The organism is Fibrisoma montanum, assembly GCF_003583365.1.
GTDB lineage: Bacteria > Bacteroidota > Bacteroidia > Cytophagales > Spirosomataceae > Fibrisoma > Fibrisoma montanum.
In genome coordinates this window covers 346,030-461,372 of the sequence record NZ_QXED01000001.1, presented here as the reverse complement: position 1 = coordinate 461,372, position 115,343 = coordinate 346,030, and the positions used below count along the sequence as shown (strand labels likewise).

Here is a 115,343-nt window from a genome sequence, read left to right as displayed (position 1 = left end):
GCAGGTTTTTGAGCAAAGTGTGCTGCCTATCATTGCCGATGAAAGCTGTATCGTCGAGAGCGACGTTGACCGGTGCGCGGGGTACTTCCACGGCGTCAACATCAAGCTTACTAAATGTGGTGGCCTGACGCCCGCCCGCCGGATGATCGCCCGCGCCCGTGAACTGGGGCTGCGCGTGATGGTCGGCTGCATGACCGAATCGAGCGTGGGAATTTCGGCCATTGCGCAACTGCTGCCCCTGCTCGACTATGCCGACCTGGATGGCGCACTGCTGATTGCCAACGATCCGGCAACGGGCGTTACGTTCAATAGCGGTCGGGTTGTCTATGCGTCGGAAAATGGTACGGGTGTAAAACTGATTCATGTCTGAGTGGCCCGTATATTTGGCCAATGACTACTGCGTTCACCGTTGACCACCTACCGGGCCGAACCATCCGGCATGAGGGACAGCACTACCTTTTTTTTAGCGGAACCGCGTACCTGGGGCTGCCGCAAAACGCGGCTTTCCAGCAGGTATTGATCGATAGCATCGGTAGCTACGGAACTTCGTTCGGCAGCTCACGGAATGGAAATCTGCAGTTGGCGGTCTACCAGCAGGCCGAAGCACAACTCGCGGCTTTTGTTGGCGCAGAAACGGCCCTGACGCTTTCCTCGGGCATGATGGCGGGGCAGGCCGTAGTCAATTACTTACGAGCACAACGGTACGAATTCGTGTACGGACCCAGCACGCATCCCGCCCTTTGGCACGAGCCTGACCTGATACTGCCGGCAATTCCATTTGCCGAGTGGGTCGAGCAAATCCCGAACGTAGTGGCAACCGTCGGGCGGGTAGCCATCGTGCTTAATTCGCTGGATGCAGTTCGGTCGCAGGCGTATTCGTTCGAGTGGGTAAGCCGGTTGCCCGCTGACGTACCGATCACGCTGGTTGTGGACGATTCGCATGGTTTGGGCATAATCGGCGAGGGGGGCAGCGGTATCTGGCGACAGATTCCCCGGTTGCCGTCGGTTCAGCTACTCGTAACGGCATCGCTGGCGAAGGCAATGGGTTTGCCGGGCGGGGTGATTCTGGGAGATGCCGAGACACTCGGGGCTATCCGGCGGACGCCATTCTTTGGTGGGTGTTCGCCCATGCCGCCTGCTTACCTGCAAGCCTACCTGCAAGCCGATGAGCTCTACCGGCAAGCGCGGGAAAAACTGCGGCAGAATGTGGTACTGGCTGAGGAGCTACTGATGCCTACCGGTTGGTTTACACACGCCCCCGGCTATCCGGTTTTTTACACCGAGCATGATGAACTCTATCCTTATTTGTTGGAGAAAGGTATTTTTCTGTATTCATTCGCGTATCCTACCGCAGCCGACCGGGCCAATACCCGCGTGGTCATTAGTGCTTTCCACGAACCTGAAGACATTGAACGTTTAGCTCAACATATCAATGAATTTATTTCGTCAACGCAGGGGTAGCAGAGAAAAAACGCAGAGGTCACTGCGTAACTTCTGCGTTCTCTGCCTGCTCTTTGCGTTCTCTGCGTTTGGTGCCCACGCGCAGAAGACCGACAAGTTTCTCGACGATCTGCTCCGCAAAAGCCCTGAGCTGTTTGGGCCGGTTCTCCGGAATCCGGCCAAATACGACGTGCAGATTCTGTACACGCAGATCAACCGTGACCAGCAGAATCGCCCGACCTTCCGCAGTTTCCGCTACCGTGTTGATAAAGACCGGTACTTCTACCCGGCCAGTACGGTCAAGTTGCCTGCCGTACTGCTGGCGCTGGAAAAACTGAATGAACTAAAGATTGATAAAAATGCTGTGATGCTGACCCAGGCGGCTGGTCATGGGCAGACGATGGTTCAGCGCGACACAACCGCGCCAAACGGCCTGCCGTCGGTGGCGCATTACGCCAAAAAAATCCTGCTGGTCAGCGATAACGACGCGTTTAACCGGCTGTATGAGTTCGTTGGGCAGTGCGACATGAACGAACGGCTTTATCGCAAAGGCTACCGGGATGTGCGGATTGTGCATCGGTTGTCGGTACCGTTTACGGCCGAGCAAAACCGCCATACTAACCCGGTACGTTTCGTTGATGGCGAGCGGACGCTGCTGGAGCAACCCGCCAAAACCTGTTCGCAGACTTTTCGGCCCGCTACGGCCATCAAACGCGGCACAGGGTATATGAGCCGGGATTCGCTGGTTCGGCAGCCGTTTGACTTTACCGACAAAAACTTTTTTGCCCTGGAAGAGCAGCAGGAAATGCTGAAGGCGGTTCTCTTCCCCGACGACGTGCCGGCCAAACGGCGCTTCAACCTCACCACCGACGACTACCAGTTTCTGTACCGGTACCTGTCGCAGTTGCCGCGTGAAACCACCTATCCGCGCTACGATTCGACGTATTACGACAGCTATTGCAAGTTTCTGCTGGCGGGCGATCAGAAAACGCCCCTGATGAACGGCGTCCGGATTTTCAACAAGGTGGGCGATGCGTACGGGTACATGATTGATAACGCCTATATTGTTGACTTCGACCGGAACGTAGAGTTTCTGCTGTCGGCGGTGATCTACGTGAATGAGGATGGTATTTTCAACGACGACAAGTACGAATACGATTCCATCGGTATGCCGTTTATGGGTAATCTGGGCCGGATCATCTACGACTATGAGGTAAAACGCAAGCGCCCTTTCCGGCCGGATCTGAACCGATTCCGGTCCAACTACGACCGATAAGTCAATCCGCAGAGCCACTGGCGCGATAAACTATGAAAAAATTACCTTTAACTGTTTTATTTACAAATGCACTATAAGACATCCTTTCTCATGAGAAATTTTCTCCTTCTGCTGCTTTTTGCCGTAGCGTTTACCGCCTGTAAAAAAGATAGCGATCCTGAACCGCAGCAGGTTGCCGGCAACTACGAGGTCACGCGCCTGGCTTTTGATACCGACGGTACCGCTGATGATTTTGACCTGACGCTGCCAATTACACAGGGGAGTAATTCAATTTCAGGGTCCTTGGTTGCTACGAACGTTTCGGGAAAGCCTAATGCAGTCACGATGAGACTTACGTTACGTGTCACCGGGCAGCAGCCTGACGAAACTGATCTTGGCGAAATAGAGCTGCGACAGACGGGTAATACGTTCGAGCTCTATCAGGACAACGTCAAGCTGGGAACGGCCGATGGGCGGAACATAAACATCGATGTCGCCGAGCAGGGAACGCGGCTCATCATTGTAGCCAGAAAGGTTTAGGCAACTGCCAAAACCCTACAACTAATTAACCAGAACTCATGGTAACATAAAGGACCGACCGTTGTACAACGGTCGGTCCTTTATGTTAGACGACTACTTCAAACTCGTCAAAAACGCCAGGCTCTGCGGTATTTGCTCCATCGAGCGCGACGACTCATCTTCGATGAACATGTGCTTCACGCCCGATTTCTTCGCTTGCTTCATGATGGCGGCAATACCGATGTCACCCTGTCCCAGCGCTACGTTCGACTCCACGTCGGCATGACCGGTGTTGCTCGGTGGCGTGCCTAGTTTTCGGTCTTTCAGGTGCAGAAGCGGGAATCGTTTCGGGTATTTCTGCAACAAAGCCACGGGGTCTTTGCCCGGCTGCGCCACCCAGAATACGTCCATCTCAAAGTTGACCAGCTTGGGGTCAAAATTCTCAACCAGATACTCAAAAAAGGTGGCGTTCTGGTACGTCTGGAACTCGTAGCCGTGGATGTGGTAACAAAGCGACAAGCCATTGTCGGTCAGCAGCCGTCCCGCCGTATTAAATACGTCCGCGGCCCGGTCGGCATCCTGAATCGTGAACGTATCGCCGGGATGAGGAATCCAGAAGCAAACGACGTATCTGGCCCCGAGCGCTTTGGCTTCGGCAACCACTTTCGGTACGTTGTTGTCCAGATCTTCAAAACTGGCCCCTACAGCAATGGCTTTCAATCCGTTTTGATCCAGCAGCTTCCGAAATTCACCCGGGCTGAGTCCGTACGTACCGGCTACTTCGACCTCGCGGAAACCCATCTGCTTTACTTTGGCCATCGTGCCGGGCACGTCTTTCGCAAACTGATCGCGGAAACTGTATAGTTCAAGGCCCACCGGCGCGGCTTTTTGCGCCAGAGCCACCGAGGCCGACAGCAGCCCGGTAAACAGGAGGAACATCGTCTTTCTCATGGCAGGATTTGGTACAGTAGTAAGTTTCAAGTTACAGGGTCAACGTTCCAGGTTTAAGATTTCCGGGCTGGCAGAAAACCGTATACCTGGAACTTGACACATAAAACTATTTTCCAGTCTGGGTGGTGAATGTACTTTCAAAAATCTTGTCGGCATTGCCCGTTTCAAACCCTTCGCGCCGGTGTTCGCGCCGAATCTGATCGGCGGGCAGGTGCCGGAAGGGGGGCAGCACGCGCCGTTCGGCAAATTCGACGTACGAACCGGCAATCCGGAACGTGTCGCCCCCCGCAAACTGGGCGTCGATCATCTGCGCAACGGTTGACGACTGCCGCAGATCACCATCCGGGCTGACCTTGATGGTGCCGCCCGCTGAGTTGAGCCGGAAGCCACGGCGCTCCAGAAACGCCACAAACTCGTCGATGGTGTTGTAGCCGGGTTTCAGGTTATGGACGCTAATGGTGAAATGGTTCAGGTAATACCGGTTGTAGATTACCCAGGCTGCGTATTCGCTTTCGGCCAGCAGTGTCTGGTAATCGTTCAGTGTGGGGGTTGTCCACAAAGGCTGGTGCAGAAACTGGTCAACGGCGTCGGCATCATCCAGATCGAGCGCATCGACCGGATCGCTGGTAACGGTGTCGGTATAGCGAAGAATAATCGATCGGGCCGTATCCGACAACTCATCTACCCGCAGTTCGCTGGCGAAGATGCGGGGGAAATGCGGCTCAGGGGGCGCATACCAGTAGGCCGTCAGCTTCTTTTCGGCGAAGTTGTATTCATCGCGCTTCTGATAGCCATAGTGCAGAAATATCTTCTCAAACGAGGCAATGCCAAGGTTCGGAACCCCCATCGTCCGAAACGCAATGTGGTCGTTTTCAATCTCCTCCGGCGACTGAATAATGCCCTCGTCCAGCATGGCGTCAAAAATGCCTTGCACGTCGGGAACGCGCTCCCGGTACCGGCGCATCAGGCCATTCAGAACGGCGGCTAACGTCTTGGTTTGAGTTGTTGATGCGGTCATATTCTGTAACGAGTTAGATGATTGTAGTTTATGGTGTGTGGTTCGTGGTTTGAGGTTTGTAGTTTGTGGTTTGGCGCTGAGTAGCTGTTAACGACGAACTACAAACTACGAACCACGAACCACAAACCACACACCACACACCCTTCAAACTAAAAACTGTTCCGCCACCGGCTGCGGGCCAGCAGTACGTCTTTGCCGGTAGTGGCGTGTTCAATCCCGTGCAACCACGATTCCGACGACTCCAATCGCGAACGGATCAGCAGGCGATCATGCCAGCGGCTTTCGGTGCGGAAAAATACATCTAATTCCGACAATTGTTTCATCTGCAAGGTGGCGTCATCCACCGTTTCCAGCAGCCACTGCACATACGCTACGTTGTTGGTGTGCTGGTTCTGATCAATATCATACCAGCCAACATCGACCGATCTGGCCGGTTGCCCGTCGGGCGGCAGAAAATCCGGCTTCGGCGGTAGCTGCAACCGCGAATTAACGTCGGTCGGCAGGGTGATCTGGCGAATGAACTCCGGCAACGGCACCATGGTTCGGCGCTCCATCGAAAACGTCAGCCACGTACTGCATGCGTCGGCCAGCCGGGTTCCATCCTCAGCCAGCACAGTGAAGTCGCGATAAATAAAATACTTGTCGACGGCCGTGGGGTAGGTCGTAATCCGGATGGACTGCCCATACAGCGGGTAGCGGTGCAGGTTGATCCGGAGCCGCATCAGCACCCACCCGAACCCCTGCCGGGCCAGATCAGCAATACCGATACTATAATCGAGGGCGTTGCGATTGGCCGATTCCTGCATCATATTCATCAACGCCGGTACGCTCAGGCGGCCGTTTGCATCAATTTCACCGCTGCGAATGCGGTACGTATCGGTTTGTCTATACGTCATAACGTACATGTAAACTACAGTCTGAAAGTTATTAACATATCATTCTATAATGAATAACTACTTAGCGATACTAACTTAAGTAATTGAAAATATTCATGAGTAGGGAGTCTGGCTTCCTGTCTTTTTACCCCGTAATCAGCCTGCCTTGTCAGGCTGGCTATACATTAACCATCATAATTAGCCTATGAAGCAGTGTTTTACTGCCCCTACTGTAACCAGTTCTCCTGCGGTTTCCTCCGCCAGTTATTCTGTCCGCTTAATGCTTGAACGCTTTCTGAAAAGCGATTGTACGCCTATTTTTTCGAACCTACTTAATTAATCGTATGAAACTCTCTACCTCCCAGCTTTGGGCCAAGGCCAGGGTGCAATCTCTGTTGCTACTTGGTTTGTGCCTGTTTCTTCTGCAACCAACGTATGCCGGCAACGATCCGGCGGTCATCTTCCGGGTACGTGGTACCGTTCGTGATGCCAGCGGAACTGGTCTGCCCGGTGTCAACGTCGTTGAAAAAGGCTCCACCCGTGGTTCTACAACTGATGCCAACGGCGCGTATCAGATTGAAGTGCAAAGCGGAAACGCTACGTTAGTGTTCAGTTCGATTGGCTACGCCAGTCAGGAAGTGGCCGTCGGGAACCGGGAAGTCATTGACATCTCGATGAAATCTGACGAACGTAGCCTCGACGAAGTGGTCGTGATCGGTTATGGTACGACAAGGAAGTCCGACTTAACCGGTTCGGTAGCGTCGGTAAAAGCCGACCAGATTCTAGAGCGTCCAGCCCCTTCGCTCAACCAGGCGCTTGCGGGACGTATGCCGGGTGTTCAGGTAAATACGAACTCAGGCCGTCCGGGTGGTCGGACCACCGTTCGGATCCGGGGCTTCAGCTCGATCAACTCGTCCAATAACCCGTTGTACGTAGTTGATGGGGTGCAGTTGCCGGTAGGTAATCAGAACCAGTTCACGAATGCGATTGACTTTATCAACCCGAATGATATTGTGTCTGTTGAAGTGCTTAAGGATGCTTCTTCGACCGCTATCTACGGGGCGCGGGGCGCCAACGGGGTTATCCTGATTACAACCAAAAAAGGTAAAGCCGGTGAAGGCCGCATATCATACAATGTCGATTTCAGCGTACCGGGTGGGGTGCCGAATCGGGCAAAGGTGCTGAACGCCAGAGAGTACCTGGCGGTTGAAGACCTGGCTTATGCCAATATCGCCAAGTACGACCCGGCGGGCTGGGCTGCAGGCCGGTACGCAAACCTGAACCCCCGAATCCGGCGTGAAGCCCTGCGGGCGCAGCGTCCCGACGTGTTTGATGCCAACCTAAATCCGCTGTACGATACGGACTGGTTTAAAGAATCGACACAACACAAACTCTCGCAAAACCACCAGCTGAACTTCAGCGGGGGCAGCGAACGGACGCAGTATTCGTTGTCGCTCGGATTCCGTGACGATCAGGGTCTGATCAAAACAACCTACCTGAAGCGGTATTCAGGCCGGTTCACCATTGATGATCAGGTGAACCGCTGGCTTAAAATCGGCGGAACGCTCAGCTACAACAACCAGTCGGAGCGGCTCTCGGACGTGAACGATGCCGTTTCGCGCCAGATTGTGGAAGACTTCCCGTTCCTGCCAGTTCGTTACCCCGATGGTACGTTTGCCAACAACCGCGACTACCCACAGGCCGAAGGTACGTTTAGCTCTGTCCACCGGCTGTATGGCCGCCAGTGGCTTCTGAACACCCAGACGACTACTGGGAGCCTGAACTCGACGATTACGTTAGCGAAAGGGCTGGCTCTTAAAACCATCCTGGGTACCAACGTCATCACGCAGGAAAACAATACCTCGCAGACCCGGACGCTGGCTATTGCCAACCAGGGTGAAGCGTCTGCTAACAACCGCAAAGAGTCTTTCTGGTCGTTTGAGAATTTCCTGACCTACAACAAGCAGTTTGGTAGTCGCCACTCCGTCGACGGGCTGCTGGGGCTTTCGTGGCAGGAAACAAGCATCTTCAGCATTGGGGCCAACGTACGGACGTTTGCGACGGACTACTTTGGATTTAACAACCTTGGAGCAGCCGCCGTGTTAGGAGGCATTGGCTCGGGGGCGCAGCGTGAAGCGTTTAACTCGTATTTTGGCCGGGTTAACTACGGGCTGGACGAGAAATATTTAGTCACGTTCACGGCCCGCGCCGACGGTTCGTCGAAGTTTGGGGAAAATAATAAGTTTGCCTTTTTCCCCTCGGCCGCGTTAGCCTGGCGGGCCTCGGAAGAACCCTTCCTGAAAAACAGTTCGGTAATCTCGAACCTGAAATTCCGGGCTAGTTACGGCTTCTCCGGCAACTCCGAAATTCCGCCGTATACCTCGCTTCCTCTGCTCAGTTCCAACTACGCTACGATTTTCAACGATGGGCGGGTAGCCGGTACGGGGCTTTCGCGCCTGGCCAACCCCGACCTCCGGTGGGAAAAAACGGCTCAGGCTGATTTTGGGGTAGAATTGGGTTTATTTAAAGGACGGGTGTCGCTGGAATTAGATTTGTACAACCGCGTAACTACGGACATGCTTCTGGATGCACCCGTACCGCTGTCGAGTGGCTATGCCACTATCCGCCGGAACGTGGGATCTATGCGAAACAGAGGGCTTGAAATTGGGCTGAACACGGTTAACATCGCCACCACCGACTTCACCTGGAACACCAATTTCAACGTTTCGCTTAACCGTAACAAAGTGTTGACCCTGGCTACCCCCTCCGATATTTTCAACGTGGGTGGCCCCAACTTTACTAATCCTACCAATATCATTCGGGTTGGTGAGCCGGTAGGATCGTTCTGGGGTCTAACCCGTCTGGGTGTTTGGAGCGAGGCTGAACGCGAAGAAGCCGCTAAATTCCGCTCGTATCGGAATAATCTGACGGTTTTGCCGGGCGACATCAAGTATCTGGACGTTAACGGTGACTACGCCATTACAGACGCCGACCGGAGCATTATTGGTAACGGTAGTCCGCTGGCGTGGGGAGCCATGACCAACTCGGTCCGCTACAAGAATTTTGATCTGACGCTTGAGCTACAGTTCTCGTACGGCAATGACATTATGGACATGACGCTCCACCCGAGCGAAGACCGGCAGGCGCTGGCCAACAGCTATCGTACCGTACTGGATGCGTGGACGCCGACCAATCAGAATACGCAGATTGCTGAGATTCGGGAAACGCGGGCGGGTTACGTAACCAATGTGGATACCCGCTGGATCAAAGACGGTTCGTTTTTGCGCGGTCGTAACTTGCTGCTGGGCTATACCCTGCCAGCTCAGCTAACGAAACGGATTAAGATGGACCGCTTCCGGGTGTTTGCGTCCGCGCAGAACTTCTTCCTCCTGGTTAACAAGGAGGTAATTGGTGATCCCGAAGCCACTCCCACTAACCAAGGTGACGGTAACAGTGTATTTTCTCAGGGAATGCTCTGGCACGGATATCCCCGCCCAACTATTTACATGGTAGGCTTCCAGATTGGACTCTAAAACCGTTTATAGTTTTTGGTTTCTGATTTATAGTTTTAGTCAATAACGGGAAACTATAAATCAGAAACCAAAAACCAGAACCTAAAAAGCATAAACCGACATATGATACGTAAAATACATAAAACCGCCACGCTAATGCTCCTAAGTGGAGCCTTGCTGCTTGGCCCGACCAGCTGTAAAGATTTTCTGGACGAGCAGGCCCCATCGGCGCTGACTCCCGACAGTTTCTATACTATTCCCGATCACGCTGAAGCCGCCGTTGCTGCCGTATACGCCGACCTGCGGCTTCTGTACGGGGGAGCAGGCATTTTCTCGTCTACCTGGCAGATGTTTGAGGCCCCAACCGGTACCTCAGGCACAGAAACGGCTCAGAACTCCAATCTCAACAACCTCTACGCGTTGGTGTACGATGGGAATACGGAACACATTATCAACGCCTGGAGCAGCCTGTACCGCGTCATCGCCAATGCTAACCTGGTTCTTGAAAAAGTACCGGCTATTACGCCGATGGATGAAGCTCAGAAAAGCCGGGTTCTGGCCGAAGCCCGATTCCTGCGGGCCTGGGCTTATTTTCACGCTGTGCGTCTTTGGGGAGACATACCCTTGATTACGACCCCTCAAACCGCCAGCACGGAGCAGTTCCTCCCTGCTCGGGCGCCACAGGAGCAGGTCTACAACCAGATTGTCGCCGATCTGACGGAGGCTGAAAAAGCTCCGCTTGCCTGGATAAACGTAAACGGGCGCGTGGGTATGGCCGCTGTGAAGACGCAACTGGCGAAGGTATACCTGACTATGGCTGGCTTCCCGCTGAGCAAAGGCGCTACGCACTACAAACTGGCGGCCGACAAGTCGTTGGAAGTAATTACGTACGCTAACGCCAATCCCACGGTGGTTGGTCTGTTCCCGACCTACATGGACATACATGACGAGCGACTGGAGAACCGGCTGGAACATCTGTTTTCCATCCAGTACAACAACTCGGTCGGGGTGGCTGGCAATCCGATGGGTAATATGTTCCCGAACTTCAAACCCGTGACCTTCAATGGCCCCGGCGGAACGGGCAGCACTGTGCCCTGGCTGGGTTTCTATCAATCGTTTGAACCAGGTGACCTACGGGCTAAGGATCAGGATGGCTGGTTCTATACAACGTATTTCACGAATGGTAACGGAGCGCGGTTCGACCTGGGAGCACCTTACATTTTCAAGCACTTCAATTTCATTGCCAATGGCCGTGAGGGAGTGGCCGGCACCCGCAATGACAATTTGAACGTACCGCAGATTCGCTACGCCGAAACCCTGCTGATTTACGCCGAAGCTCAGAATGAAGTAGGGGGACCGAATCAGGCCGCCTACGATGCCTATAAGCGCATCCGTGACCGGGCCAAGCTGACTACGCCTGCCCTGGGGACATTCAATCAGGCCAGCTTCCGCGAGGCTGTCTGGCGCGAACGCTGGTGGGAACTTTGCTACGAACAGATTACGTGGTACGATATGGTGCGGCTACGGAAGGTGTTCGACGAGAAAACTAAAGGTTTCAATAACTTCGTGGGGCACCAGAACCTGAGTGCTAAAACCGCCTTCCAGGAGCGGCACTTGCTGTTCCCGATCCCCCGTCCCGAGATGCTGAATAACCCGAATCTGAAGACGCAGAACCCGGGTTATCCGAACTAAGTAGTTATACCGAAGTCCATAAAAAGTCCTGGTGTTCGCGCCAGGACTTTTTATTTTGTTGTATTGTCTATTAATCAGTTAGATAAACAGTGGTAATGGTTGAGCGTTGGTGTTTTTTATCATATTTGATATATGTGTAATTACTTAAAATGAAAACTTAGTAATATCTACTTTATTATTAAAATAATTTAAGAATATTGTATGTAGCGTAAGTAGTGTAGTACATATACTTGACTTTTGGCTTCGTCCGATGAGTTTTGGCGGCTATTTCTACCCTAACCTCTTTAGAAAACGTATGAAGCAATCCCTTACTTCCAGGTACTGATTACGCCAGCCAACTGTTGCATGAGGTTTCGGTCAGAAAACCTCTGTCATGCTCCTAGTAGAGCGTTTATGCGCCTTTTTTCTAACGTTAACCATTTCCTTACTCCTCTATGAAAAGGTTTTTATCCTGCTCACGGATAGCGGCCGTAGGTAAATTACGCTGGCTAACTATCCTTTGTCTCTTGTTAACAGTAACGTATCCGAGTTACGGCGATGGTAACTCACCCAAAGCCTTCCGCGTTCGTGGCGTTGTTCGGGATGCATCCGGCACTGGACTGCCGGGTGTCAACGTAGTCGAGAAAGGCTCCAGCCGGGGCTCCACTACCGACGCAGACGGTGCGTACCAGATTGAAGTGCAGGATGGCAACGCCACGCTGGTATTCAGCTCAATTGGGTACACCCGGCAGGAAGTGGCCGTGGGTAATCGCGAAGTGCTCGACGTAACCATGCAGTCCGACAACCGCAGTCTGGACGAAGTAGTCGTGATCGGATATGGTACGGTCCGGAAAAGCGATCTGACCGGTTCGGTCGCCCAGATCAAAGGCGATCGGCTGCTCGACCGCCAGGCTGTAAACGTAGCGCAATCGCTGCAGGGCCGGCTGCCGGGCGTTGATGTGTCGGTGAACTCGTCGGCACCGGGTTATCAGCCCCGGGTCCGGATTCGCGGGGTTGGCTCCATCAACTCCAACCTCGATCCGCTCTACGTCGTGGACGGCATCATCGGCGTATCCAACGCCAACCTGATTAACCCGAACGACATTGAATCGGTGGAGGTGCTGAAGGATGCATCGGCAACGGCTATCTACGGGGCCCGGGGTGCCAACGGGGTTATCATCATCACGACTAAGCGCGGCAAGTCAGGGCAGACGCAGGTTTCGTTCGATACCTGGGGATCGTACATCACGCCGGCCAAATATCTCGGTACACTGAGCGCCGACGAGTTCATGTCGGTGTACAACACAGCTTTCGACAATGCACAGAAATATGATCCGCAGGGTTTTGCAGATGGCAAATACGTGCGGAACGACCCGAAAAATTTCCCCAATCTGTTTGATGCAAACGGCCGGCCCCTGTACAATACCGACTGGGAGCGTGAAATCTACAGACCGGCTTTTGCGCAGAACCACGAACTGGGCGTGCGGGGCGGCAGTGAAAAAACGACGTACAGCCTGTCGCTGGGCTACACTGATCAGGGTGGTTTGATGCGTAACTCCTGGTTCAAGCGCTACTCGGCCAAGTTCACGCTCGACAACGACGTCCGGAAGTGGCTGAAACTGGGTGGGAGTATTTTCCTGAACAAGACTCAGCAACGGGAGGCAGACGATGCGTCGGGTGGCCTGAATGTACCGCGGATGGTGATGGAAGCGCTGCCGATTCTGCCGGTTAAATACCCCGATGGCAACTGGGGACGTAACAAAGACTGGCCGGGTATGGAAGGGGGCGAAAACCCGGTGCGGATCACCGAGCAGCGGCAGCGGTTCAACCCCAAAACGCAGGTATTGGGCCAGATTTATTCCCTGCTGACTTTTACGCCCGATCTGTCGCTGCGGACCAACTTTAGCTATGAGCTGAAATACGAAAAGAATAACTATTACTCCGGCCGTGATCTGAATGCCCTGTCGGCCGACCAGAAAGGCGTTGCCGACATCTGGAGCAACCAGGAGTACTACTGGCAGTTCGAAAACTACCTGAACTACAACAAGACCATCAACCAGGTGCACACCATCACGGGGCTGGCGGGGCTGTCGTGGCAGAAGCGCTACTGGGAGCAGTATTTCGCGGCTGCCGAGAACTTCATCGATGATTTCTGGGGCTGGCATAATCTGGGAGTCGGAACGACGCTGCGAACACCGTCGTCGACCGACCAGGAGTGGACGCTGAACTCGTATTTCGCCCGGTTGAACTACAGCTACAAAGACAAGTACCTGGTTACGTTTACGGGACGTTACGACGGCTCATCGAAGTTCGGGGTGAACAACAAATACGCGTTTTTTCCATCGGCGGCCGTTGCCTGGAACGTAGCCCAGGAGGATTTTCTGAAGTCAAGCCCTTGGATTACCGATTTGAAACTGCGGGCTAGCTACGGAAAAACCGGTAACCAGGAGATTGGTCAGTACGCATCGCAGCAATTCCTCGGTACGGGTACCGTGCTGCTCGGCGGTAATCGGCAAACCGGGATCTGGCGGAGTTCATTTGGCAACCCGGATCTGCGCTGGGAGTATACCAACCAGCTCGACATCGGTGCCGACATCGGCCTGTTCAACAACCGCGTCAACCTGACGCTGGATTATTACCAGAAGATCACCAAAGATCTGCTGCTGAATGCGCCCATTCCCTGGTCAACGGGGCTGAGTGGGGTTACGCAGAACATTGGTTCAGTAGAGAACAAGGGTTTTGAAGCGTCTGTTAACACCCGCAACATTGCCACGGAGCGGTTCAACTGGTCGACCAACATTGCCTTCTCGACCAACCGGAGCAAGATCCTGAGGCTGGGAGTCAACAACGACGACATCTTCCCCGGCCCGTGGTTCCTGGGGCAGACGAACATCCTGCGCGTGGGTGAGCCGATCGGATCGTTCTGGGGCTACAAGCGACTGGGTACGTTCAGCACGGCCGAAGCGGATCTGGCGGCCCGCTACAATCGCCTGCCGGGCGACATCAAATGGGCCGATCTGAACAACGACGGAAAAATCGACGCAGCCGACGAGACCATCATTGGCCGGCAGTATCCCAAATGGAACATGAACATCAGCAACACCTTCCAGTTGGGCAAGTTCGATCTGTCGTTTGACATCCGGTTCGTAATGGGTGTCAACACGCTGAACGCAACCAAGCACTCGGTTGAGGATCGGCAGGCCATTGCCAGCAGTTCCCGGTCGGTGCTCAACGCCTGGACGCCCGAGAATCAGAACACCATGATTGCCCAGATCCGGCACTACAACGCCGGCTACGATACGCACATGGACGACTGGTGGGTAGAAGACGGTTCGTTTATCCGCGGTCAGAATTTCGTGCTGGGCTATTCTCTGCCAACCAGCTTCGGCAAGGTGAACTTCCAGCGGCTGCGCGTGTACGCCAGTGCGCAGAACTTCTTCCTGGTCAGCAAGTACTCCGGCTACGATCCGGAAGCGCTGACCGGCTTCGGCAACCAGTTGACGCAGAACATGGAGTTCTTCCAGTATCCGCGCCCCCGTACGTTCAACCTGGGCCTGAACATGACGTTCTAAACGTAGTCTGGCGTCGGATGGTTTGCCGTCGGGCGTCAAACGTCAACCCTGTATCATTATGAAAAAACACCTGATTTATACACTAACTGCCGTGGGACTGGTGCTGTCGTCCTGCAACGATTTTCTGGAAGAAGCACCTACCGGCTCATTAACCACCTCGTCGAACGTATCGAGCCCGGAAATTGCCCGGGCGTTCGTTGACGGCGCGTATTCGAACATTACGACCTGGAACAACGGCGGTGGCGGCTGGGGTGGTAACAACGCGTCGCTGCTCGAATTCCTGACCGGTAAGGCCGACGGGAACTCACAGACCGAAGCTTTCAAGTTCTATGATCTTGAATACGATGCCCGGGCGTTCTACATTGATAACTGGTGGTCGGGTATGTACTCGGGGATTGCCCGGTCCAATCTGGCCATCCAGAAGATCGGGGAGTTTACTACCCTGCCCGCTGCGACCAAGACAAATATGATTGCGGAGGCCAAATTTCTCCGGGCGCTGTACTACTTTCAACTGGTGCGTATGTTCGGCGATATACCAAAAATTACCTCGCTGATCACGAACCTGGCGGATGTGCAAACAGCCCGTTCGCCGGCCAGGGAGATTTACGACGAGATCATCATCCCGGATCTGCTCGAAGCCGAGAAGTCAACGCTGCCCTGGCGTGACGTGGCCGGTCGGGCCTCGATGGGCGCGATCAAGGCGCTGCTGGCCGATGTATACCTGACCTACGCCGGGTACCCGATCCGGGCTGGTAATCAATACTACGCGGAGTCGGCAAAACGCTCGAAAGAACTGCTCGACAATGGTACGTATACGCTCTTCAAGGAGTATACGGACATGATCAACCCGGCCAATCGGAACCAGGGCGAGTTCATCTTCCAGGTGCAGCATGAGAAGGACATCCGTAATAATGGCATGACGCCCGTTACGCTGCCGACCCTGCGGGGTATCGCTGCCTACTCCGACGAATACGGTGGCCTGACGCCCCGCAAGGAGTTTGTGGAAAGCTTTGAGAAAGGCGACAAGCGGGCGCAGGAGAAGCAGTTTTTCTACACGTTTTACAAAGGGCACCCGTCTGATTATCCGCTGGGCGATCCGCGTCGGGACCGGCTGGACCTGGGGGGGTATTACATCTACAAGTATTTTGACAAGCAGGCTATCGACAACGACGCCAAGGCAAATATTAACTTCACAATCTACCGGCTGCCCGATGTCATGCTGATGTATGCCGAGGCCTCGAACCGGGCCGAAGGAAAGCCAAACGCTCAGGCACTGAAAGCCCTGAACGACATTCGGGCGCGGGCGTTGCTGCCACCGGTCACGACGACCAACGTCGACGAGTTTGAGAAGGCGGTCTGGGCAGAGCGATATTTTGAGCTGTGCTACGAAGACAAAATGTGGTTCGACATGATCCGGACGCGGAAGGTACGTAACGACCTCACCAGAAACTGGGATGATTTTGTAGGTCATACGACGGTCTTCAACAAGACGTTCACGGCGAAGAACCTGCTGCTGCCGATTCCGCAGCGCGAGATCGACAACAACCGGGCGCTGAAGCAGAACGAAGGGTTCTGAGAATGTCTGGCAACAAAAAGCCCCGCCCGGATTCCGGGCGGGGCTTTTTGTTGAGTAAGGCTGGCTTATTTCATGCCGTAGCGCTTGCGGAACTTGTCCACGCGGCCGGCGGTATCGAGCAGCACGTTCTTACCGGTGTAGAACGGATGTGACTGCGAGCTAACTTCAATCTTAACGAGCGGATAGGTCTGGCCTTCGAACTCGATTGTATCCTTGGTCTGAACCGTCGAACGCGTCACAAACTTGTAGTCGCTCGACAGGTCGTGGAATACCACCTCGCGGTACTCCGGGTGAATGCCCTTTTTCATGGTATTGCTTTCAGTTTCTTGTCATCTTTTCGGTTTCCGTCCGAAAAGGATTGCAAAGGTAGCGGGTTTCGGGCGGTTACGCAAGTGATTTGCCAGGTTCTTTTTGTGGCTGATTATCAAACGTATAAATCGTAGCCGTTGGCTAGAAATAGGTTCAGTTTAACTTGCTGCTACGGGTATTATTTCATATATTTAGTTACGATTGTACTTCCTCACTGGGGCCGTCAAAAGCTATGCCCATTCAGAAAAAAATTCGCTCTATTATTTTTCGGTGTTCGTCGATGACGATGGCAGGGTAAGTCGCTAAGCTGTAGTGCTTAACAATTCCTTAACCTGTTGAGTAGAGTTTGACTTTTCAAAGTTTGGCCAAAATGGCCGAACTAAGCCGATTGTTTTTCCGTCTAAATCATCAGAACTTTAAGAGCGCATCCAAGTCCCGCATTCAATATTACGACAATATAACCAGCTAACCCCCACACGATTATGTATGTAGCCAAACGTGATGGCCGTCGGGAGTCGGTCAAGTTCGACAAAATTACCGCTCGAATCGAGAAGTTGTGTTACGGTCTTGATTCTACCTACGTCCAGCCCGTTGAAGTGGCCATGAAAGTGGTCAACGGGTTGTACGATGGCGTCAAAACGACCGAGCTCGACAATCTCGCTGCCGAGACAGCGGCTTCGATGACAACCAAGCACCCGGATTACGCAATCCTGGCGGCCCGGATTGCCATCTCGAACTTGCACAAAGAGACGAACAAGTCGTTCTCCAGTACCATCAAACGCTTGTACACCTACGAGGACCCGAAAACCGGCGAAAACGCATCACTCATTTCGAAAGAAGTGTATGAGGTGGTTCGCAAACACGCGGCTCTGCTCGATTCCACCATCATCTACGACCGCGATTACGGGTATGATTATTTCGGCTACAAAACGCTGGAGAAGTCCTATCTGCTGAAGATCGACGGTAAAATCGCCGAACGGCCGCAGCACATGCTGATGCGCGTGGCCGTGGGAATCCACATGGAGGATGTGGAAGCGGCCATCGAAACCTACAATCTGCTGTCGGAAAAGTGGTTCACGCACGCTACGCCGACGCTTTTCAACGCCGGTACGCCGAAGCCGCAGATGTCGTCGTGCTTCCTGCTGACGATGAAAGACGACTCCATCGAAGGGATTTACGATACGCTCAAGCAGACCGCTAAAATCTCGCAGTCGGCAGGGGGGATTGGTTTAAGCATTCACAACGTCCGGGCTACCGGTACGTACATCAAAGGCACCAACGGCACGTCGAACGGTATCGTACCGATGCTGCGGGTCTTTAACGATACGGCCCGCTACGTTGATCAGGGCGGTGGCAAGCGCAAAGGTTCGTTTGCGGTGTATCTGGAGCCGTGGCACGCTGACATATTTGAGTTCCTGGACCTGAAGAAGAACTCCGGTAAGGAAGAACTCCGCGCCCGCGACCTGTTCTACGCCCTCTGGACGCCCGATCTGTTCATGAAGCGCGTGGAAGCCAACGACGTGTGGTCGCTGTTCTGCCCGCACGAGTGCCCGGGTCTGGCTGATTGCTACGGCGATGAGTTTGAAGAGCTCTATGAGCGCTACGAACGCGAAGGACGAGCCCGTCAGACCGTCAAAGCACAGGACCTGTGGTACAAAATTCTGGAATCGCAGACCGAAACCGGTACGCCGTACATGCTGTATAAGGACGCGGCCAACCGGAAGTCGAACCAGAAAAACCTCGGCACCATCAAGTCGTCGAACCTGTGCACGGAGATCATCGAGTACACCTCGCCCGACGAAGTGGCCGTATGTAACCTGGCGTCGATTGCCCTGCCGAAGTTCATCAAGCGCGATCCGGATGGGATGCTGCGGTTCGACCACCAGAAGCTGTTCGAGATCACGAAGGTGGCAACCAAAAACCTGAATAAGATTATTGATCTGAACTACTACCCGGTTGAGGAAGCCCGCCGGTCAAACATGCGTCACCGGCCAATCGGTCTTGGTGTGCAGGGGTTGGCCGATGCGTTCATCATGCTCCGGATGCCATTTGAATCGGACGAAGCGCGTCGCCTGAACGAGGACATTTTCGAAACAATCTATTTCGGAGCCATGACCGCGTCGATGGAAGAAGCCAAGAAGTTCGGTCCGTACGAAACCTGGAAAGGGTCACCCATTTCGCAGGGAATCTTCCAGTTCGATATGTGGGGGGTAACGCCGAAATCGGGCCGCTGGAACTGGGAAAGCCTGCGCCAGGAGGTGGTTGAGCACGGAGTTCGGAACTCGCTGCTGCTGGCTCCCATGCCGACCGCATCGACAAGCCAGATTCTGGGTAACAACGAGTGCTTCGAGCCGTATACGAGCAACATCTACACCCGGCGCGTGCTGTCGGGCGAGTTCGTGGTCGTGAACAAGCACCTGCTGAAAGACCTCGTGAAGCTGGGTCTGTGGAACGATGTTATGAAGAACAACCTGATTCGGGCCAACGGGTCCGTGCAGGAGATTCCGGGAATTCCGCAGCACATCCGCGACTTATACAAAACCGTGTGGGAGATCAAGCAGAAGCACATCATTGACATGGCTGCCGACCGTGGCGCCTATATCTGCCAGTCGCAGTCGCTGAATATTCACATTCAGGACTCAAACTTCGGTAAGCTGACGTCGATGCACTTCTACGCGTGGAAAGCGGGCCTGAAAACCGGTATGTACTACCTCCGGACCAAGGCCGCTGCTGATGCCGTGAAGTTCACGGTAGAACCGCAGGCCGAGCCGCAACTGGAACCAGCGCTGGCCGAGACGGCTCCGGTGGAGAAGCCGCTCGACTACGTACAGTATGCGAAGGAGCACGCCGTGCTGCAGCCCAAGCCCGAGCCGCTGCCAATGGTTTCGGATTCTGAGCAAAACTATTCCGCCATGACCTGCTCGCTGGACGATCCGGAGGGTTGCGAGATGTGTGGATCGTAGCGTTGCGCTATATATGGTTTAAACACAAATAGCCCTGTAACCAGGGCTATTTGTGTTTAAACCAGGTTGAGTTATCATATTACCGCAGCGTATCCCGCTTCGGCTTACCCAGCGGTACAGATACACCAAACGCCCGCGGATCGCTCGGAGGGGCGGTTCTGCGTTTGCCCTGCTGTTGCTGAATGGTAGCGGCTTCGTTGGGGTTTGGGGGCGACTGCAACAGGGTTCCGGGAGCCGACAACGGCGCATCAACACCAGGAATGGGTGTATGTGTCTGGGCAGAACGCACGGGGCGATTTGCTTTGACCGTATCAATTTGGCCGAAACCCGCCGACAGGGTCGAGCCGCTTATGAAAAGAATGAGCACAAGGGAGCGCATGACAGTTTTCAAGTTTGTTGAGTAATAGAACAACCTGTTGAGGTGGCCAACAGTTTTTAAGCTGGATATAGGTAACGTAGTATTTACTAATAATGCAAAATAATACTTGTTTATTGCTATTAAATACTCTACCTTAATCGAGGACTAAACGTTCTCGGCCATGAAAATCGTCTTGTTAGTAGTTGCCGTCCTGCTCGGCACGGTTACGGGTAGTTTAGCTCAGTCGGATCAGGAAGCCATCAAAAAAGTGCTTCGTGAAGAGACCGAAGGATTTTTCAAGCGCGACAAAGCAAGATGGGCGGGTGCCTGGGCACACAAACCCTACGTTCATTTTGCGGCTAATTTGTACGGAGGTGATTTTATGCTGATTAAAGGCTGGAATAACCTCGAAAAGCAGTTTGCTAATCAGTTTAAAAGCTCTAAACTGACAGACAAGGTGACCGTGCAGAACGCGAACTACACCATCCATCAGAATGGCAGTATGGCGTTCGTGACCTACGACCAGACCTTAGTGGACAGCCACGGGAAAACTACTTCGAAGGAATCGCGGGTGCTGGAAAAAATTGATGGAAACTGGAAGATTATCAACGTCGTTGCCCTGACGAACCTGAAAGATTTTGGGCTGGCGCAAAAGACAAAGTAAACGCCCGCTCTGGTTTTAAAGACACTCATAAAACGGTTTGTGCCCTGCTGATCGGATCAGCAGGGCACAAACCGTTTTATTGATTCCGGTAGCGGTTCTGCGAGTTACCGAACCGCTTGTCGAGCTGGCGTTTGAGTTTGGCCGTTACGTTGTTGAGCAGATGATCCCAGTTTTCGCCGTCTTCATCCGCAACGACATCGCTGCCCGGTACGCCGTATTTTATGCGTAGTGATTTATCGTTCTGTTGGTGAGCTTCCACCCGCATGTATACTTCGGCCGTGATGACATCGCCACTGTAATAGTGGCGGAGTTTGGCCAGCGCCTGAAGCACCCGATCCCGAAAATCATTGTCTACCGTAAAGTTGACGGCCTGAATATCCAGCCGCACGTCGTCCAGACCTTGTTTTTGGTTATCATTCATTGTACCACGTAGCTATGTTAATACTGAAACTAATGCCAATCCCACTTCTGAGAAGCAGGTCGGCTACTTCTAATAAGACAATGCCCGTGGTTTTTGTTTGCTAAACTGATAGAACAGGGCCGGGATGGCTAGCCGGCGTGGGGCTTCACCATCGCTTCCAGCCTGTGGAGGGGCTGCACACCCGATTGCCGCCAGATAATCTTGCCTTCTTTAAACAGAATCAGGGTCGGGACGCTCTGGATCTGGTATTGCTGAGCGGCTGCCCGGCTGCGGTCAATGTCAATCTTCAGGATACGTAGTTTGTCGCCCATGCGATCGGCCAGCTGCTTGAGGGTTGGGGCCTGCATCTTACAGGGGCCGCACCAGTCGGCGTAAAAATCAACCAGTACAGGCTTGTCGCCCCGGATGATTTCCTGAAACGATTCGGTACGTGCTGCATTGTTCATGGCAAAGGGGCTGACGGGTTGATGATGGGCTCGTCAGCAAGTAGATAACAACAGGGCGGGCCCGGCGGTTCTTGCCGCTACGGGTCAATACTGTATATTGCCGTAACCTAACCCTACGTACCGTCAATGAACCCCATCTGGTTGCTGCTGGGCAGCATCGCGGCCATCATTCTGCTGAGTTCACGCGTTAAACTCCACACGTTTCTGGTGCTGATTGTGCTGTCGGCCGGCGTTGGCTTACTGGCCGGCATGAAGCCTGAGCAGGTCATGGGCTACATCCGGGCCGGTTTTGGCGAGACGCTGGGCAAGATTGGCCTCCTGATTGTGTTCGGCACTATTCTCGGCAGCTTACTCGACCGCACCAACGCAACGGTAAGCATTGCTACGTTCCTGCTCAACCGCGTCGGGCAACACCGGACACCGCTGGCCGTTACGCTCATGGGGTTTGTGATCGGGCTGCCTATCTTCTGCGATTCGGGTTTCATCGTATTGAGCGGCCTGGTTGTGGCGCTCATCCAGCGACTGGGTCACAGTCACGTCCGGCTGGTATTATGCCTGGCTGGATCGCTCTACGGACTGCACTGCCTGGTGCCCCCTCATCCGGGCATTACGGCCGCCGTCGGTATTCTGAACGTCGACATTGGCCGGATGATCCTACTCGGCAGTGCACTGGCCATTCCACCGACGCTTGTTGCATACGGGTGGGCGAAACTGGCCGACCGATGGAATGGGAACGTGCCGTTACCCGACACAACAGCCCACGTAAGGCCGGATGCAGATGTCGCCATGCCCCCGGTGCTGCTGTCGTTTCTCGCTATCCTGATTCCGATCGCCCTCATTGCTGTAAAACCCATTGTCCTGCTGGACCCGGCAGCTTACCCAGTCTGGCTGGTGACATTGATCAATTTCGCGGGCGATCCGCTCGTCGCCTTATCGGTAGGTATTGCGATCGCGCTGAGCCTGTTCCAGAAGCTGAACAAAGCCTTGCTGAACACGGCTTTCGAGGATGCCATTGTTAAGGCGGGGCCTATTCTGATTATTATCGGTGCTGGGGGTGCGTTCGGCGAGGTTATCAAACACATTGGCCTGGAAACGTACCTGACTGGCTTCGCACAACAATCGGGGGCCGGACGTAGTGGGGCCAATTTATGGCTACCGTTCCTGCTGACGGTGTTATTCAAAACAGCGCAGGGGTCATCGACGGTGGCGGTCATATCGGTGGCTTCGCTGGTACAGCCGCTGCTGGGGCATCTGGGCGTACAAACCGAGTGGGATCGCCTGCTGGTACTGGCCGCGATGGGAGCCGGGTCGATGACACTCTCGCACGCAAACGACGCGTATTTCTGGGTCGTGTCGCGCTTTGGCCAACTGGACACGACCGTTACGTTGCGGACCTACAGTGTTATGTCTTTGCTGATGAGCCTGACTACGTTTCTGGTATTGTTGCTCGTTCAGGCGCTTATATAGTTTGACTGATACCGTAATGACTGATAATTACGAAATCGTGACTAGTCAAAAGAGCAATTAACTGATCGAACGATTTAGCAAACAGGTTTCGATTAATGCGCTTGTGCTCCTATTACCTGTTTTGACCAATACCAGTTTAAAAGGCTCACGGTTAAGTACGAAAGAATACTAGAAGTCGGCGTCTTTGGTAATCACTATGCGATTGTCACTAGTCGCAATGCGACGTACTTCTTAGTCTGAGGTATCGTTCTGTTGAGGTAGATCCAATGGATGTATGACGTCGTAGCCACGGTACTGAAAAAAGTGCTTGAGCGTGGGTGGTAGCTGCGCATCAATGATAAATTTCATGCTGCGGCAGTGAGATTGGCACTTTTTAAACGGATGGTTTCAACGGCAAAGAGGAGACAGGCCTGGAGGTCCTCACGCTCCAGATCAGGAAATGTTTGCAACAAATCATCGATGGTATCTCCTCCAGCCAGATACGCCAGCATCGATTCAACCAGATATCTTTTATTCCGAATAGTCGGTTTGCCATGACCAATATTGGGATTGATCGTAATACGGCTGAGGAGGGATTGATCCATCGCTATATCGAAGTTAAATAGTGAACAAATATACGCTCAAAAACGCCCAAGCGGTTGCAATGGTCTTTATACTAAGCCCGGTTTTTCCGAACGCACCTTGTCCATCTGGCCGTTTTTTTGTATCTTAGCCTGATTCGACAACACCCGCTAATGAACTTTAAACTGACCTCCGAGTTTCAGCCAACGGGCGACCAGCCCAAGGCTATTGCGCAGTTGATCAACGGTATTAAAGAGGGCGAACCATCCCAGGTTTTGCTGGGGGTGACGGGATCCGGCAAGACATTCACAGTGGCCAACGTAGTGGCGGAACTGAACCGCCCAACGCTGGTCCTGAGCCATAACAAGACCCTGGCCGCCCAGCTTTACGGCGAATTCAAGCAGTTTTTTCCGGAAAATGCCGTCGAGTATTTCATCAGCTACTACGATTATTACCAGCCGGAAGCCTACATCGCGACCACCAACACCTACATCGAGAAAGATCTGGCCATCAACGAGGAGATCGATAAGCTGCGGCTGTCGGCGACATCGGCGCTCATGAGCGGTCGGCGCGATGTGCTGGTGGTGGCATCGGTGTCGTGTATCTACGGCATGGGTAACCCCGAAGAGTTTAAGAACAACGTCGTTCGGATTGGGGTAGGCGAACGGTTGAGCCGGAATCAGTTCCTGCACAAACTGGTCGGGATTCTGTACAGCCGGACCGAAGGCGAATTCCAACGCGGTAACTTCCGCGTAAAAGGCGACACGGTCGATGTGTTCGTGGCCTATGCCGATTTTGCCTACCGCGTTATCTTCTTCGGCGACGAGATTGAAACAATACAGCGGATTGACCCGTCGACGGGTAAGAAAATTTCCGATGAGCGGCTGGTGACAATCTTCCCGGCCAACCTCTTCGTGACCGGCCGCGATACGCTGAACAACGCCATGTATGAAATCCAGGACGATCTGGTTTCGCAGATTCGCTATTTCGAACATGAGTTCCGCGAGCAGGAAGCCCAGCGAATTAAGGAGCGGACCGAGTTTGATCTTGAAATGATGCGCGAACTGGGCTACTGCTCCGGCATCGAGAACTATTCGCGCTACTTCGACCGTCGTCAGCCCGGACAGCGGCCGTTCTGCCTGTTGGATTATTTCCCGGATGATTACCTGCTGGTGGTTGACGAAAGCCACGTGACGATTCCGCAGATACGGGCGATGTGGGGGGGCGACCGCTCGCGGAAAACCGCGCTGGTTGACTATGGTTTCCGGTTGCCATCGGCGATGGATAACCGCCCGCTGACCTTCCAGGAATTCGAGGACCTGGCCGGCCAGACGATCTTCGTGTCGGCCACCCCGGCTGATTACGAACTCCGCAAGAGCGAGGGCGTGGTAGTTGAGCAGTTGATCCGTCCAACCGGTCTGCTTGATCCGGAAATTGAGGTACGGCCGAGCCTGAACCAGATCGACGACCTGCTGGAGGAGATCGATGCCCGGATCAAACGCAACGAACGCGTATTGGTAACGACCCTGACGAAGCGAATGGCCGAGGAGCTAAGCAAGTACCTCGACCGCGTAGGCATCAAAACCCGGTACATTCACTCCGAAGTGAAAACGCTCGATCGCGTTGAAATCCTGCGTGACCTGCGCCTGGGTAACTTCGACGTACTGGTGGGCGTTAACCTGCTCCGCGAAGGGCTTGACTTGCCGGAGGTATCGCTGGTGGCCATCATGGACGCCGACAAAGAGGGCTTCCTCCGCGACATCCGCTCGCTGATTCAGACCATTGGCCGGGCGGCCCGAAACGCCAACGGTAAAGTGCTGATGTACGCCGATACGATCACGGGTTCCATGCAGAAAGCCATTGACGAAACCAACCGTCGCAGAGCGATCCAAATGGAGTACAACGAAGAACACGGCATTACGCCAACTACGGTGCTAAAGTCCCGCGAAGCGATTATGGGACAGACCAAAGTGGCCGACTCCAAGGTTCAGACCAAGCAGTTCTACATTGAGCCGGAAGAGATTCGGATTGCCGCCGATCCGGTGGTGCAATACATGGGCAAAGGTGATCTGGAACTGCTTATCAAAGAAACGCAGACGAAGATGGAGAAAGCCGCTAAGGAACTCGACTTCCTCGAAGCCGCCCGCCTGCGCGACGAGTTGTTTCAGCTACGCGATAAGCTGAAGGCCGAGAAGGTGTAAAAGCCTGTACTTTTTAGCCATTTGTTCATGAGGAGAAGCCGTTTGGCCAAACGGCTTCTCCTCATGATGTTTTATGCGTTTCTGTACGGTATATCATTAGAAAATTCGTTATAATTATACCTGATCGGGTATAGATTTTCCTTTAATATACCAAATTATACCCGGTCGGGTATAGTATGCAAAATTCACTTCGCTATTTTGTCAAAGAAAGACGTAGAATAAATAAGCTGACTCAGGAAGAATTAGCGTATAAGGCGGGAGTAGGACTACGCTTTGTCCGAGACTTGGAGCAGGGCAAACAGGAGCTACGAGTCGACAAAGTCAACCAGATACTACGTTTGTTTAACCACCAGGTCGGTCCGGTACCCATAGAACCTGATGTCGATAAATTACTTCCAGCCAATGAGCCGTAAAGCCAACGTTTTGGTAGGCGATGTACTAGCCGGTTCACTCGTTGAAACGGACGAAGGATATACATTTCGCTACGATACTGAGTACATTGCCCGACCGGATGCAGTACCTGTGAGCCTGACGTTGCCCCTGACGGGCAAGTCTTACCAGCACACTATTCTGTTTCCATTTTTTGATGGACTGATTCCAGAGGGTTGGCTGTTGGATATAGCGGAGCGTAACTGGAAATTACGGAGTAACGACCGCTTTGGCTTGTTGCTGGCCTGCTGTCAGGATTGTATTGGTGCGGTAAGTATAGTTCCCATTGCCAACGACGAATGAGCGAGTGTCTCTATTGTTATCGCCCACTGGATAGTGGTCAGGCTGATTTCCACCCGCGTTGCAGCCGGGCTTTTTTTGGCCAGCCCAAACCACCAATACTGCCTTATTCGTTAGCAAATATGCACGAGCTGGCTGAGGAAATTGTCCGGCGTCATATCACCGTTACAGGCGTGCAGCCAAAACTCTCACTTGATCTGCAAGCCAGCAATGGCATGTCGCGACTGACGCTGGTAGGTTTATGGGGGCGCTACATTCTGAAGCCACCCTACGCAAGGTATCCTGAAATGCCCGAAAACGAAGACCTGACTATGCACCTGGCCGAAGTATTCGGAATCAGGACGGTGCCGCATACGCTGATCCGGTTGCAAACTGGTGAACTGGCATATCTGACCCGGCGAATTGACCGAACGGACGATGGGCGAAAACGAGCCATGGAAGATTTTTGTCAACTGGCCGAACGCCTGACCGCCGATAAGTATAAGGGCTCAATGGAACTGGTATCCCGATTGATTCGACAGTACAGCCAGCAGGCGGCTCTGGACTTAGTAACGCTTTACGAATTGACGCTTTTCTGTTTTTTGACGGGGAATGCTGATATGCACCTGAAAAATTATTCGCTCTGGCGTACTGAAGAGGGGAGTATTACGCTAACACCAGCTTATGATTTACTGGCTACTAAACTACTGGTACCCGACGACATGGAAGAATTAGCCTTAACCCTAAACGGAAAGAAAAGCCGATTCCAGGATGCTGACTGGATGGCCTTTGCGCAATATCTGGACCTGACCGATAAGCAACGCAGCAATGTCCAGAACCGTTTCCGTAAGCGATTGCCCGCTGTTTTTGACTGGATTGACAAAAGCTTTCTGGCCACTGAAAGCAAACAGGCGTACCGGACATTACTCAGTGAACGAGCCCAACGGCTGGGGCTATATTGATGTGAACATGTTCCGTCAATCCATCACGACGGCAAGCCAATTGATTGCCGTATGACAGAAAACGATTTGAATAATTTCCATAACTCTACAAACCATGCGTCGCCCCCTCCGTATCATCGGTATTCTCGTTGTTGTGCTGGTCGTTGCGTTTTTTGCGCTGCGCACCTTCACTAAATCCAATAGCCCCGAAGCCGTAGCCGAGGTCAGGCAGAACGGGGTGAGCATACGGGTCGATTACTGTCGGCCGTACAAAAAAGGCCGCGTTATCTTTGGCGGGCTGGTACCCTACGAAAAAGTCTGGCGGACGGGTGCCAACGAAGCCACCCTCATACACCTCGACCAGGACGTGACGATTGTGGGTAAGCCACTCAAAGCGGGGACGTACTCGCTCTGGTCAATTCCGTACAAGGGCGGGTGGGTCATGGTCTTCAACGGCGAAACCGGGCAGTGGGGTACGCAGTACGATTCGTCAAAAGACGTGCTTCGGGTGCTGGTCACCAACCGCAAACGGAACCCACCACTGGAACAGTTTACGATTGATTTTCAACCCCAGGCCGGCGGGGCGGATATGCGGCTGGCCTGGGATGATACCGAAGCGGTAGTGCCCTTCCGGAACCAATAGAGTCTGATTGGTCAGCGCCCCGGACCACCAGCACACAGTCCGGTCGGTCTTGTTGTATTTGCGCAAAGCGGCTTTGTACACGTGAACCAACTGCTACGGGGCGACCCATTCGTTGGGTTTCTTGCGCCAGTAGGTGTAAATCAGGCTGAAGCCCAGCCAGGGCGCGTACTGAAACAGGTCCGTGCTTGAATGCGGGGGGCGAACCGTGGTAGGTAAGCAGTTGCGCGTAACCCTTCGGCCAGCGCTTCCAGCTCCCTGCGGATGGTACGCGGGTCATTGTCGCCCCCGATGGTCCAGACGATGTTGTTGTACGTACCAAACCGTCGGCCGAGGTACTGGCCCATCTGCCGGGCCTTGGCTGGTCCGCTCTTGGCATACACTTCGTGCGAACGGTTTACCGCCCTGGTCGGCAAAATAGCGACCATTGGCACCGACTTTAATGGGAAAAGTAAGCGCCTGATGTTGCGCCAATCCTGTGCTGGTAATAAAAATGAGCAGAAAGGGGAGCCGCCATGTTTAGGTAGGTCATAAAGACAACATTACCTATCCCGGGCTGTAAAGCCAAGTAAGCGACCGCGAGACTTCGGCTACACATTCTCAAGCTTGTTGACGCTGTTGTCCAGAGCGAATAATTCCTGGAGAACATCAGCGAGTGCGTCGGCTTCCCCCCGCTTGCAGGCTGCTTTGAACTGCAGCACCGGCTGCCTGATGATTTTCTGAATAATGCCCGACGTAATTTTCTCAATCCGACTGGCTTCATCGGCCGACACGTGTTTGAGGTGACGGGTCAGTTCGTCTTTGCGAATCTGCTCCAGAACGTCCTTAAAGCGCTGGATGGTAGGGGAGAGCGCCAGTTCGCTGGCCCATTCATTGAAGCCGCCGATCGCTTCCCGGACGATTTGCTCGACCTGAGGAATAGCGGCCAGCCGTTTCTGTAAGGCATCGTTGGCGTTGGAGCGCAGCGTATCGATATTGTATAACGCAATGCCCGGTACGTCCTCAATTGCCGGATCAATGCTCCGCGGGACCGAAAGGTCGATGAAAAATTTATACGTCGTCAGCGACAACGACTGTACCAGCGCCCTGGTAATCAGTGGCTCATCCTTCCGGACAGACGATACGATGACGTCGGCCTGCTGAATCTCATCAATAAGTTCGTTAAATGGAATCACCCGAACGGCGCGTCCTTCGGCCAGCGCGTCTGCTTTTTCGCGGGTTCGGTTGGTAATTGAAAGCGTACCGATGCTGGCATCGAGCAGGTTCTTGAAAACGTCCCGACCAATGTCGCCCAGGCCAATGAGCAGTATGCGGGGCTGTATTAAATACTGGGTCAGCGATTCGATTAACTCAACCGTAGCATACGACACCGAAGCTGCCCCCTCGCGGAAGCTGGTTTCCTGGGCCACCCGCTTGCCGGCGAAGAAAATCGTATGCATCAGCCGGTGCAGAAAAGGCCCCGCCGTGTCAACATCGACGGCCCACTGATACGCCTGCTTGATCTGGTGCGTAATCTGCAAGTCGCCTACCACCTTCGATTCCAGACCGATGGATACATTGAACAGGTGCAGAACGGCCTCGTCGGGGTTGGTTAAGTACCGAAAACAGGCCGAATGCGCAGAATACGGTACGCCTTTCTGGATGCAGAGCCGTTTCGCTACCTGTTCGCTGAAATCGTCGTCCGCTACGTAGTAGACCTCCGTCCGGTTGCAGGTTGAAACAACCAGCAATTCGTCAATACCACTCAGTTCCCGAATGGTTTGCAACAACTGTTTGGCTTCGGCTTCGTTGAGCGCGAAACGCTCGCGGACGTCCAGCGGAGCCGTTCGGTGGGATAAACTGATGGCTTTCAAGCGAGCACGCATACGGGTGAATACGAACAGAAACGGTACGTGATGAACTTGGACCCGGGTCTTCTGGCTAGTGATACCCCGAAGACCCGGGAATCAACAGCCGGCTACTGGTTAACGATCTGGCCTTTCAGACCACCCAGTACTGACAACAGTTCGCCCTGCTCTTTTGACGGAACGCTGAATTTATTTAGGGCGGCTACCAGGTCTGCTACGAGTGAATTAAACTCGTCGTCGGTGATCTTCATGCCTTTGTGTGCCGTAACCATGTCTTTACCCATGTACTTCTCGGGACCCCCACTGGCCTGGCCAATCTGGTCGATGAGGTTGTTGCGCAGGGACGTGACGCGGGCTGTGTTGCCTTTACCCACATCGTCCAGCAAAGGCTGGAACGTCCGCTTCATTTTGGGGTCAGCGGCTACGTTCGTGATAAACTGATCGACAACGGCTGAGATGGCGTTTTTACCGCCCAGGCGGTCGTAGAGGGAACTGGGAGCGGCTGGTTGATCGTCGTCTTTGTTGCAGGAGACAAAAGCGAAGCTACTCATCGCGATCATCGCGATGGCAAGAACCTTTTTTTGCATGATTGTAGTGAATTAAAACTTGGAAACTAAACGAACATATAGAGTAGGATAGCGTTGTGAAACGGCCGGATTCGGGGTTTACCGGAAGTTTAGCGCATATTTAAATTGCTCAAGTTTCTGAATGTACTCGGCCGGTATAGGGCATTGTGGACCCGACGGCACCACCGATGCGAAGGAAGGTTTGGCTACGTGTTTGATGCGCTGCTGAATATGCCGTTTCAAGTGTGTTTCCGTCAGCACCTCCGGGTCGTAGGTGACGGCAACCAGCCGACTTGCCGGATTAGCCGTGTAGGCCGTAACCCCCGGCAGCTGTTCAATGCGCTGGTCGAGTTCATCGGCGGCCGATGCTGTCTGCAACTCCTCGGCGCTGAAGATGGCCATACGTACCGGTTTTACTTTAGCGTGCAGGGGTTTCTCTTCCCAGTTGGCCCAGGTGACCAGAGCCAGAAAGCTGATCAGTAAGCCCCAGCCAATACCTTTTGCTGTAGTTCGTATCAGATGCATTGTCGGTGATGATTACCTAATTTACCACAGACATACGAGCTAGGTAGAAATACAGTTTTTTGAAATAGATATAAAAATCAAAATATATTACTAAATAAGTCTGTAGGAGTAGTATTTTATTTTGTGATTGCTGCCAAAAAAAATCCCCGCTTCAGGAATTACCTAAGCGGGGATCAGTCGGGTTATCGGTGAAAACTTCGGGCAATGAATTTCAACGCGTCGGGCAATCCGGTGCGCCAGTACGCCCAGGTGTGGGCACCGTCGCGGACGCGGTATTCGTGGTCGATCCTTCGTTTTAGTAACTCAATGTGCAGCTGGGCATTGGCCGCCGACAAACCATCGTCATCGCCACAGTCGATGTACCAGCGAACGCGCTTCAGATCGCCTTCCGGGGCCGAGCGCGCCAGAATCAGCGGACTATTACGCTTCCAGTGGGCCGTCAGGCGTTCCTCCCCTTTGACGGGGCCACTCAGCAACGACGCGAACCGGTCGTTGTAGCGGTCGTCGGGCATGTTGACGATCGTTTCGTCGGTGAATACGGCCGCGCTCAGGGCTGCGCATGAACCGAACAGATCGGGATGGTGCATGGCCAGCAGTAATGAGCCGTGGCCGCCCATCGACAGGCCCGACACGGCCCGGTATTCGCGCTGGGTGCGGGTGCGGTACGCCGAATCGATGCGCGGAATCAGCTCCTGCACAAACATATCTTCGTAGCGGTACATGCTCTGGTAATCGTTCATGTACCAGGTAACACCTGCGTCGGGCATGACGATGATCATCGGCGGTAGTTCGCCGGACTTGATCTGCTCGTCAACAATCCGGTCGGTTTCGCCAAACTGGATCCAGCTGGTTTCGTTGTCGGAATAGCCGTGCAGCAGATACACAACCGGATACCGCCGATTGGATACGTAATAATCCGGCGGCAGATAGATGGAATAGCGAACGGCTTTGTTCAGCATGGAACTACTGAGGGTAATACTTTCCAGCAAACGGGCCTGCGGAGCCGGGAAAACCGGTACGGGGCTGTTATTCTGCTGTTCAGTCAACTGGCGTCGGCGCGACTGAGCCTGGACCGTCATCGACAGGAGCAGCAGACTTAGTACCAAAAGCGAATGACGGGTCATAGAGTCAGGGTGAATTAACGGTAACGTGACCGCTAATTTCGCAACGCTACAGCATATCCCATATTGCACCCCTGTTTTTCGTTTAAAACTGATTACTGGCTTTCTGCCAGCGAACTTTAGCTAACAATAGGTCGTAAGTGCTGGTCAGCAGGTTGGTTTCCGCTTCTTCCAGCGATTTCTCAACGTTCAGCAGATCGTTGTACAGCAGGGTACCGAGCCGGTATTTGGCCTGATTGACCTGGTAGACCTGATTAGCCAGCTGGTAGTTTTCGCGGGCGTATTGCAGATTCAGCCGGGCGTTCTGCAGATCGGTCTGGGCCGATTGCAGGTCGTAGTAGACGGTTTGTTTCTGCTTCTCCAGGTTGCGGGCGCTTACCTGCTGCCGAAGCGCAAACTCCTGCTTACTGAACCGGGTTGCGTACCGGTCGAACAGGGGTACGTTCAGTTGCAGCCCTACGTAGTTGAATGGCGTCCACGACCGCCGTCCAAACAGATCGAGGTCATTCCGCTGGTACAGGGCCGAATAATTGGCATAGGCCGACAACGTGGGCGATTGACCCTGCGCGGCCCGGTCGTAGCGGAGTCGGGCCAACTCCGTATCCAGCAGGGCGCTGCGTACTTCCGGCCGGTTGCCGACCAGCTGCGCAAAATCGGCCTGGTCCGTGGCCTCGTCGGCAGCGGTGGTCAGGCTGTCGGTTATCTCCAGCGGCTGCTGTTCGCTGAGGTTCAACACCTGAGTCAGTTTCTGGTAGCTCAGCAGGCGGTTTTTTTCGGCCCGGCGTCGCTTGATGTCGGCGTTCTGTACGTCCAGTTGTACGCGACTGAGTTCATCTTCCTGGATGGTGCCGAGCCGAAGTTTGGCTTCCGTTGCGTCGAGGTAGTTTCGGGAGCGGGCCAGCGATTTTTCGGCCAGGGCGACTTCCTGTTTGCGCAGGAGGGCAGCGTAGTACGCTTCCGCAATCTGAAGCCGGACATCGGCTTCGGTCTGGCGGAGGCCTTCCCGCTCCGATTCAGCCGTTTTCTGATCAATCCGGATGTCGCGCCGGAGCGTTGGATTGATGATGCGCTGGGTGGCGTCAAGGGCCAGCTGATTGAAAAACTTCGTGCCAAACTGCACCAGTTGGGGCGTGGTACTGCCAAAGAACCCTTCGGGCAGTACGGTCGACTGAAGCTGGGTGTTATACCGAACGTTGGCCACTCCGTCGAGTTGAGGCAGCCACTGGCTGCGGTCTTTTCGGATGGTGTTGTCGGCGATCTGAACGGTTAGCTGCTGCGACTGGATGTCGAGGCTGTTTTTCAGCCCGATACGAATGGCATCGGTCAGCGACAGCTTCAGCGGCTGGCTGGGTACTGGCTGCGCCCGGCTCAATAGGGGCGTAAGCAGCCAGGCCATCATCAGATGGAAAAAATAAAAGGCTTTCATGAAGACTGATGGATTAGATTCGGAAGATTTGTACCGGTTCGAGTCGGGTGATTTTGCGCATAGCGAACAGGCTGCTGATGATTGAGATAAAGAACGTTACCCCAATCAGCGACGCCGTTAGCTCCGGGGTTAGCTGAATGTTCAGATTGTCGCGCGTGGCCTGTACAAACAGATAAAGCAGTGCATACGCGATCAGGAAGCCAACAACGGCGAAGATGGTGGCCTGTAACAGAATGAGTCGCCGGATAACGCCGTTGCTGCCACCGATTGCTTTCACGGTGCCGTAGTCGCGGAGCCGGTCATTCACGGCGGAGAACATTGTTAAGCCAACGATGGCAAAGCCGGTGATGACGGCGAAAACGACCAGCAGTCCGAACGAAGCGACAATGCCGCTCGTAGTGGCCACGTACTGAAGGGTTTTGTCCACGAACGCCTGCCCTTCCCACGCCCGGATGTCGGGGATTTCGGCGTTGATGGCGTTGACTACCTGACTGGCCGGTACGCCGGGTTCCCACTCGATCAGAAACGCTGATGCCTGATTCGGCGATACGCCACCCAATCGCCGGGCGCGTTCGACCGTTGTGAAGCCGTATGCCACCCCCAGCCCCCGAGCCCCGCGTGTCTGAGCCGCCACCACCACGCGCTGTCCGTTCAGTTCGAAGCGGTCGCCGAGTCGGGAGTTGTTCAGCGTAGCCGCGTCCAGTTCATCGACCGTGACGGCTCCTTCCTGCAGCAGATCGAACGGCTTGCCGTTGACCAGATTCCACGGGCCACCGGCGAAGGTAGGGGCCTGGGTGCCGATCAGCGTCAGCGCGGCTTTCGTGCCGTTCATAAACTTGGCGCTGCCGCCCGTAACGACCATCGGATTGACCCGCCGGACACCGGGAATGGATACCAGTTCCCGGCCAATCCGCATGTCAATCAGCGGCAGCTCGCCGACCTGCTGGGTCTTGTCGCTGACGACCCAGATGTATTGTGCATTGTAGCGAGCCAGCGAAATGAGGCCATCGAGCAGGCTGAAACAAATGCCCACCTGCTGCCCGATGAGAAAAACTGACAGGATGATGCCGAACAGAATGCCGAACATCTTGGCCTTGTCGTACCAGATAAACCGAAATGCGTCCTGTACCATCTGAATGTAGACGTTTAAATTGGGTTATTACAATAGGATCAGGCAGTCGACGCGGCTACCGATGAGTGGCGACCGGCCCGGTTCCAGCCGGATGTGTACTTCCCGCACGCGCCGGTCTTCCTGCTCGGTATTCTGATCATTGAAGAGTGATTTTTTGCGGAGGTAATCGGCCGTGAAGCTGACCGTACCCCGCGCCAGCGTATCGCCGGTCGTCTGCGAGATAAGGGCCGCCCGCTGTCCGGTCTTTACCCGGTCGGCGTAGAGCTCGTCAACTTCGGTTTTGGCGAAAAGCGGTCCGGCTGCGGCAAATTCAGCAATCTGGGTGTTGTCGGTCACGTAGTCGCCGGGGTTGATGGTGACCTTCAGAATCCGGCCCGGCTGGGGTACGGCCACTTTTTTCTGCCCGACAACGGTCCGGTAGTAAGTAATGTCGGCCCGTAGTTCATTGAGCCGGTTCGTGGCTTCCAGTACGTCGGCCTGGGCGGAGGCTACGTCGGTTACCAGTCGGTCCAGCGCGGCTTTGCTCTCGTCGAGGGCCTGTTTCGTCTGGGCTTTGGCGTCAATGAGCTGCCGGTTACGTTCGTAGGTATCCCGGGCCTTTTGCAGATCTACGTTCAGCCCGTTCAGTCGGGCCTGTCGGGCTGCGATACTGGCCTGCTGGGTCGCAAGCTTGCTTTGAGCCTGCGCCAGTTGAGCCGTTTCGACGGCTACTGCTACGTTGATGAGCGACTGCCCGCCCACAACGTCCTGGTTTTCGTCGATCAGTACGTTCAGCACTTTGCCGGTGGTACCGGCCGTAATGGTCTGAATCCCATTCTCGGGTTCGATGCGGGCCACGCCCATTACCCGACTGACAGCGATCGGTGCCTGTACCGAGTCGGTCTTGGCCGCCGAATCTTCCTTTCCATTCGACTCACTGCACGAGGTCACATTGAGAAGCATGGCCGATGCGACCAGCAAGGCACCTACGGTTTGAAAATTACAAGGCATAGTTGTAGTTGATATAGTGTGTTTGTTTGACGTAATGCTACTCGATAAGATTGGCAGGCCCGGAGCCGAGCTGCGACACCACGCCGTTCTTTACTTCTACAGCCCGGTCGGCGTAGCGCTGAAGCCGGGGGTCGTGGGTCACGACGGCGACTGATTTGCCGGTCAATGTCAGGCTTTTCAGTTCGTCCATGACTACGTCGAGCGAATCCTTGTCGAGCGAGGCCGTCGGCTCGTCGCAGAGCACGATTTTGGGGTCGGTGACCAGCGCCCGGGCGATGGCAATCCGTTGCTGTTCTCCGCCCGACAGCGTCCTGGGCAGGTTCTTTCGCCGGTGGGTCATCTTCACTTTCTCCAGAGCCTCCAGCGTTCGCCGGTTGATTTCGGCCGTGGAAAGCCGCTGCATCTTCAGCGGAAACGCTACGTTCTGTTCGGCCGTTAACGGTGCCAGCAGGTTGAACTGCTGAAAGACAAACCCAATGGTGTTCAGTCGCAGCGACGCCATCTCCCGGGCGGTCAACTGGTTCACGTCCTGATTCGCAATAAGTAGCTTGCCTTCGGTGGGATTGATCAGGCAGCCGAGCAGGGAGAGCAGGGTCGTTTTTCCCGATCCCGAAGGACCGATGATCAGCAGGAGTTCACCTTCGTTTAATTGCAACGAAGTTTTAGCCAGCGCCGTAACGGTCTGGTCGCCAGTGCGGTACTGTTTGTTAGCATCAATAAGCTCAGCAATCATATTAGTACCATTTTAAACTTTATGGCGTAAAATTACTTTGTATTGGTAGTAAATACAATGGTTTGGTAGTAATTGTTTAAAAAAATAGTTTACTTTGGTATTAAAATAAAGAAGTTGAATGGACAGAAAGAAGAATCCGGTGATTGAGTTAGTGAAAGCCTGGGAGCTGTTTGAGCAGTCGAACGCGGGCGAGAGCGTTGAAGATTTTTGCCGGTATTATCTGCGACAGCAAGAGGTCGATACGTTTAAACAGTCGGTAAGTGAAACCAAGGACGACATACCGGGTATGCGGGCTTCGGATGCGCTGCTGATCGCTGTTGCCCGGGTTAACAAATACACCAGCTTTTACACCCGGAAAGTGATGCAGCATCTGCCGGTCGATAACGGTGAGGATTTTGCGTACCTGGCTACGCTGCACTTTGACGGAGGGATGCGAAAAGGCGAATTGATTAACGCCAATATCTCGGAGTTTACAACGGGCACGAACGTCATCAACCGACTCATAAAACACGGCCTCGTCGAAGAGTTTCCGGACCCGGTGGATGCCCGGTCGAAGCAGGTGAAAATTACTGATAAGGGCGTGCAATGGATTCACGACTGCCTGCCGGATATGCTCAGCGTCACCGATTTGCTGATGAACGGCGTGCTATCGGAGGAGGAAATGCGGGTCGCGTTTCTGATCCTGAACAAGCTGGACCGGTACCATGCGCCCCTGTTTGCCGAGTTCAGAACCCAGAAAGTCGAAGACATTCGGGAACGGCTGGCCAGTCGGTAGGGGCGAAGCCTGACGGAGCCAGCAGACACAGCTGACTTTACAACATAAAAAAGACCCCGATCGATAACCGGGGCCTTGTCTAAACACAGCGGACGTCAGATCGCCCGGCGTTTCTGCATTTTCTGCAGCGTGGATTCGTAGCTGCTGGTGTCATCGCCGGCCGCCTTTGCCATGTCGATCGCTTTCTGCTGAAGCAGTATGGCTTCGTCGCGTTCGCCCAGCCGGTACCGCAAACACGCCTGTAAACTGGTGTTTAACGAAGTTGGAAAGAGTTGATTGCTCGTGCTAAGCCAGTTCAGTGCAGTTCGAAGTCTGGTGTCGTCTTTTACGTTCTGCGAAAAGTAATAGCCGATGTTGCACAGCAGGTAGTAATTCTTCTCAAATAAGCCGGGCTGTTGCTGGCGGTGATCCGGTGTCAGGGTGGGTAGCAGATAACGAGTTGCGAAGGCATCGGCCTGGCTGGTGTAGGTCTTCCAGTCTTCGGCCGCTGCGTAATAGCTCAGATGATACGTTGCGTTCGAGAACGCTGCGCTTTCAGGCGTTTCCAGCTGGTCTACGAACTGGCAGACGGATTCCAGCAGTTTTTTATCGCGTTGCAACCCGGCCGTGTTGACGTCGTTGCTGAGAATAACATCAATGGCACCCCGAAACCGAGCGTCCTGTCTCCGGCTGAACAGGGTATTGAAAGCGGCTCCCCGGCAGGTACTGGTGTGGGCCAGCAGCAACGAAGTGATGGCTGGTGTCGATAACGAGTCAGTGGGTAAACTTTTTATATACTCATCCAGCAGCGAAGCGGTTTCCAGTCCAATTGTTCGGCGCAGCCGAAAATACATCGACAAAAAGGCACTTTGCCGATTCCCTTCCTGATACGATGCGTCGTACAGCGCCAGGGTCATGCCGACGGGGGTTTTTCGGAATACCCGCTGGCCTTCCTGCTCAAATTCGTAAGCGGGTTTAGCACCAACCCAGGAATCAATTAACTGACCATTACCATCCACAAACAGCGCCGTGGGATAAGCCTGCACCATGTATTTTTGAGCGATGGTCCGGCCTTCGCCCCGCTCGGCGTCAACTTTATAATTCAGAAACAACGTGTTGAACGTCCGGGCAACTTTTTTGTCTGTAAAAACAAACCGATCCAGCATTTTACAGGGGCCGCACCAGATTGCGTATACATCGACGAAGATCAACTTATTCTCCGCTCTGGCGCGGGCCAGCATGTCGTTCCAACTCCCTTTTTCAAAAGTAACTTGCTGAGCAAACGAAGGTAAGGTAAAGAGGGTCAGGCAGGCGGATAGAAGAAAATAAAAGCGGTTCATAGCGTAGGTAAGAAGTTTCCTGAATATAAATACGGTTTACTAATCGATCAAATAGGTAGCGTAAAATTCATGTTAAGCTTTATTTTTTGGTAGTGAATCATCACAAATGGTTATAAAAAAACCCGATCGCATTAGCAATCGGGTTGTCAATAGAACGCTTACGGCCTACGGCTTATCCACATCGGCCGACTGGCTCGCTGCGCCAGTCGAGTTCAGCGAGTTGATCCAGGCCGCGATTTTCAGGGCGTCGGCTTTCGGCACCTGCGGCATGGGCGGCATCTCGGTGGCGTAGTCCGGCCAGTTCTGCGGCTTGGGATTATAGATCAGATCCACAATCTGGTCGTTGGTGTACCTGCGCTTCGCTACGTCCTTGTACGCCGGGCCTACCTGCCGTTTGTCGGTGTTGTGGCAGGCGAGGCACGTATGGCGGCTCAGCAACCCTTTCACTTCATCGTAGGTGGGGGCTTTGGCCATCGTCACGGCCTGCCCTTCTTTCAGCTTGGGCTTACCACCCGTCGTGGCCGGTTTGGCGCCCGCTTTAGCCGGTGCCGGTTTTTTACTTGTGGCGGGTGCCGTAGCAGCCGCCGGGGTAGCCGCCGGTATCGCCGAATTTTGCGTACTGACTTCAGTCATTGCCAGCTTTTGGCCTTCGGGAATGTTGTTCAGCGTATAGTACGCAATCGGGTGAACGAGCGAATACGATCCTTCCGTAGCCCGCACGCCATCGAGCGTCAACTGGTGAACGTAATACCGGCGCAGGTTGTCGACAATCAACCGGGCTTTCAGGCCGTCGGACGATACTTTCACGCCTTTGATGGGCAGCGCTTCCTTGTTGATGGTTGGGCTTCCGTATACCGAGTGATACTTGTAGATAAAGCTTTCAACGCGGTACGAGGCCAGGTCTTCGGCCGATTTGCGGTCGACGGGTTTGGTGAACTCAACCTCAAAACCGTCGGGCATTGCCTTTACGGTGCGCATCTCAAACGGAATAGCGCCGTTCCAGACCAGCCGTTGCAGACCCTCGTTGGCTTCGCCGGCAGAGCCCCAGCCCCGGTTGGTTTCACCGACCATCAGCGAACCGTCTTTTGCCCAGGCCATGCGCAGCACACCCGACTGGAAACCATTGCGGAAATCAATGGCTCCGCCCTGGTATTCGCCGTTCACTTTCTCCATGAACACGCGCGAAATCTTACTCATACCCTGGTCGCCTACCAGCAGCTGACCGGCAAACGGACCAAAAGCACCCTGCGGAATTTCAAGAATTTCGGAGTTTGAAATCCCCAGAATACCGTGGGGAAGCCATACCGCCGGCGTTTGAACGCTGGCACCCGGAAACTTGTCTTTCATCTGAAAGAGCAGATTCGGCGTTTCGTTGACCACGTTCTCCGGCTTGATGGCCCGGCCGCTTTCGTCCCGGCGACGCCGTTCGTCGATCTGGGCGTTGAACTGCTCAGCCGTCAGCTTAACCGGCGAATTAGGCGCTCCTGTCCAGCGGAGACCCGCCGGGTGACCAACAAACGCTCCTTTTTTGACGTGAACGATACCGCCCGATCCCATCCAGTCGCCCTGGTTGTCGGCGTAGAACAGTTCACCGTCGAAGATACCCAGTCCGCACGGCGAACGCATGCCCGTTGCCCAAGGCTCCATGGTTCCGTTTTCATGGATCTTCATGGTCCAGCCGCGCCAGGGGACCCGGCTTTCTCCGCGCCACCATTCTTCGTTACCGAAGGCTACATTGCCCGTCACGAAAAACGAACCGTCGGGGGCAATCTTCGGCCCGAAGCTGTACTCGTGATAATGACCCGAGAGAGGCCAGGCAAACACCGTTTCAATCACATCGGCCTTGCCGTCCTTGTTGGAGTCGACCAGTTTGGTCAGTTCGCCACGCTGGGCGCAATACAGAGCCCCGTCTTTGTAGGTCAGGCCCAGAATTTCGTGCAGCCCTGACGCAAACTTCCGGAAGTATGGCCGGCGGCTCGTCGGGTTTTCTACGATCCAGATATCACCCCGGCGGGTTGCTACGCCCAGATCGCCATTCGGCAGCACCGTCAGCCCGCCCACTTCGAGCAACGTACCCTCGGGGGCCGTTACCTTCATAATTTTAAAGAAATCCTCCTCTTTCGGCGATTCCTGCGCCCGCAGCGACTGGGTTGTCAGGGTTAGCAGGCCGGCCGCAACGAGCAGGTAGTTATGTATCCGTTTCATACTGTGATGGTAAAGTCGTTAGAAGAGTATGGAATAACTCAGCTTGCCGGATTTAATCGGAATAATCAGTTCCTGACCATTGCTGGTTGGCCGAACGATCGGTGAAGCACCACCGCCGTCGTCGACCCGAACGTACGCTTGCCCATCGACTACGTACATGCCGGTTTCAAGCGGATTGATGGACGTACCGCTGGCTATGCGGGCATACATCCCACCGGCCGGGTTCTGGATCGTTACGTCCCGACGAATGCCCTGGCTGTTGTCCAGTACCCGAATCTTGTCTTCGACCGTAGCGCCGTAGCTCAGGTAACGGAATGAAGGGCGGTCGTTTTCGTCCAGTACGTACCCTTTGGGGCGGTAGTTGCTGCCGGTCGTGTCGGTAGGCCAGTTGGCTTCCGTCGACGATAATTTAGTCAGGAAGAGCATTGGCATACCCATGCGCTGCACCATGCCCATCGGGCGGGATGAACCATCGCCCCGTTCGTGCCACATCGGCGTCGTGTCGAGGAAAGCACCCCGCCATACCTGCACCAGCGCACCCCGGTCGAGATCGTAGGTATAATGAACCTGATCAGGACTACCCACCGACACCGCATGAACAACCCGGAATGCCGGCTGGCCGTTGACCCGCGACGAGTTTACTGCGTTGGTGTTGATGCCCGGAATGTCCATAAAGCTGCGCAGGATGGTGTTCGTCTGGGCGTCGACAATGATCGGATCCACATCACCGCCCCCACCGGCTTCGGTGGCGCTGATCGTGAACTCACGGACACCCGGTCCGGCCACGGCCAGACCAAGGGCCGGCTGGGCCCACTCGACAAATTTAGTGTACGTCAGCTCAAACGGCATGTCGCCGGCCGGTAGCGTTGCCTTCCCGTTGGCCGACCGGCTATTGGGCGTAACAACGGTCTGGTTATTTATTTTCAACGTACCGCGGCCACCCTGGGCGCCCAGGTTGAACGTGTAGTCGCCCGGCTGCTTAACCCGCAGCGTACCTGTGTAGCGAATCAGAAAATCGTTCGGAAGGCGGCTCACCGACGCCGTCAGGATAGGCGAGAGCCCTTCGGATTCAGGGGCGATGCCACCAAAATCAGCCGGATCGGCTTTCTGGAAGCTGCCTTTGTAGACCGCATATTTCAGATCGACCAGTTCGGGGCGCGGTTTGTCGTAGATGACGTACCGGATGTTCCGGAACGCAGCCGAGCCGTGGTCGCCCTGGAAGGTCAGCGGGCCGAGCGCAACCTCGTCGTTGGCCATCGACGCCCGCGTCGGCCCCGACAGTTCAACGTTTTCGTGGATGGTCACGCCGTTCAGTTCGACACGGAGCATCCGGGCGTTTTCGGTTTTCTGGCCGTTGGCGTTGAAGCGGGGCGCCTGAAACGAAATCTTCAGGTGCTGCCACAGGCCCGGTGCCCGGCTCGCGTTCTGGCGGGCGGGGTGGCCTTCATACCCGTTCTGGCCTTCGGGTCGCTTCTCGTCCCAGCGTTCATAGATGGAGCCGTTATCGATGATGCGGGGCGCTTTGATGCCCCAGCTGTCGAATAGCTGCACTTCATAGCGGCCCTGCAGATAGATCCCTGAATTGGCGTTGCGGGCCATCATGTAATCCAGCTCCAGATCCAGATCGCCGTGCTGCAGCGTAGTCAGTAAGTTGTATTGGTGACCGGTTTGCTGCTTCTCCGGCAACGTGACCAGAACGCCCGTCCCTTTTTCGGTGACCAGGGTATTATCCTTTTTCAAGTCGGCGCGGACGCCCCCAACGATGCGCCAGTTGGCTGTTGGTGCTTTAAAAGCGCTTAAATCGGCAAGTGATAATGAGGTGGTGGCCGTTGGATTTGGCTGCGCAATAGCCAGACCGGTACCGAGTGTCCAGCCGGCGCTCAGCACCCAGCGTGTAAACGACCTAAAGGATTGTTTTACCATGAATAGAACACTATTTTAGGCCTTAAATTTACCATTTTTTCAACATAAACGGGGCTGTTCCGGCATTTAGTCTATCTTTGAACGTTTTCCTTAAGCATGTATCAATTTTCAGTTATTCGCATGAAGACCGTGTTTTTTGCGCGTACGCTAACCCTTGGCCTCGTTGGCGCAGCCTGTGTGCAGGTGGCCATCGCCCAGACTGAACCTAATAAGCAAACACCTCAGTCGACCGAAATCTGGGAACCCGTTCCTCCGGTTGTAACGCCGGGTGTGTATTCTGCCAATACCGCCGGTACGACTCCCCCTTCCGACGCAATCGTATTATTCGATGGCAAGAATGCTGACAACTGGGTGGCTAACAAAGGCTACACACCATCAGCCAGCACGAGCCCGCTCCAGTGGCCCGTTCGCGATGGGGTACTGTACTCGTCTACTACGTCGTCGGCCCGCACCAAGCAGGAGTTCGGCGATATGCAGCTCCACATTGAGTTCCAGACGCCCTCGAAGGTGGAAGGCAACGGCCAGGGCCGGGGCAACAGCGGAATCTTTCTGCAGGGCCGCTACGAACTCCAGGTGCTCGACAACTACAACAACCCGACCTACGTGAACGGGATGGTTGGCTCGATCTATAAGCAGGCGATTCCGCTGGCAAACCCCAGCCGGAAGCCCGGCGAGTGGCAGAGCTACGATATCATTTACATGGCTCCGCGCTTCAATAAAGCCGGTTTGATGATAGAGCCGGCCTACGTAACGGTCTTGCTGAACGGCATTCTCGTGCAGAACCACGTAGCAATCCGCGGAACGACCGAGTACATCGGTTATCCGAAAGTACAGGCGCATGGCAAAGGCCCCCTTATTCTGCAGGACCACGGCAACCCGGTTGGTTTCCGCAACATCTGGGTCCGGGAATTGTAAGCCTTCCGGCCGGCTGAGCTTTGCTGAAAAATCCCCCGACTTACGCTGGGGGATTTTTCGTTTCTGTTATTTGTGTTCGGCACGAACCTATCCGTCAGGACGTTGTTTCTGTAAAAAACAGTACGTATGCGCTTTGCTCCGCTGCTTCTCTGCCTGCTGGTTTTCGCGTTTCGGTCCGATAAGCCCGCCTACCGGCTCTACGATCAAAAGTTGAAGCCGACCACCTACGCCCGCCTGCTTCGGCAAGCCGCTGAAGCGGATGTCGTGCTGTTCGGCGAGTTGCATAATAATCCGATCTGTCACTGGCTCGAACTGCAGCTGATGAAGGACCTGCACGCCGAAAAAAAAGGGGCGCTTGTACTGGGTGCCGAGATGTTTGAAACCGACAACCAGCAGGCGCTCAGCGACTTTGTGCAGGGCCGGACAACCGGTAAGGAATTTGCCAATCGGGCCCGGCTCTGGCCAAACTACGATACCGACTATCAGCCCCTGGCTAATTTTGCGCGGGAAAACAAGATTCTGTTCGTGGCCACCAACGTACCACGTCGCTATGCCAGCTTAGTGGCGCGGCAGGGACTGGCTGCGCTCGATACGCTGTCGGCCGATGCTAAGCGGCAAATGGCCCCCCTGCCCCTAACCGTCGACCTGACCTTGCCGGGATACAGGGCCATGCTGGATATGATGGGGAGTTCGACCCACGGCGGAAGCTCCGGCCCGGCCTCCGGCGCTCACACTAATCCGCACGGCGGTTCGTCTGATCAGGCGGCCAATTTTGCGCGGGCGCAGGCCATCAAAGACGCAACCATGGCTCACTTCATCCTGCAGAACCTGAAACCGGGCCAAACCCTGCTGCATCTGAACGGCGACTATCACTCCAAAAATTTCGAGGGCATCGTCTGGTACCTGCGCCAGCAGCGCCCGAATCTGAACATCCTGACGCTCTCGTCGGTGGAGTCCCCTGATCCCGACAAACCAGCTGACGAAAGCCGCGGACTCGCCAACTACGTGCTGGCCATCCCGGCCGACATGACCAAGACGTATTGACTTAGCTGCTGCTCAGCCGCTCGACGACCATATACTCGGCCACCAGTGCCCAGCAATGGGCCTCGCATTGCCAGCGCATGTGTACCAGCGGCCGGTCGGCCAGCCGGCGCAGCAGTGGGTGCTCGTAGGCGGTCAGTAACCCGGCAATGAAAAAGTGAAAGTCCCCAAACGCCTGCTCAATGTGTTCCAGGTCAACCGAAGGGTTGTCCGTCTGGCCGAGCCGAAGCAGCGTCGTAGTCAGCACTAATTGCTCCAGCCGGTTCGTCGCCCGTTCAACCAGGTGCTGTGCGTCCTTGATCAACTGCGCCCGAACCGGTTCTAGCTCAGGAGGCTGAAAAGCGGCCATCAGCCTTGCCAGATGATACAGGATGAGCGAAGGGCGGGCGTAGTGCGGAGCGCAGCGGAACGGCTCTGCGCGGTACCGGCCCGTTTCCACCACCGACCGCAGGTAGATCAATGTATCCGTTACGTGCTGGTCGCGGGGACGATCGTATTGAAACAGGCAGTAGAGTAGGTTGCTCATGGCACAGGCATCAAAGTCGATGCCCATGGTCTTTCCAAACCAGGTTGAATACGCCCGCAGCGTCTGGTAATCGCCGTACGTGTTCCGAATCATGCGCTGGCTCAGGTTAGCGTGCTGACCAAGCTTGGTTTGCAGCCAGGCCACTTCATCCGTCGTTGGGCTGGTGGTCAGGTAAACCATCGCCGTATCGTCGATGTCGTCCGGGATGCGGAAATGATCGAAATGCCGAAACAGGTAGCCGTTCGAAAAATGCTGCGAAGGGCGCGTCGGCCAGAAGTTATAGGTCAGCAGGCCGTCTTTATTTCGGAAAAGCGGATACGTACGCACGGCCCGCTGCCAGATCTGCTCGATCCGTTGCTGGGCCGTTGGCGATACGTGCGGCCGTAGCTGTTGCAGCGTAAATACGGTAATAGCCGTAAAAAATACGTTTGTGTCGGGGCGGTAGTAGCGCAGGGTGGCGTTGCTGCGGTAGGCGGCAAACAGCCCCGTCGGAAACCAGCGGTCGCCGGTCGATTGCAGATCGGCGATGCGCTCAATTACAGCGTCAACAGATAAACCACTGACCATATCGGCTAAAATTACAATTCACTGCGTAAAAGTGGCACTGATTTTGTTTGAAATAGCTTGCAATTGATTTTACCGAATTCAGTACTAACCCGTTACGCAATGAAACGAATTTTTCTGACTGCGCTCGCGGCTGGCCTAGCTACCGTGTCGTTTGCCCAGAGAGCGTTTATCCTGGCACACCAGCCGAAAAAGGGGTTTATCACCTTAGCGGCCGGAACGAGCCTGCCGGTTGGCGATTTTGGGTGCCAGACCGTTTCGGACCCACGGGCCGGTATGGCGATTCAGGGCGTTGCGGCCAATGTGGCCGTGGGGTACCAGTTTCTGGGACCGGTTGGTCTGACGGCCCGGTTTGAGCATCATAGCAATGCTTTGAAAGCAAGTTCGTTACTGAATGCCCTGGTCATGAACGAGGGGGATCAGTGGTCGGCCAAAGCCGGTAACTGGGCCGTATCGACCCTGATGGGCGGACCTTATGTGCATATTCCGTTTAACGGCCTGCTATCCCTGGATGCGCGGGTAATGGCCGGCCGCGCGTCGGCAACCTGCCCCAGCACCTCACTGGAGGGGACCGTTGACCAGACCCCGATGTGGGTGAAAACGACCGGCGGCAGCAGTACGGCAACGTCGTTTGGCGGGGGCGTAACCCTGCGCTACCGCGTCGGCCGCAGTGTTTCCTTCAACGTCAACAGCGACTACACCCGGGCTAACTTTCGCTTCGACAACCTGACCTCAACGGCGCAGACGGGCAACGGCCGGGCACAAAGCGGCTTTTACAGCAGCGACCAGCTGATCAGTTCCGTTACGCTTACGGCCGGGGTATCGATCCTGTTTGCCAATCGTCAGCGTCCGTTCTGACGACCGCTGGTAGCGTCTACAGGCGGCTTATCCGAATCGACTTGTAACCCAACGGGCCAGGTGGTAGTTTAGTAGATAAATCATTGATCTAGACTATGACTCCGCTCCGCCAACACGCGATCATTCGCCGGGTGAAAGATATAACCCTCAGTACAACGCTCAGCATTGCATTGCTGAACGGCAGCGTACTGCTTCAAAGCTGTGGCAATAGCCAATCCGATTCCGAACGCGCTACCACCGAGCAGACCGATAGCTTCCGGCAGGGCGTTCGGACGTACATCACCGAAACGGCTCCCGGTAACTTCAAAATCACGGACGAACAGCAGGTTGACCCTGGCCGGGCCGGTGCCATCGTGAACTATTACGACGGGCACCGCGATACGCTGAGCGTCGAAGCGGCCCGCCGACTCGTACAGAACGATCCCTCAACCAGTCAATATTTCAATAATCCGGCCAGCTATGGGTCATACCACAGCAACGGTCTGGCCAACGCGCTGTTGTGGGGTGGCCTTGGCTACATGATTGGCCGCTCAACCGCTCCGCGCTTCCGCGACGATGAGCGCCGGTACGCATCGGGCATTTACGCCAACCGTGGTCTTTACGACCGTACCAATTCCATTCGCGAATCGGTCCGGTCGTCGCGGGTGACCAGCTCCCGGCCGAGCGGTGGGCGGAGTGGTTTCTTCGGCGGTAGCCGCAGCCGGGGTTTTTCGTCCTAGTTGCCCGGTTATTTGCTACCTTAGCCATACGGCCAAACCAGCCATTAAGGAATTGTGAAACAGAACTTAATGCGCCGGGCTGCCTGTTATCCTAACGAACTACGTTACCAAACATGAATCGCCAACACAACCTGAATCGGCTGCGGCACGAATCCTTTGACATCTGCGTGATTGGAGCCGGCGCCAGCGGGGCCGGGGCCGCTCTCGACGCAGCCCTGCGGGGCTACCGGGTCGCTCTGATTGACAAAGGGGATATTGCGGGCGAAACGTCGTCCCGCTCGACCAAGCTGATTCACGGTGGGGTGCGGTATCTGGAGCAGGCTGTCAAGAATCTGGACCTGGCTCAGCTTCGGCAGGTTCGTCACGGCCTGGCCGAACGACGGACGGTGCTGCGGAACGCCCCGCATCTGGCTCATCCGCTGGCTTTGCTAACGCCTGTTTTTAGCTGGTTTGAGGCCGTTTATATCACAATCGGCCTGACTCTCTACGATTTTTTTGCCAGTCACGACTCGTTTCCGAAAGGCCGCTGGCTGAGCCGCGAGAAAGCGCTGGCCAAAATGCCGACGTTGACGCCCCGGCTTCATAGTGCCGTTTTGTACTACGATGGTCAGTTCGACGATGCCCGCTACGCGCTGGCCCTGGCGCACAGTGCCGACGAAGCCGGTGCGGCCGTGGCTAACTACGTGGCGGTACGCGGTTTTGCACACGACCATACCGGCCGGCTGGTGTCTGCCGATGTGGAGGATCAGTTGTCGGGCGAGACGATTACGATTCAGGCCAAACTTTTCCTGAATTGTACCGGTCCGTATGCCGACAGCATCCGGCACCTGGCAAACCCGCTGCTCGAATCCCGCATCCGACCCAGTAAAGGCGTTCATATCGTGCTGCCCCGCAGCGTACTGCAAAGTGACAGCGCCATGCTGATCCCCAAAACAGCGGATGGGCGCGTCGTATTTGCCATTCCGTTCGGCGACAAGGTGTTCGTCGGAACGACCGACGATGACTACACGGATCTGAACCGCGAACCGGTACTGGAGCCAAAAGAAGTCGATTACCTGTTAGAAACTCTTCGGCCATACCTCGCCAAAACACCCGATCGGTCGGAGGTCGAAGCTGGGTTTGGTGGCATCCGGCCGCTCATTACGTCAAACCGGGCCACGACGAAAACCTTGCTGCGGGATCACGAAGTTGAACATGATTCGCGCTCAAACCTGCTCAGCCTGCTGGGCGGTAAATGGACGACGTATCGCCTGATGGCCCAGGACGCCATTGACCGGGCAAGTGAGTTGCTCGATACTAATGTTTCCTGCTCTACAGCCACGCATTACCTGGTCGGGGGCGAAGGCTACCAGTTCGAGAACTGGCAGCAGCTTCAGAGCCAGTATAACTTACCCGCCGACGTAGCCCGGCACCTGGTGAAGACCTACGGCACCCGGGCCGAGCGAGTAGCCGAACTGAGCCAGGCGCAACCCGGTCTGACGGAGCGTCTGGCCGGTAATCTTTTACCCAGTAATTCACTGATCCAGTCCTCCCGAGTTAGGTCTGACGGCACGTCTGACCAGAGTGCGCCCCAGATCATGCGCCATTTGCCCGGGTCTGACGGCACGTCTGACCAGTCTGCAGCACCCCATAGTTTACCCTTCATTGCGGCCGAGGTAGTCTACCAGGTGCGCGAGGAAATGGCCGTTACGTTGCGCGATGTACTGGCCCGGCGGTGGCGGCTCGAACTCGCCGACTGGCAACTGACCAGCGACCTGGCTCCACAGGTGGCCGACCTCATGGCCGCCGAACTGGGCTGGACGGAGGCACATTGCCAGGAAGAAGTCGAAACCTATCAGCACCTGCTGGCGTCGTTCGTGCAGCAGGCCGGGCTAACCTCGGCGCCGTCGAACGTAGCGACGGTGTGAGCGACGACACCTGTTAACGCAGCAAAGCTCCGCCGTCTACGTCGATTACTGCACCATTAATGAACGAATTGCTCATTGAATGGGCTACAGCCAGTGCAATGTCTTCGACCGTACCGACGCGACCGGCCGGGGTTTTGGCGGCTGCCTCTTCCATTAGATGCCTACGGTCGCTGTCGTCCATAAAATCCCAGAGCGATGTATCGATTGCGCCCGGCCGCACGACGTTGAAGCGGAGCGGGGCTAATTCAACAGCCAACGCTTTGGCGAGTCCTTCCAATGCCCGCTGGGCTACCGTAACCATAACGGAACCTGCTTCCGGACGCTGAGACAATCCCCCCGATATGTACGTAACGGAGCCGTCACGCCGTAATTTGGGTACCGCCAATTGGGTCAGTCGATACGTACTCCAGAACTTACCCTCCATGTAGGCCCGGGCCTGCTCACCCGAATCGTCGAGAAAACCACTGCGTGAACCTGGACCCGCCGTTATGAATAAGTGATCCAGCCCGGTGATTTGCGCAAACAGTTCGTCAATGGAATCTGGTTGTGTCATGTCTACCGTGATAGCCTGTGCCCGGTCGCTGAGCTGCTCCAGTGCTTTATTTAACTTTTGGTGATCATGGCTGGCGATGATGACCCGTCCCTTGAGTTTATCAATCAACTGAGCAGTGCCAAATCCCATTCCACTGCTGCCACCAACGATGAGTACACGTTGGTCTTCGAGCGAATCAAATAGCATAGCGTTACAGAGGTTGTGAATCTGTAACACTCGCAGCCTCAAAGGGTTTTGCTTTAAACGGTTGCATTAAGAACTTTCACCTTACCGCTTTACCGGCTGGTGCTGCATCAGTTGATTGATCTTGGCCTGAACCTGCGGCACCGGCATGTTCACCACCAGGTGCTGGTGGCCCTTGCCCGTCGATGTCCAGGTATTGGAGCCATCGGTGTTGACGGTCATACGGCCGGTTTTAACCGTGTAGTACGGGGCCGGTCCCTTGATCGCGACCAGCACGGCCGTCTGGTCCCAGCTCATGCGGCCGTTGTTATCTTCCTTCGCCATAGGCAGGCAGATGCGGAACACGTCTTTTACCGGACTGTTGCGAATCGCTTTATTTCTTGTCAGGGGGAGGCCTGTCTTGATTTGTTCACCGATCTCGAAACCGCTCAGCAGCACCGGCGTCGGCCAGGTGTTGAATACCACTTTCGACGCGGGCGCATCCTTGAATACGTTGTACTCTCGGCCTGAAGGAAACTTACCCGCCATGCTGACCAGCTGCTTCACTTTTCTGGTTACCAGGTCCCGGCCCGACAGGTTAGAATACTGATCCGGCTTCGACTGGAGCAGATTCGCGAGGTTGGTCAGGAAACCAACCGTTACGATGGTTACACTCTTGTCGGGCTGTTTGGCCAGAATCTGGCGGTACAGCGCCACGGCGTCGGGTACGTCGTTGTTGGAGCGCACCGAATGCGGGTACCTGGCCACCAGCGTATCGGACCAGTGCTGGGTGTCTTTATCCGTTACAGCTGCCCCTTTAGGAACACCAATCGGTACGTCGGGCCGGCCGAAGTAGGTGTTCAGTACGTCAATAACCTGCGTTACTTTCGGGTATTTGGTGCTGGCAATAGTGGCCAGAATCCGGGCCTGGCCGCTGTCGGCGAGGGCGTGCAGGAGGGTAATGGCCCCCACATCGTCGTAGTCGGGGCCCATGTCGGTATCGAAGATGATTGGAACGGCCTGCCGGTTGGGCGTGCGCTGAGCAACTACACCGTTATCGAGAAACAGGGCGATTAATAGAAAAAAGAAAGTGCGGGTCATGGATTCAGGTATTTTTGGTGCGAAATATAAACCCGGAAATTGATAAGTACAGCCGGTGGATGCCAGACCGGGTTGTCTCAGATTAATTCGCACGTCCATCCGTAGGTTTGACGGCACGTCTGAACGGGTTATGCCGATTGTAAAGTCCAGCGGTCAGACGTGCCGTCAGACCGGGTCGTGCTGGTCGCGCCTGAACCAGTTGTTTCAAATTGTATCAATCAACTGACTCACTAGCCGATGTGCTGTATTGAGTTTCATAATTAGCTAAGTTATGGTTAATCTAAAGCCCTTATCGATGTCACCCGATGCCCAGCTCCGCAACCTCGGCTGGGACTGGATGCTCGGCACCGATACGCTGCCTTACCTGACCAACGAAGTCGTTGTTGTTCGGCCCGACGAAGCCGACGCTTACTACGAAGCCGCTAATGAGTTGTTCGACAGGCTGGTTGAGGCCGGGCAGCACGTTATCGATAATAACCGGTTTGCCGAATTGGGCATTCCGGAGAACCTGATCGATCTGATCAGACTGTCGTGGGACGACGACCGGAACCTGCACCTCTACGGTCGCTTCGATTTCGCGGGCGGGATCGATGGCCGACCTATCAAGCTGCTGGAATTTAACGCCGATACGGCTACCTGCCTGCCCGAAACCGCCGTGGTGCAATACGCTCACCTGCGGGCCAATGGTCTTGACGAAAGCAGTCAATTTAACAACGTCTTCGAAACCCTGACCGAACAGTTTCGCGAGCTGCGCCGGCTCAACAACGACCTGGAACCTTACCTGCTGCTGTCGGCCATGCGCGGTTTCCCGGAAGACGACAGTAACGTAGCGCTGATCGGTGAAGCCGCGCGCGAAGCTGGTTTTAGCGTGCAGTACGATTTCATCGACAACGTCGAGTTTTCGGCCGACCAGGGAATCTTCCGGCAGAATCCTCAGAACGGTCAGTTTGAGCGAATGGACTTCTGGTTCAAGCTGGTGCCCTGGGAGTACATCGGCGAGGAGGAGCCTGAACTGGCCCGAATGCTGACGGAGGCTGTGCGTCGGCGGCTGGTTGTGGTGCTGAATCCGGCTTATACGCTGCTGTTCCAGTCCAAATACATCCTGAAAATTCTGTGGGAGCTGTTTCCAAACCATCCGCTGCTGCTCCAGACCGAAGCCAAACCATTGACCGGTAAGGCCTATGTCGAAAAGGTGCTGTTTGGCCGGGAAGGGGCGAATGTCCGAATTGTTGACAGCAGCGGTCGTGAGCGGCAGGCGGTGGATGGTGACTACGGCGATTACCCCCGCATCTATCAGGAGTACGCCGAACTGCCCACCGACCGCAACGGCCATTCGTACCAGGCGGGGGTGTTCTTCGCGGGCGAAGCCTGCGGACTCGGCTTTCGGCGGGGCGGTCTGATCCTCGATAACGGCGCCGGATTCATCGGGCACGTGGTGGAGTAGGGAAGTCGGTATTCGGTTCACGGCGGGGGCTGCCTGGCCAGCATCCCGTACCAAACCGAATACCGTACCGTATTACCGCCCTGCTTTCTTTTGGCGACGGCGTTCCTCGTACCGTTCGCGCTGTTCGGGTGTCATGGCGTTGAGTTTAGCCTGCTTTTTCTGCCGGCGTTCCGCTTTGAACGCTTTTCGTTCGGCCGGGGTCATCCTGGCCAGTTCTGCCTTCTTTACGGCTTTTCGTTCGGCCCGCTGCTCAACCTTCAGCTCGGTCAGTTTATGGCCGGGTTTGTCAATGTGGACATCCGGCCGGGTTTGGGCGTGTGCACCGGCGGACAGCAGTACGGTGGTTATGGTCGCAAGAAACAAAGTCGATTTCATAGGGTAGCCTGTTTATCGGTTAGACCCTCGTAACCGACTTTGGTTTAAACGAAACGCCGACCTTGTCCGTTTGGTATTCATGCAATCACTGAGCTTGTACCTGATGGCCTTCGTCTACGTCGCTGCGGGCGTAAACCACTTCATCCGTCCGAAGTTATACATGGCCATCATGCCGCCTTATCTGCCCGCTCATTCTGAACTGGTTATGCTGAGTGGCGTGGCCGAAGTGGTGCTTGGTATCGGCTTGCTGTTCCCGGCTACCCGTTCAGTATCGGCCTGGGGGCTGATTCTGTTGCTGGTCGCCGTCTTTCCGGCCAATGTCTACATGGCTACGTCCGGACGGTTTCGTAAACTACCCCGTTGGCTGCTGTGGGCCCGGCTGCCGTTGCAGGGGCTGCTGATCTGGTGGGCCTGGCAATACACCTGACCTTACTCGATCACCTGCAGCCAGCCTTTGCACTGCGTGCCGTTTGGCGTTGTAATCAGGTAGTAATATAGCCCGGTCGGTACATCTTTGCCCCAGTTGTTGGCGTAGTCATCGTCCTGGTAAATCCGGCGGCCCCAGCGGTTAAAAATTTCGAGCCTGGCCCCCGCAAACCCAATGTTGAATACGTCGTTCTTACCGTCGCCGTTGGGTGTAATCACGTTCGGAACGTTGTTCAGGTCTTCGTACGAAACCGGCAGCGACGTACTGAGCGCACAACCGTTACGGTAGGCAATCAGCGTAACCTGGTACTGGCCTGACTTCCCGAAGTAGTAGTTTTCAGGAATAGCGGTGCGCACCGTGTCGCCGTTGCCCATCACCCAGGCGTACCGGTCGGCGTTGCGGGTGTTGTTGGTAAACGTCAGCCGGGTTGGCTGCTGGCAGTCGCCGTTGGTCTGCACCGAAAAGCTGGGTTGAAATGACGCATCGGTCTGCACCGTAATGCTCCGGCGGGCCACGCAGCCAAACTCGTTGGTCAACTCAACGGTGTAGGTCGTTGTCTGTTTCGGAGCGGCTACCGGCGAGGCAATGGTAGTGCTGCTCAGGCCGTCAGCGGGTGTCCAGACGTACTTTGTGGCTCCGCTGGCTCGTAGCGTTACGGTGGCGTTGGGGCAGATCGTGGTGTCGCGGCTCACCTGAAAATTGGCGGGGCTGACCGTAACCGTCTGCTTCACCGAGTCTACGCGCAGGCAGGTGAGGGGGTTGTAAGCCCGTAACGTAACGGTATACTTTCCGGCCTTGTCGAAGGTGTAGTTCACCCGGCCCGTGTCGCTGGAAACCACTTTGCCGTCGACCAGCCACTCATACCGCCGACCACCGATGCTGGTGTTCTGAAACGATAGCGCCAGGGGCGTACAGCCCGTTACGACGCCTTTCTGGCTGCCCCGGTACGTATCAAAGTTGGCCTTCAGCCTATCAATGTCGAATTTGAACGCCAGGTTGTTGCAGTTGCTGCTTTGGTTGGTGCGCGACCAGGCGGTGGCCGTTGCCGGGAAGTTCGTGCCCATGCAGGCACAAACGGCCTGGTAAATAACGCCCTGTGGACTAAACCGCGACGTACCGCCGTCTACGTGGTCGCCCCGAGGGTTAGTCAAGCCCCCCATAAACGTAGCGTATAACAGACTTCTGGCTCCCTGCTCCAGAATGGCGATGTAAAAGTTGCTGCCGTTGGTAGTGCGCTGGTAGGCGTCGGGCGTAACGGGCAGGCCGGAGGTGCTGCTGGCCGAATTGTAGCCGTTCAGACTGTTGACCGCCCCGCCCCAGCCCGACAGGTAAATATTGCCACATTCGTTGACCAGCAGAGCCGTAGGGGAGATATCCGGACCAGACCGGCCGGAACCAACCACCGTCGAGAAGCGGGTGGTTTTTAAGTCCGTATCGAAGGCATGGATAAATTGACCGCTGCCTGCGTTCTGGTACGTCCCGGTCGTGACGGGGTAGCGGCCCTGGGTCAGGCCAAACACGTGCGGACTGCCGTCCGGGCCAATATCGATCAGATAAGCCGCATCTTCCCGGTCGGTACCTAGGTACGTCAGCCGCGTAAGCCGCTGGCTGTCAAACCGGGCTACAAATCCATTCGCCAGAAACTGAGAGACCTGAATGGGTCTGGCCTGGTAGGCGTCCGCACTGGCGGGCAGGTCGGAGCTGGTAGTAACGCCACAGACGTACAGGGAACCCGAAGGGGCCAGGCGTAAACCGTAGGCTTTGGTAGCCCCTCCGGAGCCACTGATCCGGTTGCCCCAGCGGAGCTGCGATAAGTCGGCGCTCAACTGAAAGACAACGGCTTCGGATAGGGAGCTGGTGCCGTCGGGCAGGGAGCGGGGCACCGGAAAGTCGTAGGATTCGGTCAAGCTGGCAACATACACATCATCGTCGGGGCCAACAATTACTTCACCCCGCAAATCATCGCCGTAGTTGCGTAGAAACATCCCGTCGGCTTCGGTATCCGACGATCGACGCGCGCCAATGCCGTCTTTTCTGGTGCCGCCCATAAACGTACTGGCTTTTAGCTGTTTGCCATCCGGGCTGAGTATGGATACGAACAAATCACTGCCGTTCGCAAAAACAATGCTGGTAGTTGTCGTAAATGAGAACGAAAAGGGTGTACCCAGCTGCGTTTTGGTTTGAAACGCGCCGGCTGTTACCGGGAAATCGGGCGAGGACGTAGTACCCATCATGACAAGGTCGCCCTTGTTGTTCACAATCACACTATGGGGCAGGTCGGCCGCCCGGCCACCGAGCAGGGTGGCATAAAGAAGTCTTGATCCATCGGGGCTGAATTTCAGTACGGATACATCCACCAAACCGCCAAAACTGACCTGAAACGCCCCGGTCTGCACCGGAAAATTGCTGCCGAATACCGAGCCGGCCGAGTACAGGTTGCCGTCTTTGTCGTACGTAGCGGTGTGCCCCCAGTTGTCGGAAACCGACCCTGAATAGCTTGAAAAAACCAGCTCCGGGTCGAGCGTGAGCTGCTGCGTACGGTCGTAGCCTTTGGGCAGCGAAAACTGGGCTACGTTGCCCGACAACTGCCAGGCTGCCGCCACTTCGGTGGCCCGGCCCTCGCGGCTGACGTAGCTGTACGGTTTGTTCTCGCTGAAGGATTGCACCGACGTATCAATAATCAGCCGCCCGTCGCTCAGCCGAACCGAGCTGGCTCCGTTGTAGCCTAGTTTGATCACCGACGGATCGGCACCCGGCTGAACGATAAATTCGTATTTCAAGGTCTGGTAATAGGCGTAGATCCGCAGGTCGATACCGGGGTAGATGTTCGGATATACCACCTCCCCAAAGGCCGGCGCGTCGCCAACCCACTGGTCGGGGTTCTTGCCCAGGAAATAGTTCAGGGTGGGGCCGGTCCGGTGGCGTCCTTCCGGCGCGCTGACCGACTGGCTGCCCACGAGGTCGACCGCTACGCCGTGGGCCCGGATGGTATCGCTCACCGGTACGCCTTTAGCATGGTGGTCAGCTACGGCCTTGCTGTCGTAAAATACGTAGTGCAGGCTGTGCTGCCTGAGAAACAGATACCCCCCCGGAATGTCGGCCCGGAACAGAACACCGGCCGGCCACTGCCCGCGATTCTGAACAAAAACGACGTTGGCAGCACAGCACGTTGAGGCAAGAAGGCAAATGAAAAGGAGTGGGTAAAAACGCAGCATAGCGTACGGGGTTATCTACCCAAATAACGTCAATTTGAGCAAAATAATACGTTATTTCCAGCGCGTTACGTCGAGAATATTAGGGCAGAAGTCGTATTCGTCCGGTACGTTGGAGCCAATCAGCAAAAGCTGGTCGGGGCTAAGCTGCCGGACCTGTTCGTGGTACCAGGCCGCACCCTGGCGGTCGAGGTTAGCCGTGGGCTCGTCGAGAATCACGACCGACGCGTCGGAGAAGAAAGCAAGCCCGAGTTTGACCCGCTGTTTCATGCCCGACGAGAAGTACTTGATCTCCTTATGCCGGGCGTGGGTGAGCAGCAGCCGGTCGGCAATCTGGTCGGGCGTGAGGCCGTGCTTGAACCGCTTGAATGTCTGATGAAACTGCAGCAGTTCGTTCAGGGTGAGTTCTTCGATGAGTTCCAGGTAGGGGGCCGCTACAACTACGTGCCGGAACCAGTCGTCCGGGTCGAGCGCCCGGCTGTCAACCCGGTACGTCAGGCTACCCTCCGTAGCGGGCAGGCTACCGGACAATAGCTGCAGTAAGGTGGATTTTCCGCTGCCGTTCGGGCCCACGAATGTATAGCTTGTACCGGCCGCCAGTTCGAGCGAAACACCCCGGAAAATCCATTCTTTCCGGTATTTTTTGCCTACCTGTTCGGCTACGATCTGCATGGGTGGACGGTAATCAGTTTACGGTTTTCGGAGCGCCGGCTGCCTGAAAAACGAGGCCTTAGTCCCGATCGGCGTTCGATGGGCCTTTCATGATACCGCGCTCCGAGCTGCGGATGAAGTTTACAATCTCATCGCGTTCGTCGGAGGGTGGCAGTTCGAGTTCAATCTGCGTCAGGGCATCCGCGTTGTTCAGGCCGCGCATGTATACGTAGCGGTAGATTTCCTGAATCTGGTTGATCTTGTCGTTGTCGAACCCGCGTCGACGCAGCCCAATCGAGTTGATGCCCGTGTACGACAGCGGTTCGCGGGCGGCTTTTGTAAACGGCGGCACATCCTTCCGAACCAGCGACCCCCCCGAAATCATGGCATGCGCGCCGATTTTCACCCACTGGTGTACCGAACTCGACCCGCCAATAATGGCCCAGTCGCCCATGTGTACGTGACCGGCCATCTGTACATTGTTAATGACCAAACAGTTGTTACCGATCCGGCAGTCGTGCGCTACGTGCGCATAGGCCATAATCAGGCAGTTCGCCCCGATCTCGGTTTTCCAGTGCTCTTCCGTACCCCGGCTGATGGTGGCATACTCCCGAATGGTCGTATTGTCGCCGATGAATGTGCGGGTGTATTCATCCTTGAATTTTAAATCCTGCGGAATAGACGAAATCACTGCCCCCGGATAAATGCGGCAGTTTTTGCCAATGCGAGCGCCCTCGTTAATTACGGCGTGTGAACCAATCCAAGTCCCCTCCTGAATTTCAACGTCTTTATGGATAATGGCAAACGGCTCAATAACAACGTTCTGCGCAATTTTAGCCTCCGGATGAATGTATGCTAATGGTTGAATCATCTTCTCGTTTTCAGTTTCAGTTTACGGTCTACAGGTTTCAGTGTTCGGGGTAGGTCGCCGTTCGGAGGCCTTATCAAAAACTGTAAACCGTAAACTGTAAACCGTAAACTATTTTTTCTTTACCAAACTTGCGATCATATCCGCTTCGCAGACTAACTGACCGCCGACGTAGCCGCGGCCCTGCATTTTCACGATGCCCCGCTTCATGGGTGAGGTGAACTCGCAGCGGAAGATGATCGTATCGCCCGGCACAACGTTCCGACGGAACCGGCAGTTTTCAATGCCGATCAGGTAGGGCCAGTAGTTTTCGGGGTCCGGTACGCTGCTCAGGACCAGAATACCACCCGTTTGCGCCATTGCTTCCAGCTGCATCACGCCGGGCATCACCGGATTGCCCGGAAAGTGCCCCATGAAATACTGTTCGTTCATGGTCACGTTCTTGATGCCAACGACGCTGTTTTCGTCCAGCGCGATGATCTTGTCGATCATCTGGAACGGATAGCGATGGGCCAGCAGGTTCGATATCTGGCTTATATCCAGAACGGGCGGCTGCTTTGGATCGTATTGCGGAACCTGGTTGGCTGCGTTTTTCTGAATCAGTTTCTTGATCTTCTTGGCAAACGCGACGTTGGCCGCATGGCCGGGCCGGGCCGCCAGAATCTGGGCCTTGATGGGCCGGCCGATCAGGGCCAGGTCGCCCACTACGTCGAGCAGCTTATGCCGGGCCATCTCGTTCGTAAAATGGAGCTCCGTCGTGTTCAGGATACCTTCCTTTCTGTTTACGCTGACCTTCGGCTTGTGCAGCAGTTCGGCCAGGTAATCCAGCTCGCCTTCGTTCACTTCGCGGTCGACGATCACGATGGCGTTGCTCAAGTCCCCACCTTTGATCAGGTTCTGCTTGTAAAGTGCCTCCAGTTCGTGCAGGAACACAAACGTCCGGCACATGGCGATCTGTTCGGGAAACTGGCTGATGTCGTTCAGGTACGCATGCTGGCTGCTGATAACCCGCGAGTTGTAGTCAACCATGACCGTGAGCCGGTAGTCGTTGAGCGGCAGGGCGGCCAGTTCGATGTCCTTGTCGGGATTGCGGTAGTGAACGTACTCGTTGACTTCGAAGTAGTTCCGGGTGGCATTCTGTTCTTCGATACCCGCATCGCGCAGGGCCTCGACGAACTGAATCGAGCTGCCGTCCATGATGGGCGGTTCGGGACCGTCGAGCTGGATCAGCACGTTGTCGATCTGTAGCCCTACCAGAGCGGCCAGGGTGTGCTCGACCGTATGAATGCGGGCTCCGCTCTGCTCAATGGTGGTGCCGCGCGAGAGATCGACTACATTATCGACGTCGGCATCAACGATGGGCTGGCCCTCCAGGTCAGTACGCTGAAACTTATAGCCATGATTGGTCGGAGCCGGCAGGAACGTCATAGTAGCCTGCACGCCCGTATGAAGCCCCACCCCCGAAACGGAAACGGCTTTCTGAATCGTCTGCTGCTTTGTATTCATTATGGTTGGTCGGCCAGTCGATTGGTCAGAAACAGGCAAAACGCTGCCTTCTGACGGGGTGATCTACCGGCTGTCTGACGTATCGTTAGTTTTTTTTTCCTGTTCAATCAGTCGCCGTTCAAGGTCGGGCAGGCGTCGGTAAATGGCCGTCGAACGCAGGTTATCCTTGAGATCGAAGGCCGGCGAGCCGCTGAGTTTAAGCCCCGGTTCCTGAATGGATTTAGAGATCCCCGACTGCGCACCGATGCTGGTATTGTTGGCAATGGTAATGTGCCCGACAATCCCAACCTGGCCCGCAATAATGCAGTTTTCGCCAATTTTAGTTGAGCCCGACACGCCGGTCTGGGCGGCAATGACCGTGTTGCGGCCAATTTCAACGTTATGGCCAATCTGAATGAGATTGTCCAGTTTAACGCCCTGGCGGATGATGGTTGACCCCATCGTGGCACAGTCGATCGTGGTGTTTGCACCGATGCTGACGAAGTCTTCCAGAACGACGTTGCCCAGCTGCGGAATGGTTTTATACGTACCATCCGGCTGGGGCGCAAAGCCAAAACCGTCGCTGCCGATTACGGCGTTGGGATGGATCGTGCAGTAGTGCCCGATCACGCAGTTGCTGAGAATCCGGACGCCGGTGTGAATGATGCTGTTGTCGCCGATACGCACGTTATCACCGATGTAAACGTGGGGGTAAATCTTGACGTTATGGCCGATGTGGCAGTTCCGTCCAACGTACGAAAAGGCACCCCGGTACACCTGTTCACCAAACTGAGCCCCATCACCGGCATACGAGGGCTGCTCCACGCCCACGCGGGCGTAGTTGAGCCGCTGGTGGTATTCTTCCAGCAGGCGCGTGAAGGCTGAATAGGAATTTTCTACAAAGATGAGAGCCGCCGACACCGGCTTTTTGGGCTGAAATGACCGGTCAACGATGACCGCCGACGCCTGGGTCGTGTAAAGATGCGGCTCATATTTGAGATTCGACAGAAACGAAATATCGCCTGGTCTGCCTTCTTCTATCTTCGCTAATTTGCTGATTGTTAGTGCGTCGTTTCCTTCTACCTCACCCCCTAGCAGCGTAGCAATCTGCTTGACTGTAAACTCCATATACGTATAACGGCCGTCGCAAAATGCCCTTGATTATCGGGCAATTTGGCCGCTAAGGTAGGTAACAAATTGCACTTTTTGGATAGAATGACCGAAAATAGTAGCCTAATAATTAAGCGATAAGTCTGTAAGGGGCAAGGGACTATACCAAACCGTCGTCCTGTCTTACAAGTCCGTACGGGTTGATCTCACCAACTGACCGATTTGCCGATCCCTTTCAGGTCTTTGGCCCAGCAGACGTAATACCGGCGAACGATGTTGGTCAGCACCTGAATGTTCGACAGGTCGGATGCGTCGGCAATGTCGATTACCTTCCCCGATTTAAGCTTGATGTTGATGCGGTCGCCGGAGGGCATATAGGCTGCGTTGGTGGCCTGCCCCTCAACCAGAAAGTACGACAGTTCATCGTCAGACAGGCCTGACCGATGCAGCTGGTCTTCCAGTTCGCGGACCAGCTCGCCGGCGAAGGGCTCCGTCGACAGCATGATTTTAAACAGCCGGCGGTTGAGCAGCATCTGGCTAACGGTCGACAGTACGGGGTCGTCGTGCAGACTCCACTGCTTGATGCACGACCAGATATCGTGATCGTCGAGCTGCGTAAACGCGTTCAGGTAGTTACGGTCCGACCGGAAGGCGTCCATCGTCACACTGTCGTGCAGAAACAGATAGAACGCGTCGGGTGCAAAGACCCGTTCGCCCTGCCGGATCAGGAAGCGGGCCCGGCGCAGAATCTGTACCAGCATCGACTCGCAGCAGATGGAAGTTTTGTGCAGATACACCTGCCAGTACATCAGCCGCCGGGCGTTCAGGAAATTTTCGATGCTGAGAACGCCCTTTTCTTCAACCACCAGCTGATCGTCGACCAGATCAAGCATTTTAATGATCCGGTCGGCCCCGATAGCCCCCTCCGCTACGCCCGTATAATAGCCGTCGCGGTTGAGGTAATCCATCCTATCCATGTCCAGCTGGCTTGAGGTCAGCTGGTGAAAAAAGGGGCGTTCGTACGTACCGTCGAACATGCGGATAGCCAGCGATAAGCGCCCATCGAACTGTTGATTCAGCTCATGCATGAGGATCAGCGAAATGTCCTCGTGCGATACGCTGTCGAGCAGGCAGCATTCGAGTACGTGGGAGAACGGCCCGTGACCGATGTCATGCAGCAGAATGGCAATCTGGGCGGCTTCGCATTCGGCGTCGCTGATGCGGTGGCCTTTGCTTTGGAGCGTCTGCATGGCCTGACCCATCAGGTGCATGGCCCCCAGTGCATGATGAAAACGAGTATGAAGCGCACCCGGGTAGATGTAGTCGGCCAGACCCATTTGCTTGATTCGCCGGAGCCGCTGAAAATACGGGTGTTCAACCAGGTCGAACAGTAGCTCAGTGGGGATGGTAATGAATCCGTAAACGGGATCGTTCAGGATTTTCTTCTTGTTGGGCGCTGACATCAGACAAAGATACCGGACTGGTGCACAGCATAAACACGTTTTTTAGCGAATATCCTTTACGACTGTGCAAAAAAATTGTAAATTCGCATCACTGAATTAAGAAATTAATTCGGTAAGGGCTTGTAGCTCAGTTGGTTAGAGCATCTGACTCATAATCAGGGGGTCCCTGGTTCGAGCCCAGGCTGGCCCACCCCAAAAAGGAACGACCTCCGCGCATCTTGTGTGGAGGTCGTTCCTTTTTAGTCTCTTACGTACTCAATCTCCTTAAGTTCAGCGTGCATTATGGATTTGTCATCCCGACGCCAGGAGCGGACTGCCGAAGCGGGGATCTTTGGGTGAGAATCTGTTTCCTTCCTATTACCAAAGATGCTTCCTTCGTCAGCATGACAAAAAGCGCCTGATAGTATGCCTTCGATTTACCTACACCGGATACTGCCATTCGCCCCGGTAGGCCCGGCTGAGGAGCTTGTTGGCTTCCGGATCGTTCAGAATTTTATCCCCGTCCCACTCGACGCTGCGGCCGAGCTTCAGCGACAGCATACCCAGCAGGGCCATGTTGGTTGAACGGTGACCGATTTCAATATCGCTGACGGGTCGCTTGCCGGTTTTGATCGAATCGAGGAAGTTGGCCCAGAGCTGCGCAATGTTCTGGTCGTCGGGCTGATTCAGTTTGGCGTCTTCGTGCAGCACCGGTTTGCTCGAATCGGCCGGGTAGAACGTCCAGCCGTCGAGCCAGCCCATGTGGAACGTACCCTCGGTGCCGTAGAAATAAACGCCGACGGCCTGTTTGGGGTGCGTTTTCTCTGCGTTGTTGCCCGCAAACTGCCGGTGTTCCCACACAACCGTGAAATCCTCAAACTCATACGTAGCGACCTGATGGTCGGGGGCATTGGTGTTGTCCTGGCGGATGGCCCGGCCACCGGTCGAGTACACTTTGCGCGGGTGCGTTTCGTCGGTCCACCACAGAATCTGGTCCAGCCAGTGAATCCCCCAGTCGCCGAGGGTGCCGTTGGCATAGTCCAGATACCCCCGGAAGCCCCGCGGGTGCATGGTTGGGTTATAGTCGTTCAGCGGAGCCGGCCCGCACCACATGTTCCAGTCCAGTTCTTTGGGCGGTTCGGTGTTGGCAACACGCTTACCCGGCCCGCCCCCGTAGTGAACGAACGCCCGCGCCATGCCGATCTTGCCGGCTTTGCCGGACTTCAGGAATTCCATGCCCGATACGTTGTGGGGCGAAATGCGCCGGTGCGTACCCACCTGGCAGACCTTACCGGTTTGCCGGGCCGTTTTGACCATGGCTTTGCCTTCGTTGATCGTATGACCAATCGGTTTCTCGACGTACACGTGCGCACCGGCCTGCATGGCGGCAATGGCGATGAGCGGATGCCAGTGGTCGGGCGTGGCTACGATGACGATCTCCGGCTTTTCGGTAGCCAGCAGCTCGCGGAAGTCTTTGTAGAGCTTTGGTCGGTCGCTGGTAAACTTCGCCACTTCATCGTTGGCTTTCTGGAGCTGCCGCTGATCCACGTCGCAGAGGGCCACAACTTTCGATTCGCCGGCCTGCATGGCACACCGCAGGATATTGGTGCCCCACCAGCCGGAGCCGATCAGGGCGGTACGGTATTTCTGCGGTGGGCGACGGGTGATAAACGGCGTAATGGCCGATGCGTCTGTTACCAGCGTTGTGCCGGCAAGGGCTAAGGCAGAGGTTTTCAGGAATTCGGAACGATTCATGGCAATGACAAACGGAGCGGTTGTCTGCAAAAAAGTTTACCTGGCCTTCGCTTTACTCAACACCCGCAGCAAATTGCCGCCCCAGATCTTGCGAATGTCGTCTTCGGAGTACCTCCGGCGGAGCAGTTCGACGGTCAGATTCTCGATCTGGCTGACATCTTCAAGCCCGTTGACGCCCCCGCCCCCGTCGAAGTCGCTGCCAATGCCGACGTGATCGATACCGGCGATTTTTACGATGTGGTCAATGTGGTCGACAATATCCGACAGGCTGGCCCGCTCGGACGCGTACACCTTGGATACCGAGTCGCTCTGGGCGGCAATGCGGGCTTCCAGGGCCGGCGTCATGTCTCTGCCGACCCGCGCCATGCGAATCTTCGTTTTGGCGGCCCGGTGCGCGTCCGATGGTTTGCGGAGGTAATCACTCACGAAATTTACCTGCACAACGCCCCCCTTGGCCGCAATGGCCCGGATCATCTCGTCGGTCATGTTGCGGGGGAAATCGCACAACGCCCGGCTGTTCGAGTGCGACGCAATGACGGGGGCTTTCGACAGGGCCAGGGCGTCGTAGAAGGTCTTGTCGGCTACGTGCGACACGTCGATCAGGATGCCGAGCCGGTTCATTTCAACGACTACCTTTTTCCCAAATTCGCTCAGGCCGTTGTGCAGCGGACCATCGGGATCGGTCGAGGAGTCGCCGATGAGGTTATTGGCAAAGTGCGTCAGCGTCACGTAGCGGCAGCCCAGGTCATAGTATGTTTTCAGCATCGACAGATCGTCGCCGATGGGGTATCCGTTTTCCATGCCGATGAACACGGCCCGTTTGCCGGCCTTTTCAATGCGGTAGGCATCGGCCGGGGTGGTGGCCAGCTCGGCCTGATCGGCATGCTTTTTGAGTGCTTCGTGGATAAGCTCAAACTGCCGGAGCGCCGATGCCTTGGCGTTGGCGTGGCCCTCGGGGGTGCGTGGCCCCTGCGACGTATAGACGGCAAAAAACATGGCGTCCATACTACCCTGCTTCATGCGTGGAAAGTCGATCTGCGACTGGTCGCGTTTGGTGTCGTGGGCCATACCGACGTCAAACCCCGGCTTCTGCATCATAATCGGGGCATCGGCGTGGGTATCGAGCGTCAGCACCCGCTGGTGAATCTGACGGGCTTTTTGCAGCAGAGGATCATCCTGCACCGGACGCAGGGACGTACCGGTGAGCAGGCCGAGAAAAAGGAGCGACTGGGGTATTATCTTCATCAGCGTATATGGAAACCAACTGAAAACTACAGAATACAACCGCGAATGCCAAACTTTCCGAACAAACACCCCGTTATGTGGCTAACTTTGGCGAGTGATTGAATGATGAAGTTGTTGAATGATTGAATTGGTTTGCGATCGACATAATCCATCATTCAAGAATTCTATCATTCAATAATTCAACCAGTTTTTCTAATGGCCGTTGTACCGTATAAAGATAAATCCACCAGCAAGCGCGAGCAGGTGGCCGAGATGTTCGACAAGATCTCGCCCAAATACGACCTGCTGAACCACGTATTGAGTGGCGGTATCGACATTCTCTGGCGTAAAAAAGCCATTCGGCAACTGAAGCCGTATGCCCCCGGGACCATCCTCGACATCGCCACCGGAACCGGCGATTTTGCTCTCGAAGCGCTGGCCCTGAAACCGAAAAGAATCGTCGGGGTCGATATTTCGGAAGGAATGCTGTCTATCGGGCGGGAGAAGATGAAGAAGCGCGGGGTGGACCAGATTATCGAAATGCGGTCGGGCGATTCGGAACGATTGCCGTTTACAGACAATGAATTCGATGCTGTCATCGTTTCGTTTGGTGTGCGGAACTTCGAAAATCTGCTGAAGGGCCTCACCGATATGCACCGCGTGACCCGTGCAGGGGGTGTATGTCTGGTACTGGAATTTTCGAATCCGCGTCAGTTTCCGTTTAAACAAGTGTACCGTTTTTATTCCCGAACCATTCTGCCGCTCATTGGACGCGTAGTCAGCAAGGACTCATCGGCGTATACGTACCTGCCCGAATCGGTACAGGCGTTCCCCGACGGTCCGGACTTCCTGCGTATTTTTGAAGCGGCCGGATTCACAAACACTCAATGGATACCGCTTACTTTCGGCGTTGCGTCAATCTACATCGGTCAAAAGTCGCAGTAACGGCGCTCGTCTGGGTGTTGTTCAGTGGCCACTCGTTCGCCCAGGAATACAAATACATCCGTAAGCACCTCGAACGCTACGACGACAAGGTCATTCACTACGGTTTTTTCTTTGCCGCCCCCGTTACGCGGTTCAGCGTTCGGTACAGTCCGGCGTTCGTAACGGCCCGGGATTCGGCCTATCGGATCTATTCGCCCAACAAAGCGAGTTTCCGGGTGGGGTTTGTGATCAATACGTTTGTGAACGACCGGTTCGACCTGCGCCTGACCCCCGCCGTATCGCTCTACAGCCGCGAGGTACTCTACGACTATCCCGGCGGAACCCAGCGCAAAGAAGTCCGCGAATCGACCTGGCTGGATTTTCCGCTGCTGCTCAAATACAAGTCCGAGCGACGGAACAACAGCCGGATGTACCTGCTGGGTGGGGGCTCGTTTGCTATTGAGACCAACGTCCGCCGGAGCGACCAGGGCACCAGCCGGCTCAGTACGGGTACGATGGACTTCGCGGTTGAGTACGGGGTTGGCTTCGAGCAGTTTTTCGAGTTCTTCAAATTTGCGCCCGAACTCCGCTTTTCGCACGGCCTGGTGAATCTGTACCGGCCGGGCAACAACGCGGCCAGCGTAGGCATCAGTAAGCTGACGACGCACGCCGTAACGCTCTATCTGAATTTCGAGTAAAGAGCGTATTGGCTATCAATTGCTTATAAATTATTTCACTTTTTTTCAGGGATTTGCTTGCAAAAAGGCGTTTGCACCCCCTATATTTGCAGTCCCAAACGACAACGGTCAGGCGGGGTAAAAATAAAGAAAGGGAGTTTAGCTCAGTTGGTTCAGAGCATCTGCCTTACAAGCAGAGGGTCGGGGGTTCGAATCCCTCAACTCCCACTAGTGAAAATCAAAGGGTTACGACATAAAACATCGTAACCCTTTTTCATTGGTGTACATTTTGGTGTACAAAAGTCGGTTGGATACTCTACGTGCTCCTACTTCTTACCTCGTGCGCCTAATGACTTACTTGCTTCTGGGCGTTTATAATGTTTTTGCTTACCTTACTGAGTGTAAGCGCTATGCCGGGTCTATTCCTGCCCTAAACCACCATACACGCCATGACAACATGGCGCTGGGTCGATCCCGCCGGTGCCAGGATCGACCCATCCGGCAGATCTGCTGACCTCATCGGTAGGCCGACCCACACGCTATCTTTCAACAAAACTGGTATCTGGCGAACTGGCTTCTATGTCATTCTTAGGGAATCACACAAAATTTTTTAACGAAATAAACTACACTTTCTAAGAAAAGCCTAGCAATTTTTTTTAATGGTCTGATGGCCATTACCACCTTGGCTAATGCGGGACCAATATGCCAATAAAAGAATATGAATTGCCTACCCCCCCAGCTATTTACCAAAACTTTGTCCCGGAAATATCGTAAAAAAACCACATCTGGGTGGCTAGCATCACCATATGTCGCGGTGGCGACAAAACACATTCCACCGGTTTTGCTCTCAATTCGCATCCTACCGGCTCCTGTTTTGATTTCCGAAGATAATTTGTGGCGTGTGGTAAAATCTTTTTTGTCAAGATTGCTAAATGCTTCAATGTGATCCTCTAGTGCCTGCCTTCCTGATTTATAGTCAAAATTTTGCTCCCGAGCCTTCACCTCAAGTCTAAGCGCCTCCTCGGCTGCCTTTGCCATAAGATTCTGAATTTGCTCTTGACTTAAGTTGCTTAGAGATTGGTCTATTAAGCTACCGGGCTTTAGACTGTTCGGTTGATTGATTATATCTCTTTTGTTCTGGTGGGAGGGTAGGTTTTCCTTATGCTCACCGCCCTGATTAGTATTCATAATTGCTTTTTTTTCAGATGCAGAAAAAATATAAAAACATGTAGTATAAATCGTAATCCACTCGTAAAGAGTGGAAGTTTGTTAATGATACTAGCAAAGGTCTGTCCATTAGTATAATACCAAACAATGAATTTCCTTCCCAGACTAGAATGAAGTAGGGCAGTGTCACGCCAATATCTTAACATTTCAACTTCTCGACTCTCTGAGCCGAAGCATACGGTTGCTACAAAGCATTTCGACTGTTCGTATACAGTTACGTGTAGAACTCCCCTTGGCATTTCAACGGAATAGCTTGCGGTGTTGACCTGCCCTGACAAAACTGCACTTTTTAATAACTCCAGGTCTCTGATTGCATTCGCCCTGATTATATCATTTTCTCTCTTTTCTGCTTCTGCAAGCATAGCGCGAGCCGCGGTAATATCATCATCGTAGAGCCACTTAGCTGCACTTAATAGAGCATCAGGAAGATATGCAAGGCTTTCATTGTAATCCATTGCCTTAATTTTATCCTCTAACTCTGAAAACTGCCGGATGGGGTCCTTTGAGTTAATCCGTACACTTTGATGGTGTTTAGCTCTCTTGTATTTTTCTAGAACAATTTGAAGCAACGAATACCTCTGTTGAGAGGAAAGATATGGCGGTACAAGTTCTACTAGCCTTTCCATTGTCTGACCAGACAGATTGGTTGTATAATTTTTCCACTTAGGAAAAGTCTTTCTAGCGTACTCTTCCGCTGCCTCTCCATAGATTGTTCCATAATCATCAAACAATTCATCCAAAGCGTCCCTTTCTAGTTCAAAGAATGATTGCTTTATTCTGGGTATAACATCCCCGAATATTTTGATTAAACGGTTGTACTTAGGGATACTCGCAGACCTACCAGACCAACCCCGGTACCGTCTTTTTTTATAGCGGCGATATGCCATTCTTGTATAGCAAATTAGTTATATAATGACATTAAACTAACTTAGTGCCCATCTGCTACCATGATTTTCCCTGCGCCATCAAAGTCTAAAAGAAACTACATTTATCATTAGGTTACTGAAAGTAATTTGGGGACAAATTCTTTTAATTACGAGACACTCAAGGTTAATAAAGAGAAAATTGTGTATACGGTATACGGAAGCCTTTGGTAATAACCCTTACAGTTTACTCCCCGCAAGGCAAAACTGAATTTAATGGTAACCCTGTAGCTGAAAACAGAAAGCCCCCCACCGAACGGCCGAATAAAGGAAATCCCAATACGGTTAGTAACTCAGGACAAAGATAAACCAACCGACTGTTACCTACTTGCCCTATGCCCCTCAACCGACTACCCGGCAGCTCCCCAATTTAAAAACCGCAATCCTCTAAACGGAAGACAAAAGGCGGGAATCATTCAGGACCCATAACGGCCCCGATCCATTGAGCCGGGGGGCATTTAAAAACAGTTTTATACCTGGGGGGCGCAATACTATAGCCCCGGCCTACTCTCGGGCGCATAATTATTTAAAGGGATCCCTTTTCTGGCAGGAAGGTAAGCCATAGGGGGGGGGTAGTTTTCGGCTCAGCCAGATAGTACCGGTCTTTTACAGGTACGGGGTACTTGTGCTGTCTCGGCTTCGGTACGTTTTGCGGGCGGTGTAAAATATGCTACTTATGTTTTACCTTGCAGTTACTTAACATAACGTTAGATTATACAATAGAAAAAAGGGGTTGGCGTTAAGCAGGTAGATTCTTACACTGATGAATCAGCCTTTACGCTTTTTAATTCTTAACGGGTTACTAACTAGTCTTTGGGCCTGTATGGAGATCCGCTCTGTTTCTCCCTCGCCAGATTCACCCAGACCCAGTACTCAACCACCAATCACCACGCCTAGATGTCCTGAGTTGGAAAAGAAAATACTTGGGTCGTGGAAATGCACGACCACTCGTTTGCTCAACCCTCGTGGAGGAAGCACAAACTATTCAGGACGTATAACCCTCAACGCGGATAAGACACTAGCAGATCCGGATACGTTGTTGGGTTATAAAATTGAGGATGAGTTGGTAATTAGAAGAGAATACGAACTGATTGGTGATTCGCTTATGCTTTTTGTGGCAGACCGATTAGAACGACAGGTAGGTATCATTATGAGGCTTCAAGCTGATCAGTGTGATAACCCAAAGTTTGTTAGGACTGTTAGCGGTGGCGTGGTCACTGAACTAACTCGGTAAAGAGTAGTGGCTAGCTGCATTATTATTGGTAAGAACACTTCGATTAACATAATCGCAGTGGCTGTTGCAAAAGTCGATACGCGCTTACGGTAGCTCGGTGAACCGGCCATTTTCAGTTGGTCAGTTTCCAAAAATTGGCGGGCGGATCGACTTTTGCAACAGCCACCGCACTTATACAACAGGCCGACTCTAGTTTAGCTGAATAACTCAACGACATGAAACGAGTACTTTTAGCCTGGCTATGCATCAGCTTAGCAACAAAGGCGCTGTTCGCCCAACCAGGCAACTATGACATTGCTGTAAGCTACGGATTCTATAAAGCTCCTAGTTATAAGCAGGCAGTCAATAAGACGTTTCTAGCTGCTGATTTTGACTACCACATAGCAAAACGTTGGACTATCTCATCCGGCTTTGTAGGTGGTCAATTTACGTACTTTGAAGATTGGCGAAGTAACGCTTTCACTTACAAATCTGCGACAAATGCTAAGGGATATGAGTCACATCTGTACTTAACCTTATTGTACTCTATAATTCAGTCTGATAAGCTCTCTATACAAGTTGGATCTGGTGCAGGCTTATTCACACAAAGATTGAAGTACCCATATGCTGCTCCCTCAAGCGGTGGAGCACCTAGTCAATATGGGGGGCAAGTGTTTACTGCTGAAGAATCCTTTAGTCTCTTCGAACTGCCACTTAGAATTGATGGCTTTTACATGCTGAATCGTCGTGTTGGAGCAGGATTAAAGGCGGGTACTTTTTTACAACTGAATCGACCTGCATCAGGTACTTATTTCGGACCTCAACTACGGGTACGTTTGTGACTTTTCCGGTTTAGGTACCAAGCTCAAAAGCTCCTTACTTCTAGATAATTTTTCATAACATAAGATTAGTTATACATCTCATCTAAAAAACGTACAAATATTGGCATACCGGCTTTCTTGTCTTTTTACTGGATGCCCAATCCACAAACGATGAATTTTGCCTCAAACGGCAACCCCCAGTATTGACAACCGGCAATACTTTCTGTTTAGCAAATAGCGTGAGTGTATAAACGTATTGACAGTAAGCAATACTGTTGGTAGGTGTGAGGCTTAATCTGGAGTTCGTTCGGACTTAGTTCGTATTTCGGACGAAGGTTAAAGGCTGCTTCTACATCGCTTGGTAGTTGCTTCCGCATTTTTACCAGGCGTTTGTTGGGTCTGGGGTGGTAGCCCTCCCCTTGTCCTGACTACCTCGACTGTGTTGCCGTTGTCACACAAAATCAGTATCTTACTATCAATCAACAAACTGTTTTCCAGCCAGCTAGACCAATGGCCGCGCGCGTTTCACAATTCCACAAGACGGACCCCTTTAAGGCCAGCCGTAAGCAGAACACAACTACCCTTCCCGCCTTTACACCATCGCCCTACCATCAGAACCTAATTGCAAGGGGGCTTTCCCCAACCGCCCTACGGGTGTTTTACCTGCTGGTGGCCCGCATGGAGCCAGACGGATCGGTAACAGCCCCTACAAAGGAGCTATCGGAGCTAATGGGGTCCCCCTGCTCGTACATCAATTCGGGCGTCTTGCAGCTTGTCAAGCATGGTTTTGTAGCCCGGCGCGGGTTAGGTACATACTGGGTGAACGGTGAGGTGGTCAGGCCGGTTACTATCGGGGTATAGATATAATAAACCCCACAGCCGACCATTGGCAAACTGTGGGGTAAGCGGGTACTGTTAACTACTGCTTCTTTGCCAGTTCAATCTTTATCAGGTCGATCAATAGACCATGCAGGGCGTAGTAGGTAGTGTGCCCCTCCTGCAAATCCGGTTCATCACCTACCTTTAAGGTCGTCGGGTGATACTCGGAGACGAACGACCAGAACATACGCTCAAGCCAGTCGATAGCCTCAACGGGAGAAACCAGCTCACGGAAGTTTTTAACGGCGGTTTCGGGAGTGGTTTGCTCAGTCATGGCTCACTCCTTTCTTCGCCAGCATGAGCGCGATAGATTGGTGAGCGATTGTGTACACCCAAAGTAATTGCCTGCGGTGGTCGGGTGTTTCGCACCATTGAGACAAACCCTCGGCCATTAGTTGCAGCCAAACCAGCAGGTGGTCTGGCAAGTCCCTGTCAGTGTTTAGGATAGTAAATTCAGCGAATTGCTGAAGGCTGTCCGCGAGTAGCGTCGAGTCATAGAAGAACGCGGGCGCACTTGACCCGTTGGCTACATCCGAGTAGCTTTGTAAGGTGTTCATTTGTTTGATTGGTTTAAAGGTGAACACAACCCCGGCGCTACCTTACCACAGTCTAGTGTCGGGGCTTTTTTTTGCCTACCTCCCCGGCCTGGCTGTATTAACCGCCCGCTTCGATAGACAGTCAAATATAGGCTTTTTATCGTTTATGTCAATAAAATTTGATATAAATATTTCTTATTTCTTTTTATCTAGTAGCTCTTCTAATCTTTTCATCAGGTCTGCACTAACATACGCCTGTTTGCCGGACAAAATGCGCGATAGTGTAGATGAAGTTATGCCTAACTGCTGGGCGATGTACGCTTTTTTCAGGCCGGTTTCTTCAATCTTTTTTTGTAGACTCTTCATAAGGCTGAAAGTTTTTACAAATATGTCAATTTTTATTGCGCTAAGTGCCAGTTACCTAGTCAACGGTTTGGTTGGGAGTGGATATGCGTTGCAAAATCCCCTGTCTGGTGGTATATTGAGGAGTACCCTGAAGCTTCATCAACCATGTTTTTTCCTCCTCCGACTCGGCCTCCCGGTTCGCGCTTACTCTTTCAGACACAACCAATAGCAGCCGCTTCCTCAACGGCGACAAACCGGCCTATTAATCCCTTTCAGGTCCAACAGAACCGGCAGGCTTATGTAGGGCAACTCTTTGAGGATCGACAATCGCAAGTCAGACCGACCACCTACATAGCTCCGGTAGTCAGGCAGGCATTCGCCAAAGCGCAGAGCCGAAAGGAGTGGGAGGACAAAGCCCTTGATATTGCCGACAAAGCGTCTTTAACTCTACCTATTCCCTATGTAGGCGAAACCGTGGGGGTGCTGGGGACGGGCGTAGCCGCTGGCATTCGTGGTGTTAAAAGCATACGCGATGCTCGGGCGGGGGATTACCCCTCAGCCGCTACAAACCTATTTTTAGGCGTTGGAAATACTGTGGGCGTCGGCTGGATGCTGCGCAATCTAAACAAAACGCGAACCCTCAATCAGCTTGCCCGCAAACCTGTGTTTGCCAATACCCCGGCGCAGGCTGAAGCCGATGCGGGCGCAGAGTGGACTAAGAATTGGTTTAGGGATCGGGCCAATGCGTCAAGGGGTGGTTTAACACCCGCCGACGCCCGATATGCGGATGCTATCAAACGCCCGGTTGTTCTCGATTCCTCAACCTGGCGGCAGATCGGGAAACCGGAAACAACCGGAGTTTATTATTCTGGCCTCGATATATCTCTTATTAAGCCCAACACGGGGCAAATTGGTAACTCCGCAGCGCACGAAGCCACACACCAATTTCAATATGCCATACCCGAGGGGACTGGGGCGCGCCTTAATTTGTTTGATGGCGCAAAAAGGGTTTATGAACGAAACGACAGCTTTTGGAATTACTGGACCCAACCAAAAGAAATGCACGCCCGGCTAATGGAGCTTCGCCGGGATTTGGGTTATAAGCCTACTGACATCATTACTAAGGAGCGTCTTGTAAATGACTTACGGGGGAGGCAAACCGTATACGGTAGAAATTTTTACTGGAATTGGCCGGATCGGGTGGTCGACTGGCTTAACAATGCTCCGTCTGTTGCGCTACCTGTTGCCGGGGCGGGGGTTATCGGAGCAGGAGCATACCCCGCACAACCGGCTCCTCGTATGTTTAAAAAAGGCGGGGTTACAGATCGACCAACCTACTCGAATGTAAAAACCCGGCTCTTTGCCATTGGTGGAATGACCGACGATCCGCCGACGACCAGTCCGAACTACCGTCCGTGGGTGCGTAATATAATTGGCTCGTTTAATGCCGGTAGGTTACGGCGGTTACAGGAAAGCTACAAGACAGCCCCAACACCCGGCTTAAAGGCGTTGTACCTCCAGCAAATTACCGAGCTATCCGGCGTTGATCCATTCGCCCCTAAAGTCATCTTACCAACACCTGCGCCAAAGTCGTTTTTGCCTGGTGTAATGGGTAGCAGTGAGGTTATACCCAACCTGCTTAGAACAATTCCAGCGCCGACGTCCCCTGTTACTGCAAGCCGCTCAGTATTACCGGCAAGTACTAAACCGCAGTCGGCTTTGCCAGCCTTACCGCCGATTACTATAAACCCCGTTGTGGGTAATTCGCTGGCCAATCCCTCTATGTCCGATCTAACAGCGACCCGACCTACGATCACAACGCCTGGATTGAAAAACAAGCAGCCGGTTAACCACCTCAGTACGGACTTGACCCGGCGTGTACCTGGGCTGCTAGCGGATGTATCAGCCATGAAGCCAGTTCAACCGCAAGCTCCCCCACTACCTGACTGGTCGGCATTGGGCACCACAGCCGCCAACGTCGGAAAGATCATCGGCGGGGGACTACTGGCCTCCCGGCCCCTTCCGACGTATGAAACCTCGCAGTTATTCCGCGACTACCAGCGGGAAGCTACGGCCCGGCGCAACGAAGGCTACTCACCCGAGGAACTGAACACCCTCAACAATACGGTCACCAGCAACTACCGGGCGGGGGTGAATACGCTCTCTAACCTGATGGGTGGAGGTAGCAACCCCGGCGCGGTACTCTCGGGATTAAACAGTCTGGGTATGCAACGGCAGGCGGCTACGCAATCGGTGTTATCGGGAGATCGGGCAATACGTCGGCAGAATATGGGCTTGTTCGGTCAGGTAGCACTAGGTGACCTTAATTTAGGCCGTCAACTGTTTGAGGACAAATTGCAACGGGCTTACGGCGCTCAGCAATCTGGAGTAGCCCTCGCGCAGTCTGGGCTAAAGGATTTGCAGGATAACCGCACTTATGACATGGTTTATGGGCCGAATGGTTTTGGCCGGAAGTATCAGGAATTGTTAATCGCCAAAGAGCAGAAGGCGGCAGAAGTTGAGGAAGCGACTAAACAGTTCTGGCTTAATCAGGCTAAGCGGTTGGATAGTGCACCAACGGGCGGCCAATCTACGGCTCTGCCTCCACTGTAGTTACCCTTAGACTCACCGGCTGCAATGCTATATGCTGAGGATTCGGTTAAGTGCAACCAAGCGGCTAAGAAGGACCAATAGCCCTTATACATTGATTTAGTTTTCAGGATACGCGGTAGTTATTCAATGGCCTGATGCACTGCATCAGGCCATTATTGTAAGCGACACACTCACCTTTTCTAACGTACTCCTATACATAGCTGAAACCTTAAATAATTCAGTTATGCAAAAGCCAATAGGCACAAAAGCCCGGACAGGCGAGGAATGTCCAGAGAGTGGCGTATGGAAGGTAGTTAGTACACCCTCTACCACCGCCCCTATAGCAAAGGGTAATCGAATGCCTCCTTACAACGGATCGGCCGTAACCTGGGAGTTAATCCGTTACGCCTAATCAGGTCATAGCACATCCTGTCTGGGGTGTGCTATTTTCATTTGTGTGCACTTCTATTTTGTAATTCACCGACTCTGTTCGCAACTCGACCGCCTATTACTGCACTCTGGCGAAAACTGTTACCCCGCCCTTCTGTCGAAAGCTACCTTCGTTCAGTTATTCAACCAAACCAACACAAACCCATGAACTTTGTACTAACCGAGGAGCAGTTTGGGCAAATCATTGCCATGAGGGAGGAGATTGGCGCTTTACGCGAGGAGATGCGCCGTCAATCGCAGGAGAACCTGGAGCTGAGGGTAAACCTGCAACAGTTTACGGTCGATAAAGTCGCGGCTCTACTGGACGTATCCGAAAGGACGGTGCATAACTGGACGAAGCCCGACAAGAAAGGCCGGATAAAGCTCGTCGGCTGGAAGCTCGATGGCGTCCTGCGCTTTTCCGGGGCGTCGATTATGGAGCTGACCCGGCAGTATAAGATAGACCTTTCAACCAAAAAGGTTGAGGAGTTTCTGGATGGGATGCCCCGGAAGGGTAAATACGCTAGGGTGCAATCGGTGAACGGTACCAATTTAATCCAAGCTTAATGCCTTAGTTCGGTTGGCGAAATAGCTTCGCAAAAACATCCACTCATAATGGATGTACGGTGGAATACCCAATGACCTGACGTAATGCGTTGGGTCATTTTTGTTGATTGGCAGCTACTGGTTCCGCTAATACATAACTGTTGGGGTACTACCTCTCAGTTGATTTTAAGGCCATTGCTTCAGCTTTGTTGTAGCTTGAAGTCAACATTTTCAAGCATTAGGTTATGCAAATTAAGATTGAGATTGACTTAATAGATAATAACGTCCGCTACCGTCAGCAATGCACTAAAGACGTTGATGCCGATAGCAGCGAAAAGATTGCGACAGCAGCCCAGGTGTTGATTGCCCAGATTTATAGTATTCTAAAGACGAATGAGCCGCCAGCAGTCCACGAGGAGCCCTATTCGGTAGATGCCTGAGCGTTTAGGCCTTTGGTGTAAAAAGCGTAAGTTTGTCGGGTCGCCACCTAGCTGGTTTCAGCTTGTTGGTGTGGATAGAATTGTGAAAGCCTGACCTTGCTGATGTCAGGCTTTTTTTGTTATCAAAAACGGACAATGATAAACCCCGCGACCAGCCACATGGCGGGGTGATGGTTGCTTTTGCGCTTTTTTCCGCCTTCCAATACCATAGGTTCCCCACCCAGCTTATTGCCGCTTAATTATTCTTTTTTGCGAATTAATGTACTTTAACGAGTTTTCTAAGATTTACAATCTTCCCCTTCTCCTGTATGCAGATGAAGTTATAAGACCATTAAATCACAAAAAAATATTTATTAATTGATAAACGGTTAATAACTTTGGCTTTGAATTTGATCAAAATGTGCTACGGCGGGGCTAAGATTTTATTTGGCTACGCTGGTGAACACTTAGGTTTTAAAAATAAAGACGGAGACCATTTTTACAGTTACGTAAACTATTTGTTTCCTATCTTTCTTGCCTTTGCAGAATACATCGTTAGGACAATGATTCAACAACCCTCATTGTCTTTTTGGCAGCCTGGAATTGCTAGTGCCGCTATGGGGCTACTATTAGGTAATCTCAAGCCAAAGCAAGCTAAGCTTAGCGAAAAGATTCAGAAGGCAATGAAAAAGGAACATAGTCAACTTTTAGATGTTACGTACACACAAGATGGTAAGATAATTCGTTTATCATGGGTGGCTATAGTTGTGCAGTTGGTGATATGGTGCTGGGTTTGCACTTTAAACAACACAAAAGCCATTGAGCCATTCTGCTCAGATTTGGAGGACGAGTGCATCTCGGTAGTGTGTTATGTGTTTTCAGTCGCTTTAGTCCAAAAAAAGGAAACCTCAGTATGAAAGGTGTCATTGAAGAAATAATGAAAGACCCTGGCCCGCTTGTGTGGTCTTTGGTCGTGCTCCCCTTGGCGGTTGCCACAAACTTGATGCTCGTAAAATTGCTTGGTCGTTACCTTACAAAGAACAGAAAGCTTATCATTGAGTTGGGAGTAAAAGCGCAAGGAGGAAAAAAGCGGGTGAAAATTTCTGTTGATCCAAAATCCTCGACGGAGGAGGTACGCCAAGAGATCAGGAAGGCTCTGGCTGAGGCTTAAAGCCACAAAGGGGCAGGGTATTGTGGCTGTGTTTCGATAGTCCCCCTGCAAAAAATTGCACTAACCCTTGGCTCTCGGGGTTTGGAAAAACTACCAATTTACAGCGAAAAGTTACTGTTACTGTCAAACCCCCTACATAGTTCGGCAGTTAGCAGTAACTTTCGCTAGCCTGTAGTGAGGGTACACCCAATCGGCCAAAATCAGGGTGTTGGCGTTAATTTTCAAAAAAGGGGCTGGGCTTTACCATTCATCTGGGCATAGGGTTCGACCCATTCGGGCGGGCTGCGGTAATCATAAACGCAAAAACGACAAACCGACAAAACCGACAAAAGGGGTTTTGTCGGTTTTGTCGGCACACGAATATGCACTTTTAGAACATTTTAGGGTTGATCAGGTATTGAGGGCTTTCCGGCCTTCCTCCCTTACTAGAGGCAGGCTGCTCTTCAGATAAATAATGTCGGCTAGTTAATTCCAGCACGGCGGCTTCTACCTGGTCAGTCGAAGTTAGGTACTTCCACCGCATACGGGCCACATCTCGCACTTTAAACCCGTCCTGTAAGTCACCCCGTTTGAGATGGCGTAATAGCTCGCGGGCTGACTCGATAGTCACAGTGTCAAGTAGGCCGTAGATGCGGCGGGCGTGGCTCATCAGGTACTCACACCAGTCAATGGACATCTGCGTAGCCTCAACCGAGACGAACTGTTTCGCTGCCTCGGTCTGTGGGTGGGGTTGTCCCGCGCAATTCACCACATGAAATATTAATGCGAGTGAGGGCATGAGTGAACGGTACTTTGTAAAGTGCTCAAGTAGCAGCCCGCTTTCATTCGGTAGAACAACCGTTTCCCAGGTAGTAAGCCATTGCTTAAATAGCTCCTGCGCGTGGGGATGAAAACGAGTGTAGGCAAACTTGTTATACTCATCGGCATGGTAGCCGATGCGACTTAAGTCGGTATGAGCAATTGTCTGGATTAACTCAAAGGCTTTGTCTCGGGCTAATCCGTCTGGGTGCTCGTCGGTATAGCCCCAAACCTCCGGGTCAGGGTATACAGCTACCTGTAATCGCTGCACGAAGCCGTCGTTTTCGTAGCCGGTAGCTGCCTGTAGGTAGCCGAGTAGCTTGGCTGGCTGAATACCGCCTAGTAACGATTCACATAACACACGTACATGAGTGGTTCCCCTTCCAATTCGGTCGATTGTTAGAGAGCCGTTACCGTTCCAGGCCTCAAGGTGAAAGGCTCGGTCTTGCTCATGTCCGGCCCGATCCCAGGAGGCTAATAAGCCGGTTAACTCATCCCGGAATAAAAGTAGGCCGGTTAGGTTTTCATTCATCAGGTCGGCTAATTTCTCAATGGTGGTATCGTTAACCTTATACCGTCGCTCGATTGGCTTAACGGGCTCATCGGGGAACGCAATAGAACCCCCGACGGCCTCTCCCTTGTGGCGTTTACTGGCCTGAGAAGCGTACGCTTTCTTCTGGGCTTCGTACTCCACCTGTAAGCGTTCAAAATCATTCAAGGCTGTTTCGTACTCCCGACGGGCAGTCATTTCCAGGCGGTCTAAAGGTTTGAGTACCGCGTTAAGGGCAGGCGATTTCATGGCGGACGGCCCCCCCACCACAGCCCCCCAAAGGTTGGGGACTACGGTCCAGTCATCGCGTGTTTTTGGCTTAATGGTTAGCCGGGTGCCAATCAATGATGAGAGCATAACGACGGCCCCCGCAGCGACAAAGTCAAGCGGGCACTTCATACGGTAAGCGATGTCTGCTAGCCAGGGGCGCAAGGGTTCGGGTATCATATCCGGCTCCATGGGTCGAACGGGTAGCAGGGTAGTTTTAAGGGGCAAAGGTTCAGGTCAATATTCTGCATTGATCCCTTGTGCTCTACTACGTGTCATTCCCTCATCTTCAATGGGCTTGGTTTTGCCAAACTCAATTTGAGTACGAATAGTACGGCGGGCGGCTTCAAAATCGGCTACGTTCGGTTTGGCGCGTACCTCATCTTCCAGCACCCGAATCGCATCAGCTTCGCTAACCAAACCCGATGCGATGAACCCCCCGGCCAATGTTGCCGCCTTGCATAGGGCATGGTGCTTAGTTCCGTCCGGGGCGTTGCGGATGAGGTCAGCACAGCGGGCTAACTTTCGGTAATTTGTTGTCGTTGTAGTGGGGGGGGCGGGTGGCGTTGAGCAGGCAGCAATGGACCCGTCTGATTGCTGTACTACCGCCGGGGCGGGGTGTGTCTCGGAAATTGTATATTCATCGGCCAACGGCATTACGTCGCTGTCGGGATTGTAGAAACATTGCGGATCATGGGGCAAAAAGCACAGCCTATCTACGTTCTTACCACTGGCATCAAGTTCGGTAGCCGTTACGTCGTAGCAGTCGCGGTAGTAATCACCAATCTGCCTAAAGAATGCCTCGTGGTCGGCAGGTTGCTGGTAGTCGATTTTAACCACACATTTTAGGCCATTGCCCGATGGACTGATAAACAGTACATGGGTAAACGCATCAGCCTGTAATTGCCCCCGGAGCCGGTCAAACCGGTCAGGTGATATCTTATCTATATCAATGCAGATAAGCCCGCTATGCGCCTGCAAATTCGCCTTGCTTCGGGTGGGAACAAACGTACCCGACCACGTTACGGCAATGAAGCCCGTTTTTTTGTATTTCTTTGCGGCATCGGTGGGCAGGCTCCGTAAGTGTTCAGTTTGTGGCCGGTATTTTTCCGAACGAACCCGACTAACCAGCGTGGCAACATCGGCGCGAACCTCAAGCGGGGTGTTGGTAAGGGCATCCTTAAAAATGCTGATTTTAGGCTGCATGGCGACGGCGGGCTAAGGTGAAACGTTGCTTCCAAACGTTGTGCTGAGGGGTTAAACCCAGGTCCGTTTCATCACGGTCGGGCTCGTAAGCAGGCGGAGTAGTTGTCAGGCTTTCGGGGTAGATTTTGACTTCCCGGCTGAAGTCGGTTAGTGCCTCAGCAATGTCCGTAAACACCACCTCAACAGGCTTGCGGTGGTTGTAGTCGTTAATTGAGGGCCATACGGTACAGCGGTCGTGGAACCCGCTACTGTCAGCGCGACGTTGACGAATGTAGAATCTGCCTGACTTACCCTCGAAAGATTCGGGCAATAGCGTATCTTTGTCTTGTCGTAAGACATTCATAATAGAAAGCGTTTAGGGCGGGTTAGCTGCGACTGTGGTAGGGGGCAACTAACCCGCTTTATGTGTTAGAATGGATTAGTTGTTATGGGGGGTGTTGCGCAGTTGTCTGAGCCAGATGGCGAACTCTTCCAACGATTCGACCACGTGAAAATTGGGTTCAAAATCGGAGGGTATTCGCTGGGAGGGGTAATCGCTGTGCGTGATGAAGGCGAAGGGTTTGCCGTCTAGTTTGCAGGGGTGTTGCCAGCCGTAGGGGGTGGGGCGCAAAATACCATTAGGTTCAACGCCAAAGCCCCTTGCAATCTTCCAGCAGAGGCCTGGGTTGGGGTGTTTGCTCGTCATCTTGCCCCTCCTTTCTTGGCGTGCCGCCGGTTAAAGTGTTCCTCTGCTAATTCCTCGCGTTGTTCTTTTGTAGGGACTTGGCGCGTTTGGCTACGTAGCCAGTCCAATACTACAGCCTTTTCATACAAGACACGTTTACCCAGCCTTTTAACGCCGGGGATTTCGCCAGCAGCGGACTTTATTCTAAGGGTACTAGGTGGTACATTAGGGCAGGTACTACACAGCCAGTTAAAGTCACCAAAGGGTGATTGGTCAATAGCTGGTGGGAGGCTTGTAAGCAGCTTACATAGTTCTCTTTGCCCTTCTTCAATAGCCGTTAATCTGTCGGCGAAAATTTCAAAATAATTGATCACCGTATTTGTTTAGTCTCGCCGGGGATGTTCTGCCGTGGACAAAACAAAGATGACTAACCAAAACAACTGTCGTAAACTCCTTTAACAATGTGCTAAAAATCAATAACTTATAAAAGGTGCAAAAGATGCACTAAAAGGTGCACTATTGTCTTAGTCGGATTTGGTTTTTGCTACTTACCTGGTTAGCATCGCGAACGACGCCGAAGGTTGTACTGAACATCATAGGTTTTCTACTATTGGCTTTTCTTCCATAATCAAAATAATTAGCTACCCATTTAGAGAGAACTGTCATATCGCCAATTGGCTTATTTTCTGCTCCGTTTACCTGCTTGAATACATAGGCTAAAGACTCGGCACCACATTTAATCCAGATGCGGGCAGGGAAATGCCCGTTTTCAAGAAGTTGGCTGAGAGCGTTTTTATCGTCTGCCATATCTGAGAGGGTTTTATAGATACGATCTTGCATATTTTTAGGTATAATCAGCCGTTGCCCTTGGTCATCAATTGTGGAGGTAAAATTTATATATGGTTTAATCTTATCTACAATTACTGTAAGGTCATACTGAAGTTGCTTAAGCAGTATACGATAGGCAACTAATTCTTTAGTACGCTTATGCCATACTTTGTATTCTTTGGTCCTTGTCTGTCTCAATACCCGTAGACGGTTTATACGCTGTCGTATAAGCCAGTAATTTGAGTCGGCATCTAACGCGAGAAGTTGCGGCCGATTAGGCTCCTCTGTAAGCTCATCGGCAGTTTGCTCTAACTCGTTTTTCACTAGTGCCTGTAATGGTCTAACCGTGTTATCGAGTAACAGCTTAAGTTGAATACGATAAAGTTCTGTCTTGGAATCGCTTAGGTTTTGAATATTGAAATTTATCTCCTCTACGAACTCATCGTTTGGGGAGTTGTAATCTCTATTGCTATAAATTAAATGCCATCGACAAGTCTTCCAATCGGTTAGTGTAGCAATCCGCTCCGGCCTTAACACTAGTTCATTACGCAGCGAATCTCTAGTCTTTGCCAATCTGTCTCTAAGCGTATTTAGAACTGTATATCCGCTTTCATTTCTGTCAAAAGGATATGTGCCTAATTCCATATTGTCCAGTGCTGTTATCTAAAAATCAAGCTACAGGTTCTCGAAAGCCTCATCAATTAATTCATTCTCAAACGAATCAAGGTAGATTCTTGTCGTACGTTCCGTAGTGTGTTGAAAAGCCTGTGAGATTAAGGCGTCTGAAACACCTGACTTTCGAAGTACGGTGCCAAAGCTATGACGAGCCACATAAGTAGTTAGTGGTGTGGCGATACCCGCTTTTTTCCCTATCGTCTTTAGATCGGTATTCACCTGCCCCTTGATCTTATGCAGACGGTTGGCAATCTGTTGGGGCAGTCGGTGGCGCTCTGTACTTAAAATGCCAAAGACGTAAGACTCCAAGCCGGACTCAGTAAAAGGGTAGTAATAATCTAGAATTGATTGGGCTACAGCGGATAGTTTCAGATTAAATAACCCCCCTGTTTTTTGGCGTACGTATTGAAGCCGCCCCCCTTGTACATTGCGCCATCGAAGTTGAGCCATATCAACATAGTTAATTCCGCCAGCGTAGTAGGAAAATAAGAAGAGGTGTTTTGCTAGCATTAGCCGGGGGGTAGGTAGGTCTAATGCCTCTATTGCTCGAATTTCATCTTTGGTTATGGCCCGCTTACGGGTCCCCAGATCAAACTTTGCCAGACTAAATTTATCACGTTGGGCAGAATTACGGCTAAACGGATATAGATCGGCCGGTAATAGCTTTTCACTAATTGCTCGGTTCATGGCCGCTCTGAGAGTGCGGAAGTAAACGCTCATCGTCGTATCGGCGCACCCCTCGCCCCTTAGATACGTTTCAAAGCGATTCAGAAACTGTACAGAAATTGTAGAAAGCGGGCAATCTTTATCTGTCAAGAACTTAGCCAACACCCGGCGGGTATCTCGGTAAACATTGGCATTGCCCACACGCTGGGCAGCTAGAAGCTGTTCATAAATTTCCTGTAAATAGGATAGCAGCATGACCCCTTTGCGCTCCCGTCGTGGCTTTTTGCTAGCCTCGGTAACGGCGTCAACAATCATATCAATGGTAAAGGGATGCCCTGTTTCCTGAAGATACTTGGCAGCTTCGGCGTAGGTAGTTTCCCATTTTTTAATTAAAGCCAGTAGCCGTTTTTGTTCAGGATGGCTACGGCGGGGTAACTCTTTATCGAAATCCCACAATGTGGCCGGGCTACTTTCGCCAATCGATATGTATTTACGATTACTGTCTTTTGTGATACGAAGGCGAAGAGGATGAGAGCCGCCAGCCAGCGTCTTGCTGGTGTAGAGCATAACTTTAATCTGGGGTAGTCGATCTGTAGGCAGGGAGCTATTAGCCATTCGGGACGGTGTACATTTTGGTGTACATAAAAATACATAAATAACCGTAAATGACCAATACTAATCAGCACTATATTAATTATAAACGCTTGATAACAAGGGCAATAAAAGTAAATAGAAAGTAGCTGAAATATAAGGCTTCATGCCTTACAAGCAGAGGGTCGGGGGTTCGAATCCCTCAACTCCCACGATTGAAAATCAGCCAGTTAGCAGCAATGTTAACTGGCTTTTTTATTTTAGGTACAATATCATAGTAGCTTCTCATTATAATGAATTGTACGAAAATTATCATGAGCCGTAAAAGCAGCTCAAAGGGGTCTGCCAGCATTGTATTCCTTTAATCAAAAAATGGTTATTTGTTCGAAGGCTAACAATGCACACACCAATCGTGCTCAGAATCGCGTATTCATGACCTTAGGCAAAAAAGTTTATCTATAGCTTACCCGTGACGAAAAGTGTACGATTGTTTAGAAATATGCAAGATTCTGGTAATGCTGGTAGTTCTCTTTTAAGGCTATGGCTACTTAGTCTGAACCCCCGCTCTTACTTGCTCGAAAATTTAACTCAAGACATATTTCATTTGGTACTCCCAAGCTATCTTTGTAGGATTGACAGCAGTCGCTGAGAGCCAACAGAAAACCGGATATCTTTTTTAGCTCGATACTTTTTGAGTCAAGATACTGCAAAAACTTCCGCCAGTTATCCAGATTGGCTCCATTTGCCCTGAGTACGTGTAGAGCGGCCAAATATTCAGCCAGAGGATCTAGCGATATGCGAACCCAGTCCCCTTCCTCGCCAATGCTCCGTATCAACCGTAGTCGTTCTTCTAAATAATGGAGCTTTTTATTACCATTTTCCCCGTTTAGAGCTTCCAATACACGTGTTCGGGCAGCAGAACTCGGCAAAAACGTTTGTTTCAGACACTCCCAGGCGACAATACGCGCGCATCTCAGTACCTCCGAATCCTCTATCCTGGCTTCGCTGATGCCCCGGTTTAATTCTTTTACATAACGTTGCATGAGGTCCGGGACGGTTTTGGGTAAATCAGTCTCATCTGAACTCTCTTTCACAACTATCATCTGATCGGCGAAAAGCTTGGCCAACAAAACAGTTATATTTCGGTCACCCATTACCATCAGCGAAAGTTGACGGCAGGCATCAAAATATTCTGGATCAGAAAAAAGATCGCGCTTATTCCGCTGAACCAAATAAACGTCGATAAACCTAGAAAGCCGATTGCCTTCAATGCGCAAGGGCTTAAGAGTATGACGATTGATATGACCGAGTGGCTCATCAATCCGCGAGGTAATAACCAAGGTGTTAACAAAAAAATTAGGCGTAGCAGGCCGAATCTCAGCTCTCGTTTCTTCACTGCACTCTGAAAAATGGTCAATTAATACTAGGATACGTCCTTGTCGAAGCAACTGCTCCAAAAGTTCATCAGGCACAGTACTCTCGGTATCAATTAGGCTCCATAATTGACCGGTAATAGCCACTAATAACCGTTTCCCTTTTTCGCCGTCCACTAACTCATGCTCTATCAATACAGGTAGCATCCGATGCGGCTTAAGGCGTTGGGCCACATCGTCTGAACTGGCCCAATTAGCAATTTGACAAGCCAGACTGGTTTTTCCTGACCCACCCTCTCCCCAGATTAACAGGCACGATTGGGTATTAGCAAAAACAGGTTTAAGATTATCAGGTTTAAGTTCAGGGATCGTAGCATCATCAAGTACTGTTGGAACCGAAACATGTACTCGACGATCAAGAACGGTCTTGCGCCGGTTAAACCGCTGTCTGGCTTCCGGAGCGTATTTTTCAACCCAAGCATCGAGCACACGAGGATGATAATTAAAGAGACTGGCCATCGTAAGTGTTCGAAGTGGTACTTTACCCACTTTGGGAATATCCGGTGAGAAATTTCGTATAGCGTTATTAATAGTTAATAAACTAAGTGGAGAAAGCCACAGCAGAGTTGACCAAAGCAACAACAAACCGATTGCCAACAAGACAACAGCAGCGGGCACCGGAAACTGTTTGGCGAGGGAGATTATTTTATTAACGATTAAGCCTTTTCTCTGATCTATTGTATATTTCATAGAATTAATATCACTATTGATTTTTGATACTAAGTCTTTATCCGCCTGTGTTAAAATTTGATCTTTAAAACTAGATAGAAAAGATTCGAACTGTGTTATGATAAATTGTAAGCTATCAAGCCGAATCTTATCAGCCCTTTTTGCTGAATTATCAGATATAGATATTATAGCAGTCTCTGCAGCCAATCTTGGGTAAGGCGCAGTATATGGATCATTCAGTAGCTTTAGTAAAGAATTAAGTGCTTTAGCTGCATTAGGCCCTATCTTCCCAAGCGCTTCGGCGGCACTGGTTCGTACACCGGAATCAGGGTCTTTCAAAAGCTTAATCAGTGGATCGACAGCTTTAGCAGCACCGGGCCCCATCTTGCCTAAAGCATAAGCAGCATATTTGCGTACGCATCGGACAGAATTTGCTGTATTAAGTATATTTACTAGTGAATCGACGGCTTGAGGCCCCATAGCTCCTAAGGCTTCAGCAGCTAACTCTGCAGTATGCTCTGTTGAATCACAACTAGCCTCTTTCAAGATATTTATTAGCGAACGGAAAGCTACCAGCCCTATCTTCCCAAGCGCTTCGGCGGCACTGGTTCGTACACTGAAATTAGGGTCTTTCAAAAGCTTAATCAGTGAATCAACGGCTTTGGCAGCACCAGGCCCTATTTCACCAAGAGCAACAGCACTTTGTACAGTAAACTCTCTATTTTCAAGTAAATTAATTAATGGATCAACGGCTTTGACAGCACTAGGCCCTATTTCACCCAAAGCATAAACAGCAGATGTTTTGACTAGATCGGTTTTGCTATTTAAATTTTCTATCAACGGATCAACAGCTTTTGCAGCGTCAGGCCCTATTTCACCCAAAGCAATAGCAGCCTTCATTTGCAGGTAACCGTCAGTGCCCCTTAAAAATCTTATCAATGGATCAACAGCTTTTGCAGCGTCAGGCCCTATCTTACCCAATGCATCAACGGCTTCTATACGAATTGTTCTGTTTCGATCCGTGTTAATAACTTTTATTAACGGATCGACAGCTTTTGCAGCAGCAGGCCCTAATATACTTAAGGCCCGAATCGCAGAAAGACGTTTTAAAGTGTCTGTGTTACTCAGTTCGTCAATTGATTCATCTAACGACGGTGCTTGCGCTTTTATATCTAATGTATAAACCAAAGTATTAAATAAGAGTAGCAGTAGTGATGTAGTCTTTAAATTCATAATTATGCACATATAATATTATATTCGTAGACAAAATTGATCGTTCATGTTCACCTGAATGAAAAGCCGCATAAGCTATTTAACAATACAAAGCTGCACCTACCAACTCAAGGATATAATCGAGCGTTTTATTAACGGTACAATAGTATAGAAGCTGAGTAAAGTCACCACCACATAAAATTACTATCATTAGCCAGCCGTTAAAAATCTAGTTCCAGCTAAGTTGTTATAACGAGCAAAGCAAGTAGATGGGCGTCCAGCGGCTAAGCTTACCATGTCAAACAATATACGTATCGCTTTCATGTAGATGCAGGGTTAACTATTGTCGAATTACTTGTTGAGCTTGACGAATGCAAAAACTTTAAGCCGAAAAGTAATAACACCGTAGGGCGTTAGTTATACGGTGTCCTTTTTACAAAAACTATCAACTGGGTCAAATTTGAAGAGGAATCATTTCATAAATTACTCAATAAGACTTTTGCAAAACTTAACAATCTGTTGTGTTTTGCAAATTCATTTATGAAACGGCAAAAAAACGACCTGATCACATCATCTTTAGCTTTTCGGCTCGTGGCACGGCTTAAAACGTGGCTGGTTTAAGTTGAGGAACTACCTTAAGCGCTCGCCCAAACAACCTTTCTACCTCTGCCAGATAAATTAACCCATTTGGGCAAGATTTCTGAAAGCGTCGTAGGGTGTCAAGCTCATTAGCGGTGAACTAATTTAGGTCTAATGTTAGCTTAGGCATCAGGGCGCTGGCGGCTCGCTCATCGCCTTCTAAGAGCCGCTTTAAAGCATAAAGTTTGCGGGCGCGGTTGCTATTGATCATCCTATCAATCCAGCTTAGTGAGGGCTTTATTCAATAGCTCGTGTAAGAGCCCCTAAAATTATGGCAGTGTGGAACTAGACTCTCAAAGTGTGATAGTTGCCAAAACAAACATTACAATAGGACAAACTTAACTATCTTTCCCTTCCGATTTGTGCCATACATTGGCTGATTTGTCCTGAGAATAGGCCGGGCGCTGGGCTATCTTTGTGATGGCGGTTAACCCGGGCCCGATAGCGTTGGGTGTGGGTTGTGGCCGTCCTGAACACGCAAAAGCCATGTTTACCAACAGCCGATTATATAGCATTGTCTTTAATAAGTGTCCGCGTTGCCACCAGGGCGATTTCTTCGTGACCAACACGGCCTTCAGCCGGCACTTTGACAAGATGCATGACCACTGCCCGCACTGTGGCCTGAACTTTACCCCTGAGCCGGGCTTCTACTGGGCCTCCATGTTTGTCAGCTACGCTTTCTTCACGATCTGGACGCTGGCTACCTTTTTCGTAGCGGTGCTCTGGCTCAATATCGAACTGGAGTATTACCTGATGGGGCTGCTCCCTACGCTGGTTCTGTTGACGCCTTACTTTTTCCGGATGGCCCGCCGGACGTGGCTGACCATTTTTGTGCGGCCCGAGCGGCACCGCGTCAGTCTGCCGAACGAACAGGTCTGAACGCGGCTGACGTACTGACGTCGGCCGTTACTATTGATAATCCCGCCGGAACTGCTCGGGGGTAACGCCAGCTGCCTTGCGGAAAAAGCGGTTGAAGTAGGAATGATCCTGGAAGTTCAGCCGGTCGGACACCTGGGCCACGGAAAGGTCGGTGTGGACGAGCAGCCGTTTGGCTTCCAGCAGCAGTCGTTCCTGAATGATCTTTTGCAGGGATTTGCCCAGGGCCGTCTGGCAAACGGTGTACAGTTGTTTTTCCGACAGAGCCATCAGGTCGGCGTAGTCCCGCACGGACCTGTGATCGAGGTAATGCGCTTCGACGAGCCGCTCCAGTTGCTGGATCTGGCTTTGGGTGTGCGCCGTGAGTCGATTCGACGGGTGGGTAAGCAGAAAACCGCTCAGTTTCACCAGCAGGATGTTCAGATACGACCGGATGATATCCTCCCGGCGATAGTTACTGCCAAGCGTTTCCTGATAAACCCGTACAAACAGCTCGCTGATGTCGGCCGCGTTCTCGGCCGACAGGTAGTCGACGGGGGGCGTAGCCAGCGCGTGAAAGAGCGGAAAATCAAACAGCTTCCGGGCGGGGTAGTCGACCAGGTAAAACGCCGGGTTGAAAAAGATGAGGTAGCCTTCCGTATCATCGGAGTAGGTCCAGGTATGCACCTGCGCGGGCGACATGAAAAACACGCTGCCCGGCTGAATCCGGTACTCAACAAAGTCAATGGTGTGGGTGCCCTCGCCCCGGGTGAACAGAGCCAGCAGGTAAAAGTCGTGGCGGTGGGGCGTACGGATGAACTGGTACTGCGCTACGTGCTCCTGAAATAGCTGAACGTACACGTCGGGGTGGTGCCGGGGGGCTTCTTCGAAGTCATCGATGTGCAGGATAGGTAAAACGGTATCGTTCATGTAGGCTCGACTCTGTCGCGTTTAGAGCGAAACGGCCTCAACAGGGCTTTGGTTTATCAATGATAACGGTTTACCGGCAGATAGTGACTACCCCTGCCGAATCATTTAAACAACCAGAACCCAGCCGCCGGCTGTATCGTGCTGACACTGGTTTAACGTGATTTGTGGATAGCCCATTAAAGGCTAATGAGCTTTTTTGTCATCCCTCGGCACCGGCCGCCCGGCTGCGTCGGGATGACAAAAAAACAGGCGTAACTCACATTAAACAAACAGGCATACGTTAAAAATTATCGCAAAAAATAAGCTGACGGGTAGCTTGATGGACAAGCGGTTACGGAGAAAAAGCCCCCTGATTAACGACGTAGCGGCTGTACCGTTACAACGGTTTGCTGGGTTGAAGAATCATACGGGTGTAACCATTACAATTCCTACATTTATGAAAAATGCGTTTTTAAGTCTGGCCTTTCTGGGTTTGATGGCATCCTGCAGCCAGCAAACCGCCGTGGCCCCTACTCAACCAACTGAACAGAAAGTGGCCTACCAGAAGAGTGTTCGCCTGGCCGGTAATTCACTCGGTTTGAAAGTAGCCCAGATTGCCGACAGCCGGTGCCCCATCAACGCCCGTTGCATTACGGCCGGTGCCGTGAAGGTGCAGTTTGAGGCCAGTGCCCAGGGCACTACGCAAGCCGTTGACGTAACGCTGCCGGCTTATCCCGAAAAACCCGTCGAGACTTCGTTCACGATCAACAACCAGACGTATCGGTTGACCCTCAACGAGGTTTTGCCCTACCCCGAAGCGGGTAAGGAAATTAAGCTGGAGGAGTATACCGTACAGGTGTCGGTTGAGAAGCAGTAGCTCGCAGGCATACCTTTAGTTTCGCAGGCCCCGCCCTTCTACGAAAGGCGGGGCTTGTTATTTGTGCAAAAAAGTTGGTAGATTTTTTTGTCATTCCGAGGAACGAGGAATCTTCTGTAGCCGGAGGTATTCTTAGCCTCACTCGAAGATTCATCGTTCCTCGGAATGACAGAAAGCTTCTGACAGTTTCCAGAAATTGGTAGATTTTTACACCTGTCGTTTCTAACCGGCTGTGCATCTTTGTTATTCCTCATTACGAATGGCGATGAACGACGAGATACGACTACAGCCGCTGGACAGGAGCGTAGCGCCCCAAATGGCCGAGCTGGCAAATAACATCAGGGTCTGGCAGCAGCTACGGGATGTGTTTCCGCACCCGTACTCACTGGACGATGCAACCGCGTTTATAGAAGGCGCTCTGGCGAGGCAGTTCGGGCTGGTGCTCGGCATCTGGTATGGGCCGGAGTTTGCCGGAACGGTCGGACTCGTGCCGCAGCCGGATGTATACCGACGTACCGCTGAGATTGGCTACTGGCTGGGGGAGCCGTATTGGGGGAGGGGCATCGCTACGGAGGCCGTTCGGCAGATCGTCGCGGTGGGGTTTAGCGAGCAGCCCGAGCTGGTACGTATCCAGGCCGGTATCTTTTCGTCGAACCCGGCGTCCATGCGGGTGCTGGCCAAAAACGGCTTTCAGCCGGAGGGGATTTCGCCGAACGCAATTTTTAAAAACGGCGTGTTGCTCGACGAGCACCGCTACGGTCTGCTACGCACACCCTGAGCTATGGACGCATCAATTGTTGAGAAGATTCTGGCCCGCGTCGATCAGCCCGATCTGATCGATGTGCTGGCGGATGAATTAAGCAGTTCGGAGCTGAACTCGGTGCTGCTGGACCTGTTCAGCCGGAAAGCCGCCCAACTGTCGGCGCCCGATCTGCTGAAAAGCTACCGGGGCAACCGGTTCGTGCAGCCGGCCGATGTCGACGTGCTGGCCTTGCGCAGGCTGGAAACCACCGCGTATGAAACGTTCAGCCAGTTCGGGTTTACGCCCATCGAGCTTTCGCCGGTGTCGGCACTGGGTAGCTGCTCCGTCGTGGCAACGGCCGATCAGAAGAAGGTGCTGTCGGCCGGTCGGCAGACGGAAGTAATGGCCGACGCCACCAACGCCCTGGCCCTGCACATTGCCGATCTGAAACACAGGGGCGGCTGGCAGCCCGATCAGCCCACCGACCGGCTTCACTTTGGCACCATTCACCGGCACCTGCGGACGCCCCCCGTACCGAAGATTCCCGGTTTCCGTCCCCATTTCAAAGTGGCCTGTCTGGTTACGTCCGGGCGCGACACGGGTAGTTTTCAGTTTGAAAAAGAAGCCCTGACCGAGCACATCGTAGTGATGACGGCGTTTTTCCGCGAGCAGCTACGTATCGACCGGCTGCGGTTCCGGCTCACTCCCCGCAAAGGGTATCCCGACCCGATTGCGTTTGTGGAGCAGCTTCGGGCCTACGTTGCCGAACAGCGTCCCGATGTGGTTGTGGAAGCCCATACCGACGCCATTGGGGAAAATAATTACTACAAAGGGCTGCAATACAAGATTGATATTGAGATAAACGGCCAGGTGATCGAGATTGGCGACGGCGGCTACGTCGACTGGACGCAGCAGTTGTTGCAGAACAAAAAAGAACGGCTCCTGACCACAGGATTCGGCATTGAGTTGCTATATCGGCTGATTGGTTTCTAACTTTGGGCAGAAAGCACCAGGGTTAGGTTTACCATGCAGCAGAGTCGCGTACTTTTCGAGGAAGAAACCGCTTCGTACTTCCGGATTGCGTATCCCAGCCGGCCGCTGCAGTCGTTGGCTGCCTACTATTTCGAGATTAACCTCACCGGCCAGAACGCCCAGCCGCTCCTGCTGAATACCCTGCCGAACGTAACGAGTGTCATCAACGTCAATCTGAGTGAGGTCGGCTGGCTATCGTGCAATACGTCGACGGGAAAACAGACGGCCGTCAGCGGAACGAATCTGTTCGGGGCGGTAAGCGATGCCTTGGTAAATACGTACCCGGCCGGTGTCCACGATTTTTGCATCAAGCTGAAGCCGGGCGCGGTGGGACAGCTGACGAAACTGCCGGGGACTGAACTGGCCAATCAGTTTACTACGTTGAGCGACCTGCTCCGATTACCCGGTTTTACCGAACAGATTCAACGCGCCCGGACCTTCAGCCAGCGGGTGCAGGTGGCCGAAGCTGCGCTGCTGCCGCTGGTCGGAACCGCCCACGACAACTGGCGGTATGAACTGGTCCAGCGGGTGATCAATCGCTTCGATACGGTCGATACCCTCGGCGACGACCACCTCTACACGCTCTGTCGGCACCTGGGCGTATCGTACAGTTCGCTCCACCGCCATTTTACCACCGTTGTCGGCTATTCGCCGAAGTATTGCCAGCAATTGATCCGCTTCAAACACGCTTTAAAGTGTTACCGCGAACACGGCAGCACCTTTGCCTTCGACACGATTGGCTACACCGATTTCTCGCATTTTGTCCGGGCCAGCAAGCAATTGACGCGCCGGAGCCCGTCTGCTTTGTAAAGGATTTCAGTTGGTACCCTGGAGTGAATGCTCGCAAACCCCTGGGGGTACCGGTCGGGTGGTACTCACAACAAACCGAAAAGCTTACCCCATTCACAGAAGTTCCGTACGCCATAACGCGGGCGATTTTAGAAGGTGATTCCGTCAACTCAATCGCTGTTTCTGACGGTTGGCACCGAACACGTCTGCGCCCGGCTCCTCCGCCCTCTATGTTTGCTCGCGCTTTTATGCCCTGAAAGAGCAATTATGTAACGCTAAAATTACCCGAGAGGGCGCGGGAGTAACTATTATGAAACAGCAAATTGTATGGATTCTGGTCTGGCTGCTGACCATAAACTGTAGCCTGGCCGCACCACCCACCACAACCGGAGCCATTCGGATCGATCAGTTTGGCTACCTGCAGAATGCCCGCAAAGTGGCGGTCATCGTAAACCCGCAGGCCGGTTCCAATGCCAGCCAACCGTTCAACGCCAGCACGGGAGTCAACCAGTATCAGGTGCGCCGATGGACGGACGATGCCGTTGTGTTCAGCGGTACCATCCAGGCCTGGAAAGACGGTGTTACGCAGGCTTCATCCGGCGATAAAGGCTGGTGGTTCGACTTCTCGCAGGTCAACACGCCGGGCTCGTACTACGTTTTCGATGTAGGCAACAACGTGGGCTCGTACCGCTTCGAGATCGGCGACAATGTTTACAATGAGGTGCTGAAAGCGGCCGTCCGGACGTACTTCTACCAGCGGATCAACTTCGCCAAGCAACCGCCCTACACCGATCTGAAATGGGCCGACGGCGCTACGCACCAAGGACCCGGCCAGGATCGGGAGGCCCGGAGCCGCCACGCCAAAACGGACCCGCTCACCGCCCGCGACGTATCAGGTGGCTGGATGGATGCCGGCGACATGAACAAGTACGTGACCTTCGCCGAGGAACCGGTGGCTATTCTGCTGGAGTCGTACCGGCTGAATCCGTCGGTGTTCGGCGATAACTTCAACATTCCGGAGTCTGGCAACGGCATTCCGGATATTCTGGACGAGGTGAAGTGGGAACTGGACTTTATGAAGCGGATGCAGGACGCTACCGGTACGGACGGCTTGCTGCTGAAGGTCGGCGTAGACAACTACAACGAAACCAACCCGCCCAGCGCTGATACGCGACCCCGCTACTACCTGCCCGAATGTACGTCGTCGACCTTGTCGGGGGCGGCTATGTTTGCCGTGGGTGGAGCCGTATTTCGAACCATTCCGGCCCTGAACACCTACGCGCAGGACCTGATTGCCCGGGCGGAACGGGCGTTTGCGCGGGCCCGGCAGACGACCCAGGCGTTTACCGTGTTCCAGACCGACTGCGACGATGGGAACATCAAGTCCGGTGACTCCGACCGTCGCCCTGATCTTCAGTTGCAGTCGGCGGTGGTGGCGGCTATTTACCTGTTCGAAGCCACCGGTAAAGCCGAATACAAGGCGATTGTCGACCGATACTACGCCCAGATTCAGCCGATTGCCAACGAGTGGTGGGGACCGTACAGTATGCACGTGCATACGGCCTTGCTGCGATATGCCGCCAATCCGGCCGCTACGCCCTCGGTGGCGTCGGCAATCCGGAGCCTGAAAAGCCAGCAGAACAGTGTACTGTCGATCAACGACTACAACGCCCGCACCGACCTCTACCGCGCTCACATGGCCGACGCGCAGTATCATTGGGGCAGCAATCAGGTACGCGGCAATGCTGGGGTAGCCAACATGGACTTCGTTGATTTCAACATCAACCCCGGCAGCAAGGCGCTGTACCGCGAGGTGGCGGCCGAATACCTGCACTGGTTCCACGGGGTGAACGCCCAGGGCAAGGTAATGCTGTCGAACATGTACGCCTACGGGGCCGAAAACTCACAGAACGAAATTTACCACACCTGGTTCGCCGACGGTACGGCCTGGGACAATGCCCTGACGTCGCCCAAAGGTCCGGCACCGGGCTACCTGACCGGCGGTCCCAACAACATGGATCAGTACGACGGTACTCAGGGTGATATCCGGAACGAACCGTTGCAGAAGCGCTACCGCGACTGGAACACGGGGTTCCCGGAGAACTCGTGGATTTTTACGGAAGTGGCCATTTACAACCAGGCACCCTACGTAGCCCTGCTGAGCCGACTGATGACGCCTACGTCGGACCCGACCGATACGGAACCACCCACGGCGCCTACTAACCTGGTCGCGTCGGACCTGTCGCCGTATTCGGTAAAACTCGCGTGGACCGGATCAGTGGACAATCGGGCGGTGACGGCCTATGAAATTTACCAGAACGGGACCAAAATCGCCGAAACACCCCAGACGTTCATCAGCATCGAGACGCTGGCGCCGGGCAATAGCTACGTGTTTACCGTAAAAGCCATCGATTTTTCGGCCAACCGCTCGAATCCGAGCAACGCCGTGACGGTGAACACCCCCGCACCCAGCGCAAACGACTACGTGATCTACGGCGATGCGCTGAAGAATACGTTCTCCAACTGGTCGTGGAACAGCATGCAGGATTTTGCGAATACCAGCCCCGTGAAGCTCGGCGAGAAGTCGCTGAAGGTGAACGTAACGGTGGCCTGGGGAGCACTGAGTTTACGCAACAGCGAGGTGCTGAATACGGCCAGTTACCCCGGTGGCGTACAGTTCTGGTTCTATGGTACCGACAAACCCGTGCGCGTAACGATGAGCCAGGTAGATACCGGCCCAACCGCCGATTTTTACCGCATCTCAGCCGAGCCCAACACCTGGACGCTCGTCCGGATTCCGTGGAGCGAATGGGGCAATCCGGCGCAGTTTCAGCGGATTTCGTTTGCCGACGGTTCGGGCGGAACCCAAAGCTTCATCATCGACGATGTGCGGCTCGTAGCCGGTGACGTAACGCCCGACACCCAGGCACCAACCGCTCCGTCGAGCCTGACCACCAGCAACGTAACGGCAACCAGCCTGCGCCTGAACTGGGGAGCTTCAACGGATAACGTCGGCGTGACGGCCTACGAAGTCCTGCAGGGCGGCACCGTGATCAACGGCAATGTAACGACCACCTCGTTCGACGTAACGGGGCTGACCTGCAACACCTCGTACAATTTTACGGTGCGGGCGAAGGATGCTGCCGGGAACGTATCGCCCAACAGCAGCACGATTTACGTAATGTCGGCAACCTGTACCGACACGCAGGCCCCGACCGTACCTACAAACCTGGCCGGCAGCAACGTATCGGCTACGGGTATGACCCTGACCTGGACAGCCGCTACCGACGACCAGGGTGTTTCGGGCTATGAGGTGTACCAGAACGGGACGCTGCTGACCGGCACTGTAGCGGGCACGTCGCTGAACGTAACGGATTTGACCTGCAACACGGCTTATACGTTCACGGTGCTGGCCAAAGACGGTTCAGGCAACAAATCGGCCCAGAGCAGTCCGCTGAGCGTTACGACTTCGGCCTGCGCCGACGGTGAAGCACCGACCGTACCGACCAATCTCGCGGCAAACAACGTAACCGCTACGGGCCTGATGCTGACCTGGACGGCGTCGACCGACAACGTGGGCGTAACCGCGTACGAGGTGTATCAGAACGGGACGCTGCTGACCAGTAACGTAACCAATACGTCGCTGGCCGTGGGTAATCTGGTGTGCGGTACCGTCTATGCGTTTACCGTGCGGGCGAAGGATGCTTCCGGCAACAAATCGGGGCAGAGTGCAGCCGCCAGTGCAACGACTTCGGCCTGCCCGCCGTCCGGTAGCGATGTCGTGTACGACGAGTCCCTGAACGCGGGTTGGAAGGAGTGGTCGTGGTCGATTGGTCGCAACTACGCAAGCCCGAATCCAGTGAAAGCGGGTCAGTATGGGCTGGCGGTGACGTACAACGATGGCTGGGGTGGTTGGTCCGTTATTCGGGATAATCACTTCATTACTACGCCCCAGACGACCGTTCGGTTCTGGATCTACGCGACAACGAACAAGACTGTTGGCGTGAGTATCAACACGGAGAACGAAACCGGTCAGAGCCCGTACGTGTCGTTCCAGCCTACCGCCAACGCCTGGCAGGAAGTGGTGCTGACTATGGCGCAGCTGGGCAATCCGGTCAAGATCAAACGCCTGACCATTCAGTCGCAGGCACCGGGCACGAACCTGATTTACCTCGACAACATCCGCCTGGAGCCGTCTTTCAGCCTGTCAGTCAGCAACGTAGCGACGACCAGCCTGCGGCTGAGCTGGACCACACCGTCGGGGAATGCAAGCGCTTACGAAGTGTATCAGGACGGTAACCTGCTGAACGGCAACGTAACGGCTACGTCGCTCGACGTAACCGGCCTGACGTGCGGTACCGCGTATGCCTTTGCGGTGACGGCCAAAGATGCGGCCGGAAACGTAGTGGCCAACAGCGTACCGACGAGCGCAACGACTACGTTCTGCCCGGGCTCGTCGACCGTCGACATGATTTACGACGAAGCGCTGAACCCCGGCTGGCAGGAGTGGTCGTGGTCGCTCAAAACCAATTATGCGAACCCGAACCCAGTGAAGGTAGGGCAGAAGTCGGCGTCGTTGACCTATACCGATGGCTGGGGCGGCTGGTCGCTGTTCCGCAGTACGCACCTGATTCCAACGCCCCAGACAACCATCCGGTTCTGGCTCTACGCGACGACGAACAAAACCATCGCCGTAACGACCAATGCCGAGAACGAAAGTGGAGCCAGCCGGACGGTTAGCTTCCAGCCGACGCCGAACGTCTGGCAGGAGGTCGTAATCACCATGGCGCAGTTAGGCAATCCGGCTAAAATCAAGCGGCTGACCGTTCAGTCGCAGGCGTCGGGAGCTAACCTGATTTACGTGGATAACGTCCGCATCGAAACCCCAAATGGAGCCGCCCGGCTTTCGGCGTCGTCGGAAGTGCCGCCCGAAGGCGAAATGACCGTAAGTCCAAACCCGGCAACCGGTCCCGTGCGAGTACAGATTCTGACGACTGAGGCAGAAGCAGGTACGCTGACGGTGCTGAACCCGGTCGGTTTGGTGGCTTATCGGCAGTCGGTACAAACCCGGATCGGCCGGAACGAATACCTGCTTGATGTCGGCCGACTTGCGCCCGGTGCGTATCTGGTAACGTGGCAGACGGCCACGAAGAAACTGGTTAAACGCCTGATCGTAGCGAACTGATATCAGGTTCATTAGTACCCTAAGCCCCTAGAGGGTTTAGGAGAGCAATACGCAAAAGTCTGCCCGGCCTTATCACCATTGAATCGCCTGTCCGGTGGCTCGTGGCGATAAGGCCGGGTTGGTTCGCGCCGAACACAATTACTATAATATAGTTGTGTTATACAATACAAAAATATAATATAGCGGTCATGTATTGATTTAGCCTGTTGTGTGCTGTATGCTTGAGAATAACGATCGTCTGAAACCAGAGAATATCATTAAGGGAACCGTAGTGCGCCGGTATCAGCTACCGTTTTTTGACGCGTACATACCCTGCGGCTTTCCCAGCCCGGCGGATGCCTACACCGAACGGGTCTGCGACCTCAATGATCTCTGCGTGTACAATCCGGATACCACCTATTTCGTCCACGCCATCAACGACAGCATGGCCGGCGACTTTATCTGCGAAGGCGACTGGATTGTGGTCGACTCGTCGATTGAGCCCACGGACGGCCGGATTGTGGTCGCCTGGGTAGAAGACGGGCATACCCTCAAACGCATCCGGTTTCGGGGAGAACTCAAGATTCTGGAACCGTCGAATCCGGCTTATGCACCGATTTACGTACAGCCCGGCGACGCTTTCCAGATCTTCGGGGTCGCTACGTTCCGCATTGGTAAACTGCTCAAACTATGATTGCCCTCGTTGATGCCAACAACTTCTACTGCTCGGTGGAGCGGAGTTTTAACCCGGCCCTGAACGGAAAACCGGTGATCGTGCTCAGCAACAATGACGGGGCCATTGTGGCCCGTTCGCAGGAAGCCAAGGCGCTGGGTATTAAAATGGCGAACCCGTTCTTTCAGCAGGCCGAACTGATTCAGGCTGCGGATGTCAGGGTGTTTTCGTCCAACTATACCCTCTACGGCGATACGTCGGCGCGGCTGATGAGTCTGCTGGGGCGCTTTGTCGAGACCGTGGAAGTAAACAGCATCGACGAGGCATTTCTGGACCTGGATGGCTACGGCTCCGTCTATCCCGACCTGGAGGGACTGGCCCGGCACATGCGGGCCAAAATTGCGCAGTGGCTCCGCATTCCGGTCAGCATTGGCATTGGGCCTACCAAGACGCTGAGCAAAGTAGCGAACTGGTATGCCAAGCGCGTAACGGCCAGCCGGGGTGTTGTGCTGCTGGAATCAGAAGCGCAGATCCGGGAGGCCCTGGCGGATTTTGACGTAGGTGAACTCTGGGGCGTAGGGTCCCGCTACGCATCGAAGCTGAGACGGCTGGATATTAAAACCGCCTGGGACCTGCGGCAGGCTCCCGACGACTGGATTCGGGACATAATGACCGTCAACGGGCTGCGGCTGGCCTACGAACTGCGGGGGCAACGCTGCAACCTGCTGGAAACCGACCCTGGTCCCAAAAAGAGCATCTGTACGGCTCCTTCGTTTGGGGATATGATACCCGATCTGAAACTGATCCGGGAGGCTCTGGCTACGCACCTTGCCCGGGCGTCGGAGAAGCTCCGGCGGCAGGGCTCCGCAGCAGGCGTCATTACGGTATTTCTGCACACGAACCGGCACGCCAAATCGGCCAATGGCGAACCGGCCAGGTATTACGCCAACAGCCGGTCGGTGTTGCTACCCCATCCGACCACCAGCCCGGTCGAACTGACCCGCTACGCCCTGGCAGCTCTTGACTGCATCTACAAACCCGGCTATCGGTACCAGAAAGTCGGGGTTATTCTCAACGACCTGGTCGACGATACTTTTCGGCAGGAGTGCCTGTTTACGAGCGAACCTGACCCAAAGCTGGGCCGGCTGGCGCAGATCGTCGATCAGCTCAATTACCGGCACGGCCGCGACAAAGTGCGGCTGGCGGCCCAGGGCTACAGTCCCGCCTGGAAAATGAAACAGCAGTGGCTGTCGCCGTGCTACACAACCCGCTGGAAGGATATTCTGAGGGTTAGCTGACCGCTCACCGGTTTGGTACGAAAGCCCTGTCAGGCGGGCAGATACACGCTGAACGTAGCGCCCTGGTTGGGTTCACTCGCGGCCGTGATGGCCCCGCCGTGGTTAGCGACCACCTTTTCGCAGATAGCCAGGCCAATACCGGTGCCCTCGTACTGATTCCGGGTGTGGAGCCGCTGAAAGACTTCAAAGATCCGATCGATGTATTTAGCGTCGAACCCGATGCCATTGTCGGCCACGTCGATGCGGTAATACGTACTGCTGGGCCGGGTGGGCTGAACGGACGAAGGCAAGTCAGCGTCCCGAATCTGTCTGGCACTGATGTGAATGGCCGGAGACTCTCCGGGCCGGTGAAATTTCAGGGCGTTGCTGAGCAGGTTCTGAAACAGCTGGCCTAACTGCGATCGGTCGCCCTCGAGCGTCGGCAAAGGAGAAACCGTTACGGTCGCCTTCGACTCCTGTATAGCCAGATCCAGATCCGACAGCACAGCCCCGACGACTTCGTTGAGGGAAACTGGCGTTGTATCGTCCTGCCGCACGGAGATGCGCGACAAGGTAAGCAGATCGCGAATGAGCGCCGACATCCGGCCGGCCGCCGATTGCATCCGCTCCAGGTAAACGACCCCGTCGTTCAGTTGGTCGGCATACTGACTCTTGAGCATGTCGCCGAACGACTGGATCTTACGAAGCGGCTCCTGCAGATCGTGGCTGGCGATGTAAGCGAACGATTGCAGACTACTGTTCGAGCGCTTTAACTCCGCGTTGGCTACCTGTAGCTGGTGGGTCTGATCGGCCACCCGCTGCTCCAGCAGTTCGTTGGCCAGTTTGCTCTGGGTGATGTCGAGCACGGCCCCAATAAACCGGCTGGCTGTGCCGTCGTCGCCGAAATACGCCTGCCCAATGGCCCGTAACCAGCGCAGTTTTCCATCCGTTAGGCCCACGGTGCGGTATTCAATGTCATAAAAACCTTCGTTGCCGGGTTGCAATACCGATTGTACAACGGCATCCGTCTTGTCCCGATCGTCGGGGTGAATGCCCTGCAGAAAAACGGCATAATCGACGTATGCGTCGGGGGGCAGGCCAAACAGTTCCTTGCAGCGCTCCGACCAGATTAATTCGCCCGTATGCGGGTAGAAATCCCAGGTTCCGAGGTCCGTCGACTCGATCGCCAGTCGCAGGCGTTCCTGCGTCATCTTCAGTTCGTGGATGTCGACCACCGAGCCCGCATAGCCCAGAAACGTCCCCTGCTGATCGAACCGCGGACGCCCCGTGTCTTTCATCCAGCGGTATGACCCATCGGCGGCCCGGAGTCGGTAGTCGAGCGAAAACGGTTTTTGATTCTGATTAGCCTCCAGAAAGATGTCGCCGGAACGCTGAGCATCGTCGGGATGAACAACTGTCAGCCAGCCCAGGCCCAGGGCGGTCTCGGGGCTTTGTCCGGTGTAATCGTACCAGCGCTGATTCAGGTAAAAGCAGTAGGCATCTGGCCGGGTCATCCAGATGATCACCGGTAGGTCGTCGGCCAGCGGAAGCAGTTCTTCCGCGGAGGAGTCATTCAATAACGTTGTCAGCATGGAACAAAGACAATACCTTAGGTTAGGGCTACGTATGGAGAAAGGCTAGTTCAGCCTGACCAGAATACGGTTGAGTAGTCGACCCTAACGGACTTCTAAACTACAAAAAGTGGGTGTTGGTACCTACTGGTTCGCGTTATATTCATCACTATATGGGACACAACTGATGATCACCGTACTTGGTTTTCGACGGATAATGATTTTTCCGGTCTACAGCCGCGTAACTTTTCACTCTGACTAAGATCCTTTCGCACACCGACTTTACGCGGTTGAAACCCAAGGCGGTTCAGCGTTCGTTTGCCGTGCGGTTCAGTTGAACTGTGTTGTATATACGTTATCTGAACGAAATGCACTCCCTTCGTCCGTACGGATGGGTAAAGTAGCCCCCGACGCAGGCTTTACACAGAAACCTAGTTCGATCAGCACCATGCTCACCTTCTTTGCCCGACTGTCTGTTGTTCTGCTGACAGCCCTCATGACCCAGACCGGCTTTGGACAGGCAGTCAAGTCATCGCCAAAAGCCTATACGTACCTGATTTTTCATAAGTTGTCGCCTGGCCTGACTATCCAGGATGCCCTGCCGGTCGAGCGCGAATGGCGGGCCATCAATCAGGCAGCCGTAGACGAAGGCAACCTGATCGGCTGGTACATGCTCGTGAAGCAGATGAGTTCCAACACCAACCCTACCGAGTACGACTACGTAACGGTTATTGTTTCCCGCGAGATGAGCCTCAAAGGCGCGTCGCCGGTCGCCATGGCACGGCTATACGGCGACAGCGTAAAGACCCGCATGGCCGATCTGCAAAAGCGCGACCGGGCGGCCGCACCGGTTGTCAAGATGGAGATCTGGGAAACGGTCGATGCTGTTTTCAACGCGGATTTCGCGCCTGATAAAACCCCGTTGGTTGTACTTGACCTGATGCGGCTGCGCGACCCCGGCGCAAACTGGTCGGGGCTGGTGGCACCCATGAAGCGATTAGTGCAGGAACGTATGAAAGAATCGGCCCTGAACGGCTGGAATTTTTCGCGGCTTGTCGTGCCCAATGGCAGTGAGAAAGGATACGGCTTACTCGTGGCCAGGAGCGTAGCCGGATTAAACGTGCTGAGCAGCGCAGGAACGACCGGATTAACCGCCGAAACGGCAAAAATTCAGGATCAGCTGACCCGCACCTTCGACGTTGTGCGGCAGGAAGTTTTCCGTATAACTGAATATACCTCTCTACCGAAGCAAGCGACTAACATACAGGCGAAATAAAGCTATCTGGTGATTTATGATTGAAACAAATTTTACTATTAGTCTATTTAGTAACAAGAAGTTTTTGTATAATTAAACCTGCAAATATGGTGCAGATTGGCGTTTTATTTTTTTAGACCGTAAATAACCCCTAATATTGCCTGATAATTAGTTATTTACACTCAGTTAGATTTACAGCTGCTGAACATATGTGGTGGCTTGTAGCCTAAGTCAGCTTAGGGTGGCAGGAGGAGTGAAAACGTTTGGCGAGAAGAAACTTGATATGCAGGCTCAGTCACTACATGAAGCGAATCAAATCCAGGCAAGATCGTCTGTAGAAGTTATAGAGCAATTCCGGATGTTAAGCAATATGCCGGCTACGTTGTCTATCCATGCTTACATGAGACAGGTCGCAAGTCGGTTTGAGCGGGCGAGTGGAGGATTAACCCTTCGCGTAGACACGCCGGATCATTTTGTATCTGATCTGATCAGATACGGCTGGCTGCGAGTCGCGTAGATAAAGGACTGCCCTGGGAAAAAATCAATTAGCTGGGGCGTCGGCCGGATTGCCGTACGAGCGACATCAGCTTGGTCAGACCATCCCGTTCTGCTTTTCGGGTGGGCGTTATCCGTTCAGAAACTGCCATCACATACTGTTCCATCAGCGAGTCAAAAACAGAAGCCGGATCGTTGCAACCAGTTTGCATGGACGAAGTGTCAGAAGTTGATTGGCTCATCGTTACGTCTAGGTTAAAAGTGAAGGCGCTGCAAGATAACTCATTATCAGTTATCTACCAATAAGTAACTTATGGTTTATTGCAAAATGTGTTAATTATGTGCCTTCATTGTTAGTAAATGGCGTTTTTGGGTAGTAAAAGAGTAACTTATTCGATAACAGATTGTTTGCAAATTCGCTTTATGTTAACGTTAATTCGACTGGTAACCCCGCTCCGCTCCATGTCCTGAAGGGGCGAACGGATGAAAGCTAACAAAAAAGACAGCTCCCGCAAGAAAGCTGTCTTTTTTGTTAGTAAACGTCTGGTTACGCCGTATCAGGAAGCGCACTAAGGCAAGATGTCCGGCTAAACCAGAGCTGAATCGCTGATGGTTTGTGTATACAGCTCGGTTGGGGCGTCGTACAGTTTATGCATGGTGAACCCGTGTTCAATCAGGAACGACAGGTTGAATTTGCGCACCATACTGTGGTTGGGCAACACCGGCTGCTCAACATGCTGGATCAGGTAGTTGGGAAAATACGAAGCTACCTCGTCGGGGTTGATGCTGAATGGTGGTGAGGGCAGCGTCGGTTCGTATTCGAGTGTGTTCAGGAACAGGAGAGTACCGACCGATGTGAGTGACTCGAGCGTTTGCAGGTATCGCATCCGCATGTCGTAGGGCAGCGCTACCAGCGAGGCCCGGTCGTACACGATGTCGATAGGACCCAGGTGTTCGGCTGTGAGTGAGAACATATCCCGGCAGAAGATCGTGATGTTGCCGGAAACAAACCGGTCGCCAAACCGCTGGTAAGTCAGGTTGTTTTCCTCGAAAAACTGAATGATTGCTTTCTCAACGATTTCCACACCAATTACGCAGCGGGCAAACTTGCTGAAATACAACATATCGAGGGTTTTGCCGCAGAGTGGTACAAATACGGATCGGCCTTCGAGCATGTGCGGGGGCAAATGTCTGAGGGCGTAGGGATGGATGTCTTTGCGGTGAAAACTGGTGTAGTGGCCTTCTAACTCCCACGATTTGAACCAGAATTGTTTTTCCATGATAAAAAGAGGTCGATTACGAGTTTTTGGTGATGCAAAAATCACACAGTCGGCCGACTGGTTTTAGCGCAGTCCTACGGGTTTTGTAAAACAGGGAATTTTGCGGGGAGGCACCTACGGGAAACTACGTGATTGGGACAGGAACTACCAACATTTCAGGGTTGGGCTTGTTCTACCCAAAACGAACTGGTATGGAACCTACAATAGCCGGAAAGACGGCGCTCGTGACAGGCGGGGCGTCGGGAATAGGCAAAGCCATCGCTTTGCTGTACGCGCAGGAGGGCGCCAACGTACTTATCTCTGATATCGACGTAGAACAGGGGCAGGCGGTGGCTGAGCAGATCAGCAGTATGGGTGTGAAAGGGCATTTCGTTCGGGCCGACGTAGGTGATCCGGCGCAGTGCGAACAACTCGTTACGGAAGCTACTACGCAGTTCGGCCGGTTGGATATTGCCTGTAATAACGCAGGCATTGGTGGTGAGCTGAATACAACGGCCGATTACTCGCTGGAGGGCTGGCAAAAGATTATCAATATTAACCTCAACAGTGTTTTCTACTGCATGAAATATGAGCTTCAGGCCATGCAGCGGCAGGGAAACGGGGTTATTGTCAACATGGCATCCATTCTGGGGGCGGTTGGTACGCCTAATTCACCGGGCTACGTAGCGGCTAAGCACGCGGTGATCGGATTAACGCAAACGGCGGCACTCGAATATGCTCCGCAGGGTATCCGTATTAATGCAGTCGGACCGGGCTACATTGAAACCCCGTTGCTGAGTGCGCTGCCCGACGATCAGAAGCAGATGCTGGTTGCGTTGCATCCGCTTGGCCGGCTCGGTCGGGCCGGGGAGGTAGCGGAGCTGGTGCTCTGGCTCTCGTCGGATAAGGCGTCGTTCGTGACGGGCTCGTACTACCCCGTCGACGGCGGGTATCTGGCGCGGTAACTACGGATTTTTGAACTTCTTTCTGAGGTCGTCGAGCACCCGGCGTGCTTCGGCTATCCGGGCCTGCAATCCATCCCGGTATTTCCAGGCTTGTAGTTCGGTTTCGGGGCGGGGACCGGTCAATTCCTGTTCGATCTCTTTCAGGTATTTTTCGCAGAGGTCAACGTACCGGGGGGCGGTTTCTGGGTTATGGAAGCTGCCTCCCTCAACCGTGACGTAAATCGGCGTTGTATGAGCCGCCTGACCGGGCCCTGCGTAACAGCGGGCGGCAAGCCACTGCCCCCGCTGGATGGCGCCGAACGGTACTTCAAGCGAGAGATGAGCCGCCGACTGCCCGGTGTCGCTGGAGGTAACGCGCCCAATTACGCTGCCGTGGCTGACTAGTTCCAGGGCGCTCAACGGCACCTGACCGGCATGACCGTAGGCATGAACGGTGACGGTAATCTTATCGGTACGTTTCAGATCCAGCCGGTCGCCCGGAATTGCTCTGCGGTGATCGGTGGTTGTTGCGCTGAGGTCGAGGATGGGACCACTCGACACAAACGTATGACCGGCCTGCACGGCCTTCCGCCAGGTCTGGTACGTCAGTGGGCCATTGATCAGCGTATAGAACCGGGCGTTACCAATGCGCGAGGTCCGTTCGGGTGGGCCGTGGCCGTGATCCTGGCCGCACCACGGAAAGTCGGAGCCGGCTGTAGCGGTCAGGGGAATGCCGAGGTCGAGCATGTGGTAGTAATGCTCGGTATGCAGCGGCTGCTCGTCGACGCAGAACTGGAGCAGCTCAAGGGCGTCGACTTTACCGCGCAGGCCGTCGAGTACGAGGCCCCGGTAGCCGTGGAAGGTTTCGGCCTGATGAGCGTAACCCGTGAGGCCACCCAGCTGGTGGATCTTGTCAAATACCTCGTCGAAGAAGTAATACCGGTCGCGTTGGCGGACCCGGTTGCCGGCACCTATGGCAAACGCGTGACCAAGTTCGGGAGTCCGGGGGTCTTCCTGGCCGGTGGTGAGCAGGTAGTTTCCTTGCTGGTAGTTGCCTTTTTCGCCGTAGGCGTATTGCGGGTAGTACGTTTCCCAGAAATCGCCCATCCGGAGCAGCGCCCCAACGTTGACATCTTCGGCCTGAAGCCAGGTCATGATGAGCGGATTCTCGCGGGGCGACCGGCGGATGTGAATGTGGCCGTCGGTGGAGTACCAGTGGCGAGCTGCCATGTTGATCCACCGCTGAAGGGTGTAGGTTTTCCGAACCGGATTGCCCGGTTTGATAACGAGTTCATGCTGTTGCCGCAGGTATTCGTTCCCTCGTGATAGCGCCAGCTGGTACGTACCGGGTGGCAGGTCGAGCGAGAAGGTACCCGCTACGTAAAAGGAACTGTCGGGCTGGTAGGCATATCCATCTTCGTGATCCCAGAGGCCATACATGACCGCTACCGCTTCGGTCGGCAAAAGCGGTACAACCCGATTGTGCTGCGTGATCCGGATGCGGGCTGGTGTTGGCCGTTTGGTGGTTGCATCCAGAATCTGAATCTCAACCCGGCTCGTTTTCTGGGTACGTCCGGTAGTCGACTGGGCACTTACCGGGCGGAAGCCGGATAGTATCAGAAATAGCCAGATCGTAAGTTGCCGGGATCGATGCATAGGGCGTTGAGCGCAGACGGAGTGCTTGAGTAAAGGCAAATGGCCAGTCAGATTCAGACTTTATCGGGCTCTCATCTTGTTGTTTTTCGGATCGTGCGTAACCTCGGCCAATCCTAATTTTTCCATCAGCGGTGGTATGTACATGCCAAATCGCCCGCGAAATCCTGGCTTGAGGCCGTACCAGCCACCCATTGGGTTCGTGGCTGACCGGCCCCAGGCTTCAACGGTCCCGTCCTTGGCCGGTTTTTGTTCGTCGGCGCTGCCCAGTTCCATCCAGTCTCCGTGCTCTTTCAGCATAGCGTGAAGATCCTGAAGACATTGGTAATCATACATCAAGGTGGTTTTGCCTACTACGCAGACCAATACGTCCTTACCATCTCGTTCGGCTCTGTACATCTCGTAGTCAGCCGTTTGCGCCGGAGTCTTCAACTTCCAGGGGGTTTCTTTGGTACCTTCCGTTTCCATGGCTAAAAAAGGTTAAACTGCCGACGTCAACTTAAGCGATCTACGCTTTTGTTTTCGTCTTCAGACGGGCCCGCTTTTGATTCTCCGCGACCCTGAACCTCACGATTCGAGTGATCAGGTCGAGCGGCATAGGCTGGCTCAGTGGAAATTGAATGGAGCCTTTGCCGGTTTTATACCCCGACAGATCCTCTGTAAACGCTTCGTTGCCGGTGGGCGTAGCGTAAAACCCGATGTGGTACTGAAAAGCCGCGAAGTACACCAGGTTGCCGTCGAGAACGTAGGTTGGCATGGCGTATTTGATGGTTTCCTGGGCGTCCGGTGCGGCTTTCCGGATGGTGGCCCGAACCTGCTGCAAAACCGTCTGTACGTCGGTAGGAAACGCAGCAATGTATTCGTCGATGGTGTTGGGTTTAGACGTCATCATATACGTTAAAGTCGTACTATTCCTCTAATCTACCCTTAAGCTCTTCCAGCGTTTTGACGTAATCGGCTTTGTTAAACACAAAGGGGCCAATTGTTTGATAGAGAGCCAACTCGGGCTCGGAGTAATCCGTTTCAAAACCGAATTCTTTCCAGATTACCGTCTCGTCGGTTACGTCTTTCAAAAAACTCACCTGGTCTGTGGACCTGACTTAATGTGAGTGTGTCCATTGACGATTGCCTGTTTTACTCGTGAATTTAGTTGTCATTCCCTTATGCCTTGAGGATACGCAGGTACTCGATCCAGGGGCCTACTTCGTTTTTGTACTGTTTCGCCATAACCCGGGAAATCTGGGCGATGTGGTTCAGGTCGTGTACTGCCCACGTTGCCAGCAGTTGAGACAGCGTCACTTCGCCGAAAACCGGATGTATGCCTTTCTTGCCCAGATCACTGTCGGTGAGGTTGAAGGCGCGGAGCCGTTCAAGGTTCCGGCTGCGTACATCGGCAAACTCATCCAGCAATTGTGCCAGAGACTTGCTTTTACTGTCCTCAAACTGCGCGAACCGGTCGAACGGCCTGAAGGTCTTATCGACGCTTTCGGAAAGAATAATTTCGGCTCTTGGCAGCCAGTCGGTCTGTTCGCCGTGGATCAGATGGCCAATCACGTCATATGGACTCCAGGTGTCGCCCCCTTCGTTCGCCGATGTCCAGTCGGCCGACAGGCCCAGCAGCATAGTGTTAAGAACGTCCGGCGTTCGTTCAAGAAGTTCGATGGCTTTGTCGAGGGAGAAGATCATGAAGATGGTGGCCTGTTGTAGCCAAAGGTATTCAGATTCAACTGTATAAACCTCAATATAGCCATGATCACGTTACCGGACAATACCACTAAAAACGCCGTGCGCAGGCCACACAATTGCCTTTCAGCATTTGCATGACCTGCGCACGGCGAATTCGTAACGGTTTACCCCTCGCTGCGCAGTACGTCCAGCGGTGGGCGAACCAGCACATCGCGGCTGTTGAATACGCCGATCGCAACCGTCAGCAACGTAACGACCCCGGCAACAAGAACGAGCGGCAGGGCGGTCGGGCGGAAGGGAACCTCAAAAACGTACTGCGCCAGCGCCCAGGTACCGAACAGCGACAGCAGGATGCCGGAAAGTGCGGCCAGCAGACCCAGCAGGCCATATTCGAGGGCCGTAATGAGCAGAATCTGGTTGCGGTTGGCGCCCAGCGTACGGAGCAGCACACTCTCACGCAACCGCTGGTACTTGCTGATTACCACCGAACTGCCCAGCACCAGCAGGCCGGTCAGGATGCTGAACAGGGCCATGAACCGGATCACAAACGAAATCTGGTCCAGAATCTCGTCGATTGTTTTCAACACCAGACCGAGGTCGATGGCCGATACGTTCGGAAACTGAGCGACCAGCCCCCGTTGCAGCGCGGCCGACGTTTCGTTGTTCGGGACGCGGGTCATAACCACGTGGAACTGAGGAGCCTGCTCCAGAACTCCCGCCGGGAAAACCACCAGGAAGTTGGGCTGAACACGGTTCCAGTCTACCTCGCGGGTACCGCCTACAATCGTTTGAATCGGAGCGCCCTGAACGTTGAAGTTGAGCGTATCGCCCAGTTTCAGTTTCAGACGGTCGAAGTAAGGTTTTTCAAGCGAAATGTACACGGCACCGTTGCTCTGAGAAGGCGCTTTGCCTGAACCAAGCTTCTCCGAACTGATGAGCGTATCGCGGTACGTGACCCGGTACTCGCGGCTGAACGCCCAGTCCGGAATTTTGATCGACGTGTCTTTTCGTACCGTTTCGGCCGTACGGCCATTAATGTCATTCAGGCGCATGGTCACGACCGGCACCTGTTGCAGCACCGGTAGTTTTTGCTGCTTCACCAGCGACTTGACGCCGGCCAGCTGCTCATTCTGAATATCGAACAGGACCATGTTGGGCTGGTTGCCGCTGGCCGATAGCTCAACGCGGCTGAGCAAAAGTCCCTGCGTTAACGACAACGTAGCGATCAGGAAAGCCCCCAGACCGATAGCCGTGACCAGGATGATGGTTTGGTTGTTAGGCCGGTACAGATTCGCCAGACTCTGCCGCCAGACGTAGCTCCACGATGCGGGGAAGAAACGCCGGACCAGCCAGATCAGGGCCAGGCCGAGCGCGGTCAGGACGCCGAACGCAACCGCCAGGCCGACCGTAAACCCAATGGCGAGCTTCCATTCCTGGGTTTGCAGATACGAAAAACCAGCGATGAACAGCAGAATCAGTCCGTACACCAGCCAGCGCAGCGGATCGCGGCCACTCAGGTCATCTTCGTAGGAGGTACGCAGCGTACGCAGGGGCGATACGTTGCGGATAGCCAGCAGGGGGAGCAGTGCAAACAGCACCGAAATCAGCAGACCCGTACCGACGCCCGCCAGTACCGCCGACCACGACACAACCGTATCGACCGCGACCGGCAGAAAATTACCGAATACCTGGGGCAGCACCAGCTGAACCACCGACCCAACCACGGCTCCGATAACGGCCCCGATCAGACCCATCAGCGCCGTTTGAATCAGGTAGATCTGTAACCCCTGCCGCCCGCTGGCTCCCAGGGTACGCAGAATAGCCACCGACGCAATTTTTTCCTTAACGTACAACTGTACCGCGCTGGCTACGCCTACGCAACCCAGCAGCAGCGCTACAAAAGCCACTAGACTAAGGTATTGGGTGAGGTCGGCAAAGGCGCGCCCGGTCTGGCGTTTGCGTTCGGCAATGGTGTCGTAGTTAATGCCTTCTTTATCCAGCCGGGCCGTGATGGTTTTGACGTAGGCGCTAACGTCGGTGCCGGGCGAAAACTGGTAATAATATCGGTAGTTGACCCGGCTGCCGCGCTGCAGCAGACCGGTCTGGTTCATGAACGTATTGGGGATAAAAACCGTCGGGGCTACGGTCGACGCAATGGCGGCCTGTCCCGGAGTTTTCATAACCCGACCCGCAATGCGGAACGACAGGTTACCAACCTTCACGGAGTCGCCGGGCTGTGCGCCGAGCTGCACCAGCAGGGCATCATCGACCAGGGCCACGCGCTCGCCGGATTTGCGGAAGGCCTGAATGCCGGCAGCGGGCGTTACCTCCCAGTCGCCGTAATAGGGGAAGTTGCCCGTCAGCCCTTTGACCTGCGCCAGCCGAATGCCACCCGTGCGCGGGATCGATACGAGCGACGGAAACGATACTTCATAGGTGCGGTCCTGTCCGATGGTTCGGAGAAACTGCTGCGTTTTTTTTGAAGGAGGGCGGTTCCATGAAAGCGTCAGGTCGGCACCGAGCAATTCGCGCGACTGCTCGTCGATGCTCCGGGCAAGGTTATCGCCGAACGAATTGATCGCCACGAGGGCTGCAATGCCCAGCACGATAGCGGACATGAACAGAAACAGCCGCTGCCGACTCCGGCGACTGTCGCGCCAGGCCATCCGCCAAAGCCAGTTCGGGTCGGTTTTAGGCGCTTTGACCAATGGCCTGTCCTGAGTACTGGTGGTGTATGAAGTCATGGTATTTGTAGTTCGTGTTATCAGCCAACCGTTACCTGCTCCGGCCTGGAGTCCGAAATGACCGTACCGCCTTTGATGCGGATGACGCGCTGCGTACGCGACGCCAGTTCGAGGTCGTGCGTAACAAGCACGAGTGTAGTACCGGCTTCGCGGTTGAGTTCGAACAGCAGGTCCACTACGGTCGCACTGGTATCGGTATCGAGGTTTCCGGTGGGTTCGTCGGCGAAAAGGAGTTTAGGTCGGTTGGCAAAGGCCCGCGCCAGCGATACCCGCTGCTGTTCACCGCCCGAGAGCTGAGTCGGGTAGTGGTGGCCACGCTGCCCCAGGCCAACCCGTTCCAGCAGTTCCTGTGCCGTGCGGGCCGCGCCTTTTTCGCCCCGCAGTTCGAGCGGCACCATTACGTTTTCGAGGGCCGTCAGTGTCGGCAGCAACTGGAAGTTCTGAAAAATAAAACCGACGTACTGGTTACGGACAGCCGCCCGCTGGTCTTCGCTCAGGTTGTCCAGCTGGATTTCGTTCAGGTAGACGCTACCCGACGAGGCCCGGTCCAGCCCGGCGCACAGGCCCAGCAGGGTTGTTTTGCCGCTTCCCGACGGGCCAACGATGGCGAACGTATCGCCCGGTTGCAGTGTAAAACTCACGTTATCCAACACAGTGAGGCTACGGCCTCGGCTTTGGTAGGTCTTGCTCAGATTTTCGACGCGCAGGATGCTCATGGAACAAAATTCAGTAGATACTACTTTACGTTTAAACGCAGAGATACAGAGATTACGCAGCGTAAAACAGAATTTTCTCAGCGGCCTCTGTATGATCCCGGTTTACTCCGCGTTTAAGAACAAACTGACAGATAACCAATGAAGTTCTCGCTAACGTCACAAACGCTGTATTCTGTGATAAGCGGCTGGATGCTGCTCCTAACGGTTTGGGCCTGTGGCTCATCCGACCAGTCGAATCAATCGCAGAAAGGCACAGGCACCACCAGTTCAACCGCCGAAAAGCCGGGTGCAACGGCCGGTAAGAAAAAGACGATTATTTTCTATGGCAATAGCCTCACGGCCGGCTACGGCGTTGAGCCATCGCAGGCGTTTCCGGCTCTGGTAGAGCAGAAAATCGACTCGGCCGGTCTGGACTACGACGTCGTCAATGCCGGCCTTAGTGGCGAAACGACGGCCGGTGGCCTCAGCCGGATCAGTTGGGTACTGCGTCAGCCGGTCGATGTGTTTGTGCTGGAACTGGGCGGCAACGACGGCCTGCGTGGTTTGCCCCTGGCTTCGACCCGTAAGAACCTACAGGCCATTATGGATACGGTCCGCCGAAAAAGCCCTGAGGCTACGATCGTGCTGGCCGGGATGCAGATTCCGCCGAATATGGGCACCGACTACACCCGCGAGTTTCGCGATCTGTTCAAGGAATTAGCGACGAAGAACGATGCCATTCTGATTCCGTTTCTGCTCGAAGGCGTAGGCGGCATCCCGAAACTGAACCTGCCCGACGGTATCCACCCGACGCCCACCGGCCACAAGATTGTCGCCAATACGGTCTGGCAAGTACTGCGCCCGGTGCTGGAATCCCGTCAGAATGGATAGCCCACACCAATGTTGAACACCAGATTTTCCTGACGCCAGTTGCGGTCGCGGAAGTTGATCTGGTCAATGACCCACTTGCTGCCGTCCACTTCATACGGTTTGCGCAGAGGGGTTGCCAGGTCGAAACGCAGCAGGAAGTAGGACAGGTCGATGCGCAGGCCAACTCCGGTACCTACGGCGAGTTGGTCAGCAAAATTCCAGCCGGGAAATTTTGCTTCCGGACCGAAGGTTCCAATGTCGGAATACGACCATACATTACCGGCATCGACGAACGTAGCCAGCTCAATGTATTGATTGAGTTTGAGCCGTAGTTCCGTGTTGGCTTCCAGCCGGATGTCGCCCCCGCCATCCTGATATAATGGAATGTTGCGAATGGTATCGCGCGTGTAGAGACCCGGTCCGATGGCTCTTGGTCTGAACGCACGTATGCTGTTGCTGCCGCCTACAAAATACTGCCTGACCAGGGGGAGCGGCAGGGCTTCTGAGTTACCGTAGGTAATGCCGAGCCCGGCAAAAATGCGATTGGCCCAGGTCAGATTCGAGCCAAGCCGACGATAAACGCGGGCATCAGCGTCAAGCCGGGCGTATTGTGCGAACGGAACATCAAAAATGACCTTATCGCCTTCCTCGTTTCGGCGATTGAACAGTAGATTGGCGACATTACCCGAAATTTCGGCGTTGGTAGTCAACCGGAACGTAGTTGGTCGATTGGTACGTACCGGTGAGTTGAAGTTGAACGTGTATAGTGTGCTCAGAATTAATTGCTCCGAACGCCTGATATTTACTAACTGGCTGAATACAAGCGAATTGTTAATGGCTGAGTCAATAAAGGCCAGGCTAATATTAGATGGCCTTGTATAAGTGACATTGAATGGCGAGAAGGAGTGCTCAACCTGCTGGTTCTGACGCCACGCATAGCCAAAAGAAGTACGGAAAGAACTCAGGTTGTAGAGATTACCCCGAATTACCTTCTCATACCCGAGGGTCAGATTTGTTTTGGGAAGAATCTGACGTCGGTCATATCGGAATCGAATTAAGGGATTAACAAGTCGCGGAAAGCTTAAGATGGCATCAGCTCCATAGCGGTAGTTAGTTAAACCACGTCCACCTGAATTAACCTGAAATTCAATACCAGCGTTGGCATTGATTGTAAGCTGTTCAGCACGTTTAAAGAAATTTCGATGCTGCCAGGTACCCGTTAAGCCAGTACCGTTGAAGTTGTTGGAACGCGATGTTGCGGCTAACTCCAGTCGTATGGATTTTTCCGGGGCGGGTGTCAGGTAATAGTGAACGTCAAGCATCGACGTATCGCCCTGCTGCACCGGTGCGAAGCGGTTGCGGACAAATTTAAACGTACCGAGGTTGATAAACCGTGAAAGGGTCAGGTCCTGCGCCCGACTGTTATACAGGCGTCCTGGCCGCACAGCCACCACGCTACGGAATAATCGCGGATCATAGTTTCGCGATGAATCTACAACGTTGAAGCGCTCGTTGGTCTGGTAGGCTTCCGCGCGGTTTGTGTCGGCCCGTAATGTACTCAGGCTATAGTTTGGGTAGATGTACACATTCCGGATGTAGTAGGGTTGCTGGGCGGCCTCTGGAATTTCGGGCTTCACAGCAAAATACAGATCAGTCTGGTGCCGGGCCGTGTCGTTGTCGGCCAGCACGGCAATAAAGTCCGGCTGAAAGTAGTAGTATCCCCGTTGCTTAAGGGCCTGGCTAATGCGTTCGCGTTCGAGCTTGATATTATCAAAATTGTAGGGTTGCCCTTTTTTTATGACAGTCCGGTTTGAGGACGCCCGCAACGCTTTCCGAACAGGTGTTGAGTCGACCAGAAACCCAACCGAATCGATGTAATACCGGGGCGCTACATTGACCTGGTACAGAGCCCGGGCTTTGTAGCCCTCTTCCTGCAAGGTACCGCTGGCCGTTGAGCCGAAGTAGCCCTGGTTTTCGAGCGTAG

At 53.7% G+C, this 115,343-nt stretch carries 99 protein-coding genes and 2 tRNA genes (2 of these 101 only partly in view); 46 read left to right on the top strand and 55 right to left on the bottom strand.

Annotated features, from left to right (window positions below; translation table 11 throughout):
• The 4 genes from DYU11_RS01960 to DYU11_RS01945 form a co-directional block, all read left to right on the top strand.
• A protein-coding gene (locus tag DYU11_RS01960) for a dipeptide epimerase (protein ID WP_119665957.1) crosses the window boundary here: on the top strand, positions 1 to 370 show its 3' portion. 650 nt of this gene lie to the left of the window's left edge; the window shows 370 of its 1,020 coding nt (coding positions 651-1,020); its start codon lies beyond the left edge, outside the window; it ends in the stop codon at positions 368 to 370.
• A 20-nt stretch (positions 371 to 390) separates the two neighbouring features.
• The gene (locus tag DYU11_RS01955) at positions 391 to 1,461 is read left to right on the top strand and encodes an aminotransferase class I/II-fold pyridoxal phosphate-dependent enzyme (protein WP_119665956.1); all 1,071 of its coding nucleotides are present in this window, start codon (positions 391 to 393) and stop codon (positions 1,459 to 1,461) included.
• Positions 1,433 to 2,716, top strand: coding sequence for a serine hydrolase (locus tag DYU11_RS01950; RefSeq protein ID WP_119665955.1), 1,284 nt, complete (start codon positions 1,433 to 1,435; stop codon positions 2,714 to 2,716). Before DYU11_RS01955 ends, DYU11_RS01950 begins: the two co-directional genes overlap by 29 nt.
• 90 nt (positions 2,717 to 2,806) lie before the next feature.
• Positions 2,807 to 3,235, top strand: coding sequence for a hypothetical protein (locus DYU11_RS01945; RefSeq protein ID WP_119665954.1), 429 nt, complete (start codon positions 2,807 to 2,809; stop codon positions 3,233 to 3,235).
• Positions 3,236 to 3,328: 93 nt separating this feature from the next.
• Here the strand turns inward: DYU11_RS01945 and DYU11_RS01940 are convergent, their stop codons facing one another.
• From DYU11_RS01940 to DYU11_RS01930, 3 genes are all read right to left on the bottom strand, one after another.
• A complete protein-coding gene (locus tag DYU11_RS01940; protein ID WP_119665953.1) occupies positions 3,329 to 4,165 on the bottom strand; it encodes a sugar phosphate isomerase/epimerase family protein in 837 nt (278 codons plus the stop codon).
• A 106-nt stretch (positions 4,166 to 4,271) separates the two neighbouring features.
• Positions 4,272 to 5,183: a DUF1338 domain-containing protein gene (locus DYU11_RS01935; RefSeq protein ID WP_119665952.1), complete on the bottom strand. Its 912-nt coding sequence runs from the start codon at positions 5,181 to 5,183 to the stop codon at positions 4,272 to 4,274.
• Positions 5,184 to 5,332: 149 nt separating this feature from the next.
• Positions 5,333 to 6,079 (bottom strand): acyl-[acyl-carrier-protein] thioesterase, encoded by a 747-nt coding sequence (locus DYU11_RS01930; RefSeq protein ID WP_119666676.1) that lies wholly within the window; start codon positions 6,077 to 6,079, stop codon positions 5,333 to 5,335.
• A 323-nt stretch (positions 6,080 to 6,402) separates the two neighbouring features.
• On the opposite strand from DYU11_RS01930, the gene DYU11_RS01925 reads away from it, so the two are divergent.
• The 4 genes from DYU11_RS01925 (at position 6,403) to DYU11_RS01910 (ending at position 16,389) form a co-directional block, all read left to right on the top strand.
• Complete coding sequence (locus DYU11_RS01925) at positions 6,403 to 9,591, top strand: SusC/RagA family TonB-linked outer membrane protein (RefSeq protein WP_119665951.1); 3,189 nt, start codon at positions 6,403 to 6,405, stop codon at positions 9,589 to 9,591.
• A 135-nt stretch (positions 9,592 to 9,726) separates the two neighbouring features.
• Positions 9,727 to 11,262, top strand: a complete 1,536-nt coding sequence (locus DYU11_RS01920; protein WP_229365662.1) for a RagB/SusD family nutrient uptake outer membrane protein — start codon at positions 9,727 to 9,729, stop codon at positions 11,260 to 11,262.
• 506 nt (positions 11,263 to 11,768) lie between these two features.
• Positions 11,769 to 14,813, top strand: a complete 3,045-nt coding sequence (locus tag DYU11_RS01915; protein ID WP_229365661.1) for a SusC/RagA family TonB-linked outer membrane protein — start codon at positions 11,769 to 11,771, stop codon at positions 14,811 to 14,813.
• Between the two features lie 58 nt (positions 14,814 to 14,871).
• Positions 14,872 to 16,389, top strand: a complete 1,518-nt coding sequence (locus tag DYU11_RS01910) for a RagB/SusD family nutrient uptake outer membrane protein (protein WP_119665948.1) — start codon at positions 14,872 to 14,874, stop codon at positions 16,387 to 16,389.
• 65 nt (positions 16,390 to 16,454) lie between these two features.
• Here the strand turns inward: DYU11_RS01910 and DYU11_RS01905 are convergent, their stop codons facing one another.
• A complete protein-coding gene (locus tag DYU11_RS01905; RefSeq protein WP_009284398.1) occupies positions 16,455 to 16,697 on the bottom strand; it encodes a type B 50S ribosomal protein L31 in 243 nt (80 codons plus the stop codon).
• 483 nt (positions 16,698 to 17,180) lie between these two features.
• Here DYU11_RS01905 and DYU11_RS01900 point away from each other — a divergent pair, with 483 nt between their 5' ends.
• A complete protein-coding gene (locus DYU11_RS01900; RefSeq protein WP_119665947.1) occupies positions 17,181 to 19,661 on the top strand; it encodes a ribonucleoside-diphosphate reductase subunit alpha in 2,481 nt (826 codons plus the stop codon).
• Between the two features lie 79 nt (positions 19,662 to 19,740).
• On the opposite strand, the gene DYU11_RS01895 is transcribed toward DYU11_RS01900, so the two are convergent.
• Positions 19,741 to 20,040 (bottom strand): hypothetical protein, encoded by a 300-nt coding sequence (locus DYU11_RS01895; protein WP_119665946.1) that lies wholly within the window; start codon positions 20,038 to 20,040, stop codon positions 19,741 to 19,743.
• A gap of 160 nt (positions 20,041 to 20,200) precedes the next feature.
• Here DYU11_RS01895 and DYU11_RS01890 point away from each other — a divergent pair, with 160 nt between their 5' ends.
• Positions 20,201 to 20,683 carry a nuclear transport factor 2 family protein gene (locus tag DYU11_RS01890; RefSeq protein WP_119665945.1) on the top strand — a complete coding sequence of 161 codons (483 nt, stop codon included), beginning with the start codon at positions 20,201 to 20,203 and terminating at the stop codon, positions 20,681 to 20,683.
• A 76-nt stretch (positions 20,684 to 20,759) separates the two neighbouring features.
• Here DYU11_RS01890 and DYU11_RS01885 read toward each other — a convergent pair whose 3' ends face one another.
• Together DYU11_RS01885 and trxA are read right to left on the bottom strand one after the other, a co-directional pair.
• Positions 20,760 to 21,104, bottom strand: coding sequence for an HPF/RaiA family ribosome-associated protein (locus tag DYU11_RS01885; protein WP_119665944.1), 345 nt, complete (start codon positions 21,102 to 21,104; stop codon positions 20,760 to 20,762).
• A 128-nt stretch (positions 21,105 to 21,232) separates the two neighbouring features.
• Positions 21,233 to 21,550, bottom strand: coding sequence for a thioredoxin (trxA, locus tag DYU11_RS01880; RefSeq protein WP_119665943.1), 318 nt, complete (start codon positions 21,548 to 21,550; stop codon positions 21,233 to 21,235).
• 126 nt (positions 21,551 to 21,676) lie between these two features.
• Between trxA and DYU11_RS01875 the strand changes: the two genes are divergently transcribed.
• Positions 21,677 to 23,017 carry a GntP family permease gene (locus DYU11_RS01875; protein ID WP_119665942.1) on the top strand — a complete coding sequence of 447 codons (1,341 nt, stop codon included), beginning with the start codon at positions 21,677 to 21,679 and terminating at the stop codon, positions 23,015 to 23,017.
• A 344-nt stretch (positions 23,018 to 23,361) separates the two neighbouring features.
• Here DYU11_RS01875 and DYU11_RS01870 read toward each other — a convergent pair whose 3' ends face one another.
• Entirely contained in the window at positions 23,362 to 23,601 is a 240-nt protein-coding gene (locus DYU11_RS01870) for a DUF433 domain-containing protein (RefSeq protein ID WP_119665941.1), read from the bottom strand.
• Positions 23,602 to 23,751: 150 nt separating this feature from the next.
• On the opposite strand from DYU11_RS01870, the gene uvrB reads away from it, so the two are divergent.
• From uvrB to DYU11_RS01845, 5 genes are all read left to right on the top strand, one after another.
• Positions 23,752 to 25,779 carry an excinuclease ABC subunit UvrB gene (gene uvrB / locus DYU11_RS01865; RefSeq protein ID WP_119665940.1) on the top strand — a complete coding sequence of 676 codons (2,028 nt, stop codon included), beginning with the start codon at positions 23,752 to 23,754 and terminating at the stop codon, positions 25,777 to 25,779.
• A gap of 176 nt (positions 25,780 to 25,955) precedes the next feature.
• Positions 25,956 to 26,192: a helix-turn-helix domain-containing protein gene (locus tag DYU11_RS01860; protein ID WP_119665939.1), complete on the top strand. Its 237-nt coding sequence runs from the start codon at positions 25,956 to 25,958 to the stop codon at positions 26,190 to 26,192.
• A complete protein-coding gene (locus tag DYU11_RS01855) occupies positions 26,182 to 26,511 on the top strand; it encodes a HipA N-terminal domain-containing protein (protein ID WP_119665938.1) in 330 nt (109 codons plus the stop codon). Before DYU11_RS01860 ends, DYU11_RS01855 begins: the two co-directional genes overlap by 11 nt.
• Positions 26,508 to 27,449 carry a HipA domain-containing protein gene (locus DYU11_RS01850; protein WP_119665937.1) on the top strand — a complete coding sequence of 314 codons (942 nt, stop codon included), beginning with the start codon at positions 26,508 to 26,510 and terminating at the stop codon, positions 27,447 to 27,449. Before DYU11_RS01855 ends, DYU11_RS01850 begins: the two co-directional genes overlap by 4 nt.
• Before the next feature lie 94 nt (positions 27,450 to 27,543).
• Positions 27,544 to 28,071 carry a DUF2911 domain-containing protein gene (locus DYU11_RS01845; protein WP_119665936.1) on the top strand — a complete coding sequence of 176 codons (528 nt, stop codon included), beginning with the start codon at positions 27,544 to 27,546 and terminating at the stop codon, positions 28,069 to 28,071.
• Between the two features lie 140 nt (positions 28,072 to 28,211).
• On the opposite strand, the gene DYU11_RS01840 is transcribed toward DYU11_RS01845, so the two are convergent.
• The 9 genes from DYU11_RS01840 to DYU11_RS01800 all read right to left on the bottom strand — a co-directional run bounded on the left by DYU11_RS01840 (position 28,212) and on the right by DYU11_RS01800 (position 36,408).
• On the bottom strand, positions 28,212 to 28,496 hold the full coding sequence (locus DYU11_RS01840) for an apiosidase-like domain-containing protein (protein WP_119665935.1): 285 nt from the start codon (positions 28,494 to 28,496) through the stop codon (positions 28,212 to 28,214).
• Positions 28,497 to 28,658: 162 nt separating this feature from the next.
• Positions 28,659 to 29,933, bottom strand: a complete 1,275-nt coding sequence (hemA, locus tag DYU11_RS01835; protein ID WP_119665934.1) for a glutamyl-tRNA reductase — start codon at positions 29,931 to 29,933, stop codon at positions 28,659 to 28,661.
• Between the two features lie 92 nt (positions 29,934 to 30,025).
• Positions 30,026 to 30,502, bottom strand: coding sequence for a group I truncated hemoglobin (locus DYU11_RS01830; RefSeq protein ID WP_119665933.1), 477 nt, complete (start codon positions 30,500 to 30,502; stop codon positions 30,026 to 30,028).
• A gap of 78 nt (positions 30,503 to 30,580) precedes the next feature.
• Entirely contained in the window at positions 30,581 to 31,006 is a 426-nt protein-coding gene (locus DYU11_RS01825) for a heavy-metal-associated domain-containing protein (RefSeq protein WP_119665932.1), read from the bottom strand.
• Positions 31,007 to 31,188: 182 nt separating this feature from the next.
• Positions 31,189 to 32,130, bottom strand: a complete 942-nt coding sequence (locus DYU11_RS01820) for an alpha/beta hydrolase (protein WP_119665931.1) — start codon at positions 32,128 to 32,130, stop codon at positions 31,189 to 31,191.
• Positions 32,131 to 32,212: 82 nt separating this feature from the next.
• The gene (locus DYU11_RS01815) at positions 32,213 to 33,553 is read right to left on the bottom strand and encodes a TolC family protein (protein ID WP_119665930.1); all 1,341 of its coding nucleotides are present in this window, start codon (positions 33,551 to 33,553) and stop codon (positions 32,213 to 32,215) included.
• A gap of 13 nt (positions 33,554 to 33,566) precedes the next feature.
• On the bottom strand, positions 33,567 to 34,685 hold the full coding sequence (locus DYU11_RS01810; RefSeq protein ID WP_119665929.1) for an ABC transporter permease: 1,119 nt from the start codon (positions 34,683 to 34,685) through the stop codon (positions 33,567 to 33,569).
• Positions 34,686 to 34,712: 27 nt separating this feature from the next.
• Complete coding sequence (locus DYU11_RS01805) at positions 34,713 to 35,675, bottom strand: HlyD family secretion protein (RefSeq protein ID WP_119665928.1); 963 nt, start codon at positions 35,673 to 35,675, stop codon at positions 34,713 to 34,715.
• A 37-nt stretch (positions 35,676 to 35,712) separates the two neighbouring features.
• Positions 35,713 to 36,408, bottom strand: a complete 696-nt coding sequence (locus DYU11_RS01800) for an ABC transporter ATP-binding protein (protein ID WP_119665927.1) — start codon at positions 36,406 to 36,408, stop codon at positions 35,713 to 35,715.
• A gap of 118 nt (positions 36,409 to 36,526) precedes the next feature.
• Between DYU11_RS01800 and DYU11_RS01795 the strand changes: the two genes are divergently transcribed.
• Complete coding sequence (locus DYU11_RS01795; protein WP_119665926.1) at positions 36,527 to 37,183, top strand: MarR family winged helix-turn-helix transcriptional regulator; 657 nt, start codon at positions 36,527 to 36,529, stop codon at positions 37,181 to 37,183.
• Between the two features lie 95 nt (positions 37,184 to 37,278).
• Here DYU11_RS01795 and DYU11_RS01790 read toward each other — a convergent pair whose 3' ends face one another.
• The 3 genes from DYU11_RS01790 to DYU11_RS01780 all read right to left on the bottom strand — a co-directional run bounded on the left by DYU11_RS01790 (position 37,279) and on the right by DYU11_RS01780 (position 42,630).
• On the bottom strand, positions 37,279 to 38,502 hold the full coding sequence (locus DYU11_RS01790) for a thioredoxin family protein (RefSeq protein WP_119665925.1): 1,224 nt from the start codon (positions 38,500 to 38,502) through the stop codon (positions 37,279 to 37,281).
• Between the two features lie 165 nt (positions 38,503 to 38,667).
• Complete coding sequence (locus DYU11_RS01785) at positions 38,668 to 40,707, bottom strand: hypothetical protein (RefSeq protein ID WP_119665924.1); 2,040 nt, start codon at positions 40,705 to 40,707, stop codon at positions 38,668 to 38,670.
• 18 nt (positions 40,708 to 40,725) lie between these two features.
• Positions 40,726 to 42,630: a 3-keto-alpha-glucoside-1,2-lyase-like domain-containing protein gene (locus tag DYU11_RS01780; protein ID WP_119665923.1), complete on the bottom strand. Its 1,905-nt coding sequence runs from the start codon at positions 42,628 to 42,630 to the stop codon at positions 40,726 to 40,728.
• 120 nt (positions 42,631 to 42,750) lie between these two features.
• On the opposite strand from DYU11_RS01780, the gene DYU11_RS01775 reads away from it, so the two are divergent.
• Together DYU11_RS01775 and DYU11_RS01770 are read left to right on the top strand one after the other, a co-directional pair.
• Positions 42,751 to 43,545, top strand: coding sequence for a 3-keto-disaccharide hydrolase (locus DYU11_RS01775; RefSeq protein WP_229365660.1), 795 nt, complete (start codon positions 42,751 to 42,753; stop codon positions 43,543 to 43,545).
• A gap of 126 nt (positions 43,546 to 43,671) precedes the next feature.
• Complete coding sequence (locus DYU11_RS01770) at positions 43,672 to 44,589, top strand: ChaN family lipoprotein (protein WP_119665922.1); 918 nt, start codon at positions 43,672 to 43,674, stop codon at positions 44,587 to 44,589.
• 1 nt (position 44,590) lies between these two features.
• On the opposite strand, the gene DYU11_RS01765 is transcribed toward DYU11_RS01770, so the two are convergent.
• Positions 44,591 to 45,679, bottom strand: coding sequence for a hypothetical protein (locus DYU11_RS01765; RefSeq protein WP_119665921.1), 1,089 nt, complete (start codon positions 45,677 to 45,679; stop codon positions 44,591 to 44,593).
• Positions 45,680 to 45,778: 99 nt separating this feature from the next.
• Here DYU11_RS01765 and DYU11_RS01760 point away from each other — a divergent pair, with 99 nt between their 5' ends.
• The 3 genes from DYU11_RS01760 (at position 45,779) to DYU11_RS01750 (ending at position 49,160) form a co-directional block, all read left to right on the top strand.
• Positions 45,779 to 46,534 (top strand): outer membrane beta-barrel protein, encoded by a 756-nt coding sequence (locus DYU11_RS01760; protein ID WP_119665920.1) that lies wholly within the window; start codon positions 45,779 to 45,781, stop codon positions 46,532 to 46,534.
• Between the two features lie 95 nt (positions 46,535 to 46,629).
• A complete protein-coding gene (locus DYU11_RS01755) occupies positions 46,630 to 47,253 on the top strand; it encodes a Cj0371 family chemotaxis-regulating polar lipoprotein (RefSeq protein ID WP_119665919.1) in 624 nt (207 codons plus the stop codon).
• Positions 47,254 to 47,366: 113 nt separating this feature from the next.
• Positions 47,367 to 49,160 (top strand): glycerol-3-phosphate dehydrogenase/oxidase, encoded by a 1,794-nt coding sequence (locus DYU11_RS01750; protein WP_119665918.1) that lies wholly within the window; start codon positions 47,367 to 47,369, stop codon positions 49,158 to 49,160.
• A gap of 13 nt (positions 49,161 to 49,173) precedes the next feature.
• Here the strand turns inward: DYU11_RS01750 and DYU11_RS01745 are convergent, their stop codons facing one another.
• Entirely contained in the window at positions 49,174 to 49,899 is a 726-nt protein-coding gene (locus tag DYU11_RS01745) for an SDR family oxidoreductase (RefSeq protein ID WP_119665917.1), read from the bottom strand.
• Between the two features lie 81 nt (positions 49,900 to 49,980).
• On the bottom strand, positions 49,981 to 50,976 hold the full coding sequence (locus tag DYU11_RS01740; protein ID WP_119665916.1) for a nucleoside hydrolase: 996 nt from the start codon (positions 50,974 to 50,976) through the stop codon (positions 49,981 to 49,983).
• Between the two features lie 271 nt (positions 50,977 to 51,247).
• Here DYU11_RS01740 and DYU11_RS01735 point away from each other — a divergent pair, with 271 nt between their 5' ends.
• Positions 51,248 to 52,420, top strand: coding sequence for a glutathionylspermidine synthase family protein (locus DYU11_RS01735; protein WP_119665915.1), 1,173 nt, complete (start codon positions 51,248 to 51,250; stop codon positions 52,418 to 52,420).
• 72 nt (positions 52,421 to 52,492) lie between these two features.
• Here DYU11_RS01735 and DYU11_RS01730 read toward each other — a convergent pair whose 3' ends face one another.
• On the bottom strand, positions 52,493 to 52,795 hold the full coding sequence (locus tag DYU11_RS01730; RefSeq protein WP_119665914.1) for a hypothetical protein: 303 nt from the start codon (positions 52,793 to 52,795) through the stop codon (positions 52,493 to 52,495).
• A gap of 79 nt (positions 52,796 to 52,874) precedes the next feature.
• Here DYU11_RS01730 and DYU11_RS01725 point away from each other — a divergent pair, with 79 nt between their 5' ends.
• The gene (locus DYU11_RS01725; protein WP_119665913.1) at positions 52,875 to 53,222 is read left to right on the top strand and encodes a DoxX family protein; all 348 of its coding nucleotides are present in this window, start codon (positions 52,875 to 52,877) and stop codon (positions 53,220 to 53,222) included.
• A gap of 2 nt (positions 53,223 to 53,224) precedes the next feature.
• Here the strand turns inward: DYU11_RS01725 and DYU11_RS01720 are convergent, their stop codons facing one another.
• The 6 genes from DYU11_RS01720 to DYU11_RS01695 form a co-directional block, all read right to left on the bottom strand.
• Positions 53,225 to 56,437 carry a DUF7948 domain-containing protein gene (locus DYU11_RS01720; protein WP_119665912.1) on the bottom strand — a complete coding sequence of 1,071 codons (3,213 nt, stop codon included), beginning with the start codon at positions 56,435 to 56,437 and terminating at the stop codon, positions 53,225 to 53,227.
• Between the two features lie 51 nt (positions 56,438 to 56,488).
• Complete coding sequence (locus tag DYU11_RS01715; protein ID WP_119665911.1) at positions 56,489 to 57,106, bottom strand: ABC transporter ATP-binding protein; 618 nt, start codon at positions 57,104 to 57,106, stop codon at positions 56,489 to 56,491.
• Between the two features lie 58 nt (positions 57,107 to 57,164).
• Positions 57,165 to 57,956, bottom strand: a complete 792-nt coding sequence (lpxA, locus tag DYU11_RS01710) for an acyl-ACP--UDP-N-acetylglucosamine O-acyltransferase (protein ID WP_119665910.1) — start codon at positions 57,954 to 57,956, stop codon at positions 57,165 to 57,167.
• Positions 57,957 to 58,064: 108 nt separating this feature from the next.
• The gene (locus tag DYU11_RS01705) at positions 58,065 to 59,459 is read right to left on the bottom strand and encodes a bifunctional UDP-3-O-[3-hydroxymyristoyl] N-acetylglucosamine deacetylase/3-hydroxyacyl-ACP dehydratase (RefSeq protein WP_119665909.1); all 1,395 of its coding nucleotides are present in this window, start codon (positions 59,457 to 59,459) and stop codon (positions 58,065 to 58,067) included.
• A gap of 63 nt (positions 59,460 to 59,522) precedes the next feature.
• Positions 59,523 to 60,566: a UDP-3-O-(3-hydroxymyristoyl)glucosamine N-acyltransferase gene (gene lpxD, locus DYU11_RS01700; RefSeq protein WP_119665908.1), complete on the bottom strand. Its 1,044-nt coding sequence runs from the start codon at positions 60,564 to 60,566 to the stop codon at positions 59,523 to 59,525.
• A 188-nt stretch (positions 60,567 to 60,754) separates the two neighbouring features.
• On the bottom strand, positions 60,755 to 62,011 hold the full coding sequence (locus DYU11_RS01695; protein WP_119665907.1) for an HD domain-containing protein: 1,257 nt from the start codon (positions 62,009 to 62,011) through the stop codon (positions 60,755 to 60,757).
• A 116-nt stretch (positions 62,012 to 62,127) separates the two neighbouring features.
• Between DYU11_RS01695 and DYU11_RS01690 the strand changes: the two genes are divergently transcribed.
• Positions 62,128 to 62,201 (top strand) — tRNA-Ile (locus tag DYU11_RS01690).
• A gap of 230 nt (positions 62,202 to 62,431) precedes the next feature.
• On the opposite strand, the gene DYU11_RS01685 is transcribed toward DYU11_RS01690, so the two are convergent.
• Both DYU11_RS01685 and DYU11_RS01680 read right to left on the bottom strand, forming a co-directional pair.
• Entirely contained in the window at positions 62,432 to 63,745 is a 1,314-nt protein-coding gene (locus DYU11_RS01685; protein WP_119665906.1) for a Gfo/Idh/MocA family protein, read from the bottom strand.
• A gap of 36 nt (positions 63,746 to 63,781) precedes the next feature.
• A complete protein-coding gene (locus tag DYU11_RS01680) occupies positions 63,782 to 64,990 on the bottom strand; it encodes a dipeptidase (RefSeq protein WP_119665905.1) in 1,209 nt (402 codons plus the stop codon).
• A gap of 195 nt (positions 64,991 to 65,185) precedes the next feature.
• On the opposite strand from DYU11_RS01680, the gene ubiE reads away from it, so the two are divergent.
• The 3 genes from ubiE to DYU11_RS01665 all read left to right on the top strand — a co-directional run bounded on the left by ubiE (position 65,186) and on the right by DYU11_RS01665 (position 66,798).
• The gene (gene ubiE, locus DYU11_RS01675) at positions 65,186 to 65,914 is read left to right on the top strand and encodes a bifunctional demethylmenaquinone methyltransferase/2-methoxy-6-polyprenyl-1,4-benzoquinol methylase UbiE (protein ID WP_119665904.1); all 729 of its coding nucleotides are present in this window, start codon (positions 65,186 to 65,188) and stop codon (positions 65,912 to 65,914) included.
• Positions 65,857 to 66,591: a type IX secretion/gliding motility protein PorT/SprT gene (porT, locus tag DYU11_RS01670; protein WP_119665903.1), complete on the top strand. Its 735-nt coding sequence runs from the start codon at positions 65,857 to 65,859 to the stop codon at positions 66,589 to 66,591. Before ubiE ends, porT begins: the two co-directional genes overlap by 58 nt.
• A 132-nt stretch (positions 66,592 to 66,723) precedes the next feature.
• A tRNA-Val gene (locus DYU11_RS01665) sits at positions 66,724 to 66,798 on the top strand.
• 360 nt (positions 66,799 to 67,158) lie between these two features.
• Here the strand turns inward: DYU11_RS01665 and DYU11_RS01660 are convergent.
• Both DYU11_RS01660 and DYU11_RS01655 read right to left on the bottom strand, forming a co-directional pair.
• Entirely contained in the window at positions 67,159 to 67,758 is a 600-nt protein-coding gene (locus DYU11_RS01660) for a CFI-box extended C-terminal domain-containing protein (RefSeq protein WP_119665902.1), read from the bottom strand.
• Positions 67,755 to 68,684: a CFI-box extended C-terminal domain-containing protein gene (locus tag DYU11_RS01655; RefSeq protein ID WP_119665901.1), complete on the bottom strand. Its 930-nt coding sequence runs from the start codon at positions 68,682 to 68,684 to the stop codon at positions 67,755 to 67,757. The genes DYU11_RS01660 and DYU11_RS01655 overlap by 4 nt, the downstream gene beginning before the upstream one ends.
• Positions 68,685 to 70,169: 1,485 nt before the next feature.
• Between DYU11_RS01655 and DYU11_RS01645 the strand changes: the two genes are divergently transcribed.
• Together DYU11_RS01645 and DYU11_RS01640 are read left to right on the top strand one after the other, a co-directional pair.
• Entirely contained in the window at positions 70,170 to 70,775 is a 606-nt protein-coding gene (locus DYU11_RS01645) for a hypothetical protein (protein WP_119665899.1), read from the top strand.
• A 489-nt stretch (positions 70,776 to 71,264) separates the two neighbouring features.
• Complete coding sequence (locus DYU11_RS01640; protein WP_119665898.1) at positions 71,265 to 71,615, top strand: hypothetical protein; 351 nt, start codon at positions 71,265 to 71,267, stop codon at positions 71,613 to 71,615.
• A gap of 58 nt (positions 71,616 to 71,673) precedes the next feature.
• On the opposite strand, the gene DYU11_RS01635 is transcribed toward DYU11_RS01640, so the two are convergent.
• The 3 genes from DYU11_RS01635 to DYU11_RS01625 all read right to left on the bottom strand — a co-directional run bounded on the left by DYU11_RS01635 (position 71,674) and on the right by DYU11_RS01625 (position 72,535).
• On the bottom strand, positions 71,674 to 71,907 hold the full coding sequence (locus tag DYU11_RS01635) for a hypothetical protein (RefSeq protein ID WP_119665897.1): 234 nt from the start codon (positions 71,905 to 71,907) through the stop codon (positions 71,674 to 71,676).
• On the bottom strand, positions 71,900 to 72,190 hold the full coding sequence (locus DYU11_RS01630; protein WP_119665896.1) for a hypothetical protein: 291 nt from the start codon (positions 72,188 to 72,190) through the stop codon (positions 71,900 to 71,902). The genes DYU11_RS01635 and DYU11_RS01630 overlap by 8 nt, the downstream gene beginning before the upstream one ends.
• A 174-nt stretch (positions 72,191 to 72,364) precedes the next feature.
• Positions 72,365 to 72,535: a helix-turn-helix domain-containing protein gene (locus tag DYU11_RS01625; RefSeq protein ID WP_119665895.1), complete on the bottom strand. Its 171-nt coding sequence runs from the start codon at positions 72,533 to 72,535 to the stop codon at positions 72,365 to 72,367.
• Positions 72,536 to 72,679: 144 nt separating this feature from the next.
• Between DYU11_RS01625 and DYU11_RS01620 the strand changes: the two genes are divergently transcribed.
• The 5 genes from DYU11_RS01620 (at position 72,680) to DYU11_RS01600 (ending at position 77,671) form a co-directional block, all read left to right on the top strand.
• A complete protein-coding gene (locus DYU11_RS01620; RefSeq protein WP_119665894.1) occupies positions 72,680 to 75,127 on the top strand; it encodes a hypothetical protein in 2,448 nt (815 codons plus the stop codon).
• A 573-nt stretch (positions 75,128 to 75,700) separates the two neighbouring features.
• A complete protein-coding gene (locus DYU11_RS01615; RefSeq protein ID WP_119665893.1) occupies positions 75,701 to 76,102 on the top strand; it encodes a helix-turn-helix domain-containing protein in 402 nt (133 codons plus the stop codon).
• 224 nt (positions 76,103 to 76,326) lie between these two features.
• A complete protein-coding gene (locus DYU11_RS01610) occupies positions 76,327 to 76,521 on the top strand; it encodes a hypothetical protein (RefSeq protein WP_119665892.1) in 195 nt (64 codons plus the stop codon).
• A gap of 377 nt (positions 76,522 to 76,898) precedes the next feature.
• Entirely contained in the window at positions 76,899 to 77,417 is a 519-nt protein-coding gene (locus DYU11_RS01605; RefSeq protein WP_119665891.1) for a hypothetical protein, read from the top strand.
• Positions 77,414 to 77,671 (top strand): hypothetical protein, encoded by a 258-nt coding sequence (locus tag DYU11_RS01600; RefSeq protein ID WP_119665890.1) that lies wholly within the window; start codon positions 77,414 to 77,416, stop codon positions 77,669 to 77,671. The genes DYU11_RS01605 and DYU11_RS01600 overlap by 4 nt, the downstream gene beginning before the upstream one ends.
• 370 nt (positions 77,672 to 78,041) lie before the next feature.
• Here DYU11_RS01600 and DYU11_RS01595 read toward each other — a convergent pair whose 3' ends face one another.
• The 7 genes from DYU11_RS01595 to DYU11_RS01565 form a co-directional block, all read right to left on the bottom strand.
• The gene (locus DYU11_RS01595; protein ID WP_119665889.1) at positions 78,042 to 79,478 is read right to left on the bottom strand and encodes a YfjI family protein; all 1,437 of its coding nucleotides are present in this window, start codon (positions 79,476 to 79,478) and stop codon (positions 78,042 to 78,044) included.
• 45 nt (positions 79,479 to 79,523) lie between these two features.
• Positions 79,524 to 80,492 carry a BT4734/BF3469 family protein gene (locus tag DYU11_RS01590; RefSeq protein ID WP_119665888.1) on the bottom strand — a complete coding sequence of 323 codons (969 nt, stop codon included), beginning with the start codon at positions 80,490 to 80,492 and terminating at the stop codon, positions 79,524 to 79,526.
• The gene (locus DYU11_RS01585; protein ID WP_119665887.1) at positions 80,482 to 80,835 is read right to left on the bottom strand and encodes a hypothetical protein; all 354 of its coding nucleotides are present in this window, start codon (positions 80,833 to 80,835) and stop codon (positions 80,482 to 80,484) included. Before DYU11_RS01585 ends, DYU11_RS01590 begins: the two co-directional genes overlap by 11 nt.
• 75 nt (positions 80,836 to 80,910) lie before the next feature.
• Positions 80,911 to 81,102 (bottom strand): hypothetical protein, encoded by a 192-nt coding sequence (locus DYU11_RS01580; RefSeq protein WP_147367865.1) that lies wholly within the window; start codon positions 81,100 to 81,102, stop codon positions 80,911 to 80,913.
• Between the two features lie 570 nt (positions 81,103 to 81,672).
• A complete protein-coding gene (locus DYU11_RS01575; protein WP_119665885.1) occupies positions 81,673 to 82,629 on the bottom strand; it encodes a hypothetical protein in 957 nt (318 codons plus the stop codon).
• Between the two features lie 30 nt (positions 82,630 to 82,659).
• Positions 82,660 to 83,892, bottom strand: a complete 1,233-nt coding sequence (locus tag DYU11_RS01570) for a site-specific integrase (protein WP_158600203.1) — start codon at positions 83,890 to 83,892, stop codon at positions 82,660 to 82,662.
• Positions 83,893 to 84,464: 572 nt separating this feature from the next.
• Positions 84,465 to 87,251, bottom strand: a complete 2,787-nt coding sequence (locus DYU11_RS01565; protein ID WP_158600202.1) for a HEAT repeat domain-containing protein — start codon at positions 87,249 to 87,251, stop codon at positions 84,465 to 84,467.
• A 1,104-nt stretch (positions 87,252 to 88,355) separates the two neighbouring features.
• Between DYU11_RS01565 and DYU11_RS01560 the strand changes: the two genes are divergently transcribed.
• A complete protein-coding gene (locus DYU11_RS01560) occupies positions 88,356 to 88,748 on the top strand; it encodes a DUF983 domain-containing protein (protein WP_229365659.1) in 393 nt (130 codons plus the stop codon).
• A 30-nt stretch (positions 88,749 to 88,778) separates the two neighbouring features.
• Here the strand turns inward: DYU11_RS01560 and DYU11_RS01555 are convergent, their stop codons facing one another.
• On the bottom strand, positions 88,779 to 89,654 hold the full coding sequence (locus DYU11_RS01555) for a helix-turn-helix transcriptional regulator (RefSeq protein ID WP_119665881.1): 876 nt from the start codon (positions 89,652 to 89,654) through the stop codon (positions 88,779 to 88,781).
• Between the two features lie 436 nt (positions 89,655 to 90,090).
• Between DYU11_RS01555 and DYU11_RS01550 the strand changes: the two genes are divergently transcribed.
• From DYU11_RS01550 to DYU11_RS01510, 7 genes are all read left to right on the top strand, one after another.
• Complete coding sequence (locus DYU11_RS01550) at positions 90,091 to 90,510, top strand: hypothetical protein (RefSeq protein ID WP_147367864.1); 420 nt, start codon at positions 90,091 to 90,093, stop codon at positions 90,508 to 90,510.
• A gap of 265 nt (positions 90,511 to 90,775) precedes the next feature.
• Positions 90,776 to 91,288 carry a GNAT family N-acetyltransferase gene (locus tag DYU11_RS01545; protein ID WP_229365658.1) on the top strand — a complete coding sequence of 171 codons (513 nt, stop codon included), beginning with the start codon at positions 90,776 to 90,778 and terminating at the stop codon, positions 91,286 to 91,288.
• A 3-nt stretch (positions 91,289 to 91,291) separates the two neighbouring features.
• The gene (locus DYU11_RS01540; protein ID WP_119665878.1) at positions 91,292 to 92,245 is read left to right on the top strand and encodes a hypothetical protein; all 954 of its coding nucleotides are present in this window, start codon (positions 91,292 to 91,294) and stop codon (positions 92,243 to 92,245) included.
• Positions 92,246 to 92,278: 33 nt separating this feature from the next.
• A complete protein-coding gene (locus DYU11_RS01535) occupies positions 92,279 to 93,094 on the top strand; it encodes a helix-turn-helix domain-containing protein (RefSeq protein ID WP_119665877.1) in 816 nt (271 codons plus the stop codon).
• Between the two features lie 289 nt (positions 93,095 to 93,383).
• Entirely contained in the window at positions 93,384 to 98,258 is a 4,875-nt protein-coding gene (locus DYU11_RS33135; protein WP_158600201.1) for a glycoside hydrolase family 9 protein, read from the top strand.
• A gap of 217 nt (positions 98,259 to 98,475) precedes the next feature.
• Positions 98,476 to 98,931, top strand: coding sequence for a LexA family protein (locus DYU11_RS01515; RefSeq protein ID WP_119665876.1), 456 nt, complete (start codon positions 98,476 to 98,478; stop codon positions 98,929 to 98,931).
• The gene (locus DYU11_RS01510; protein ID WP_119665875.1) at positions 98,928 to 100,208 is read left to right on the top strand and encodes a Y-family DNA polymerase; all 1,281 of its coding nucleotides are present in this window, start codon (positions 98,928 to 98,930) and stop codon (positions 100,206 to 100,208) included. The genes DYU11_RS01515 and DYU11_RS01510 overlap by 4 nt, the downstream gene beginning before the upstream one ends.
• Before the next feature lie 29 nt (positions 100,209 to 100,237).
• Here the strand turns inward: DYU11_RS01510 and DYU11_RS33570 are convergent, their stop codons facing one another.
• Positions 100,238 to 101,779, bottom strand: coding sequence for a sensor histidine kinase (locus tag DYU11_RS33570; RefSeq protein WP_119665874.1), 1,542 nt, complete (start codon positions 101,777 to 101,779; stop codon positions 100,238 to 100,240).
• A gap of 427 nt (positions 101,780 to 102,206) precedes the next feature.
• On the opposite strand from DYU11_RS33570, the gene DYU11_RS01500 reads away from it, so the two are divergent.
• Positions 102,207 to 103,034 carry a hypothetical protein gene (locus tag DYU11_RS01500; protein WP_119666673.1) on the top strand — a complete coding sequence of 276 codons (828 nt, stop codon included), beginning with the start codon at positions 102,207 to 102,209 and terminating at the stop codon, positions 103,032 to 103,034.
• Positions 103,035 to 103,558: 524 nt separating this feature from the next.
• Here DYU11_RS01500 and DYU11_RS32915 read toward each other — a convergent pair.
• Positions 103,559 to 103,720 (bottom strand): hypothetical protein, encoded by a 162-nt coding sequence (locus tag DYU11_RS32915; protein WP_158600200.1) that lies wholly within the window; start codon positions 103,718 to 103,720, stop codon positions 103,559 to 103,561.
• A 375-nt stretch (positions 103,721 to 104,095) separates the two neighbouring features.
• A complete protein-coding gene (locus tag DYU11_RS01495; RefSeq protein WP_119665873.1) occupies positions 104,096 to 104,788 on the bottom strand; it encodes a class I SAM-dependent methyltransferase in 693 nt (230 codons plus the stop codon).
• A 191-nt stretch (positions 104,789 to 104,979) separates the two neighbouring features.
• Between DYU11_RS01495 and DYU11_RS01490 the strand changes: the two genes are divergently transcribed.
• Positions 104,980 to 105,732: an SDR family NAD(P)-dependent oxidoreductase gene (locus DYU11_RS01490; RefSeq protein ID WP_119665872.1), complete on the top strand. Its 753-nt coding sequence runs from the start codon at positions 104,980 to 104,982 to the stop codon at positions 105,730 to 105,732.
• On the opposite strand, the gene DYU11_RS01485 is transcribed toward DYU11_RS01490, so the two are convergent.
• From DYU11_RS01485 to DYU11_RS01460, 6 genes are all read right to left on the bottom strand, one after another.
• A complete protein-coding gene (locus tag DYU11_RS01485; RefSeq protein WP_119665871.1) occupies positions 105,733 to 107,367 on the bottom strand; it encodes a CehA/McbA family metallohydrolase in 1,635 nt (544 codons plus the stop codon).
• Positions 107,368 to 107,427: 60 nt separating this feature from the next.
• Positions 107,428 to 107,832 (bottom strand): DUF6855 family protein, encoded by a 405-nt coding sequence (locus DYU11_RS01480; RefSeq protein ID WP_119665870.1) that lies wholly within the window; start codon positions 107,830 to 107,832, stop codon positions 107,428 to 107,430.
• A 40-nt stretch (positions 107,833 to 107,872) separates the two neighbouring features.
• Positions 107,873 to 108,256, bottom strand: a complete 384-nt coding sequence (locus tag DYU11_RS01475) for an iron chaperone (RefSeq protein WP_119665869.1) — start codon at positions 108,254 to 108,256, stop codon at positions 107,873 to 107,875.
• 269 nt (positions 108,257 to 108,525) lie between these two features.
• The gene (locus DYU11_RS01470; protein ID WP_119665868.1) at positions 108,526 to 109,050 is read right to left on the bottom strand and encodes a DinB family protein; all 525 of its coding nucleotides are present in this window, start codon (positions 109,048 to 109,050) and stop codon (positions 108,526 to 108,528) included.
• A 164-nt stretch (positions 109,051 to 109,214) separates the two neighbouring features.
• Positions 109,215 to 111,716, bottom strand: a complete 2,502-nt coding sequence (locus DYU11_RS01465; RefSeq protein WP_119665867.1) for an ABC transporter permease — start codon at positions 111,714 to 111,716, stop codon at positions 109,215 to 109,217.
• Positions 111,717 to 111,814: 98 nt separating this feature from the next.
• The gene (locus DYU11_RS01460) at positions 111,815 to 112,510 is read right to left on the bottom strand and encodes an ABC transporter ATP-binding protein (RefSeq protein WP_119665866.1); all 696 of its coding nucleotides are present in this window, start codon (positions 112,508 to 112,510) and stop codon (positions 111,815 to 111,817) included.
• 138 nt (positions 112,511 to 112,648) lie between these two features.
• On the opposite strand from DYU11_RS01460, the gene DYU11_RS01455 reads away from it, so the two are divergent.
• Positions 112,649 to 113,380 (top strand): arylesterase, encoded by a 732-nt coding sequence (locus DYU11_RS01455; protein ID WP_119665865.1) that lies wholly within the window; start codon positions 112,649 to 112,651, stop codon positions 113,378 to 113,380.
• Here the strand turns inward: DYU11_RS01455 and tamL are convergent.
• A protein-coding gene (gene tamL, locus DYU11_RS01450; RefSeq protein ID WP_119665864.1) for a translocation and assembly module lipoprotein TamL crosses the window boundary here: on the bottom strand, positions 113,368 to 115,343 show its 3' portion. Its footprint extends 403 nt past the window's final position; the window shows 1,976 of its 2,379 coding nt (coding positions 404-2,379); the start codon falls outside the window, past its right edge — the gene reads right to left on this strand; its stop codon occupies positions 113,368 to 113,370. The genes DYU11_RS01455 and tamL overlap by 13 nt on opposite strands.

What these genes read in the sequence shown, in the direction of transcription:
- DYU11_RS01955 (WP_119665956.1), top strand. Translation starts at nt 391, where the DNA reads ATGACTACTGCGTTCACCGTTGACCACCTACCGGGCCGAACCATCCGG.
- DYU11_RS01950 (WP_119665955.1), top strand. Translation starts at nt 1,433, where the DNA reads ATGAATTTATTTCGTCAACGCAGGGGTAGCAGAGAAAAAACGCAGAGG.
- DYU11_RS01945 (WP_119665954.1), top strand. Translation starts at nt 2,807, where the DNA reads ATGAGAAATTTTCTCCTTCTGCTGCTTTTTGCCGTAGCGTTTACCGCC.
- DYU11_RS01940 (WP_119665953.1), bottom strand. Translation starts at nt 4,165, where the DNA reads ATGAGAAAGACGATGTTCCTCCTGTTTACCGGGCTGCTGTCGGCCTCG.
- DYU11_RS01935 (WP_119665952.1), bottom strand. Translation starts at nt 5,183, where the DNA reads ATGACCGCATCAACAACTCAAACCAAGACGTTAGCCGCCGTTCTGAAT.
- DYU11_RS01930 (WP_119666676.1), bottom strand. Translation starts at nt 6,079, where the DNA reads ATGACGTATAGACAAACCGATACGTACCGCATTCGCAGCGGTGAAATT.
- DYU11_RS01925 (WP_119665951.1), top strand. Translation starts at nt 6,403, where the DNA reads ATGAAACTCTCTACCTCCCAGCTTTGGGCCAAGGCCAGGGTGCAATCT.
- DYU11_RS01920 (WP_229365662.1), top strand. Translation starts at nt 9,727, where the DNA reads ATGCTCCTAAGTGGAGCCTTGCTGCTTGGCCCGACCAGCTGTAAAGAT.
- DYU11_RS01910 (WP_119665948.1), top strand. Translation starts at nt 14,872, where the DNA reads ATGAAAAAACACCTGATTTATACACTAACTGCCGTGGGACTGGTGCTG.
- DYU11_RS01905 (WP_009284398.1), bottom strand. Translation starts at nt 16,697, where the DNA reads ATGAAAAAGGGCATTCACCCGGAGTACCGCGAGGTGGTATTCCACGAC.
- DYU11_RS01900 (WP_119665947.1), top strand. Translation starts at nt 17,181, where the DNA reads ATGTATGTAGCCAAACGTGATGGCCGTCGGGAGTCGGTCAAGTTCGAC.
- DYU11_RS01895 (WP_119665946.1), bottom strand. Translation starts at nt 20,040, where the DNA reads ATGCGCTCCCTTGTGCTCATTCTTTTCATAAGCGGCTCGACCCTGTCG.
- DYU11_RS01890 (WP_119665945.1), top strand. Translation starts at nt 20,201, where the DNA reads ATGAAAATCGTCTTGTTAGTAGTTGCCGTCCTGCTCGGCACGGTTACG.
- DYU11_RS01885 (WP_119665944.1), bottom strand. Translation starts at nt 21,104, where the DNA reads ATGAATGATAACCAAAAACAAGGTCTGGACGACGTGCGGCTGGATATT.
- trxA (WP_119665943.1), bottom strand. Translation starts at nt 21,550, where the DNA reads ATGAACAATGCAGCACGTACCGAATCGTTTCAGGAAATCATCCGGGGC.
- DYU11_RS01875 (WP_119665942.1), top strand. Translation starts at nt 21,677, where the DNA reads ATGAACCCCATCTGGTTGCTGCTGGGCAGCATCGCGGCCATCATTCTG.
- DYU11_RS01870 (WP_119665941.1), bottom strand. Translation starts at nt 23,601, where the DNA reads ATGGATCAATCCCTCCTCAGCCGTATTACGATCAATCCCAATATTGGT.
- uvrB (WP_119665940.1), top strand. Translation starts at nt 23,752, where the DNA reads ATGAACTTTAAACTGACCTCCGAGTTTCAGCCAACGGGCGACCAGCCC.
- DYU11_RS01860 (WP_119665939.1), top strand. Translation starts at nt 25,956, where the DNA reads ATGCAAAATTCACTTCGCTATTTTGTCAAAGAAAGACGTAGAATAAAT.
- DYU11_RS01855 (WP_119665938.1), top strand. Translation starts at nt 26,182, where the DNA reads ATGAGCCGTAAAGCCAACGTTTTGGTAGGCGATGTACTAGCCGGTTCA.
- DYU11_RS01850 (WP_119665937.1), top strand. Translation starts at nt 26,508, where the DNA reads ATGAGCGAGTGTCTCTATTGTTATCGCCCACTGGATAGTGGTCAGGCT.
- DYU11_RS01845 (WP_119665936.1), top strand. Translation starts at nt 27,544, where the DNA reads ATGCGTCGCCCCCTCCGTATCATCGGTATTCTCGTTGTTGTGCTGGTC.
- DYU11_RS01840 (WP_119665935.1), bottom strand. Translation starts at nt 28,496, where the DNA reads ATGGTCGCTATTTTGCCGACCAGGGCGGTAAACCGTTCGCACGAAGTG.
- hemA (WP_119665934.1), bottom strand. Translation starts at nt 29,933, where the DNA reads ATGCGTGCTCGCTTGAAAGCCATCAGTTTATCCCACCGAACGGCTCCG.
- DYU11_RS01830 (WP_119665933.1), bottom strand. Translation starts at nt 30,502, where the DNA reads ATGCAAAAAAAGGTTCTTGCCATCGCGATGATCGCGATGAGTAGCTTC.
- DYU11_RS01825 (WP_119665932.1), bottom strand. Translation starts at nt 31,006, where the DNA reads ATGCATCTGATACGAACTACAGCAAAAGGTATTGGCTGGGGCTTACTG.
- DYU11_RS01820 (WP_119665931.1), bottom strand. Translation starts at nt 32,130, where the DNA reads ATGACCCGTCATTCGCTTTTGGTACTAAGTCTGCTGCTCCTGTCGATG.
- DYU11_RS01815 (WP_119665930.1), bottom strand. Translation starts at nt 33,553, where the DNA reads ATGAAAGCCTTTTATTTTTTCCATCTGATGATGGCCTGGCTGCTTACG.
- DYU11_RS01810 (WP_119665929.1), bottom strand. Translation starts at nt 34,685, where the DNA reads ATGGTACAGGACGCATTTCGGTTTATCTGGTACGACAAGGCCAAGATG.
- DYU11_RS01805 (WP_119665928.1), bottom strand. Translation starts at nt 35,675, where the DNA reads ATGCCTTGTAATTTTCAAACCGTAGGTGCCTTGCTGGTCGCATCGGCC.
- DYU11_RS01800 (WP_119665927.1), bottom strand. Translation starts at nt 36,408, where the DNA reads ATGATTGCTGAGCTTATTGATGCTAACAAACAGTACCGCACTGGCGAC.
- DYU11_RS01795 (WP_119665926.1), top strand. Translation starts at nt 36,527, where the DNA reads ATGGACAGAAAGAAGAATCCGGTGATTGAGTTAGTGAAAGCCTGGGAG.
- DYU11_RS01790 (WP_119665925.1), bottom strand. Translation starts at nt 38,502, where the DNA reads ATGAACCGCTTTTATTTTCTTCTATCCGCCTGCCTGACCCTCTTTACC.
- DYU11_RS01785 (WP_119665924.1), bottom strand. Translation starts at nt 40,707, where the DNA reads ATGAAACGGATACATAACTACCTGCTCGTTGCGGCCGGCCTGCTAACC.
- DYU11_RS01780 (WP_119665923.1), bottom strand. Translation starts at nt 42,630, where the DNA reads ATGGTAAAACAATCCTTTAGGTCGTTTACACGCTGGGTGCTGAGCGCC.
- DYU11_RS01775 (WP_229365660.1), top strand. Translation starts at nt 42,751, where the DNA reads ATGAAGACCGTGTTTTTTGCGCGTACGCTAACCCTTGGCCTCGTTGGC.
- DYU11_RS01770 (WP_119665922.1), top strand. Translation starts at nt 43,672, where the DNA reads ATGCGCTTTGCTCCGCTGCTTCTCTGCCTGCTGGTTTTCGCGTTTCGG.
- DYU11_RS01765 (WP_119665921.1), bottom strand. Translation starts at nt 45,679, where the DNA reads ATGGTCAGTGGTTTATCTGTTGACGCTGTAATTGAGCGCATCGCCGAT.
- DYU11_RS01760 (WP_119665920.1), top strand. Translation starts at nt 45,779, where the DNA reads ATGAAACGAATTTTTCTGACTGCGCTCGCGGCTGGCCTAGCTACCGTG.
- DYU11_RS01755 (WP_119665919.1), top strand. Translation starts at nt 46,630, where the DNA reads ATGACTCCGCTCCGCCAACACGCGATCATTCGCCGGGTGAAAGATATA.
- DYU11_RS01750 (WP_119665918.1), top strand. Translation starts at nt 47,367, where the DNA reads ATGAATCGCCAACACAACCTGAATCGGCTGCGGCACGAATCCTTTGAC.
- DYU11_RS01745 (WP_119665917.1), bottom strand. Translation starts at nt 49,899, where the DNA reads ATGCTATTTGATTCGCTCGAAGACCAACGTGTACTCATCGTTGGTGGC.
- DYU11_RS01740 (WP_119665916.1), bottom strand. Translation starts at nt 50,976, where the DNA reads ATGACCCGCACTTTCTTTTTTCTATTAATCGCCCTGTTTCTCGATAAC.
- DYU11_RS01735 (WP_119665915.1), top strand. Translation starts at nt 51,248, where the DNA reads ATGGTTAATCTAAAGCCCTTATCGATGTCACCCGATGCCCAGCTCCGC.
- DYU11_RS01730 (WP_119665914.1), bottom strand. Translation starts at nt 52,795, where the DNA reads ATGAAATCGACTTTGTTTCTTGCGACCATAACCACCGTACTGCTGTCC.
- DYU11_RS01725 (WP_119665913.1), top strand. Translation starts at nt 52,875, where the DNA reads ATGCAATCACTGAGCTTGTACCTGATGGCCTTCGTCTACGTCGCTGCG.
- DYU11_RS01720 (WP_119665912.1), bottom strand. Translation starts at nt 56,437, where the DNA reads ATGCTGCGTTTTTACCCACTCCTTTTCATTTGCCTTCTTGCCTCAACG.
- DYU11_RS01715 (WP_119665911.1), bottom strand. Translation starts at nt 57,106, where the DNA reads ATGCAGATCGTAGCCGAACAGGTAGGCAAAAAATACCGGAAAGAATGG.
- lpxA (WP_119665910.1), bottom strand. Translation starts at nt 57,956, where the DNA reads ATGATTCAACCATTAGCATACATTCATCCGGAGGCTAAAATTGCGCAG.
- DYU11_RS01705 (WP_119665909.1), bottom strand. Translation starts at nt 59,459, where the DNA reads ATGAATACAAAGCAGCAGACGATTCAGAAAGCCGTTTCCGTTTCGGGG.
- lpxD (WP_119665908.1), bottom strand. Translation starts at nt 60,566, where the DNA reads ATGGAGTTTACAGTCAAGCAGATTGCTACGCTGCTAGGGGGTGAGGTA.
- DYU11_RS01695 (WP_119665907.1), bottom strand. Translation starts at nt 62,011, where the DNA reads ATGTCAGCGCCCAACAAGAAGAAAATCCTGAACGATCCCGTTTACGGA.
- DYU11_RS01685 (WP_119665906.1), bottom strand. Translation starts at nt 63,745, where the DNA reads ATGAATCGTTCCGAATTCCTGAAAACCTCTGCCTTAGCCCTTGCCGGC.
- DYU11_RS01680 (WP_119665905.1), bottom strand. Translation starts at nt 64,990, where the DNA reads ATGAAGATAATACCCCAGTCGCTCCTTTTTCTCGGCCTGCTCACCGGT.
- ubiE (WP_119665904.1), top strand. Translation starts at nt 65,186, where the DNA reads ATGGCCGTTGTACCGTATAAAGATAAATCCACCAGCAAGCGCGAGCAG.
- porT (WP_119665903.1), top strand. Translation starts at nt 65,857, where the DNA reads ATGGATACCGCTTACTTTCGGCGTTGCGTCAATCTACATCGGTCAAAA.
- DYU11_RS01660 (WP_119665902.1), bottom strand. Translation starts at nt 67,758, where the DNA reads ATGAATACTAATCAGGGCGGTGAGCATAAGGAAAACCTACCCTCCCAC.
- DYU11_RS01655 (WP_119665901.1), bottom strand. Translation starts at nt 68,684, where the DNA reads ATGGCATATCGCCGCTATAAAAAAAGACGGTACCGGGGTTGGTCTGGT.
- DYU11_RS01645 (WP_119665899.1), top strand. Translation starts at nt 70,170, where the DNA reads ATGAAACGAGTACTTTTAGCCTGGCTATGCATCAGCTTAGCAACAAAG.
- DYU11_RS01640 (WP_119665898.1), top strand. Translation starts at nt 71,265, where the DNA reads ATGGCCGCGCGCGTTTCACAATTCCACAAGACGGACCCCTTTAAGGCC.
- DYU11_RS01635 (WP_119665897.1), bottom strand. Translation starts at nt 71,907, where the DNA reads ATGACTGAGCAAACCACTCCCGAAACCGCCGTTAAAAACTTCCGTGAG.
- DYU11_RS01630 (WP_119665896.1), bottom strand. Translation starts at nt 72,190, where the DNA reads ATGAACACCTTACAAAGCTACTCGGATGTAGCCAACGGGTCAAGTGCG.
- DYU11_RS01625 (WP_119665895.1), bottom strand. Translation starts at nt 72,535, where the DNA reads ATGAAGAGTCTACAAAAAAAGATTGAAGAAACCGGCCTGAAAAAAGCG.
- DYU11_RS01620 (WP_119665894.1), top strand. Translation starts at nt 72,680, where the DNA reads ATGTTTTTTCCTCCTCCGACTCGGCCTCCCGGTTCGCGCTTACTCTTT.
- DYU11_RS01615 (WP_119665893.1), top strand. Translation starts at nt 75,701, where the DNA reads ATGAACTTTGTACTAACCGAGGAGCAGTTTGGGCAAATCATTGCCATG.
- DYU11_RS01610 (WP_119665892.1), top strand. Translation starts at nt 76,327, where the DNA reads ATGCAAATTAAGATTGAGATTGACTTAATAGATAATAACGTCCGCTAC.
- DYU11_RS01600 (WP_119665890.1), top strand. Translation starts at nt 77,414, where the DNA reads ATGAAAGGTGTCATTGAAGAAATAATGAAAGACCCTGGCCCGCTTGTG.
- DYU11_RS01595 (WP_119665889.1), bottom strand. Translation starts at nt 79,478, where the DNA reads ATGGAGCCGGATATGATACCCGAACCCTTGCGCCCCTGGCTAGCAGAC.
- DYU11_RS01590 (WP_119665888.1), bottom strand. Translation starts at nt 80,492, where the DNA reads ATGCAGCCTAAAATCAGCATTTTTAAGGATGCCCTTACCAACACCCCG.
- DYU11_RS01585 (WP_119665887.1), bottom strand. Translation starts at nt 80,835, where the DNA reads ATGAATGTCTTACGACAAGACAAAGATACGCTATTGCCCGAATCTTTC.
- DYU11_RS01575 (WP_119665885.1), bottom strand. Translation starts at nt 82,629, where the DNA reads ATGGAATTAGGCACATATCCTTTTGACAGAAATGAAAGCGGATATACA.
- DYU11_RS01570 (WP_158600203.1), bottom strand. Translation starts at nt 83,892, where the DNA reads ATGCTCTACACCAGCAAGACGCTGGCTGGCGGCTCTCATCCTCTTCGC.
- DYU11_RS01565 (WP_158600202.1), bottom strand. Translation starts at nt 87,251, where the DNA reads ATGAATTTAAAGACTACATCACTACTGCTACTCTTATTTAATACTTTG.
- DYU11_RS01560 (WP_229365659.1), top strand. Translation starts at nt 88,356, where the DNA reads ATGTTTACCAACAGCCGATTATATAGCATTGTCTTTAATAAGTGTCCG.
- DYU11_RS01555 (WP_119665881.1), bottom strand. Translation starts at nt 89,654, where the DNA reads ATGAACGATACCGTTTTACCTATCCTGCACATCGATGACTTCGAAGAA.
- DYU11_RS01550 (WP_147367864.1), top strand. Translation starts at nt 90,091, where the DNA reads ATGAAAAATGCGTTTTTAAGTCTGGCCTTTCTGGGTTTGATGGCATCC.
- DYU11_RS01545 (WP_229365658.1), top strand. Translation starts at nt 90,776, where the DNA reads ATGAACGACGAGATACGACTACAGCCGCTGGACAGGAGCGTAGCGCCC.
- DYU11_RS01540 (WP_119665878.1), top strand. Translation starts at nt 91,292, where the DNA reads ATGGACGCATCAATTGTTGAGAAGATTCTGGCCCGCGTCGATCAGCCC.
- DYU11_RS01535 (WP_119665877.1), top strand. Translation starts at nt 92,279, where the DNA reads ATGCAGCAGAGTCGCGTACTTTTCGAGGAAGAAACCGCTTCGTACTTC.
- DYU11_RS33135 (WP_158600201.1), top strand. Translation starts at nt 93,384, where the DNA reads ATGAAACAGCAAATTGTATGGATTCTGGTCTGGCTGCTGACCATAAAC.
- DYU11_RS01515 (WP_119665876.1), top strand. Translation starts at nt 98,476, where the DNA reads ATGCTTGAGAATAACGATCGTCTGAAACCAGAGAATATCATTAAGGGA.
- DYU11_RS01510 (WP_119665875.1), top strand. Translation starts at nt 98,928, where the DNA reads ATGATTGCCCTCGTTGATGCCAACAACTTCTACTGCTCGGTGGAGCGG.
- DYU11_RS33570 (WP_119665874.1), bottom strand. Translation starts at nt 101,779, where the DNA reads ATGCTGACAACGTTATTGAATGACTCCTCCGCGGAAGAACTGCTTCCG.
- DYU11_RS01500 (WP_119666673.1), top strand. Translation starts at nt 102,207, where the DNA reads ATGCTCACCTTCTTTGCCCGACTGTCTGTTGTTCTGCTGACAGCCCTC.
- DYU11_RS32915 (WP_158600200.1), bottom strand. Translation starts at nt 103,720, where the DNA reads ATGCAAACTGGTTGCAACGATCCGGCTTCTGTTTTTGACTCGCTGATG.
- DYU11_RS01495 (WP_119665873.1), bottom strand. Translation starts at nt 104,788, where the DNA reads ATGGAAAAACAATTCTGGTTCAAATCGTGGGAGTTAGAAGGCCACTAC.
- DYU11_RS01490 (WP_119665872.1), top strand. Translation starts at nt 104,980, where the DNA reads ATGGAACCTACAATAGCCGGAAAGACGGCGCTCGTGACAGGCGGGGCG.
- DYU11_RS01485 (WP_119665871.1), bottom strand. Translation starts at nt 107,367, where the DNA reads ATGCATCGATCCCGGCAACTTACGATCTGGCTATTTCTGATACTATCC.
- DYU11_RS01480 (WP_119665870.1), bottom strand. Translation starts at nt 107,832, where the DNA reads ATGGAAACGGAAGGTACCAAAGAAACCCCCTGGAAGTTGAAGACTCCG.
- DYU11_RS01475 (WP_119665869.1), bottom strand. Translation starts at nt 108,256, where the DNA reads ATGATGACGTCTAAACCCAACACCATCGACGAATACATTGCTGCGTTT.
- DYU11_RS01470 (WP_119665868.1), bottom strand. Translation starts at nt 109,050, where the DNA reads ATGATCTTCTCCCTCGACAAAGCCATCGAACTTCTTGAACGAACGCCG.
- DYU11_RS01465 (WP_119665867.1), bottom strand. Translation starts at nt 111,716, where the DNA reads ATGGCCTGGCGCGACAGTCGCCGGAGTCGGCAGCGGCTGTTTCTGTTC.
- DYU11_RS01460 (WP_119665866.1), bottom strand. Translation starts at nt 112,510, where the DNA reads ATGAGCATCCTGCGCGTCGAAAATCTGAGCAAGACCTACCAAAGCCGA.
- DYU11_RS01455 (WP_119665865.1), top strand. Translation starts at nt 112,649, where the DNA reads ATGAAGTTCTCGCTAACGTCACAAACGCTGTATTCTGTGATAAGCGGC.